At 45.8% G+C, this 115343-nt stretch carries 100 protein-coding genes (1 of these 100 running past the window's edge); 26 read left to right on the top strand and 74 right to left on the bottom strand.

Annotation, left to right across the window (positions count from 1 at the left end; genetic code table 11):
• Nucleotides 1–1050, top strand: partial view of an ATP-dependent DNA helicase RecG gene (gene recG / locus Q335_RS0107575; protein ID WP_051532397.1) — the final stretch only. Its footprint begins 1053 nt before the window's first position; 1050 of the gene's 2103 nt are visible here — the last part of the coding sequence; the start codon falls outside the window, past its left edge; it ends in the stop codon at nucleotides 1048–1050.
• A gap of 18 nt (nucleotides 1051–1068) precedes the next feature.
• The gene (locus tag Q335_RS0107570; RefSeq protein ID WP_028358101.1) at nucleotides 1069–2052 is read left to right on the top strand and encodes a LysR substrate-binding domain-containing protein; all 984 of its coding nucleotides are present in this window, start codon (nucleotides 1069–1071) and stop codon (nucleotides 2050–2052) included.
• Here the strand turns inward: Q335_RS0107570 and mnhG are convergent.
• From mnhG to Q335_RS09730, 10 genes are all read right to left on the bottom strand, one after another.
• Nucleotides 2042–2368 (bottom strand): monovalent cation/H(+) antiporter subunit G, encoded by a 327-nt coding sequence (gene mnhG / locus Q335_RS0107565; protein WP_051532427.1) that lies wholly within the window; start codon nucleotides 2366–2368, stop codon nucleotides 2042–2044. The genes Q335_RS0107570 and mnhG overlap by 11 nt on opposite strands.
• A 14-nt stretch (nucleotides 2369–2382) precedes the next feature.
• A complete protein-coding gene (locus Q335_RS0107560; protein ID WP_038369664.1) occupies nucleotides 2383–2658 on the bottom strand; it encodes a K+/H+ antiporter subunit F in 276 nt (91 codons plus the stop codon).
• Nucleotides 2658–3143 (bottom strand): Na+/H+ antiporter subunit E, encoded by a 486-nt coding sequence (locus Q335_RS0107555; protein WP_028358098.1) that lies wholly within the window; start codon nucleotides 3141–3143, stop codon nucleotides 2658–2660. Before Q335_RS0107555 ends, Q335_RS0107560 begins: the two co-directional genes overlap by 1 nt.
• A 1-nt stretch (nucleotide 3144) precedes the next feature.
• The gene (locus Q335_RS0107550) at nucleotides 3145–4764 is read right to left on the bottom strand and encodes a monovalent cation/H+ antiporter subunit D (protein WP_028358097.1); all 1620 of its coding nucleotides are present in this window, start codon (nucleotides 4762–4764) and stop codon (nucleotides 3145–3147) included.
• Nucleotides 4764–5108: a Na+/H+ antiporter subunit C gene (locus Q335_RS0107545; protein WP_028358096.1), complete on the bottom strand. Its 345-nt coding sequence runs from the start codon at nucleotides 5106–5108 to the stop codon at nucleotides 4764–4766. The genes Q335_RS0107550 and Q335_RS0107545 overlap by 1 nt, the downstream gene beginning before the upstream one ends.
• Nucleotides 5108–8041, bottom strand: coding sequence for a monovalent cation/H+ antiporter subunit A (locus Q335_RS09740; protein WP_051532396.1), 2934 nt, complete (start codon nucleotides 8039–8041; stop codon nucleotides 5108–5110). Before Q335_RS09740 ends, Q335_RS0107545 begins: the two co-directional genes overlap by 1 nt.
• Before the next feature lie 36 nt (nucleotides 8042–8077).
• Complete coding sequence (locus Q335_RS10065; protein ID WP_051532395.1) at nucleotides 8078–9421, bottom strand: anti-sigma factor domain-containing protein; 1344 nt, start codon at nucleotides 9419–9421, stop codon at nucleotides 8078–8080.
• 140 nt (nucleotides 9422–9561) lie between these two features.
• Nucleotides 9562–10512 carry a tripartite tricarboxylate transporter substrate-binding protein gene (locus tag Q335_RS0107530; protein WP_028358095.1) on the bottom strand — a complete coding sequence of 317 codons (951 nt, stop codon included), beginning with the start codon at nucleotides 10510–10512 and terminating at the stop codon, nucleotides 9562–9564.
• The gene (locus tag Q335_RS10320) at nucleotides 10496–10888 is read right to left on the bottom strand and encodes a hypothetical protein (RefSeq protein WP_028358094.1); all 393 of its coding nucleotides are present in this window, start codon (nucleotides 10886–10888) and stop codon (nucleotides 10496–10498) included. Before Q335_RS10320 ends, Q335_RS0107530 begins: the two co-directional genes overlap by 17 nt.
• A complete protein-coding gene (locus Q335_RS09730; protein WP_051532394.1) occupies nucleotides 10878–11291 on the bottom strand; it encodes a hypothetical protein in 414 nt (137 codons plus the stop codon). The genes Q335_RS10320 and Q335_RS09730 overlap by 11 nt, the downstream gene beginning before the upstream one ends.
• A gap of 298 nt (nucleotides 11292–11589) precedes the next feature.
• Here Q335_RS09730 and Q335_RS0107515 point away from each other — a divergent pair, with 298 nt between their 5' ends.
• The gene (locus Q335_RS0107515; RefSeq protein ID WP_028358093.1) at nucleotides 11590–12255 is read left to right on the top strand and encodes a M23 family metallopeptidase; all 666 of its coding nucleotides are present in this window, start codon (nucleotides 11590–11592) and stop codon (nucleotides 12253–12255) included.
• 698 nt (nucleotides 12256–12953) lie between these two features.
• Here the strand turns inward: Q335_RS0107515 and Q335_RS0107510 are convergent.
• Genes Q335_RS0107510 through mltG form a run of 7 tightly spaced genes read right to left on the bottom strand, consistent with a single transcriptional unit; the run spans nucleotide 12954 to nucleotide 19136 of the window.
• Nucleotides 12954–13853, bottom strand: a complete 900-nt coding sequence (locus Q335_RS0107510) for an NAD(P)H-hydrate dehydratase (RefSeq protein WP_028358092.1) — start codon at nucleotides 13851–13853, stop codon at nucleotides 12954–12956.
• A 47-nt stretch (nucleotides 13854–13900) separates the two neighbouring features.
• Nucleotides 13901–14683, bottom strand: coding sequence for a hypothetical protein (locus Q335_RS0107505; RefSeq protein WP_028358091.1), 783 nt, complete (start codon nucleotides 14681–14683; stop codon nucleotides 13901–13903).
• A 6-nt stretch (nucleotides 14684–14689) separates the two neighbouring features.
• Nucleotides 14690–15316 (bottom strand): ankyrin repeat domain-containing protein, encoded by a 627-nt coding sequence (locus Q335_RS0107500; protein ID WP_028358090.1) that lies wholly within the window; start codon nucleotides 15314–15316, stop codon nucleotides 14690–14692.
• Nucleotides 15316–16098, bottom strand: a complete 783-nt coding sequence (locus Q335_RS0107495; protein ID WP_028358089.1) for a TatD family hydrolase — start codon at nucleotides 16096–16098, stop codon at nucleotides 15316–15318. The genes Q335_RS0107500 and Q335_RS0107495 overlap by 1 nt, the downstream gene beginning before the upstream one ends.
• 14 nt (nucleotides 16099–16112) lie before the next feature.
• The gene (gene holB / locus Q335_RS0107490) at nucleotides 16113–17150 is read right to left on the bottom strand and encodes a DNA polymerase III subunit delta' (RefSeq protein WP_038369662.1); all 1038 of its coding nucleotides are present in this window, start codon (nucleotides 17148–17150) and stop codon (nucleotides 16113–16115) included.
• Nucleotides 17137–17778 (bottom strand): dTMP kinase, encoded by a 642-nt coding sequence (gene tmk / locus Q335_RS09725; RefSeq protein ID WP_038369661.1) that lies wholly within the window; start codon nucleotides 17776–17778, stop codon nucleotides 17137–17139. The genes holB and tmk overlap by 14 nt, the downstream gene beginning before the upstream one ends.
• Complete coding sequence (gene mltG, locus Q335_RS09720; protein WP_169733509.1) at nucleotides 17775–19136, bottom strand: endolytic transglycosylase MltG; 1362 nt, start codon at nucleotides 19134–19136, stop codon at nucleotides 17775–17777. Before mltG ends, tmk begins: the two co-directional genes overlap by 4 nt.
• A gap of 111 nt (nucleotides 19137–19247) precedes the next feature.
• Here mltG and ygfZ point away from each other — a divergent pair, with 111 nt between their 5' ends.
• Nucleotides 19248–20225 (top strand): CAF17-like 4Fe-4S cluster assembly/insertion protein YgfZ, encoded by a 978-nt coding sequence (ygfZ, locus tag Q335_RS0107475; RefSeq protein ID WP_051532391.1) that lies wholly within the window; start codon nucleotides 19248–19250, stop codon nucleotides 20223–20225.
• Nucleotides 20226–20266: 41 nt separating this feature from the next.
• Here ygfZ and Q335_RS09715 read toward each other — a convergent pair whose 3' ends face one another.
• Genes Q335_RS09715 through Q335_RS0107460 form a run of 3 tightly spaced genes read right to left on the bottom strand, consistent with a single transcriptional unit; the run spans nucleotide 20267 to nucleotide 22163 of the window.
• Nucleotides 20267–21355, bottom strand: coding sequence for an enoyl-CoA hydratase/isomerase family protein (locus Q335_RS09715; protein ID WP_051532390.1), 1089 nt, complete (start codon nucleotides 21353–21355; stop codon nucleotides 20267–20269).
• The gene (locus Q335_RS0107465; RefSeq protein WP_038369660.1) at nucleotides 21355–21726 is read right to left on the bottom strand and encodes an RnfH family protein; all 372 of its coding nucleotides are present in this window, start codon (nucleotides 21724–21726) and stop codon (nucleotides 21355–21357) included. The genes Q335_RS09715 and Q335_RS0107465 overlap by 1 nt, the downstream gene beginning before the upstream one ends.
• The gene (locus Q335_RS0107460; RefSeq protein WP_028358085.1) at nucleotides 21726–22163 is read right to left on the bottom strand and encodes a type II toxin-antitoxin system RatA family toxin; all 438 of its coding nucleotides are present in this window, start codon (nucleotides 22161–22163) and stop codon (nucleotides 21726–21728) included. Before Q335_RS0107460 ends, Q335_RS0107465 begins: the two co-directional genes overlap by 1 nt.
• 303 nt (nucleotides 22164–22466) lie before the next feature.
• On the opposite strand from Q335_RS0107460, the gene smpB reads away from it, so the two are divergent.
• A complete protein-coding gene (gene smpB / locus Q335_RS0107455) occupies nucleotides 22467–22922 on the top strand; it encodes an SsrA-binding protein SmpB (protein WP_028358084.1) in 456 nt (151 codons plus the stop codon).
• A gap of 168 nt (nucleotides 22923–23090) precedes the next feature.
• Entirely contained in the window at nucleotides 23091–23249 is a 159-nt protein-coding gene (locus tag Q335_RS10170) for a DUF1328 domain-containing protein (RefSeq protein WP_028358083.1), read from the top strand.
• 162 nt (nucleotides 23250–23411) lie between these two features.
• On the opposite strand, the gene ppsA is transcribed toward Q335_RS10170, so the two are convergent.
• Nucleotides 23412–25787, bottom strand: a complete 2376-nt coding sequence (gene ppsA, locus Q335_RS0107445) for a phosphoenolpyruvate synthase (protein ID WP_028358082.1) — start codon at nucleotides 25785–25787, stop codon at nucleotides 23412–23414.
• A 363-nt stretch (nucleotides 25788–26150) separates the two neighbouring features.
• On the opposite strand from ppsA, the gene ppsR reads away from it, so the two are divergent.
• Nucleotides 26151–26981 (top strand): posphoenolpyruvate synthetase regulatory kinase/phosphorylase PpsR, encoded by an 831-nt coding sequence (ppsR, locus tag Q335_RS0107440; RefSeq protein WP_028358081.1) that lies wholly within the window; start codon nucleotides 26151–26153, stop codon nucleotides 26979–26981.
• A gap of 44 nt (nucleotides 26982–27025) precedes the next feature.
• Here ppsR and Q335_RS0107435 read toward each other — a convergent pair whose 3' ends face one another.
• From Q335_RS0107435 to rpsB, 17 genes are all read right to left on the bottom strand, one after another.
• The gene (locus Q335_RS0107435; RefSeq protein WP_028358080.1) at nucleotides 27026–27817 is read right to left on the bottom strand and encodes a TrmH family RNA methyltransferase; all 792 of its coding nucleotides are present in this window, start codon (nucleotides 27815–27817) and stop codon (nucleotides 27026–27028) included.
• 67 nt (nucleotides 27818–27884) lie between these two features.
• The gene (locus tag Q335_RS0107430) at nucleotides 27885–28958 is read right to left on the bottom strand and encodes a fatty acid desaturase (RefSeq protein WP_028358079.1); all 1074 of its coding nucleotides are present in this window, start codon (nucleotides 28956–28958) and stop codon (nucleotides 27885–27887) included.
• Nucleotides 28959–29178: 220 nt separating this feature from the next.
• Entirely contained in the window at nucleotides 29179–29823 is a 645-nt protein-coding gene (gene rnhB / locus Q335_RS0107425) for a ribonuclease HII (protein WP_084493585.1), read from the bottom strand.
• A 6-nt stretch (nucleotides 29824–29829) separates the two neighbouring features.
• Nucleotides 29830–31002 carry a lipid-A-disaccharide synthase gene (lpxB, locus tag Q335_RS0107420; RefSeq protein ID WP_038369657.1) on the bottom strand — a complete coding sequence of 391 codons (1173 nt, stop codon included), beginning with the start codon at nucleotides 31000–31002 and terminating at the stop codon, nucleotides 29830–29832.
• A 10-nt stretch (nucleotides 31003–31012) separates the two neighbouring features.
• The gene (gene lpxA, locus Q335_RS0107415; RefSeq protein ID WP_028358076.1) at nucleotides 31013–31816 is read right to left on the bottom strand and encodes an acyl-ACP--UDP-N-acetylglucosamine O-acyltransferase; all 804 of its coding nucleotides are present in this window, start codon (nucleotides 31814–31816) and stop codon (nucleotides 31013–31015) included.
• A 9-nt stretch (nucleotides 31817–31825) separates the two neighbouring features.
• Entirely contained in the window at nucleotides 31826–32278 is a 453-nt protein-coding gene (fabZ, locus tag Q335_RS0107410; protein WP_028358075.1) for a 3-hydroxyacyl-ACP dehydratase FabZ, read from the bottom strand.
• Between the two features lie 6 nt (nucleotides 32279–32284).
• Nucleotides 32285–33376 (bottom strand): UDP-3-O-(3-hydroxymyristoyl)glucosamine N-acyltransferase, encoded by a 1092-nt coding sequence (gene lpxD, locus Q335_RS0107405; protein WP_028358074.1) that lies wholly within the window; start codon nucleotides 33374–33376, stop codon nucleotides 32285–32287.
• Nucleotides 33376–34005, bottom strand: a complete 630-nt coding sequence (locus Q335_RS0107400; RefSeq protein WP_038369655.1) for an OmpH/Skp family outer membrane protein — start codon at nucleotides 34003–34005, stop codon at nucleotides 33376–33378. The genes lpxD and Q335_RS0107400 overlap by 1 nt, the downstream gene beginning before the upstream one ends.
• A gap of 103 nt (nucleotides 34006–34108) precedes the next feature.
• Nucleotides 34109–36484 (bottom strand): outer membrane protein assembly factor BamA, encoded by a 2376-nt coding sequence (gene bamA, locus Q335_RS0107395; protein ID WP_028358072.1) that lies wholly within the window; start codon nucleotides 36482–36484, stop codon nucleotides 34109–34111.
• 207 nt (nucleotides 36485–36691) lie between these two features.
• Nucleotides 36692–38083: an RIP metalloprotease RseP gene (gene rseP / locus Q335_RS0107390; protein WP_028358071.1), complete on the bottom strand. Its 1392-nt coding sequence runs from the start codon at nucleotides 38081–38083 to the stop codon at nucleotides 36692–36694.
• 4 nt (nucleotides 38084–38087) lie between these two features.
• Nucleotides 38088–39290 carry a 1-deoxy-D-xylulose-5-phosphate reductoisomerase gene (locus Q335_RS0107385; RefSeq protein WP_028358070.1) on the bottom strand — a complete coding sequence of 401 codons (1203 nt, stop codon included), beginning with the start codon at nucleotides 39288–39290 and terminating at the stop codon, nucleotides 38088–38090.
• Complete coding sequence (locus Q335_RS0107380; RefSeq protein WP_028358069.1) at nucleotides 39283–40146, bottom strand: phosphatidate cytidylyltransferase; 864 nt, start codon at nucleotides 40144–40146, stop codon at nucleotides 39283–39285. The genes Q335_RS0107385 and Q335_RS0107380 overlap by 8 nt, the downstream gene beginning before the upstream one ends.
• Nucleotides 40147–40160: 14 nt before the next feature.
• On the bottom strand, nucleotides 40161–40925 hold the full coding sequence (uppS, locus tag Q335_RS0107375) for a polyprenyl diphosphate synthase (protein ID WP_028358068.1): 765 nt from the start codon (nucleotides 40923–40925) through the stop codon (nucleotides 40161–40163).
• An 18-nt stretch (nucleotides 40926–40943) separates the two neighbouring features.
• Entirely contained in the window at nucleotides 40944–41501 is a 558-nt protein-coding gene (frr, locus tag Q335_RS0107370; protein WP_028358067.1) for a ribosome recycling factor, read from the bottom strand.
• 10 nt (nucleotides 41502–41511) lie between these two features.
• Nucleotides 41512–42228, bottom strand: a complete 717-nt coding sequence (gene pyrH / locus Q335_RS0107365) for a UMP kinase (RefSeq protein WP_028358066.1) — start codon at nucleotides 42226–42228, stop codon at nucleotides 41512–41514.
• A gap of 146 nt (nucleotides 42229–42374) precedes the next feature.
• Entirely contained in the window at nucleotides 42375–43247 is an 873-nt protein-coding gene (gene tsf, locus Q335_RS0107360; RefSeq protein ID WP_028358065.1) for a translation elongation factor Ts, read from the bottom strand.
• A gap of 94 nt (nucleotides 43248–43341) precedes the next feature.
• Complete coding sequence (gene rpsB, locus Q335_RS0107355; protein WP_028358064.1) at nucleotides 43342–44109, bottom strand: 30S ribosomal protein S2; 768 nt, start codon at nucleotides 44107–44109, stop codon at nucleotides 43342–43344.
• Between the two features lie 903 nt (nucleotides 44110–45012).
• Here rpsB and map point away from each other — a divergent pair.
• Genes map through Q335_RS0107335 form a run of 4 tightly spaced genes read left to right on the top strand, consistent with a single transcriptional unit; the run spans nucleotide 45013 to nucleotide 49609 of the window.
• On the top strand, nucleotides 45013–45810 hold the full coding sequence (gene map / locus Q335_RS0107350) for a type I methionyl aminopeptidase (protein ID WP_028358063.1): 798 nt from the start codon (nucleotides 45013–45015) through the stop codon (nucleotides 45808–45810).
• Nucleotides 45811–45825: 15 nt separating this feature from the next.
• Nucleotides 45826–48444 (top strand): [protein-PII] uridylyltransferase, encoded by a 2619-nt coding sequence (locus Q335_RS0107345; RefSeq protein ID WP_028358062.1) that lies wholly within the window; start codon nucleotides 45826–45828, stop codon nucleotides 48442–48444.
• A gap of 7 nt (nucleotides 48445–48451) precedes the next feature.
• Nucleotides 48452–49126 carry a MarC family protein gene (locus Q335_RS0107340; protein WP_038369652.1) on the top strand — a complete coding sequence of 225 codons (675 nt, stop codon included), beginning with the start codon at nucleotides 48452–48454 and terminating at the stop codon, nucleotides 49124–49126.
• A gap of 9 nt (nucleotides 49127–49135) precedes the next feature.
• Entirely contained in the window at nucleotides 49136–49609 is a 474-nt protein-coding gene (locus Q335_RS0107335; RefSeq protein WP_028358060.1) for a disulfide bond formation protein B, read from the top strand.
• A gap of 60 nt (nucleotides 49610–49669) precedes the next feature.
• Here Q335_RS0107335 and Q335_RS0107330 read toward each other — a convergent pair whose 3' ends face one another.
• From Q335_RS0107330 to aceE, 8 genes are all read right to left on the bottom strand, one after another.
• Nucleotides 49670–50797 carry a zinc-dependent alcohol dehydrogenase family protein gene (locus tag Q335_RS0107330; RefSeq protein WP_028358059.1) on the bottom strand — a complete coding sequence of 376 codons (1128 nt, stop codon included), beginning with the start codon at nucleotides 50795–50797 and terminating at the stop codon, nucleotides 49670–49672.
• Between the two features lie 141 nt (nucleotides 50798–50938).
• Nucleotides 50939–52441: an amidophosphoribosyltransferase gene (purF, locus tag Q335_RS0107325; RefSeq protein WP_028358058.1), complete on the bottom strand. Its 1503-nt coding sequence runs from the start codon at nucleotides 52439–52441 to the stop codon at nucleotides 50939–50941.
• A 23-nt stretch (nucleotides 52442–52464) separates the two neighbouring features.
• On the bottom strand, nucleotides 52465–52953 hold the full coding sequence (locus Q335_RS0107320) for a CvpA family protein (protein ID WP_028358057.1): 489 nt from the start codon (nucleotides 52951–52953) through the stop codon (nucleotides 52465–52467).
• Between the two features lie 8 nt (nucleotides 52954–52961).
• Nucleotides 52962–53942 (bottom strand): SPOR domain-containing protein, encoded by a 981-nt coding sequence (locus tag Q335_RS10060; protein ID WP_028358056.1) that lies wholly within the window; start codon nucleotides 53940–53942, stop codon nucleotides 52962–52964.
• A 27-nt stretch (nucleotides 53943–53969) separates the two neighbouring features.
• Entirely contained in the window at nucleotides 53970–55283 is a 1314-nt protein-coding gene (gene folC / locus Q335_RS0107310; RefSeq protein ID WP_051532389.1) for a bifunctional tetrahydrofolate synthase/dihydrofolate synthase, read from the bottom strand.
• An 86-nt stretch (nucleotides 55284–55369) separates the two neighbouring features.
• Nucleotides 55370–57253 (bottom strand): dihydrolipoyl dehydrogenase, encoded by a 1884-nt coding sequence (gene lpdA, locus Q335_RS0107305; protein ID WP_028358054.1) that lies wholly within the window; start codon nucleotides 57251–57253, stop codon nucleotides 55370–55372.
• 9 nt (nucleotides 57254–57262) lie between these two features.
• Nucleotides 57263–58648, bottom strand: a complete 1386-nt coding sequence (locus tag Q335_RS09705; RefSeq protein WP_051532388.1) for a dihydrolipoyllysine-residue acetyltransferase — start codon at nucleotides 58646–58648, stop codon at nucleotides 57263–57265.
• A 17-nt stretch (nucleotides 58649–58665) separates the two neighbouring features.
• Entirely contained in the window at nucleotides 58666–61377 is a 2712-nt protein-coding gene (gene aceE / locus Q335_RS0107295; RefSeq protein ID WP_051532387.1) for a pyruvate dehydrogenase (acetyl-transferring), homodimeric type, read from the bottom strand.
• 522 nt (nucleotides 61378–61899) lie between these two features.
• Here aceE and Q335_RS09700 point away from each other — a divergent pair.
• From Q335_RS09700 to Q335_RS09695, 5 genes are read left to right on the top strand one after another with little or no spacing between them, the layout of a single operon-like run.
• Nucleotides 61900–63672: a PAS domain-containing sensor histidine kinase gene (locus Q335_RS09700; RefSeq protein WP_051532386.1), complete on the top strand. Its 1773-nt coding sequence runs from the start codon at nucleotides 61900–61902 to the stop codon at nucleotides 63670–63672.
• A complete protein-coding gene (locus Q335_RS0107285; RefSeq protein ID WP_028358052.1) occupies nucleotides 63665–64273 on the top strand; it encodes a response regulator transcription factor in 609 nt (202 codons plus the stop codon). The genes Q335_RS09700 and Q335_RS0107285 overlap by 8 nt, the downstream gene beginning before the upstream one ends.
• 1 nt (nucleotide 64274) lies before the next feature.
• Nucleotides 64275–65156, top strand: coding sequence for a bifunctional methylenetetrahydrofolate dehydrogenase/methenyltetrahydrofolate cyclohydrolase FolD (gene folD / locus Q335_RS0107280; protein WP_028358051.1), 882 nt, complete (start codon nucleotides 64275–64277; stop codon nucleotides 65154–65156).
• 25 nt (nucleotides 65157–65181) lie between these two features.
• Nucleotides 65182–67239, top strand: a complete 2058-nt coding sequence (locus Q335_RS0107275) for a M3 family metallopeptidase (protein WP_028358050.1) — start codon at nucleotides 65182–65184, stop codon at nucleotides 67237–67239.
• Between the two features lie 24 nt (nucleotides 67240–67263).
• Nucleotides 67264–67908, top strand: a complete 645-nt coding sequence (locus tag Q335_RS09695) for an SCO family protein (protein ID WP_051532385.1) — start codon at nucleotides 67264–67266, stop codon at nucleotides 67906–67908.
• Nucleotides 67909–68034: 126 nt separating this feature from the next.
• On the opposite strand, the gene Q335_RS0107265 is transcribed toward Q335_RS09695, so the two are convergent.
• Both Q335_RS0107265 and proC read right to left on the bottom strand, forming a co-directional pair.
• Nucleotides 68035–69318, bottom strand: a complete 1284-nt coding sequence (locus tag Q335_RS0107265; RefSeq protein WP_028358049.1) for an MFS transporter — start codon at nucleotides 69316–69318, stop codon at nucleotides 68035–68037.
• A gap of 146 nt (nucleotides 69319–69464) precedes the next feature.
• Nucleotides 69465–70316: a pyrroline-5-carboxylate reductase gene (gene proC, locus Q335_RS0107260; protein ID WP_028358048.1), complete on the bottom strand. Its 852-nt coding sequence runs from the start codon at nucleotides 70314–70316 to the stop codon at nucleotides 69465–69467.
• A 175-nt stretch (nucleotides 70317–70491) separates the two neighbouring features.
• On the opposite strand from proC, the gene Q335_RS0107255 reads away from it, so the two are divergent.
• From Q335_RS0107255 to Q335_RS09690, 3 genes are all read left to right on the top strand, one after another.
• On the top strand, nucleotides 70492–71652 hold the full coding sequence (locus Q335_RS0107255) for a glycosyltransferase (RefSeq protein WP_028358047.1): 1161 nt from the start codon (nucleotides 70492–70494) through the stop codon (nucleotides 71650–71652).
• A 4-nt stretch (nucleotides 71653–71656) separates the two neighbouring features.
• Nucleotides 71657–72400, top strand: a complete 744-nt coding sequence (locus Q335_RS0107250; protein ID WP_028358046.1) for a polysaccharide deacetylase family protein — start codon at nucleotides 71657–71659, stop codon at nucleotides 72398–72400.
• A 152-nt stretch (nucleotides 72401–72552) separates the two neighbouring features.
• Nucleotides 72553–73770 carry an NAD(P)H-dependent flavin oxidoreductase gene (locus tag Q335_RS09690; RefSeq protein WP_051532384.1) on the top strand — a complete coding sequence of 406 codons (1218 nt, stop codon included), beginning with the start codon at nucleotides 72553–72555 and terminating at the stop codon, nucleotides 73768–73770.
• A gap of 285 nt (nucleotides 73771–74055) precedes the next feature.
• On the opposite strand, the gene Q335_RS0107240 is transcribed toward Q335_RS09690, so the two are convergent.
• The 8 genes from Q335_RS0107240 to cyoA form a co-directional block, all read right to left on the bottom strand.
• Nucleotides 74056–75300, bottom strand: a complete 1245-nt coding sequence (locus Q335_RS0107240; protein WP_028358045.1) for a YncE family protein — start codon at nucleotides 75298–75300, stop codon at nucleotides 74056–74058.
• A gap of 46 nt (nucleotides 75301–75346) precedes the next feature.
• Nucleotides 75347–75985 carry an SCO family protein gene (locus tag Q335_RS0107235; protein WP_051532383.1) on the bottom strand — a complete coding sequence of 213 codons (639 nt, stop codon included), beginning with the start codon at nucleotides 75983–75985 and terminating at the stop codon, nucleotides 75347–75349.
• A gap of 98 nt (nucleotides 75986–76083) precedes the next feature.
• Nucleotides 76084–76611, bottom strand: a complete 528-nt coding sequence (locus Q335_RS0107230; RefSeq protein ID WP_028358043.1) for a hypothetical protein — start codon at nucleotides 76609–76611, stop codon at nucleotides 76084–76086.
• A gap of 3 nt (nucleotides 76612–76614) precedes the next feature.
• Entirely contained in the window at nucleotides 76615–77496 is an 882-nt protein-coding gene (gene cyoE / locus Q335_RS0107225; RefSeq protein WP_028358042.1) for a heme o synthase, read from the bottom strand.
• Between the two features lies 1 nt (nucleotide 77497).
• Nucleotides 77498–77824 carry a cytochrome o ubiquinol oxidase subunit IV gene (cyoD, locus tag Q335_RS0107220; RefSeq protein WP_028358041.1) on the bottom strand — a complete coding sequence of 109 codons (327 nt, stop codon included), beginning with the start codon at nucleotides 77822–77824 and terminating at the stop codon, nucleotides 77498–77500.
• Nucleotides 77821–78453: a cytochrome o ubiquinol oxidase subunit III gene (cyoC, locus tag Q335_RS0107215; RefSeq protein WP_028358040.1), complete on the bottom strand. Its 633-nt coding sequence runs from the start codon at nucleotides 78451–78453 to the stop codon at nucleotides 77821–77823. The genes cyoD and cyoC overlap by 4 nt, the downstream gene beginning before the upstream one ends.
• Nucleotides 78454–78461: 8 nt before the next feature.
• On the bottom strand, nucleotides 78462–80501 hold the full coding sequence (locus tag Q335_RS09685; protein ID WP_051532425.1) for a cbb3-type cytochrome c oxidase subunit I: 2040 nt from the start codon (nucleotides 80499–80501) through the stop codon (nucleotides 78462–78464).
• Nucleotides 80502–80532: 31 nt separating this feature from the next.
• Nucleotides 80533–81396, bottom strand: coding sequence for a ubiquinol oxidase subunit II (gene cyoA, locus Q335_RS09680; RefSeq protein WP_038369646.1), 864 nt, complete (start codon nucleotides 81394–81396; stop codon nucleotides 80533–80535).
• A gap of 1112 nt (nucleotides 81397–82508) precedes the next feature.
• On the opposite strand from cyoA, the gene Q335_RS0107195 reads away from it, so the two are divergent.
• Complete coding sequence (locus Q335_RS0107195; protein ID WP_028358039.1) at nucleotides 82509–83720, top strand: CaiB/BaiF CoA transferase family protein; 1212 nt, start codon at nucleotides 82509–82511, stop codon at nucleotides 83718–83720.
• Between the two features lie 699 nt (nucleotides 83721–84419).
• Here Q335_RS0107195 and Q335_RS0107190 read toward each other — a convergent pair.
• The 12 genes from Q335_RS0107190 to Q335_RS0107125 all read right to left on the bottom strand — a co-directional run bounded on the left by Q335_RS0107190 (nucleotide 84420) and on the right by Q335_RS0107125 (nucleotide 97598).
• Complete coding sequence (locus Q335_RS0107190; protein WP_028358038.1) at nucleotides 84420–84779, bottom strand: hypothetical protein; 360 nt, start codon at nucleotides 84777–84779, stop codon at nucleotides 84420–84422.
• A 758-nt stretch (nucleotides 84780–85537) separates the two neighbouring features.
• Complete coding sequence (locus Q335_RS0107180; RefSeq protein WP_028358036.1) at nucleotides 85538–87340, bottom strand: acyl-CoA dehydrogenase; 1803 nt, start codon at nucleotides 87338–87340, stop codon at nucleotides 85538–85540.
• 22 nt (nucleotides 87341–87362) lie between these two features.
• Complete coding sequence (locus tag Q335_RS10465; RefSeq protein ID WP_169733508.1) at nucleotides 87363–87701, bottom strand: DUF192 domain-containing protein; 339 nt, start codon at nucleotides 87699–87701, stop codon at nucleotides 87363–87365.
• Between the two features lie 139 nt (nucleotides 87702–87840).
• Nucleotides 87841–88716 (bottom strand): type II secretion system F family protein, encoded by an 876-nt coding sequence (locus Q335_RS0107165; RefSeq protein WP_028358035.1) that lies wholly within the window; start codon nucleotides 88714–88716, stop codon nucleotides 87841–87843.
• A gap of 58 nt (nucleotides 88717–88774) precedes the next feature.
• Entirely contained in the window at nucleotides 88775–89620 is an 846-nt protein-coding gene (locus Q335_RS0107160; protein ID WP_028358034.1) for a type II secretion system F family protein, read from the bottom strand.
• A 43-nt stretch (nucleotides 89621–89663) separates the two neighbouring features.
• On the bottom strand, nucleotides 89664–91487 hold the full coding sequence (locus Q335_RS09675; protein ID WP_038369644.1) for a TadA family conjugal transfer-associated ATPase: 1824 nt from the start codon (nucleotides 91485–91487) through the stop codon (nucleotides 89664–89666).
• 54 nt (nucleotides 91488–91541) lie between these two features.
• Nucleotides 91542–93020, bottom strand: a complete 1479-nt coding sequence (locus tag Q335_RS0107150) for a type II and III secretion system protein family protein (RefSeq protein WP_051532381.1) — start codon at nucleotides 93018–93020, stop codon at nucleotides 91542–91544.
• A 41-nt stretch (nucleotides 93021–93061) separates the two neighbouring features.
• The gene (gene cpaB, locus Q335_RS09670; RefSeq protein WP_084493583.1) at nucleotides 93062–94246 is read right to left on the bottom strand and encodes a Flp pilus assembly protein CpaB; all 1185 of its coding nucleotides are present in this window, start codon (nucleotides 94244–94246) and stop codon (nucleotides 93062–93064) included.
• A gap of 32 nt (nucleotides 94247–94278) precedes the next feature.
• On the bottom strand, nucleotides 94279–95076 hold the full coding sequence (locus Q335_RS0107140) for a hypothetical protein (protein ID WP_028358032.1): 798 nt from the start codon (nucleotides 95074–95076) through the stop codon (nucleotides 94279–94281).
• A 38-nt stretch (nucleotides 95077–95114) separates the two neighbouring features.
• On the bottom strand, nucleotides 95115–95903 hold the full coding sequence (locus Q335_RS0107135) for a hypothetical protein (RefSeq protein WP_051532380.1): 789 nt from the start codon (nucleotides 95901–95903) through the stop codon (nucleotides 95115–95117).
• Nucleotides 95900–97306, bottom strand: a complete 1407-nt coding sequence (locus Q335_RS09665) for a TadE/TadG family type IV pilus assembly protein (RefSeq protein ID WP_038369642.1) — start codon at nucleotides 97304–97306, stop codon at nucleotides 95900–95902. The genes Q335_RS0107135 and Q335_RS09665 overlap by 4 nt, the downstream gene beginning before the upstream one ends.
• 1 nt (nucleotide 97307) lies before the next feature.
• Nucleotides 97308–97598 carry a hypothetical protein gene (locus Q335_RS0107125; RefSeq protein WP_028358030.1) on the bottom strand — a complete coding sequence of 97 codons (291 nt, stop codon included), beginning with the start codon at nucleotides 97596–97598 and terminating at the stop codon, nucleotides 97308–97310.
• Between the two features lie 287 nt (nucleotides 97599–97885).
• Between Q335_RS0107125 and gmk the strand changes: the two genes are divergently transcribed.
• From gmk to Q335_RS0107110, 3 genes are all read left to right on the top strand, one after another.
• Nucleotides 97886–98515: a guanylate kinase gene (gene gmk, locus Q335_RS0107120; protein ID WP_028358029.1), complete on the top strand. Its 630-nt coding sequence runs from the start codon at nucleotides 97886–97888 to the stop codon at nucleotides 98513–98515.
• Nucleotides 98516–98684: 169 nt separating this feature from the next.
• Nucleotides 98685–98891, top strand: a complete 207-nt coding sequence (gene rpoZ, locus Q335_RS0107115; RefSeq protein ID WP_028358028.1) for a DNA-directed RNA polymerase subunit omega — start codon at nucleotides 98685–98687, stop codon at nucleotides 98889–98891.
• Nucleotides 98892–98927: 36 nt separating this feature from the next.
• The gene (locus Q335_RS0107110; RefSeq protein ID WP_028358027.1) at nucleotides 98928–101198 is read left to right on the top strand and encodes a RelA/SpoT family protein; all 2271 of its coding nucleotides are present in this window, start codon (nucleotides 98928–98930) and stop codon (nucleotides 101196–101198) included.
• Nucleotides 101199–102123: 925 nt separating this feature from the next.
• Here Q335_RS0107110 and Q335_RS0107105 read toward each other — a convergent pair.
• On the bottom strand, nucleotides 102124–104082 hold the full coding sequence (locus Q335_RS0107105) for a SurA N-terminal domain-containing protein (protein ID WP_028358026.1): 1959 nt from the start codon (nucleotides 104080–104082) through the stop codon (nucleotides 102124–102126).
• 131 nt (nucleotides 104083–104213) lie between these two features.
• Here Q335_RS0107105 and Q335_RS0107100 point away from each other — a divergent pair, with 131 nt between their 5' ends.
• The gene (locus Q335_RS0107100; RefSeq protein ID WP_028358025.1) at nucleotides 104214–105092 is read left to right on the top strand and encodes a 23S rRNA (adenine(2030)-N(6))-methyltransferase RlmJ; all 879 of its coding nucleotides are present in this window, start codon (nucleotides 104214–104216) and stop codon (nucleotides 105090–105092) included.
• Here Q335_RS0107100 and greB read toward each other — a convergent pair.
• The 3 genes from greB to Q335_RS0107085 all read right to left on the bottom strand — a co-directional run bounded on the left by greB (nucleotide 105067) and on the right by Q335_RS0107085 (nucleotide 109191).
• Nucleotides 105067–105630: a transcription elongation factor GreB gene (gene greB, locus Q335_RS0107095; protein WP_028358024.1), complete on the bottom strand. Its 564-nt coding sequence runs from the start codon at nucleotides 105628–105630 to the stop codon at nucleotides 105067–105069. The two genes, Q335_RS0107100 and greB, sit on opposite strands and share 26 nt — an antisense overlap.
• Complete coding sequence (locus tag Q335_RS0107090; protein WP_028358023.1) at nucleotides 105623–106555, bottom strand: alpha/beta fold hydrolase; 933 nt, start codon at nucleotides 106553–106555, stop codon at nucleotides 105623–105625. The genes greB and Q335_RS0107090 overlap by 8 nt, the downstream gene beginning before the upstream one ends.
• 119 nt (nucleotides 106556–106674) lie before the next feature.
• Complete coding sequence (locus tag Q335_RS0107085; RefSeq protein ID WP_051532379.1) at nucleotides 106675–109191, bottom strand: DNA internalization-related competence protein ComEC/Rec2; 2517 nt, start codon at nucleotides 109189–109191, stop codon at nucleotides 106675–106677.
• A gap of 106 nt (nucleotides 109192–109297) precedes the next feature.
• Here Q335_RS0107085 and Q335_RS0107080 point away from each other — a divergent pair, with 106 nt between their 5' ends.
• Complete coding sequence (locus Q335_RS0107080) at nucleotides 109298–109936, top strand: carbonic anhydrase (protein WP_028358021.1); 639 nt, start codon at nucleotides 109298–109300, stop codon at nucleotides 109934–109936.
• Between the two features lie 109 nt (nucleotides 109937–110045).
• Here the strand turns inward: Q335_RS0107080 and Q335_RS0107075 are convergent, their stop codons facing one another.
• A complete protein-coding gene (locus Q335_RS0107075) occupies nucleotides 110046–110855 on the bottom strand; it encodes an OmpA family protein (protein WP_028358020.1) in 810 nt (269 codons plus the stop codon).
• Between the two features lie 398 nt (nucleotides 110856–111253).
• Between Q335_RS0107075 and djlA the strand changes: the two genes are divergently transcribed.
• The gene (gene djlA / locus Q335_RS0107070; protein WP_028358019.1) at nucleotides 111254–112135 is read left to right on the top strand and encodes a co-chaperone DjlA; all 882 of its coding nucleotides are present in this window, start codon (nucleotides 111254–111256) and stop codon (nucleotides 112133–112135) included.
• A gap of 463 nt (nucleotides 112136–112598) precedes the next feature.
• Here the strand turns inward: djlA and Q335_RS10315 are convergent.
• On the bottom strand, nucleotides 112599–115343 hold a 2745-nt coding region (locus Q335_RS10315; protein WP_028358018.1), incomplete at its 5' end, for a YadA-like family protein.

Raw genomic sequence — 115343 nt, 5'->3', positions numbered from 1 at the left:
CTCGCTGGTTCGCTCAAAGCTTCAGCCAAAAAACGTGCGCTCGAGCAAATTGCTAACGGTCAGGCACGCTTAGTGATTGGCACTCAAGCCTTGATCCAGAAAGATGTGCGTTTTCAGAAGCTTGGCTTAATTATCACGGACGAACAACATCGCTTTGGTGTCGGTCAACGGCTTGAACTCAGCAGAAAAGGTGAGCACAGCGACTTACTCTCAGCCGCAACACAAACCATACCCCACCAATTAAACATGAGTGCCACACCCATACCGCGGACTCTCGCTATGGCCTGTTTGGCCGATCTTGATGTCTCCTTAATTGATGAATTACCACCGGGTCGACAAACCATTGTGACCAAAATGATGAATCATAATCGCCGTGATGAAGTGATTCGTTATATTAATGCGCAATGTCAATTAGGCCGTCAAGCCTATTGGGTCTGTCCCCTCATTGAAGAAAGTGAGGCCTTACAATTGCAAACCGCTCAAGAGACTCATGCGCTCTTGCAGCAAGCCTTACCCAACTTACATATCGGTTTAGTCCATGGTCGCATGCATAGTCGCGATAAGACAGAAGTCATGCAAGCTTTTCAGCACAAAGCGTTGGACATTCTTGTGGCGACTACGGTCATCGAGGTGGGTGTCGATGTACCGAATGCGAGTTTGATGGTGATCGAACACGCCGAGAGATATGGCCTAGCCCAATTACATCAATTGCGTGGTAGAGTAGGAAGAGGGGAAGCAGAATCATTTTGTTTTTTTCTTTTTCAAGAACCGATCAGTCAGATTGCCAGAGAACGCCTCAAAATCATATACGAGAGTTCAAATGGCATAGAAATCGCACAGCGTGACTTAGAGCTGCGTGGACCCGGCGAATTCTTGGGAATGCGCCAGTCGGGGGCGGCGATGATGCGCTTTGCTGATCCGCAAAAAGATATGCAAATTATCGAAGAGGTGCGCAAAATCGTGCCGACATTACTGCACGAGTATCCCACCATCGCTCAGGAACAGATTGAACGCTGGATCGCACTCAAACATGATTTTATTCGTAGTTAATTACTAGAGGTATGCCTAGTGACCTTAACAGAGTTGAAGTATATTGTTGCCGTTGCTCGAGAAAAGCATTTTGGTCGGGCGGCGGAATCCTGTTTTGTAAGCCAACCCACCTTATCAGTTGCCATTAAGAAATTAGAAGAAGAGCTGGGTGTGAGTATTTTTGAGCGCGCCAATCAAGAAGTTTGGTTAACGGATATTGGCCAAAAACTCATTACTCAGGCGCAAATCATTCTTGAAGAAAGCGCAAATTTTAAGCGCATCGCGCAGCAAGGTCATGATCCACTCAAAGGTCCCCTCAAGGTTGGGATTATTTATACGGTAGCACCGTATTTATTGCCTTATTTGATACCTATACAAATGCAATTAACGCCACAAATGCCGTTGATTTTGCAGGAAAACTTTACTACGCGCTTACTGGAATTATTGCATCAAGGTGAAATTGACTGTGCCATCATGGCTTTGCCAATCAATGACAATGGCATAGAAACTGCCTTGCTGTACGAGGAGGATTTTGTAGCGGCGGTACCCGTTGATCATGCTTTTGCACAACGCCATACTATTAATGGCTCCGAACTCAAAGATGAAACCATGTTGTTATTAGGCATAGGCCATTGCTTTAGAGACCAGGTACTGGATGTCTGTCCTGAGATGTCGCAATTCTCATCCAGTACCGAAGGCATACAACGTTCGTTTGAGGCTTCTTCACTGGAAACCATCCGTCATATGGTAGCCGCGGGTTTAGGCATTACCTTATTGCCGGCCAGCGCTGTCAATTTATACGCCGATCAACAAATAGTCCGGGACCAAGGTTTGTTGCGTTTTGTGCGTCTAGAGGAACCAGCCCCCCAACGCGAAATCGTGCTCTGTTGGCGTAAGAGTTATACCCGACTTGAGGCGATTGAAAGCTTAATTCAAGCGATTAAACATTGTCATCTGCCGGGCGTAACTATGGACTCTAAAAGCTTTGAGTCTGTCGTAGCAGGCAGTCGCGTTAAAGATTAGAATGACTGCCTGCGCTGTTTATGCCCTCTATTCGTAAAATATAAGAACGAATTAATAGCATAGATGTCATGGGTGAGGTTAAAAATATAAATACGATGATAAGAATTTCGTGGAAAAGAACACGCTGCTGCAAAAAATACGAACTCAGAAAAGAGGCGATCAGCATGCAAATTAACCCAAGACTACTCGTAATGGTCGGTGCATGAATACGCGTCTTAAAATTATTAAAACGAATCAACCCCCAGCTACCCAGCAGACTCAATAATCCTGCCAAGACTATAAGTACACTGGCAGTTATCTCAGCCCATAGAGGCATAGTACTTACCGATGTCATGGTTCAATCACCTCGCCACGTAATAAGAATTTAGCCAAACCCGCTGAACTAACAAAGCCAACTAGCGCTACGATCAACCCTATCTCGTAATACCACGTAGTCCCAAACAAAATACCCAGGGTGAATATAAATAACATGCTGGTTAGGCTCAGGGCATCCGTCCCTAAGGCGCGATCTTGGGGCGTGGGTCCCTTAAATATCCGATAAGTACAGCACGCCATCGCTAAGGCCAAGCAACAAATAGCAAAGTAGCAAGCAAATTCCAAAATCATTATTCGAAAATCTCCATCAGCAGTTTTTCGTATTGATCGCAAATCATGGCAATGACTTCATTGCTTTGGCGACTATCGAGCACATGTAAGCGCAGGATATAATCGTCCTCATTTAAGCCACACCATACGGTACCGGGAGTAAAAGTAATAATGCAGGCTAAAAAACTAAGGGCGTGTGGATCGCGTAATTTAAGCGGAATATTCACAAATGTGGCTGGTGGCTGACAGCCACGTTTAAACAGTAATTTAATGGTATGCATATTGGAGCTCAGCATATCTATCAACACCAAAAAAATTAATTTAATGCCATTTAGATAGCGCCGTGGATAGGCCAAGTCGGGCCGCATACGTAAACTCAACATGGCAAATACCACAGATAGGGCAAAACCCAAAAATACCGAAGCACCACTAATATGCTGCTCGAGAAGCAACCATACAATTAAGAGAATCAGACTGAGCGGCAACCAGAAAAAGCTATTAAGCATATTATTTGCCCTCCAATGCATTGCTGCCTAGTACCGCTTCAACATATTGCGAAGGGTCATTGAGCGAGCTAGCGGTATGATCCATAAAGGTCATCACGGGGTCAGCCATGACTGTCATTACTACGGTAAGGCCTAATAAGAAAATAATCGCACCGGCTTCTCTAAACGTCAGGACGGGTTTATTGAGATTATCAGGCACCCAGAACAAACGCACCCCGGTACGACTAAAGGCAATAATACTGGCTAAGCCAGCGATTAATAGGGTGATGATTAGCAGCCAAGCGCGCCAACTTGGTCCCGTACCTTCAGCCATATTCATCGCTTGTAACAAAATGGCAAATTTACCAATAAAGCCAGCAAGCGGAGGGACCCCAGAAATAATCATGGCGCAAGCCAAAAAGGAAATCCCCAAAAACGCCATCGCCGCAGGAATTTTGACGCCGACCACGGTACTGGAATAATCACTGTCCTCCTGCTGGTCTAGGCCAAAAGCCTCCAATGACACATTCAATACGCTACGCTCAAAGGATTCAATCCGTTTAATCAACTCAATCAATAAAAAGAAGGCGGCGGTGGCAAACACTGAATTGACCATATAAAAGAGCGAGGGCCCCGTGAGACTGACGCCGGGCATACCTAGCGCCGTCAGTAAGGTCCCCGAAGAAAATATCACAGCGTAAGCCCCTAAACTAGCGACATTTTTTTGGTTGAGCATGGCAAAGGTGGCAAACAGAATGGTCGTTAGACCAATGAAATACATCCATTCACCGCCGAAGGCCGCAGGCGCACCGGTAGGCACGAGCAGTGACCCCACACGCAACAAGGCATAAATACCTACTTTTGTCATCAAGGCAAAGACACAAGCGACGGGGGCACTGGCAGCGGTATAGGCGCTAGGTAACCAAAAATTCAACGGCCAAGCCGCGGCTTTAATCAAGAAAGCCACCCCCAAAATTGAACAAGCGGTATCGAATAAATGCCTGTCACTTGCTTGTAAATTGCCAGCCTGCAAACTTAAATCGGCAAGATTCAGCGTGCCCGTAATGGCATAAATCATGGAAATACCAATGAGTAAGAGACTGGCACCAACGAGGTTGACCGTAATGTAATGCATGCTTGAGTTAACCCGTAAAATCCCAGAGCCATGCAGCAATAAACCATATGAGGCCGATAAAAATATCTCAAAAAACACAAATAAATTAAAGAGATCGCCGGTCAAAAAGGCCCCATTAATACCCATAAAAATAAATTGCAAAAGCGGGTAAAAATGCACACCTACACGGCGCCAAAAGGCCAAACTATACAAAAATGCGGCCAAGGCCACACAAGCCGTCATGCTCAGCATAATCGCGGTGAGGCGGTCAACGACGAGCACAATCCCAAAGGGTGCATTCCAATTGCCTAAGATATACACATAAATAGGCTGGGTGGCATCCTCGGCACTGGTCGCGACTTGAGACTTAATTAATATAAATGCCACCAAGGCTTGGGCTGCAAACGAGCCAAAACTCAAGAGGGTATTGATAGTCCGCCTTTTTTCCTTGAGCAGTAGCATCAAGGCGCCCGCCAGCATAGGAATCAGAATTGGCAATACAGGTAAATGATTCAGCAAGAAAGACATTAACTGTCCTCCCGGCCATCAACATGATCGGTCCCTGTAAAGCCGCGTTGCGCCAATAAGACCACTAAAAAGAGTGAAGTCACACCAAAACCAATCACAATAGCGGTCAATACCAAGGCTTGAGGAATAGGATCGGCATATTGGCTGGGATCGATGCCGTTAGCGACATCTTTGAGTAAGGGCAGTTGGTTGATTTTTAGATGGCCTGTGCCAAAAATAAATAAATTGACTGCATAAGAGAGTAGGCTCAGACCCATCACCACTTGAAATGTACGCGAACGAAGAATCAACCATACTCCAGAACCACCTAAAACGCCGATGGCTAGCGCTAATATTATTTCCATTATTCTTTCCTCGCTGGCGTTTGTACCCCGACAGATGCTTGAAATTTAAATTCTTCCAAAGCTTCTGGGTCGACATTTTGCTGTCTGTAAAACCGTAATGATTGGTGCGCAATTGAGACCAAAATATAAGTGGTACAACCGACGACTAAACTAAAGACACCGGCATCAAAAATAAGTACGGTGGATAAGTGCAATTCGCCAATAATCGGTAATTCAGGATTCCAACTGAGGGCAGTAAAAAAAGGTTGTCCGGCAAACCAAGGAAGCACACCCGCAAAAACGGCCAACAACAAGCCCACCGCAAGCCAATTTTGTGGCGTAATGCGCGATTTGGACTCGACCCAGCGAATCCCGCTCATCATATATTGGGCAATAACACCAATGGCAAAAACCAAGCCGCCAATAAAGCCACCCCCCGGCAAATTATGACCCCTTAAAAAGAAAAAGAAGGCCACTAAACTAAAGATCGGCATCAGTAAGCGCACAAGGACATTGGGCACGAGCATAGTGCCATTCGGTAAAGATTGCCCCGATTGAATCAAGCGTATATCCTTGGTGATAAATTGTTTGCGTCGATCCAAATGACTAATCATGCTTTGAGGCGGTCGAAAACGCCGTAAGAGGGCATAAACACTGAGGGCAGCAATGGCCAAGACCGTGATTTCACCAAAAGTATCAAAGCCCCTAAAATCCACCAAGATCACGTTAATAATATTGTGACCACCGCCTAAGCTATAAGCATTATTCGTGAAAAAGTGACTGACCGTTTCTAAGTGATCCTTGGTCATCAAGATATAAGAGAGTAGTGATAAACCCACCCCACAACATAAGGATAAGAGCACATCACGGCTAAGTTTTAAGCGCACCTTAAGGCTGGAGGCAGACATATTTGAGACATGTCGTGGTAACCAACGCAGGCCCAACAAAATCAGAATGAGCGTGGCGATTTCAACACCGCTTTGCGTCAGCGCAAGGTCTGGCGCCGACAACCAAGCAAAGGTAAGAATTGTGACGACACCGGCAACGCCCACCATAATCAGACAACGAAAACGATTAAGACGCGCATTATAAGCAGCGCCCAAGGCGGCCGCTGCGCCGATTAGCCACAATATGGCAAAGCCAATATCCTCCGTACTAAACTCAGGCGCTACCAGCGTATAGTTGCCTAACAGTGGCATTAAAGCCACCACAAAAGTAATGGCAAAGACGACAAAGACCTGAGTTTGCAGATGCGAAGAATAGGTGCCGCGAAAGACCAAATTACTGATTCTATCGACTAAGCCTTTGAGGGCAGTAAAGATTTCGCTACCATTAAGACGGCCAGCAAAAGCCATCTGTGGCTCCACATGGCGCAACCATTTTTGGGCTATCACGACCAAGCTAATGCCAGCCACTAGAGCCACCACACTCATGAGTAAAGGCCAATTAAACCCGTGCCAGACGGCCAAATCATAGTCGGGCGTATGGCTACCCAAAATAGTATGTACCGCTAAATCAAGAAAGGGGCCAATCGTATAGGCCGGCAATATCCCCACCACTAGACAGCACAAGACTAAGATACCAATGGGGACCACCATCCAAATCGGTGGATTGTGAGGTTCTTTTGGAAGATTGCTAGGGGGACGTCCAAAAAAGACTTCCTTAATGAAACGGTAAGAGTAGCTCACGCTAAAGGTCGCGGCGATTACGGCCAATACTGGCAAGGTGTAACGACTGCTAAGCGGACCTTGCTCCATTAAGGTGGCAGAAAAAAACATTTCCTTGGAAATAAAGCCATTGAGCAACGGTACACCTGCCATGGCGGCCGCTGCGACAATCGCCAACACAGCAGTAAGCGGCATGACTCTAAATAGGCCAGATAACCGCTTAATATCTCGCGTGCCAGTCTCGTGGTCCACAATTCCCGTTGCCATAAACAGTGAAGCCTTAAAGGTGGCATGGTTAAGCATATGGAATATAGCCGCCACGAGTGCAATTGGACTGTTCAGACCGAGTAATAAAGTAATTAGCCCTAAATGACTGATGGTTGAATAGGCCAAAATACCTTTCATATCGCGTTGGAACAAGGCAATATAAGCACTCATTAGCAGTGAAATCATGCCGGCTCCCGTGAATATCCAGAACCACGCATTGGTACCCGCTAACACTGGCCAAAAACGTGCAATTGTCAGGACACCGATTTTTACTAAGGTCGCAGAGTGTAGATAAGTCGAGACAGGTGTTGGCGCCGCCATGGCATTTGGCAACCAAAAATGCAGAGGAAACTGCGCGCTTTTACTGAGCACGCCGAGTGTAAAGGTCAAGAGTATCGGCAAGTAAAGATTACTGTCTCGCAGTTTATCGCCAGAATTTAGAATAGCATCCAGCCGATAACTACCGACTTCATGCCCAATCATTAACATACTGGCCAAAAGGGCCAGACCACCTGCCGCCGTAATAGAAAACGCCATGCGCGCACCGCGCCGCGCATCGGCACGATGATGCCAATAGGCAATCAGCATAAACGAGGCCAGACTCGTCATCTCCCAAAACACCACCATTTGTATGACGTTACCAGAGAGAACGAGACCCAGCATAGAGCCCATAAAGACTAAGAAGAAAGCAAAAAAGCGGGGTACAGGATCAGCAGGATCCATATAGTAGCGCGAATAAATCACGACTAAGCCGCCCATTGCTGTGACTAAAAAGGCAAAGATCCAGCTAAAGCCGTCCATGCGCAAATGAAAATTCAGACCGAGGGTGTGAATCCATTCTTGTTCAAACTCGATGACCTTACCCGCAAAAATACTCGGTGCTAAATAGCCGACAATCGCCACGCCGATGAGTGTTACTAGACCCGATAACCAAGCTTCTTGATTACGCGCGTGGGTGGGTAAGATGACAGCAAAAAGGCTAGCAATGAAGGGGAGTACAACGAGTACGAGTAAGAGCATTGAGAGTTATCCACCCTGTGACAGTTAAATAGGAAATTACGGACTGAGCGGCACGAGCTGGCCTTGATAGATCACCGCACCCGTTGGTGCAGTTTTGTTATGACCTTTGGCCTCGAGCGTAATCACGAAGCGCTGATTTTGGTGAAGAGTACCGACTTGTTCAGGCGCTAATTCATGTTCCTGGTTCGGTGTAAGCACCGTCAGGGCTTGCCATTTATGATCGAGGCCCTGAGTCCATAATTGAAATTCCGTGTTTGAGTTACTATCGCTGTGTACCAGTGGAGTAATCAATAAACGGTTATTACTCATGCCTTTGAGTAACCAGGCAGGATTCTGATGGGCTTGCGGTGAACTCATGACGGCCGTCCACTTGTCAGTGGTATGCGAGGCCCCTCCATAATACACACCAGCGAGGGCAATTAAGAGACACAATAAAGCAATACCTTGCCAAACATGCCTATTGTGTAAATAGTACTTCAGGCGCAAAGCAAGGCTAGCCTTGGGGGCATTTTGTTCTTTGCTATCGAGCGCTTGAAGAGGTTGAGTGGTGTCAGGACTGAGTTTGTATTTTTTGAAGGTCTGATCCAAATCCCGTTGAAGTTTCTCATTAATAATATTGCCTAGGGTTTTACCCAGTGCAGGATTGAGTTTGACAGCGGGTAATTGGGTGATGAATTCAGTAAGATAAGTTTCCCAAAGCAACAAAATACGCGTAGCTTCAGGATCACTTTTTAGGAGTTCAATGCTTTTTTGAGCGGCTTCTTGACTTTGCCCACCGAGTGCATACTCACCAATCGTGACGGCCTGCGAATAGGCTGATAAATTCTCTGTATGTTGAGCGATATGGGTCAGACCACCGAGTAAATCCTCTCTGAAATTGATGGATGATTGCCCCAGACGCGCTGCCACCACCTCTTGGCTGTCGGGGCTAAAATACATATTAATTATGCTGTTTTGGTGTTCAGCGGGTAATTGCTCAAATACTTGGCAGTAATGAATAGTGTCTTTGGGAGCCTTGAGATCCGCCAACACTTGACTCATTTCGCAAGCCTTAAAGCATGGTTCATTGGCATGCGACAAGGCGAGGTGGTCGTAGTGGCTTTGGTAGAGGCTGGCGATCTGAAATCGTAAAATACTATAAATCCAACCTTTAGCTGGCCCCATTTTGCGCTCATAGTTTTGGGCGTTTTCCCAGATAGCAATAAAGGTATTCAGTAGGGCTTGTTCTGCAAATTGCGTTTGCGAAAGGGCTTTTTGAGCCAACTTATACATTGTGTTGGCTTCAGCTTGATAAAGTGTTTGCAGGGCGGCTTTTTGGTGATGAGCGCAAGATTCTAATAACTTTTCGTAATTAAGAGCTGACTTTTTATTAAATTTCATAGGTATTTAAAGACTCAAAACAAAGCACGCACGATTAATTCATTATAAAGTAAACATGCCTTAATTGTCGTTAAATACCACAGTTATTTTATTGATCTCAGTACATTTTTAGGGAATTGGTCATTAAATGCCAAGCAGTATCAGTCGTAAACCGAGCGTTCTAAGGCTTGCCATTCAACCTGATCGCCTAATGGTTCTATAAGTTGTTGTTTTAGAATGTATTTTACTGTCGGATCATGAAGTGCATTCAGCAGTTCTTTTTGAATCCGTTGTTGCAGCTGCTCGGGCACCTCTTGACTGATAACAAACACATAATCATCTAGCTTGGGTAGTTGGTCTAGACCTAATTGGGCTAAGCTAGGGGTGTCTTTGAAATGAGTCAGCCCACTTTCAGTGCTTAGCGCTAGTAATTGCAGCTCGTGCCCATTGATTAAAGGCATGGCAATAGCTGTATTACTGACTGCGAAATCGACTTGTTTACCCAAGAGCTTTTCGAGCGCCTGCTCAGGCGTGTCCACACTAACACACGTAAAGCCTTTACCTTGCGCTTTTTCTAAACTTTCGAGTAATAAGGCCTCTTTCCCCTGAGTTGGGCATGCCGCTGTCAGCTTCTTGTGCTTGGCATGCAACAGGCTTTGCCAGTCCTGGGCATCATGCGGTTTAGCCTTTGCAAGGGTGACAATAAGCATGGGCTGGCGCGCAGCTAAGGCTAGATAATGAACATCTTGACTTAATTTTGCAGCCTGTTTGAGCCCTATTTGCTCACGCATCATATAGGTAGGCAAAATGGCCAGTGTGTAACCATCATTTTGAGCCTTAATTTGGGCTTGATAGTCAGCAAAGTTTAGCGTAGAAAAGTTCTTAATTTTAATCCGTTGATCGACATTTTTAGACATGCGGATGGCGACAATACGGGCAATTTGATCGGCATTCGATCCCAATTGATTCGGCACTAAAATTTGTAAGTCTTTTTCAGGCCAGCTCGTCGTGCCCTGTGCCAAGGCAAAAGGGCTAAAGACCATGCATAGTAGGGTAGTTTGCACAATCACCAATAATTGGCGAGCAAAAGCTCGTTTAGTTTTCGATTTCATGTTTACTGTCATCGTAATTAGGCACACCCATAAGAATATTATTGTAGGTTTGCAGCACTTTATGGGTCTCTTCATTGACCTCATAAGCGTAAGGTGTATTGAGAATATATGTTTGATACTGCGCATAAGGCAGGGCAGCTTTAAGTTTATTCCAACGTGCCTTACATAGAGGTAGCACATCATTCTCTGCCGGATCGAGCTGATAGTGCTTAACATATTCTACCGTCATACAAAGAGTAATAGCATCTTCGTAATCTGCTTGTTGGTAGTCTTGGGTCTGGGCGGATTCTTGTGACCAGGCGATGGATCCTGCACTTAAAGAAACAAAGATACAAGCTAAACTCAGACCGCAAAGCCAGCGTTTATTAGTGGGCATGATGGGCCTCCTCTGACGGCTTAGCGAGCTTTTCTTGCGAAGTGTTTAGTCCCAAAATAATATCTGAAATTGCTGTAAAGACTTTTTTGTCATTCGGTGAGAGGGTGTCATAAATATCGGTCAAGACAAATTTTTGGCCAAAAGCACGGGCAAAGTTTTCATATAAATGGTGCTTATATCGTAAATAATCATCATAAGCGACTTTTTTGGTGAATGACTGCACTCTAAATTCACAAAGCTTAATGGCAGGTTTGGGATCGTTAGGATCGAAATCCTGACCAATCACTGGGGCTGTGCCATCAATAATACCTTCCATACAGGTACTCATAAGGGTATTGCGGTCGGCCACAGAATAGGGTTTATCTGAGCATGCCGTCAAGAGCATCAAAGCACTAAGCATCATGGGTGGCCATGTCTTTTTGAAAAATGATAACGGCTTGAGGGGAATCGACATTTTTTGACTTTACAATTAAATAAGCAACATCTTAACGTGTTAGCTGCCATTGTTGTTTGAATTTATAAGCCTACAAGTATATTGCTTAAGTTTAAATAATTGTAAAAAGGGCATTGAATTGACCCGCTTCTTGTATAAACCTTCCTATAATTAATCAATTAGGCTGCCAACTCCCAAAAATCTCATGCCAACGCACTTTTTTCACTTTACTTACAAACCTCATCACGCCACGTTAAGTACTTGGCTTGTGCGGACAACGCTTAGCTTACCGCTATGGCTGTTGCCTGTTTTGGCATGCGCTCAGGATCAGGGGGCTAATGCGACCGATTACGATATGCCGGAACTAGAAAGTGATATTGCCATTATTTCTAAGTGTGATCAACAGTGTCTAAACGAAGCCCAAATGCAAAGCATTAGTTTTAGTAAGATCACCAAGAAACCGGTAAATGGCGGCAATATTAGCTCTCTATATGGTTACCGTATACATCCCGTGCTTGGCGTCAGACGTTTTCATTCAGGTGTAGATTATGCTGTGCCGGTTGGCACTAAAGTTTTTGCCGCGGCACCTGGTCGGGTCAAGTTCGTCGGGCACAAGGGCGGTTACGGCAAACTAGTGATCCTTGAACATGGCAATCACTACAGTACGGTGTATGGGCATTTATCAGACTATGCTAATCTCAAAAAAGGCGATATCGTAAGCAAAGGACAAGTGATTGCTTATTCAGGCAATACGGGCATGTCTACCGGCCCGCATTTACACTTTGAAATCCGTCATAACGGGGCTACGCTGGATCCTCTCAGCGGCAAGCAAGGCCGAGTGTTACAGGCTTCCTATCATCAATCGAGCGCCACCATCCCCAATGCTAAAACCACCAAGCAGCGCAATGGTCGCATGCGTACCGTCCTTAAATAGTTTTCGGCAGGCATTCTACGTTTTTTAAGCTCTAGGTATACGTTTGAATCCTAAAATACTTTAGTAAACATCGTTTTCATATTTTGCAAGCCTCAGTTCAAATCCATCACAAAAGCGGTGTTTATTGAGCGGCCATTTTCAGGATGGAAAGATCGCTGGCATTTTTACTATTGATCTTTTTAATAGACGGAGCCTATAGCGAAATTAAGTGAAGATAATAGCAGAGTGGATATGCGCACTTTATAGAGTATGAATCGCAAATTCACTGGCAAAAACTACCAATAGACACAAGAATAGAGCAGCACTGTATATATGAATAGTAAAGACTAAACAACGATCATATTCGTTTATTAATAGCCAACTTAACATAATATACATTATGCGAATTATGATTATGATAAAAAATGATCTTCGGCATCTTAGATTTGTATGAATTGCGATCGATTGATGGCAGCTATCTAAGCAGATACTAGGCTATTTGATTAACGAAACCGTTTATATGATGTGCAAAATCTTTTTTATATTTTTAAATACCAACAAGACTAATAATAGCCAGTGTTGTTTTATGTAAATAGCAGCCACACAGACGCATTAGTAAATCTTAGACCTCACGCCTAACGTCATCAATAGTTTAGATTGAACGCTATATATTAGAGCCCAAAGGATCTCGACGATGGCGTTTAGCTAAGTAACGGTCCTCATTCGTGGCCGTAAGCGACTTGATTACGTATATGACGCGCAAAATCAATAATTTCATGGGCTGTAAATCCGATGGGTCCGATACGATGCTTCTTGCTACTTGCATGTACGGCCAAATCAGCCGCAGCCCCATGAATCCAAACAGCGCCACGCACCGCTTGATCAATCTCTAAACCCTGAGCTAATAAACTACCACAAAGCCCACTTAAGACATCGCCACTGCCAGCCGTTGCCAATGCGGCATTACCACTTGGATTTATACTAAATTCCCCTTGCGGGCTACAAATGATAGAGGCGGCTCCTTTTAGGACCACCCATGCGGCAAAGGTAGTGGCTAATTCTTTAGCCGCCGCTTGCCGGTATTGTTTGACATCAGCAATATCAATATTCAAAATGCGAGCCGCCTCAGCTTCATGCGGCGTCAGGATTTTTGGCGACGTAGATTGCGTTAAACCTGCTTGCAATGCTTGCGATTTAGCCAAGAGATTCAGGCCGTCAGCATCCAGTAATAATGGTGTATCTGTCTTAAGGTTTAAACACCGTTGCACACATTCATGGGCATCCTGGCTTTGACCCAAGCCACACCCTATGACCCAAGCATCAATATCGGTGCGTTGTAATAAGTCATCAGCCTTAGCCAGCATTAATTCTGGCTGCTCAAAATCATAGGCAATTGGCAATTGAGCTTGTAAAAAACCAAGATGAACCTTACCTGCCCCCTGCTTAATAGCCGCGCGTCCGGCTAATACAATCGCGCCACTCATCCCAGCCGCGCCCCCAATAATCGCTAGCGTGCCATGCGTACCTTTATGGCTTTGTGGATCACGCGGCTTGGCTAGACCTGGAAATAAAACGCGGGCAAATGCATAATCAACTATTTCATTAGACGGTAAAGACATAAGACAAGACCTTAAATGAAAGGCTGCAGAACATTCAGGCGAACGTACTAAGGGGAGATTTTAGTCACCTCTACAACACCTTGATGTTGTCCTTCGCCGATCGTAATTTTGCTGCTTAAACCCGCCTTAGGACAATATAACTCACTGATATTGAAGGATTTATTCTTGGATTTTTTATTAATAAATAAGGCTGGAATAAATAACTGCCCTGTTTGTGCTGTGGCGACATAAGACACTGTTTGACAAGACATTTTGCCTAACGCCGTAGACTGGTTCTGCAGTCCAGAGACTAGACGCTGGGGTGCTTGTAAAGTCGCACCACTGACATTGAGTTGACCCAAGGGCGTCTGATTGGCCTGAATCATCATATTACCCTGGACATCGGCGTTGGCACTAAAACCTGCCACTTGTGTGGCTTGTTCTGGCACTCGGTCCAGTGGTTTGAGCAACATAAAATCATTGGCCTGTAAATTGACTTGCGCTTGTAGCTGCGATTGCATAATCGCGCTAGTATTGAGAGCCCCCTGCAACGCAAACTGCTTGTCAGTGACTTTTAGGTGTAAATCGGCAGAACCTGTCAATGGCACAACACCCTGGCTTGAATTCACACTTAATTTAAGATCGGCACTGCATTGTTGAGCCGATGGATGCTGCACATGCTGAATCTTAATGCTAAAGGTGCCAATATTGGCGTCATTACTGACCTTACCAGAGATGGTTACGCCGTTTTTGAGCCACGGGCTCGCACAAAAGTGCTGCTCAGCCTGTGCCGAGACGCTACTTAAACTCATACCTAGCAAGAAAGGCAAATATAAGGCTTTGATTTTCATGGAAATTTATTTAGACAATAATTCAATCATGGCTTGATTGCCTTTTTTGCGGGCCAAATCTAAGGCACTCACACGTTGTTGGTTGACCGCATTGGGATCAGCGCCAGCCGCCAATAAAGCTTTAGCACTTTCAAGGCTGCCCGCATTGACAGCCATGAGTAAGGCTGATGAGCCATCGGGAGCCGGTGAATTTGGCCAAGCCCCCTTTTCAAGTAAGTATTTGACGATATCGGCATGACCTTTGATGGCGGCATAATGCAAGGGCGTCCAACCCAAGCGGTTAATCATAGCGCCCCGCTCTACCAGCATTTTGACGCGCTTAAGATCACCGGCAAGCGCTGGATACAAAATAGCAGTTTCGCCATAGGCATTGGCTTCATTCAGATTGACATTGGACTGACTGGCAATTAGGTCAAAGGCTTTAAGGGCCTCCTCACGATAGGCATAAGTTAAGGCGGTTTGCCCCTCATGCACAATCCCATTGAGATCCTGACCCTGAGCAATTTGCTCTTGCAAGGCATTAATCCTATCGTTGCGAATATCCACCCACCATTTGGCTTGAGCATTGGCGCTCGCACCTAACAACAGGACGCCAGCAAGGCTTAACTGGATGAATAATGGTTTGGTTTTCATTACATTCCCTCAGGGCGCTGAATTTTGTTAAAGAGTCTAAAAAAGTTATCAGTCGTGCAGCGGCCGACCTCTTCGAGACTAATTTGTTTAATTTCGGCGATTTTTTCGGCTACATGTAGTACTTTGGAAGGATCGTTACGTTTACCTCGGAACGGCACAGGCGCTAAATACGGTGAGTCTGTCTCGATCAGTAAGCGGTCTAGAGGGATCTTAGCGGCCACCTCTTGGACTTCTTGGGCGCTTTTGAAGGTCACAATGCCCGACATAGAAATATAAAAACCAAGATCCAAGGCCTGTTTGGCCATTTCCCAGTTTTCAGTAAAACAATGCAAGACGCCGCCACAAAATTGCGCATTTTCTTCTTTGAGGATGGCAATGGTGTGTGCGGGTGCCGCTCGTGTATGGACAATCAGCGGTAAATTGGCTTGGTTAGCCGCACGAATATGGGTTCTAAAACGCGTGCGTTGCCAATCTAATGGTTCCTCCAGACGAAAATAATCCAAGCCTGTTTCCCCAAAAGCCACTACCTTAGGATGTTGTGCTTTATCACATAGCATTTCTACCGTAGGTTCGATGGTCTCTTCATAGTCGGGATGAACGCCTACAGAACACCAAAAATTATCGTAGCTCTCGGCCAGTTGCAGAACATTAGGCCAGTCCTTAAGATCCACTGAGATACACAAGGCGGCGCCGACTTGGTTTTTTTGCATGGCTTGACGAATGCTATCAATATCATCTCGCAAGTCTGGGAAATCTAGGTGACAGTGTGAATCTACAAACATAGGGATCCTAATCGTTATCTTTTTATAAAGGTTAACACAACCCTTTGCAAGACGGTTTGTATAAAAAGCTTGTTATTAAAGGGATGTGCCGCTGTGGCCTGTTCTTTTAAGAGCCAATTTGCAGTTTGTGCCAATTTTTGGGTCTGACTTTGCTGCGCTAATTGTTGGATAGCTGTATTAAGCATCGGAAAATAGCGCGCATGCTGTTGAAAATACACCATTTGTACATCAAATACTAGCTGCTGTAGGCTTAATATCCACTGTGGCGCAGGAATTTTTTCGAGTAGATTGACAAAATGATTGAGATCTGGAAATTGCCCTTGCGCTAAATTTTGTACAAATTTTTCAAGCCAATATTTTACAGGTTCATATTCCGACTCGCTCAACTTGAGGGCAAGTAAGGGAGCGCCTGCCGCGTTATTCAGCCAATTGGCCGCCTCTTGGACGCGCTGGTCTTGTAGCCAAGCTAGCGCTTGCTGGGTATCGGGCACGGGGAGGGATAAACGACGAGTGCGTGACAAAATCGTCGGCAACAGCTTACGCAAGGCGTGACTGACTAATAAAAAACGGGTATTGCCTATGGGCTCTTCAAGAATTTTCAGTAAAGCGTTAGCCGACTCCTCATTCATGCTTTCTGCGGGATAAATAATCAAGATTCTTGGACCGCCGCGGTGACTCGACAAACTAAAGAATTGCTTTTTGTATAAGTCACGCAGCTGTGAAACTCGAATGACCTTGGAGGGAGATTTAGGATTACTTTCAATCTGATCAACGGTCAACAATGCTTTATCGAGCGCGACTTCATCTGGCACAATAATGCGTAAATCAGGATGGCTCTGTTGCTCAATCCAGAGGCAGGCTTGGCATTTTTGGCAGGCCTGCCCTTCTTGTGGGTTTTCGCAAAGCATAGCCGCTGCCGCAGCATAAGCAAACTCAAACTTACCTATGCCGCGCTGACCATAAATTAACCACGCATGAGAAAAACGATCACTGTCCTGTAGCCAGGCTTTGGCGATCTCTTTCTGCCATGGAAAAAACTCAGGAAATTGCAAGCTTGATCCCTTTATTACTAAAGAATTCAATGAGTTGGCGTTGTAGTCGTCGTTGAATCTGTGCAATGGGTTGACGACTATCAATCACTATAAATCGCTCAGGATGTTGTTTAGCTAAGTCTAAATACGAGGCCCTCACCCGCGCAAAAAACTCAGCTTGTTCTTGCTCGAACCTATCGGCCTCACGGGCTGCAGTGAGTCTTTGTCTAGCCGTGTCTATATCTAGATCAAATAATAAGGTGAGATCCGGTTGCAGATCGGCATGGACCCAATCAGCCAGCGTTTGGATTCGTTCTTGTGCAAAGCCCCTACCACCGCCTTGATAGGCAAAGCTTGAGTCGGTAAAGCGATCGCTGATTACCACCTTGCCCTGTGCTAGGGCGGGTTTTATCAGGGCCTGCACACTTTCTTGGCGCGCTGCAAACATTAAAAGCAACTCTGTTTCAGGGTACATCGGTTCATGAAGAAGCAATTGCCGCAGCGATTCACCCAGCGGCGTGCCACCTGGTTCACGGGTTTGTATAACGACGTAGCCCGCTTGCTCAAAAAAATTCTTTAAAAAGAGGTGGTGAGAACTTTTACCTGCACCATCTACCCCTTCTAGGGTAACAAATAGACCTTGCTTCATGGTTTAGTGGGCTTCTCTGACGGCGCTTTTGCGGAGGATGTTTTTTGAGGTAGTTCTTTTTTGGTAGATTCCTTCTTAGCTGACTCTTTTTTATCGGACTCCTTGTTAACAGACCCCTGTTTATCCGACTTCTTGTCAGCCTTTACTTTTTCAACCGATTCTTCTTCAGCAGATGCCTTTTTATCGGACTCCTTGTTCACGCCCGCCTTTTTAGTGGATGCCTTGTCAGTCTTTACTTTCTCAGCGGATGTCTTGTCAGCCTTTTTTTTCTCAGCGGATGCCTTTTCAGCGGCTTGCTTTTCAGCTCCTGCGATTTCAGACGACTCTTTGTCTAGCGCTGGCGCTGAGGGCGTTTGTTTAAGAATGTATTTTTGGACATTACGATTATGCTGATCAAGATCTTTAGCAAATTCACTGGTACCATCACCGCGCGAGACAAAGAAAATAAAATCATGTTGCTCAGGATGAGCAGTGGCTGTAAGCGCCAACACGCTCGGATTGGTGATCGGACCTGGAGGTAAACCCTTGCGCGTGTAAGTGTTCCATTCATTATCCGTAGTCAGGTTTTGTTTGGTGATACGCCCCGTATATTGCTCACCTAAACCATAAATAATGGTGGGATCGGTTTGCAACAGCATGTCTTTACGAAGGCGATTGACAAAGACACCCGCCACCTTGGCTCTATCTTCGTGATAGCCCGTTTCTTTTTCGACGATAGAAGCTAAAATTAATAATTCGTAAGGGTTCTTAAGGGGTATGGATTCATCACGATTATCCCAAATCATTTGTAGATGCTTCTCGGCTTCAGCATGCGCTCGACGCAAGATATCTAAATCACTATCACCTGGTACAAAGACATAAGTATCCGGTAGAAACATGCCTTCTAAATTACCACTAGTGATACCTAAGGTCTTGGCAATAGCCGCCTCATCCATATCCTTAAGGACATGTTTAAGTTCGTCATTTTGTTGTAATTCTTGGATGTACTGCTGGCTCGTGCGCCCCTCTATCAGCGTGACCTTTCGTTGAATGACCTCACCCGTGACTAATTTATGCATTAACGCCTCGGCGGTATCGCCCTGCCGCAATTCGTAGACACCGGCTTTGAGTTTACGGGATAAATTGTGTTTTTGGGCTTGCCATAAGAAAAACTTAGGCTGAATGCCTAATTTGCGATCTTCAAGCTTGGCGAGCACTTGGCTCACAGTATCACCACGTTGAACCGTCAACTCGTAACGAGTTTGCGGTAAATCCAAGGCTTGGTGGTGCCAACTCCAAAATAAATAGCCGATATAACCACCCACCAGGGCACAAAGCAATAAAACAAAGGCAAAAAAACTCAACAAAAACTTCTTCATAATCATCAATTCAGTAGGCTTGCAAAGATTTTACAGTACTTAAAAGCAGTTTGCCGACTCTTTACACAATATTTATAATGACTTGATAAGAACCCTTTAAGGATAGAATTTATGACCCACATCGCCCAAACATTACCGACTTGTGCCGGTGAGCTCAAAGACTTTACAGTGTTACAAGCCAGTGGTGCCGATGTATTTGATTTCTTACAAGGTCAATTCACCCAAGACCTCAAAAAATGCACCGAAAACCGTGCCTTGGTAGCGGCCTGGTGTAATCCTAAAGGCCGAGTACTGGCTAATTTTTTAGTCTGGAAGGTCGCCACCCCAGAGCCTAGCTATTATTTATTGATGCAGGCAGATATTGTCCAAGCCGTCCTCAAACGCTTACGCATGTATGTGTTACGAGCCAAGGTGGTCTTTACACAATTACAAAGCCCGGTCTTTGGCGTGATCAGTCATGCACCGCTTGCTGCTGCAGAGACACTCAATTCAGAGCACAATATACAAGTCCTAGACCAACATCAACTGATTCAAGTCAGCGCACTAGAGGATACCAAGGCTTATGTGCTGATTGACAGCGCTAATACCGGGGCTGAACAAAGTGCGGCCGTCGCTCAGCAGCTTGGTGTCCCCCTCACTGAGGACGCGCAACAATTTAGTCAATATTGGAATGCTGTACAGATCTTCAGCGGCATTGCTTGGATTAAGCAAAGCAATACTGAGAAATTTTTGGTGCAGAGCCTCAATTATGATGCGTTAGGAGCGGTAAATTTCCGTAAAGGGTGCTACCCGGGTCAAGAAGTCGTGGCTCGCAGTCATTACAAGGGTAATCTTAAACGCCGTGCCATCATTGGTGTCAGTCCTGGCCTAGAAGCGCCTGCTAGCAATGATATCTTTACGGCCAATACCAATGACCCTTGCGGCGAAATCATCAATATTGCTCAACTCGCTGAGTCCGAACAAACCATTACGCTGTTCGAAATCCGACTTGATGCCCTCGAAACAGCAAATCTCAAATTAGGGGCTGCCGATGGCCCAGCCATCGAATGGCAGCGTCCACCCTATTCTCTAGAAAAGCCAGAAGTTTAATCTCAAAAACGCTGCATACCCGCAGCGTTTTTAGATGGATTTTAGAAGAGTTGTTCTTTAGTGAAGCGATCGACATAGTCAGCATCGACATCATCGATACTTTGGTACTGCCACTGAGGATTTTTGTCTTTATCGATGAGTAAGGCGCGAATCCCTTCACGCACCTCGCCACTAAAGCAGCTATTGAGTACAGTGATATGCTCCATAGCAAACACCTCGGCTAAAGACATAAAGCGTGCCTTATATTGCAGTGTTAAACCGACGGCAACCGTCAGAGGCGCGCCCTTAAGCATGGTGGAGGCGGCTTTTTGTAGCCAACTATCCTCACTAGAGGCAAGTGTAGCGATTTGTTGATATACCGTTTTGAAGTCCTGATAAGCACACAAACGATTAATCTGTGCTAAGTGTTTTTGTAAAGGGCCCACACCTTGCTCGTAATTTTGTTGCGCACTGAGGAATTCATGTACAAGGTCGTGGTTTGCAGAGCGATGGTGACTGGCTTGCCAAGGTAATTTCGCTAATTGTTCAAGAATCTGTGGCCACTGCTCTGTAGCCATCACATAGTCGGCAAAACCGGCAAACAATGCATCATCAGCATTGACAATCGCGCCTGTGGCCGCTAAAAACTTACCCCCTTGTCCTGGAACGCGTTGTAAGAACCAACTAGCCCCAACATCTGGAAATAGACCAATCGTGACTTCCGGCATGGCGACTCTGGCATCTGGGGTAATCACTCGATGACTACACCCCATCAAGAGCCCTAAACCACCGCCCATCACAATGCCTGGTGCAAAGCCTAATATGGGTTTAGTGTAGTGATGGATTAACTCATCTAAGCTATATTCAACGGCAAAATAATCACTAATAAATTCGATATTTTGCGTGATGTCTTGCTCGGTATGTTGGTATAAGCCATGCAAATCGCCACCTGCACAAAAAGCTTTCTGGCCATTGGCGGTGAGTATCACAGCAACAATACTAGGATCCTGTTGCCAGCTCAGTAGTTGTTGCTTAAGCGCTTGTGCCATTTCATAACTTAAGCTATTTAAGACCTGAGGTCGATTTAGGGTGGCTAGGCCTAATTGCAACTGCTGACCACAATCGATAGTAGAGAAAGTCACTCCTGACATTACAAGGTCCCCCTTATTTTTTGCGAGTTCTTATATTCGATAAAGTCCTTGTGCTTTGATCGATCGGGTTTGAGGTGTTTTTTCTTGAGGATCCCTGCTTGTCGATGTTCAGCACGACGGCGTCGTGATTCCATCGGATCAAAACGCAGCGGTCGATAAAGCTCGATACGATCGCCCTCTTGCAGCACATAATCTAATGGCTTGATCTTACCAAACACTCCCGTGCCATAACTATGCCTGAGTAATTCTGGATGTAAAGCCAGTACACGACTGCGCTGCAATGCCTGTTGCAAGGTACTTCCAGACTCTAATTCTAAAGCGCGGTGCCAAATATGGTTGGGTTTAGCGGCATAATACACGTAAACACGCATTATTTTTCACCGTAGATTTGTTCTGCACGTTTATTAAAGGAATCGATAAAGCTATTGGCGATTTTATTGAATACGGGACCGACTAGGAATTCTAGGGGCCGACTATTAAACGAATAGTCTAAAGAAAACTCCACTTTACAGGCATCTTCGGCGAGTTCAATAAATCGCCATAAGCCCTTGAGATGAGAGAAAGGACCATTCACTAAGTCCATTTGAATACTATGAGGAAAATCATGGGTATTTCTTGTGGTAAAACTTTGATTGATTCTAGCAATACTAATCGTCACCGATGCCACCACACCATTTTCAAATTCCTCGAGGATGTCGGCACCGCCACACCAAGGCATAAACTGCGGATAACTTTTGATGTCGGCGACCAAATTGAACATTTGTTCGCAACTATAGGGAACGAGCACTGAGCGCTGTACATTATGCATAAAATCAATCACTTATATAAGTTTAAAGACGCTATAGAGTGGCTAGTCTAGTCACTGTTCCGTCTTCACTGGATCTACACTCCTATTGTATAATAGACTATTTACACAAAAGCCTACGCGCTGCATTTACAAAAAATTGAATTTGTAAATATTAAATTCGTAAAAAATTATAAGAGATTATAAGTTTTAAGGGATTTAGGGGATTTAAGGGGATTTAAGGGGTTTAAGGATTAAAGGAGCCCGTAAATTCAGTAGCGGGTGAGCCGCAGACAAGCAGCGTGGAGTGCTCTATCAAATCGTTCTATGGCTATTGCAGAAAACCGTAAGTCACGGCATGACTATTTTATTGAAGACCAATACGAAGCTGGCTTAGTGCTAGAGGGTTGGGAAGTTAAGGCAATTCGTGCGGCTCGCGTACAAATGAGCGAGAGCTATGTGATTGTGCGCGACGCGCAGTTGTATGTGATTAATATGCATATTAGCCCCCTAGAGACAGCCTCTACCCATATTCATCCTAATGCAACACGTACTCGTAAACTACTGCTGCACCGTCAAGAAATCAACCGTCTGATGGGTAAGGTTGATATTCGAGGATACACCCTTGTACCACTGAACCTGCACTATAAGCATGGCAAAATCAAAATGGATATTGGTCTTGGCAAGGGCAAAAAAACACATGACAAACGCGCGACACTAAAAGACAGAGATTGGCAACGCGAAAAACAACGCATGATGAAACACGATTTACGCAATCGTTAGCCCCTAGCACCCACTTCATTGATAAGTGACTTTTTTACAACACATAAGGCATACTTAGCGGTAAGGCACACATAGGGTTAACATAAATAATCTGTTGTATGTCCAAGGTAATTATGTAAAATGAGATTGTCTATTTTAGATATTTATACTTCTAGTTAGGAGCTCATCATGCTACGTTATTCGGTTATCTTTTTAATTATTGCCATTATTGCGGGTATTTTTGGTTTCTCAGGCACTGCCGGTATGGCAAAAGACATTGCTTGGGTCCTTTTTGTCATTTTCTTAATTGTTTCAGTAATTTCATTTATTTTTGGACGCCGACGCTAGATCGTTCAATTCTTCCCTACTCTTCATAACAAATCCCCCATGGGCCAAGCCGATGGGGGATTTTTTTGCTGAGTATATGATTTTAGGCGGATCTGACAGTTTAAGATCATGGTCTTAAGCTGTCAGACAAGGCTCAAAAAGCTCAAGCAATCACTTATAAGATTACTTTTGCTCAGCGGCGATACGTTGCCAGGTATTGACGACGGTATCTGGATTTAAAGACATAGACGTAATGCCTTTTTGTTTGAGCCACATGGCCAAATCAGGATGATCACTAGGGCCTTGACCGCAAATACCAACATATTTATTGGCTTTGAGGCAAGCACTAATCGCACGTTCCAGCATAAATAAAACAGCATCGTCGCGCTCATCAAAGTCCGCAGACAATAATTCCATACCAGAGTCACGATCCAGACCCAAGGTCAATTGAGTCATATCGTTAGAACCAATAGAGAAACCGTCAAAGTGTTCGAGGAATTGCTCAGCCAAGATCGCATTCGTTGGCAATTCGCACATCATAATGACGCGCAAGCCGTTTTCACCACGTTTCAGACCGTTTTGTGCCATTAAGTCGATGACAGCTTCGGCTTGACGTACGGTACGAACAAACGGCACCATGATTTCGACATTGTCTAGACCCATTTCATCGCGTACGAGTTTAAGAGCTTCACATTCCATTTTGAAGCATTCTTTATAGTCCTCGGCAATAAAGCGAGAGGCACCGCGGAAGCCAAGCATAGGATTTTCTTCACTAGGCTCATAACGAGAACCGCCGACTAACTTACGATATTCATTAGATTTAAAGTCGGATAAACGAACAATGACTGGTTTTGGATAAAAAGCGGCAGCAATCGTAGCCACACCTTCGGCTAGTTTCTTAACGAAGAATTCACGTGGGCTGGCATAGCCGCGCGCTGCAGATTCTACGGCATGTTTGAGTTCAGCATCGAGATGTGGATAATCTAGTACGGCCTTAGGGTGAACACTGATAATATTATTAATAATAAACTCTAAACGTGCCAAGCCGACACCGCTGTTAGGAATATGGCTAAAGTCAAATGCTAATTGTGGATTACCGACGTTCATCATAATTTTGACGTCAATTTGTGGTAATTGACCACGTTTGACCTCTTCGACTTCGGTCTCGATTAAGCCATCATAAATACGACCTTCGTCACCCTCGGCGCAAGACACGGTCACTTCATGACCTTCTTGCAAGACTTCGGTGGCATCACCGCAACCCACGACGGCAGGAATCCCCAACTCACGTGCGATAATGGCCGCGTGACATGTCCGACCGCCACGATTGGTGACTACGGCAGAAGCGCGTTTCATGACCGGTTCCCAGTTAGGATCGGTCATATCAGTCACAAGAATATCACCGGCTTGAACTTGGTCCATTTCTGAGCTGTCGTGCACAATGCGGACTTTACCACTACCAATTTTTTGGCCAATGGCGCGACCGGTGACCAAGACTTTACCAGTCGCTTTAAGTTTGTAGCGCGTTTGCGTGTCACTGCTCGCTTGTTGCGATTTCACAGTTTCTGGACGCGCTTGCAAAATGTACAACTTGCCGTCGATACCATCACGGCCCCACTCAACGTCCATTGGACGTTGGTAGTGTTTCTCGATGATGCTTGCATATTTGGCTAGTTCGATGACTTCATCATCGGTCAATGAGAAACGATGACGATCGCTATCATTGACTTCTACGGTACGAACAGATTCTTCACCCGCTTTACGACCTTCGTTGAATTCCATTTTGATGGCTTTGGAGCCCATACGACGGCTAATGATCGGGTATTTGCCGTTGGCTAAGGCTGGTTTATACACATAGAATTCATCGGGATTGACAGCCCCTTGAACGACAGTTTCACCTAGTCCATATGAAGAGGTAATAAAGATGACTTGGTCGTGACCAGACTCAGTATCGATGGTAAACATCACACCCGCACTGCCTTTGTCAGAGCGCACCATGCGTTGAATACCTGCAGACAAGGCGACATCTGAATGCGCAAAGCCTTTGTGGACACGATAAGAGATCGCCCGATCGTTGTACAAAGACGCAAATACCAGATGGATTTTTTTGATGACATCATCAATACCTTCCACGTTTAGGTAGGTTTCTTGCTGCCCCGCAAAAGAGGCATCGGGTAAATCCTCGGCGGTGGCTGAAGAACGCACAGCAAAACAGCCCTTACCATCCGCGTCTAGTTTCGCAAATTCATCGCGAATCGCTTGCTCGAGTTTTTGGGGTAAGGGTTGCTCAATAATCCATTGACGAATGTCGGTACCAGCAGCGGCCAGGGCACTTACGTCTTCTGGATTGAGCGATTGCAAACGCTCTTCGATCTTACGATCAAGGCCAGAAACGCTTAAGAAGTCACGGAAGGCTTCAGCCGTGGTCGCAAAACCACCAGGCACGCGCACACCGGCTTCGGCGAGCTGACTAATCATTTCGCCCAAAGATGCATTTTTACCACCGACAACCTCGACATCGGTCATACGAAGGTGTTCAAACGGAATAACATAAGACATTAAAGTCACCTTATACAAAGAAAAAAAGCTTATTTATTGAAAATTTACATCACTAAACTCTCAGTAAATAGGCCTTTATGAATTAGGTTTTCCTTACAAAACAACTCACTCATCAGTGATATAGGTACTAACCGTTAATACTAGCACTGATATATTAAACTGTCGTGATAAATATCAGAATTCTTACAAACGTTACACTATTAAACGCCTAAGTTAAAGCCAGTATCGAAATGGCCAAAAGCCCTGTAAAATGGACTTAACAACCAGGGGATAACTCAGTAAAATTAAGCAGTGATTTTAGCACCGATCAGCGCTATATAAAACCACAGATATTCATTCATCCGATTTACTACAACGTACGCTATGGAACTAGAAAATATTAAAGTCTTTATCGTCTCTGACGGCACAGGGATTACCGCAGAAACCTTCAGTCATTCGGTGCTATCGCAATTTACTCATAAATTTAGTTTCAACCAGGAGCGTGCTCCTTTTGTCAGCTCCGCTCCCAAAGCGCTTGAGATTGCTAAACGCATCAATGAAGCCGCCGCCACATCGAAACACAAACCCATTGTCTTTAGTACAGTTGTCCAAGAGGATGTGGTCAATATTATCCGTGGCACGGATTGTAATTTTATGGATATTTTTGGCGTCTGTGTCAAACAGCTCGAAGATATTCTCGAGGTCAAATCCGATCCAGCCATTGGTCGCTCACGCATTAATGCTGGTTCTGAGGCCTATCGCAATCGGATTGAGGCGATTAATTTTAGTTTGGCGCATGATGATGGCCAATTTGTTCATGGCCTCAAAGAAGCCGATGTGATTTTCTGTGGCATCTCACGCTGTGGTAAGACCCCGACCAGCTTGTACCTTGCCATGCAATATGGGGTGCGGGCGGCTAACTTTCCTCTGATTCCAGAAGATTTTGAGCGTGGTGTTTTGCCGACCAATCTCGTACCGTTCAAGAACAAGCTCTTTGGTCTGACGATTCAACCCAATCGCTTACATGAAATTCGAGAAGAGCGCCGCCCCAACAGTAAATATGCGTCTTTGCAGCAATGCTACTATGAGGTCGCCGAGGCCGAGAGATTAATGCGTCGTGAAGGTATTCAGTGGTTATCAACGACGACTAAATCCATTGAAGAAATCTCCACGACGGTATTGCAAATTCTCAAAATTGATCGCGTCAGCTATTAAGTCGTCATAGACATTAAGCGTTCTCAGGAACGCTTTTTTAGTGTTTACTGGGTTAATAATTGTTGGCGACGTTGCTCAAAGAGAATGACAGCACTAGCAATGGCGACATTTAGCGATTCTACTTGACGACTTTGTGGTATGAAGACTTTTTGTTGCGCTAAGGTTTGCAAGTGAGGATCTAAACCCTGCCCTTCATTGCCAAATAACCAGGCACAAGGATGCGCGAGCTTGGCCTTGTATAAGTCTACCGAGTCTTGATCTAGAGTACTCGCATAGATCGCAAGTTGACTATTTTGGCACCAGGCGACTAAATCAATCTGACTATAAATATTAAGTACAAAATGCGCCCCTTGCGCACTTCTGAGGACCTTCGCCGACCAGGCATTGACCGTACCTTTGGAGAGCAGCACATGCTTAATATCGACTGCCGCGGCCGTGCGCAAGATAGTGCCCAAATTACCAGGGTCTTGTATGCGATCCAAAAGGAGGCAGGTCTCGTTTATATCTGGGTGTAGCGATATCTGTGGCGTGGCAATCACAAAAGCTATGCCTTGCGGACTCGGAACGGTACAGAGTTGCTTAAACAAAGGTTCTGGTAACAACACCATCTGTTGCTCGGACATTTGCAAGGCTTGCAATTGCTGAATTAATTGCGCGATCTGAGTTTCGTGGTAGTGAGCTTGATTCAATAAAAGCCACTGCGGCTGACCGTAGTGTTGTACATAGGCCTGACACAAATGAATGCCCTCTAGCAAGCACGAGGTTTTATCCTTGCCTTGGGCGATTCGCCACCATTGTTTGAGCTGAGCATTCTGCCGTGATTGGATAAGTTTCATGAGATAAAAAAAGCCGTTCTAATTGCTAGCGAGCAGTTAAAACGGCTGTCTATAGATGGTTAATGTTTTAGAGGGCTGGCGCCGTGGCCTCGCCTTTGAAGTTTAACCAACGTTTGTTTTTGAAATCATAGAGTTTGCAAGCACGAGCGGTACGGAAATACCAGCGCCAGCTGAATTTTTGGATCACGATACGCTCAGGCAACATCTCTTCGAGGCGAGCTTGCGCTTGTTTGAGGCGATACAAAGGAATACTCATATCGACGTGATGCGCTGTGTGCTCCATGATGTGATGTAAGACCGCACCAAAGTTGAAGTTAAACAATAAGTGCACGGTGGTAGAGACAAAGGGTTGAGCTTTAGCCCAAGCGACTTTGTCGTCATGCCAAATAATGGAGGTGTGTGTATGCTGTACATACACTACCCAACCGATCATAGAGAACCAGAAGAATAAAGGGATGAGCCATGAGAACAACAATAGCAAAAGTATGCTTTGACCCGTACCAATCGCAAAGCCGACGACGATAAGCGCCCACAAAATACCGTAAACGGAGCACAACAAGCCGTCCCAAAAGAAGACTTTACGTTGCGTACCCATATAGGCTTTGCTAGGGAACATCATGCGATGCCACCAAATCTCGATTAAGTAGTACAAGCCAGGCGCCCAGCCGCTACGATAAATACGCTCCATCAGGCGGCGCGATTTGCTCATTGCTTGGTATTCTTCCTTGGTGTGTGGGCACCATACAAAGTCCATGCCTTTGAGATTGGTGTAACCGTGATGCACGACGTTATGACCCACATCCCATAAACTATATGGCGATACGGAAGGTAAAAAGGCAATACGACCTAACCATTTATTGAGTTTACGATTTGGTGTAAGGCTCTGATGGCAGGCATCATGGCCAATAATAAAGATACGACCAATTACAAAGCCACATACAAGTGAGCAGATTAATTTGAGCCACCACGCATGGAAAAAAATCGTCCCTGCGAGTAAAGCAAAGTACAAAATAAAATCAAACACCAATAAAAACAATGCTCTAGCGGTGCTTTTTTGTGAATGAGAAACAAGCCAACTACGAATTACTTTCCGATGAGGAAGCTCTGCGTTAGGGGGTATTGGAGCATGTTGGTCAGACATAGATAATAAAACTCTCTGTAATTAATTAGACTGACGAGCAGTTCTTTAGATAAATGCTAACTAAGCAATTGAATTTAAACGCGATATTATAATATTAATTAAGGACTAAATGGGATCAATCTACTTAAATAAAAGGGATTCTTAAAATAAATTTTAAGGCAAACTAAGAAAAACAGAAAATAAAACACTAAAATTGAAAGGGTTTCCCTCTGAGCTCGCGCTACTTACTGTATTTCTTGACGGGCGCAAAGCTCTTACGGTGAATAATACAAGGACCGTGTAACTGCAGATTTTGTAAGTGTTGTTTAGTGCCGTAGCCTTTGTGACGATCAAAACCGTACTCGGGATATTGTAAATGCAACGCTTGCATCTGCTCATCTCTCGCTGTTTTGGCAAGAATAGAAGCGGCGGCAATCTCTGCTAAACGGCTATCACCATTAACCAAATTATAGCATGTTTGACCTGTCGACAAGATACCCCGCGGTAATTGATTACCGTCAACCACCACGATATCGCCTTTAATCGTTAGCCCCTGCCAAGCTCGTGTCATCGCCAGCAGTGCGGCCTGCAAGATATTCAGTTCGTCGATTTCTTGGACACTTGCCGTGGCAATATGCCAAGCTAAGGCCTGTTCTTTGATTTGTTGGGCCAGTTGCACACGCTTTTTTTCAGAAAGTTTTTTAGAATCATTTAAGCCTTGTAAATCGTGGTGTAAAGGCAACACTACGGCGGCCGCAAAGACATCACCAGCAAGTGGCCCCCTACCCGCTTCATCAATGCCGGCGATTAAGGCATTTTCTAGTGGTGCAAATAAAGGCCATTGCTGAACCAATGCTTGGCGATTCAATAAGGGGGGTACCGGCATAATCGTTTAGGATTCAATCACTTCGATTATTTTTTGGGCGGCTATCCGGCCCGTGTCAAGCGCTAAGGTCTGATGTAGTGCTTGGAATTTCTGCATCAATGTTTGACGGTAAGCCTCATCTTCTAGTGCTTTGAGGCAGGCCTGGCTTAATCCTTCGGGCTCTACATCTTCTTGTAAATACTCAGGCACAGCAAATTCTTGCAATAAGATATTAGGTAAACCAATCCAGGGCACAGATGGTCTATCTTGGCCCGCTTTCCAGGTCATGATCTTGAGCATTAATGGCGTCAGAATATAAGCGATCACCATTGGTTTTTTGAACAAAGCCATTTCTAGTGTCGCCGTGCCACTCGATAACAAAGCTGCATCACACGCTTGCATGACATCCCACGAGACGGGCTGATCGACGCTCGGTGTATCAAATAAATGCAAATGCTTGAGTTTGCAGTTCGCCGCGATCTCCAGAAACTGTTGTTTGCGAGCTTGGTTAACCAAGGGCACTATAAAATGCAGATCAGGCTCTTGGGCTTGGAGTTTTTGGGCAGTTTGTAAAAAAACCGGGGCTAAATGTTTGATTTCAGAGGTACGACTACCCGGTAAGATGGCGAGAATTTTGGCATCTGTCGGTAGTTTTAATCGCTGTCTGGCCTCTTGTTGATCCGGTTCAAAAGGAATTTTGTTGGCTAAAGGATGCCCCACAAAAGTGACGGGAATGCCCTCTTTTTGGTAAATGTCGACCTCAAACGGAAACAACACCAGCATATGATCGACCGCTTGGCGGATCTTGTGGATACGCTCATAGCGCCAAGCCCAGATAGAGGGACTCACAAAATGCACGGTCTTGATGCCTTTTTGTTTGAGACTATGCTCTAAGCGTAGATTAAAATCGGGGGCATCAACCCCAATAAATACCCCTGGTTGCTGCTTAATGATTTGTTTTTTGATGCCACTATAAACCTGAATCAGTTTAGGCAAGGATTTAAGGGCGTCAACATACCCAAATACGGATAAGGCATCCATCGGGTAATTAAGATGCATGCCTTGAGCTTGTAAGGCCGGACCACCAATCCCAAAGAAGTTAGCCTCGGGCTTGGCCTGATGGATACCTTTAACAATCTGGGCGGCGATCAGGTCGCCGGAGGGTTCGCCAGCGACCAAAGAAATTAAATGCTTATTCATGCCACCCAGCCTAGGATCGGCTTAATCCGCGGTGATCAGGATTAATCGTAAAGAAATCAATATAATCCTGCAAAATAGCCGCCTGATCAGTGTCCTGCTTTTGGCTCAACGCTTGTTTAAGTTCGGTAAGCGCCTCGTCGATGCCAAGTTTACGAAGGTAAATCAGCTTGTAACCCTCTTTGACGACACTCATTTGCTCAGGGGTAAAGCCACGACGGCGAATACCCTCGAGATTAACGCCACGTGGCTTAAATGGAAAGCCAGAACCAATCACATACGGTGGAATGCTTTGGCGCACGCCGCTCATACCACCTACCATACAATGTTTACCAATATGACAAAATTGATGCACTGAGGAATTACCACCGATAATGGCCCAGTCATCAATGTGTACGTGACCGGCCATTTGCACACTATTGGCAATCACGGTTTGGTTACCGACGACACAATCATGAGCGATATGTGTATACGCCATAATCCAATTGTAGTCACCCACTTGGGTATAACCTAAGTCCTGGACTGTGCCGGTGTTAACAGTGACAAACTCACGAAACATATTGTTATTACCAATACGCAACTCAGTGGGTTCGTTATTGTATTTTTTGTCTTGGGGTTGACCACCAATAGAGCAACAACGATAAAAAATATTATTTTTGCCAATGCTAGTAATGCCACTAATGACACAATGCTCGCCGACCACGGTGCCTTCATCAATCGTCACATCGGGATAAATAATTGAATAAGCGCCCACCTTAACAGATGGGTGTAGCTTGGCTCCCTCGTGAATTATGGCCGTTTCATGAATGTTTTGCATGTGGACATCCTATTTAAGTTCACGGATTGCACACATTAATTTAGCAGAGGCCACCTCTTGATCATCAACTAAGGCCGTGGCCTGATATTTACAGATGGCACGACTAATTTTGATCGCTTCCACTTTGAGCACTAATTGATCACCAGGTACGACCGGTTTACGAAAACGCGCTTCGTCAATACCAACTAGATAATAACCGATTTGCGAGAAATCAACATTGCCATCATTCACAATACTCATAGTGAACAAAGCCCCCGCTTGCGCCAGCGCTTCGATAATAAGCACACCCGGCATAATAGGCAAATGTTTAAAATGACCTTGGAAAAAAGGTTCATTAATCGTGACATTTTTGATGGCAGTAATGCTTTTTTCGGGTTCTAACTCAAGCACACGGTCAACCAATAAAAATGGATAACGGTGTGGAATGCGAGACATAATGCCTTGAATATCAATAGGTGTCATGGAGAACTAACCTTCCTTTTTTTCTAATTGTTGAATACGACGTCGAAGTTGCGAGAGTTGGTTGACCAATGGAGCATTTTTGCGCCAAGTCGCATGATCCGTAATCGGGAATGCACTCGTATATTGACCTGGTTTCTTGATGCTAGACATCACGCCCGTTGCACCAGAAATATACACATCATCGACCAAGGTGAGATGACCAGCAAACATGGCGGCCCCCGCAATAATGCAGCGTTTGCCTACTTTGGTGGAGCCGGCCATACCGACACAAGCCGCCATGGCAGTGTGATCGCCAATCTCGCAGTTGTGGCCAATCATGATGAGATTATCTAGTTTGACACCGTTACCAATAAGTGTGTCACTTAAAGCACCTCGGTCAATCGTGGTGCAAGCGCCGATTTCTACATCGTTGCCGATAGTCACACCACCGAGTTGTTCAATTTTGCACCATGCGCCTTTTTCTTGGGTGGAATCCGGCGCAAAACCAAAGCCATCACCGCCAATCACTGCTTGACTGTGAATGATGCAACGCTCACCCACTTTGACGCGTTTGTAGAGGCTAACATGGGAATGCAAAAGGCTCTGACTTCCGATCACACAATCTGGACCAATAAAACAGTGCGAGCCTATACGCGCACCTTTTTTGATGATGCTATTGTCTTCGATAATGGTGAAATGACCAATACTAACATCATCTTCAATAACTACATTTTGGCCGATGACGGCATGCGGACTAATGCTAGGCGCTTGGCTGCCGTCTTGTTTTTGGGCAAACCACTTCACCAGCCTTGCATAAAATAAATAAGGGTCCTTCGTCAGGACCACAGCAAATGGCAGTTGTTCGGGCAGCAGTTGTAGGGCTTGCGGAGGCAATATCACCGCTGAAGCCTGTGTGCTGGCCAAAGAATGTGCTAATTTGGGATTGGCTAAAAAGCTAATTTCATGGGCTTGAGCTCGATCTAAAGCACCAATGCCGCTAATAAGCGGCATTTGGGCTCCAGCGGGTAATTTAAGTTCCCAGTCGAGCCCTTGAGTATTGATTTGCTCGAGCAAAGCATCCAATAAAATCGCTTTATCGGGCTCTTGCAAAATCAACATTATTTTTTGTCCAAGGCTTGAATAACTTTGTCAGTGATATCAATACGTTCGCTCACGGTCACGGCGTCTTGGAGGATCAAGTCGTAATCGTTTTCGGCAGCGATGTTGTGAATGGCGGTGTTGGCGTGATCCACAATGGTTGAAAACGCTTCGTTACGACGACGATTGAAATCCTCTTGGAATTCGCGACGTTTGCGTTGCAATTGCGTATCTAAATCCGTTAATTCACTTTGCGCTTTATTGCGATCTTCGTCGTTCATGACCGGAGAGTTTTTATCAAAGTCCTCGTATTTTTTGCGAAGTTCGCTGGCTAATTTTTGTAAGTCAGTATCGCGTTTTTTGAATTCTTCTTCGATTTTCTTTTGGGCTTCTTTAGCGGGTTTTGAATCACGAAGAATTTTTTCGGTATTGACAAAACCGATTTTAATGTCGGCGAGAGATTTATTATCGGCAGATTTATTCGCTGCTTTGTCAGTTTTGTCGTCTGCTTTGACTACCTTCTCGGCGGCGGGTTTTGCTTCTTTTTTTTGTTCAGCATAGCTATTAGAAGCGAAAACGGCGCCAGCTAAAAATAAACTTAAAACTACCGCTGGTGTTTTACGCAATTTAATTTGGGTAGACTGTTTCATGTAAATTAACCTTTTTGTAACTATAAAACGAATACAAGCTATATTTATAACGCATTTTACAGCCTTAGTTGTTTACAAGAGGCTGTAAAATGTAAATCTTTATTTAGAATGACGTACCGATTTGGAACTGGAACTGTTGTTTCTCGTCGCCATCTTTGCTATTGAGCGGTTTAGCATAAGAGATCTCTAGCGGTCCCAATGGTGACTGCCAAGATAAACCAATACCTGCAGAAGCACGCCAGCCGCAAGGATCATCTACACGTGAGCCATATTCATAACTACCGCTCGTGCAAGTGGCTTTACCATTGACGTCGACTTTACCGGCATCGGCAAATAGGAACCAACGCAAGGTGCGGTCATTTTGGGTGCCTGGGAACGGCATGTATAACTGCACGTTCGCTAAGTAGCGTCGTGAACCACCAAGATAGTCGCCAGAGAAGCTATCACGAGGGCCTAAAGAGGAACCTTCATAACCGCGAACAGAACCAATACCACCGGCATATAGATTCTTGATCACAGGGAATGGTTTATTGCTATTGAAGGATTTACCCCAGTCTACAGAGGCATTAAAGGCAAGTGTAAAATCCTTATTGATTGGCAAGAAGTACTGTTGACCCGCACTCAAGATATAGTATTTGAGATCACCCACACCAAATGTGGCACCGAGCTCGGTACGGTAGCCTCTAGTAGGTGCTAAAGCGCTGTCACGTGTATCCTTAGTCCAACCCACATTGAATAAGAAGGTGTTGGTCGTTTTACCGTAAACATCTACGAACTCACGATAGGCTTGTGGAATTACAAGACCCGCGTCTTCATTTGGCAATTTAACGTGGTTGTTTTCATAGGTGACGCCCATGAAAATACGATCGTTTTCGGAGATAGGGACACCGAAGTTTTGACCAAAACCGATGGTACGGATTTTATAGGTATCTTCGTCTTGATCAAGATCGTCGTTATCGTTATATGGCTTATCTTGGCGGTAGTAAGCCGAGGTGGTGCGACTGATGCCACTCGAAGTGAAATAAGGATCGGAATGGGTTAAGACCACCGCACGACTATATTTACCAGTATTGACTTGTAGGCTTAGGTCGGTACCACTACCAAAAATATTGTCTTGGCTAATCCCGGCCATGAAGGAGACACGGTCATTGGAGCCATAACCTACACCCAAACTAATCATACCCGTCGGTTTTTCTTTGACGTCCACATTGATATCCACCTGGTCGGGATAACCCTCGACCTGAGATTGATTGACAGTCACATCATTAAAGTAACCTAAACGGTCAATGCGGTTACGCGACGTTGAAATACGTGCGGCGTCGTACCAAGCTGATTCCTCTTGACGCATTTCGCGGCGGATCACCTTATCTCGGGTGCGTGTATTACCACCAATATTGATACGGCGTACATAAATTCGTGAGCCTGGCTCTACGAAGAATGTTACATCAACGTCTTGTGAGTTGGGGACGGCAATGGGGTGTACAGTCACGTCGGCAGACGCATAACCTAACTCACCGAGACGCGACTTGATGCGCTCAGAAGTCTCTTTGGATTTGCTGTTATTATAGGTATCACCAGGGACTTGTTGGATCAAAGAACGCAGTTCCTGGTCCATGCCTAACAGATCGCCCGCTAATTGGATCTTGTTGATCTTATAGGGTTTACCTTCGTGAATAGTGTAGTTGATCGCAATATCTTTGCGGTCTGGTGAAATAGTGACCTGTGGTTCATCCACCTTGAAGTCTAGATAACCACGATCCAGATAGAAGTCCTTGAGGATGTCACTATCTTTTTCCATTTTTTCGCGCTCAAATTTATCTGAGCTGGTGTACCACGTCATCCATCCTGGCGTGGTTAAGTTCATTTCGTCTAAGAGTTCAGACTCAGAGTAGGATTTATTGCCCACAATATGAATGTCACGAATCTTGGAAGAACCGCCCTCTTGAACCTGGAAACTAATCCCCGCACGATTACCGGGTAATGGCGTAATGGTGTGCATAATATCTACACCATAGCGACCCTTATCGATGTATTGAGCACGAATTTCGTCTTCGGCACGGGTCAATAAGGCGGGATCCAAAGCACGACCAACCCCAAAGCCAACTTTAGAGAGGGCTTCTTTGAGCTCTTTGTCATTGAACGCCTTCATCCCATCAAATAAGATAGAGGAAATCACTGGACGTTCTTTGACCTCGATTTGGACCACATTGTTGCGATTCGTGATTTTGACATCATCGAATAAACCAGTGGCATATAAGCGTTTAACGGCATCGGTTGAGGCGGCATCATCAAAGGTAGAACCTACCCGTACCGGTAGGTAACTAAAGACCATAGCAGGCTCTGTACTTTGCAAACCAGACACTTGAATGTCTTTGATAGTAAATGGTGAAAAAGCATGAGCGGCTACAGGAAAAAATGCCGAAGCAAGGAGTAGTGGTAACTTCTTATAATGCAAAATAGTGGCAGAGCGTAATCGCATTAATGGTCCTTCCAGTAAAAATAATCTTGTTTGTCACGCAGGTGGAAACAAACGCTTAAAGTCTGCAGTTCTACCAAGATGGTAGAGATAGCGGGTCACATAGGCATATGGGCATGCCGCAAAATGCAACTACCTAAGACAAAGTATGTCATAGTATAATAAAAAATCTTTGGTTTCTCACCTCTTTTATGGCTTTGCAACACATAATTAAAAGATCCGCGATAAATCGTTAGTAATTACTAGTACAAACACTAATAATAAGACGCTATACCCCGCTGCAATGAGCTTAGTCATCATTTCTTTAGAAAGTGTTTTACCGCGAGCCATTTCAATCACGCTCAGTAGCATCTGACCACCATCCAAGCCAGGAATAGGTATTAAATTTAGAACACCAATGCTCAAACTGATGAGAGCAATAAAATTGATAAACGGCAACACCCCAACTGCCGCGACTTTACCAGAATAATCGGCGATAGCGATAGGACCACTCAAATTACGCCAAGATAAATCACCACTGATTACCTTGCCCAACATCTTAATGGAGAACCACGACATCTTAAAGGTTTTGTCGCTACCACGAAGAATCGCACGCAGAGGGTTGTCACGTTGTATCTGGGTATTAAAGACAGGGCCCATTTCAACACCAATGCGACCAATATAGCGACCATCTTCTAGGGCGGTACCTGCAGGCGTGACTTTGAACTGCAAGCGCTGTTGCTGATCGCCGACGGGACGTACCACTTGCAAGCAAAGCGCTTGATCTGGACTGTTTCGAATCGCCTCAAGTGACTCCTTGGGTGACAGTTTGTGGCCGCAAAGACCTTCTAAGACATCGCCCTTTTGGATACCCGCTTTGTGCGCCACACTAATATCCAGGACATTTTTGACCACAATCGTTTTGGGTTCAATCGTCAAGCCTGCTTGTCCCATAAGATTAACGTTTTCCAGACTACCCTCGTGCCGACTAAATTGAATCTCTGTCTCTTTGATGAGGGAGGGCTCGATGGCATCAAAATCAAAATGGCCCTGGAGTAATTTTTCGGCATTTGTCGCCTTCACATAGCCAAGTTGAGCTCGAGAACCAAGACTGAGAGCTTCGGCTAATTCCGTATTTAGTTCTTCCCAATTACGTATGGTGTTTTGATTGACGGCGACGATTAAATCGTCTTTATGGAGCCCGGCTTGTGCTGCCGCTGACTGGGCTGCAGGTGCGGCAATTTGCGCCAAGACTTGTGGCTGCCCCCACATAAAGGTCAAACTATAAATAATGATTGCCAACAATAAGCTAAATATCGGCCCGGCTGCATACACTATAAAGCGTTGCAAGGCGCTTTTCGATTCAATACTGGCGTGCGCATTGTCAGCATGGTAATTAGGGCTTTCGGCCGAGAGTGGTTTGACATAACCTCCCAAAGGCAAGAGGGATATCGCCCACTCGGTTCCGCGCTTATCCTTACGCTTATATAGCAGCTTGCCAAAGCCTACAGAAAAGCGTTCAACCTCAATGGCAAATAAGCGACAGGCCAGATAATGACCAAATTCATGAAAAACGACCACCACTGAAATGGTGATAAGGAAAGCCAGCAAAGTCATTAACATAGTTTTAGTCCAATGGCTGCTTGAGTAGCTGTGAAGTGCGTTGACGGCATTCGCTATCAAATGCTAAGACGTCATCGATTTGATGGAAAGTCTGGGTCTGATGCGCTTGCAACATGGTATCGATCACTTGTGCGATTTGCGTAAAGCCAATTTTGCCCTGTAAAAAGGCGGCTACAGCGATTTCATTGGCGGCGTTCAAGACCAGGCAATGGCTTTGAGAAGCGGCCATGGCTTGATAAGCGAGCTGCAAACAGGGAAAGCGTTGCAAGTCAGGCAAACTAAAATTAAGTTGTGTCAATTCGTGCAATGCTAAGGAACGGCTATTATTGCTGACGCGATGTGGATACGCCATCGCATAGGAAATAGGTATACGCATATCGGCATGACCGAGTTGTGCTAATAAGGAACCATCTTGATATTGCACCAAAGAATGCACAATGCTTTCGGGATGGATGAGCACTTTAATTTGTTGCCAAGGCAAATTAAAGAGCCATTTAGCCTCAATGATTTCTAGGCCTTTATTGAGCATGGTGGCAGAATCGACAGAGATTTTGCGACCCATGCGCCAATTGGGATGCTTACAGGCTTGTTCTGGCGTCACGTGAGAGAGATCGGCTAGAGGCGTTTGTCTGAAGGGTCCACCAGAGGCCGTGAGAATCACATTTTGAATATATTGCTGGGCATGAGCTTGCTGCAAACACTGAAAAATCGCATTGTGTTCGCTATCGAGTGGCAAAACCGTGGCCTGGTGCTTAGCCACCGCTGCCATAAAGAGCTCTCCCGCCGCCACCATGGCTTCTTTATTGGCCAATAAAATCGTTTTACCAGCACAGGCCGCAGCATAAGCAGAGGCCAAGCCGGCTGTCCCAACAATGGCACAGACAACACTATCGACCTCTGCATCGGTCGCTATGCTTTTTAGTCCCTCTTGGCCAAAGCGTAATTCTGGCGGCCGGGGCGGACAAGATGGCTTGGCAAGCGCTTGACAAGCCTGGTGCCAATGTTCTTGAAATTCAGTCGTTTGCTGATGATGGTTCAGCACCACGACCTTGGCTTGGAACTCTAGGGCCGCTTTAGCGACGGCTTGAATTTGCGAATAGGCACTGAGGCCATAAACAGAAAATTGTTCGGGATGACTGCGAATAATATCGAGGGCGCTTTGGCCAATTGAACCCGTTGCCCCTAAAATTGAAATTTGCTTAGGCATAGTTTTGCATCAACAGGCATAACACAGATACCATTGGGGCAATGGCAACAATCGAGTCCATTCGATCATAAAAGCCGCCATGTCCAGGTAAAAGATGGCCTGAATCTTTGACGTGAGCGCGACGTTTGATTAAGGATTCGTACAAATCCCCCAAAATTGAATAACTGCAGAGCACGACGCCGGCGATGATTAAGACCAGGTAATTGCTATGAGCTAGCACATAGTCAGCAAAAGAACCCGGCCAAACGTGAGCGCTTAGTAAGAGCCAGATCACGCCAGTGACGACACCACAAATGGCCCCTGAGCGGGTCTTGCCTGGACTGACTTTGGGCGCTAATTTTGGTCCCTGCAATGCCTTCCCACCAAAGTAGGCCAGGCTATCAGCCAGCCAAATCATGATTAAAAAGGATAATAAAAACACCACGCCAAAGGTGTTAAACAAGAAAATCAAGGTCGCGCAGCTAGCACTCACCGTCACAATCGCGAGCACAGCATGCGCAAAGGTAGAGCCGCGATATTCTACCTGACCTCGTGCCACAATCAAAGGCACCACGAGCAGCCAAGCAAAACAACAGATAACTGCCATAATAGGCAACAGCGCATAAAACAAATTAGCGCCCTCTTGCTCTCTACCTTGCAGCCAAAAATACATCGTCACAATGATAAACAGTAGCGCCACGCCCGCCGCTATTTGATGACGCTTGTCTGAGTCAAGAATGAGCTTAAACCATTCGTAGAGAATTAAGGCTGAAAGCACAAAGCAAAATGGCTCAAAATAATGACTCAGAGGCCAAACGGTAAACGCTAATACGATGAGTAAAAGCACAATGGCAGTCGGGATTCTTTGTTTAAGCATGACGCAAACTCGTGTTAATTAGGCGCTTTAAGTTGCTCGCTGATGCGACCAAAGCGACGCTCGCGTTGCCCATAGGAGGCGATAGCCTGCTCAAAACAACGCTTATTAAAGTCAGGCCAGTAAGTTGACGTAAAATACAGCTCCGTATACGCTAATTGCCAAATCAAAAAATTAGAAATACGCTGCTCACCGCCAGTACGGATAAAAAGATCGGGTTCTGGCGCCCAAGCCATACTCAGATAAGGCGCAAATTGCTCCTCGGTACACAATTGTTCTAACGATTGTGCAGAACCTTGCACACGTGCTTGATAGAATTTTTGGATAGCTTGTAGGATGTCCCAACGGCCACCATAATTAGCAGCGATGGTCAGATGCAGACGCTCACCTTGTGCCGTCAATTCTTGCGCGGCAGCAATCTTGGCTTGAATGCTTTCATCAAAGGCAGAAATATCGCCAATAATGCGTAAACGTATACCGTTTCTAACCAATTGATCGACTTCACGAGTCAGCGCTCTAGAAAACAAACGCATCAAGAGATTAACTTCGTCGTTGGGCCGACGCCAGTTTTCGGAGCTAAAACTAAATAAGGTGAGATATTTAATATTGAATTCGCCACAAAAACGCACGATTTTGCGGACTGCACTGAGACCGCGAATATGCCCCGCGGTACGAGGCAGATGACGTTGCTGGGCCCAGCGACCATTGCCATCCATGATAATCGCAACATGTTCTGGCGTTTGGCTGGCAATTGGAATCGCTTGAGTCGAACTAATTGGCATAGTACTACAATAAAAGAATTAAACCGTCATGACTTCTTTTTCTTTGGCTTCGATGAGTTCATCAATCTGAGCCACGAATTTATCGGTCAATTGTTGGACCAAGTCTTGGCCACGACGCTCATCATCTTCAGAGATTTCTTTTTCTTTGACGAGTTTTTTGAGGCTATCATTTGCCTCACGGCGGTGTGAGCGGATGGCGATCTTGGCATCCTCACCTTCGGCTTTGACGACTTTAGTGAGGTCTTTGCGGCGTTCTTCGGTGAGCGCTGGCATAGGTACACGAATAGATTCGCCCATATTCATGGGATTTAAGCCCAAATCAGATTCACGAATGGCCTTATCAATAGCGGCCACCATGCTTTTTTCCCACGGTTGTACATTCAAATTGCGCGCATCAATCACACTGACTGATGCCACTTGGCTAATCGGTGTGAGCGTACCGTAGTAATCGACTTGCACTTGATCTAGTAAACCCGCATGGGCACGGCCGGTACGAATTTTGGATAAATTACTTTTGAGACTCTCGATACTTTTATTCATACGAGATTCGGTATTTTTTAAAATTTCTGAATTCATAATCTACTCGTTAAATATGGACAAGGGTACCTTCGTCTTGACCTAAGACAGCGCGTTGTAGGGCACCCGGTTTGTTGATAGATAACACTTTGATAGGCATTTTTTGGTCACGACACAAGGCAAAAGCAGTGGCGTCCATGACCTCGAGGCGACGGCTGATGCAGTCATCAAAACTGATATCGTTGTAACGTACAGCGGTGGCGTCTTTGTTAGGGTCAGCACTGTAAATACCATCGACTTTAGTGGCTTTCATGACGATTTGCGCACCGATTTCGACTCCGCGCAAGGCCGCTGCCGTATCGGTGGTAAAAAACGGATTACCCGTACCCGCCGCAAAAATCACGACCTTTTTCTCTTCGAGATAGCGTAACGCTTTGGGACGAATATAGGGCTCGACCACTTGATCAATATTGAGGGCAGATTGCACGCGTGCCACGACACCGTGACCCTTGAGGGCATCTTGTAATGCCAAGGCATTCATGACAGTGGCTAACATACCCATATAGTCGGCTGTAGCACGATCCATACCCTGAGCGCCCGGGGCGATCCCCCTAAAGATATTACCGCCACCAATAACAATCGCTAGCTCAATGCCCATCTTGCTGACTTCGGCAATTTCTTGCGTCATGCGTACGATGGTACTGCGATTAATACCGTACGAGTCTTCGCCCATAAGGGCTTCACCAGACAGTTTAAGAAGAATACGTTTGTAAGCAGTTTCCGCCATAAAAAACACCTTTTAAAATTGACTTCACATTTTAACAGAATCCAATCAAGGGGTTTTAGATAAATATCTAAATCCCATGTGTGAAGCTCTCATAAAAAAAGCTGACTCTGTTGAGTCAGCTTTGCGCTCATATACTAAAAAAATCATTAACCTTTAGCAGCGGCCGCCACTTCGGCAGCAAAGTCATTCGATTTTTTCTCGATACCCTCACCCACTACGAATAAAGCGTAACGGTTGACACTGGCATTGTTTTCTTTGAGCATTTGTTGCACAGTTTGTTTGTCATTTTTGACATACAATTGGTTCAACAATACGACTTCTTTGAGGTATTTAGCTACGCTACCATCGACCATTTTTTGGACGATTTCAGCCGGTTTACCAGATTCTTCAGCTTTTTGGCGAGCCACAGAACGCTCAGTTTCGAGCAATTGCGGATCAATACCTTGTTCGTTAAGGGCTTTAGGTTTGGCCGCCGCGATTTGCATAGCGACATTTTTGCCCACTTCTTCGGAACCTTTGAGGTCAACTAAGACGCCGATAGTACCACCATGTACATAGCTGGCTAATTGATCAGCGGTCTCAAAACGTTCGAAACGACGAATGGTCATATTCTCGCCGATTTTACCTACTAAGGCAGTACGCACTGATTCAACTGTACCATCTTGGTAAGCGACATCAGCCAAGGCAGTGACGTCTGCTGGGTTTTGTTTGGCGACTAATTCAGCCATGTCGTTAACAAATTTAATGAAATCGTCATTTTTGGCGACAAAGTCTGTTTCGCAGTTAACTTCAACCACAGCGCCTTGTTTTTTGTCGTCAGAAATATACAATCCGATCAGACCTTCTGCGGTAATACGAGAAGCCGCTTTGCTGGCTTTGTTACCAAGTTTGACACGTAAAATTTCTTCAGCTTTTGCAAGATCGCCATCCGCTTCGGTCAAGGCTTTTTTGCACTCCATCATAGGGGCATCAGTTTTTTCACGCAATTCTTTTACCATTGAGGCAGTAATAGCAGCCATTATTTCTCCAATATATCAATAAATACGCCCCGCATTTGCAGGGCGTTCAAAAACGTCAGTGAACAACCCACTGTTGTTTAACTTATAAGCTCAATTACTCTTGAGTTTGAGCGTCAGAAGATTCTGCTGCAGCTTCTTGTGGCTCAGCTTGAGCGTCTTGAATCTCTTCGACGACACCGTTAACACGTTGTTCGCGACCCGCGATAATCGCATCCGCTACGCCTTTGGCGTAAAGTTCGATGGCTTTAGCAGAGTCATCGTTACCAGGGATGATGTAGTCGATACCATCTGGGGCGTGGTTAGAGTCTACCACAGCCACTACAGGGATACCTAGTGTACGAGCTTCTTGGATGGCAATTTTGTGATAACCGACGTCAACGACGAATAAGCAATCCGGCAGCTTAGTCATATTTTTGATACCGCCGATTGATTTTTCTAGTTTTTCGAGTTCGCGTTTGAAAACAAGGGTTTCTTTTTTGGTGGTTTGTTCTGCGTTACCTTCAGCAACAGCCGTTTCCATAGATTTGAGACGTTTGATAGATGAACGAACTGTTTTAAAGTTAGTCATCATACCACCCAACCAACGGTTGTCTACGTATGGGCAACCCGCACGTTGTGCTTGCTCAGCGATAATATCGCGAGCGGCACGTTTGGTGCCTACAAATAGTACTTCGCCACCGCGAGCAGATAATTTTTGGATAAAATCCATTGCTTCTAGGTACTTGACCACGGTTTTTTCGAGGTTGAAGATATGGATTTTGTTACGACGGCCATATAAATATTGGCCCATTTTTGGGTTCCAGTAGCGAGTTTGGTGACCAAAGTGAACACCCGCTTCTAGCATATCGCGCATTAAAGACATAAATTACTCCAAAGGGTTAAGTCTTGTGTGTACTTAGGATTGGAAGTTATAAAGAGAAAAAAGCCCACCAATACATCATGCCGAGCTACTATTATTACCAACACCCTAGGCAAATACACACGCCATTTACAACAAAAAACAGGCAAAACGCCTGGAATTTAGCAAAAACAAAACTAAGCCATAAAGAAAACAGACCTAATCTGTACTTGCTCTAATAAACAATAAGAACGTAAATACTGTCGAACAACCAGCGAACGCCAGTAAGTAGAAAACCAAGCTAAATTACTTAGTGGCGCTTTACGAATACCCCATTATTTTATTAGAATATTGAGCTAAGAATCAGTTAAGCGCTGCTAAGCTTATAAATTAATGCCCTTTTGGGATGACTTTTACACAGAAAGTCTTCGTTAAAGGATCAACTAAGGATCAACTAAGGATCAAATAAACATTAGCAACAGAGTTCACTGAACTCTAACTGAACTAATTGAAAATCAATTAGTGATAGCAATTAGTGACAGATGCTTTAGTTAACAATTCAGTTAACGGTTTATTAACAATTTAGTTAACATTTTAGTTAGCAATTAATCTAAAAAAGTCAATGAAGCTTGACTCAATAGCTTAACTCAATAGATTAGCTCATTAGATTAACTCAACTCTGTCAATTAATCGTCTTAGCAACCAGACTCAATAAAAAGCTTTGTTAAATAACTTTGTTAAATAAGCTTTTTAAATAATCTTTTGTTAATAAAGCTTGATTAAATACCTTATTTAACCATCTATTGACTAGTAGCAATCTACTAAAATCAATTGACTAAGATCATAGGGCTATAATTCAAAGATTAGTTTTGTCCTTGCTAAAGCGCATAATTATAACTGATTATTTTATTTTTAGGAAACAATCAAATGGCTGTACTAAAAAAACCCGAAGATATTGCTGCATGCCGCAAGGCCTGCCAAACAGCAGCGGGTATTCTTGATTATCTCACCGATTTTATTAAACCGGGTATTACCACTTTAGAGATTGACCAGTTAGTCGCCTCCAAAATCAAAGAACTAGGGATTAAATCTGCCACCCTCGGTTATGGTCCACCTAGCTATCCGCCGTTTCCGGGCAATGTGTGCACTTCGGTCAATCATGTGATTTGTCACGGTATCCCTGGCACAAAAGTCCTCAAAAAAGGCGATATTCTCAATATTGATATTACGATTATTGAGGACGGTTGGTATGGTGACACCAGTCGTATGTACTGTGTCGGCGAGCCTTCTATTCTTGCTAAACGTCTTATTGAAACCACTTTTGAATGTATGTGGTTAGGTATAAACGAGGTCAAACCTGGCGCACGTCTAGGTGATATTGGTCACGTCATTCAACAACATGCCGAAGCACAAGGCTTTTCTGTAGTCCGCGAATACTGTGGCCATGGTATTGGTCGTCACTTCCACGAAGAACCACAAGTGTTGCATTATGGTCGAGCTGGCACGGGTGTTATTCTCAAAGAGGGGATGGTGTTTACGATTGAGCCAATGATTAATGCCGGCAAAGCCGCACTCAAAGTGCTTGGTGATGAATGGACGGTGGTGACCAAGGATCACAGCTTATCTGCGCAATGGGAGCATCAAATTATTGTCACTGCCGACGGTTATGAGGTCTTAACGACGTCGCCTGGCATGCGACCTGCTCCAGCACTCATCCAATCCTAAGACAAGCACAGAGTGATGGATAAATTTCAACAATTACAGGCCTTACGTCAAATCATTGCGCAACAACAAGCGGATGCCATCACTCTGTATCAAAACAAGCGCCTGCGCCCAGACAATCTGCTGATCACACTGCGCAAACATATCGATCAAGCGCTCAAGCAACTGCATGCCCTGGTGCCCTTACCGCATCAGGCCAGTTTGTGTGCAGTGGGCGGTTATGGCCGGGGTGAGCTGTATCCATACTCGGATATTGATCTGCTCATTTTGTTGCGTAAACCCGCTAGCGCTCCTGAGCAAGAGCAATTAGAGCAATTTATCTCCTCCCTTTGGGATATGGGCTTACATGTGGGTCATAGCGTACGCACACTAGATGACTGTCTTGAACAGGCCGAGCAAGATATTACTGTCGCGACTAGCCTCCTGGAAATGCGTTTTTTGTTGGGTGATAAGCGCCTATACCGCCAGTTATTCGGACGTTTTCGCGCGCAACTCAATCCCAAACGGTTTTTTCTGGATAAAAAACTAGAACTACAAAAGCGTCATGCTCAATACAAGGATACCCCGTTTGAATTAGAGCCCAATTGCAAAGAATCGCCGGGAGGTTTGCGTGATTTGCAGACCTTGCAATGGCTCGCTTCCGCTTGCGGCATCGCGCCGGGTTGGCGTAATTTACATGATGCCAACTTAATGACAGAGGCCGAAGTCAAACAAATCCAAAAAATCGAGCATGCCCTGCAACGCTTACGTATTGAGGTGCATTTATTACAAAAAAAACGCGACGATCGACTTTTATTCCATCTGCAACCGCAACTGGCTGAGGTCTATCACATCAAAAAACACATGAGTAAGCGCCCTAGCGAAGTCTTTATGCAGCGCTATTATCTCAATGCCAAAATTGCTTATATTTTGACGCAATTTACCATGCAAAATATGGAACTTATGCTTTTCAAAGATCATCGTGGTGAGCAAATCATCGATGAAGACTTCAAAAGTGTTGGTTCCTTGCTCGATGTGCGTTATCAGGATATCTTCCAGAGAAAACCACAATTACTACTTAAGATTTTTCTAGTCTTGCAGCAACACCCTGATTTATCTAATTTTACGGTGAATGCGCAGCGCCTGATTTATAGTTCTCGACACCAAATTGACGCCCAATTTCGTAAAAATCCCATCAATCATTGGTTGTTTTTGCAGATTCTTAAACAACGCAGTGGCATTGTGCATGCGCTGAGACGCATGGCCTTTTTGGATATTTTGCCCGCCTATATTCCGGCTTTTCGTAAAATTACTGGGCAAATGCAGCATGACTTAGTGCATATCTATACCGTCGACCAGCACTCTCTAATGGTTCTTCGCAATATTCGGCGCTTTACGATGGCGGAGTTTGCGCAGGATCATCCCTTGGCTAACCGCCTCGCGGCGGAATTCGACAAAATCTGGCTTTTGTACTTAGCAGCTCTTTTTCATGATATTGCCAAGGGACGCGGTGGTGACCACTCCTTACTGGGGGCCCAGGAGGTCAAAAAATTCGCTCAAGCCCATAATCTCAATCAAGATGAAGTGAATTTATTGGAGTTTCTGGTCAAATATCATTTACTCATGTCGATGACCGCCCAAAAACGAGACCTTTCTGATGCTAAGGTCATTCAACAATTTTGTGATATCGTCAAAACTCCCTATCGTTTGGCCGCGTTATACATGCTCACGATCGCCGATATGCGCGGCACAAGCCCACGCGTTTGGAATGCCTGGAAAAGCAAACTCTTACAAAACCTATACGAAATTGCCCTTAGCGTCTTTAATGGCAAACAAATGGATCGTGAAGCCATATTGACGCTAAGACAGAAAAAAGCAATTCAGCTGCTAGAGGCGCAAGGCATTGGTCAGGCTGAACGTGAAGCCTTTTGGCGTAGTATGGGTGAAGCCTATTTCTTGCGCACGCAAGCCAGTGATATTGCCTGGCATACACGCAAGTTATTTGACAAATTACCTTATACCGATACGATTGTCAGAGCCCGCGAGCTAGAAAGTCAGAGTGATTTGCAGGTCATGGTCTTTACAAAGGATCAGGCCAGCTTATTTGAACACATTGTGCGCTTTTTTTATGAGCAAAAAATAAATGTGATTGAGGCGCAGATTCATACCAGTAACAATGGCTATGTGCTCGATAGCTTTATCCTTGAACGACCACAGCATCTTGAAGCTCCAACTGACAACTATCTGAGGGAATTAGAAAAGGGCTTACACGATCGTCTGCAAAATCAAACCGCCTTGCCTACAGATCTTGTGAGATATCAACCTACGATCCCCATTTATTCAAGTGTGCGCCGTTCTCGCACCTTCCCGATCAAACCTCGTTTGGTACTCGAGACCGATGAGCTGGCCAATGCCTGGCGTTTACAAATTATGACCACAGACTCACCTGGCATTTTGTATGCGCTTGCTCAATTATTTAATAAGCATAAAGTCAATCTGCATATGGCGCGGATTCTAACTTTGGGCGAGCGGGTTGAGGATGTGTTTGTGATCGACGGTGATATTCTGAAGGAGCCAAGATTACAATTGCCTTTTGAACATGATATTATGGAAACTCTGAATAGTTTTCTTCCACAATCTGTGTCTAACAATAATTAGAGAGTTTATGACTGCCCTTTCATCCGGATTTTTTCTTTTTTTTGGTACGGTGCTGCCGATTTTGAACCCCCTGGCAATTATTCCAATATTTTTGACCATCACTCAAGGGGCGTCTAATCAAACACGTGCGCAATTATCCAAAATTCTTGGTTGGAATGTCTTTCTACTTTTGGTCTGTACTGCGCTGCTTGGCAATATGGTGTTGCGCTTATTCGGTATTTCAATTCCTATCGTACAGGTCGGTGGTGGTTTACTGGTGGTCGCTAGCTCTTGGAAGCTACTCAACGCCGAAGACCCCGACGATACCGAAAACCAATCCATTATAGAGAATTTCACTTTCGAAAAAGCCAAAAGCAATGCTTTTTTTCCTTTCACTTTCCCGCTTATTTGTGGGCCAGGAACGCTCGCCATTGCCTTAACCGTGGCCACCAACATGCCCAAAGATACATTGACCAATCAGGGTTTGTTTAGCGTAGGTATTGCAGCGGCATGTGCTGTGATCGGCTTTATTATTTTTGTGTGTACACGTTATGCAGCCAAGTTAATGCACCGTTTAGGCCATACAGGCGCGGCGGTCTTTATGCGCTTGGCAGCATTTATTTTACTTTGTTTAGGTGTACAAATTATCTGGAGTGGTGTGCAAGAATTAGCGCATATTCTTGCCACTCAAATGGGTGTCTAAATTTTAGCGATGATCACAACATCAAAAATCCTCAATACAACTGCTGTCCTTTCACTCGCTGCGGTGGGTTTTGCCCTCATCACTCAGTACGTGTTTGATATGAACCCCTGCGCTTGGTGCGTATTGCAACGTTTCGTATTACTCATTATTGCTGTGATTTGTTTGGTCAGCAATCTTTTGCCTAGTATGGTCAAACGCTTATTTGCTTTTTTGACGGCCTTATTAGGGATTAGTGGTGCGATTGCGGCTTGGTATCAGCATAATGTCGCCGCCCATATGTTCTCTTGCGATATGAGTTTTGCGGATGAATTCATGAGTCGCACCACCCATTTAGATAGTATTGCCCCATGGTTATTTGGTATTTATGCCTCTTGCAGTGACGCCGATGTCAAATTCCTAGGCTTACCGTATTCTATGTGGGCCCTACTCCTCTTTGCCTTGATCGCCATTTTGGGGTTTGTCGCGCTCTTGCGCAAAAATTAGGGGTTCAACCACACAAAAAAGGACGGTCATTGCAGACCGTCCTTTTTAGTTTCTAGAGGCTTAATCCATCGTCACAATTAAACGAGCGGCTTGTCCTTGATCGAGACGATCAAAGCCCTCGTTAATGTCTTCGAGTTTCAGAACATCAGTGATCAGTTTATCCACTGGCAAACGGCCTTGTTTGTAGAGTTCAATAAAGCGTGGGATATCGCGCATGGGCACGCAACTGCCAACATAAGAACCTTTGATCGTGCGTTCTTGAGCGGTCAGACTGACTTGCTGCACCGCGAATTTCTCTTTGGGGTCAGGTAAGCCAGCGGTCACTGTGGTGCCCCCAATACAGGTAATGGCATAAGCCATCTCAAGGGCGGTAACTACGCCGGCGGTTTCAATCGCATAATCGACGCCACCTGGCGTGAGAGCTTGGATGCGCTCGAGAACATCATCCTGAGTGACATTAAAACAAGCGGTAGCCCCCAGCTCTTGCGCAAGTTGCAGTTTTTGGGCATTGACATCGAGGGCGATCACTTGACTTGCGCCTGCCATGATGGCGCCAAGCACAGCTGCCAAACCAACACCTCCTAGCCCCACCACGGCAACCGTACTGCCTGCTTCGATCTTGGCTGTATTGACCACCGCTCCAACCCCCGTGATCACGGCACAACCAAAAACCGCGAGTTTCTCGAAAGGTATACTAGGATCGACTTTGACAATTGAGTTTTCTGATACCACGGCATATTGTGCAAAACCGGAGACCCCGATATGGTGTTTAATATCGTCGCCATGATCATGCAAACGGATGCCGCCGTCTAGCATCTCGCCCTTGGCATTGGCTTGAGCACCGGGCTCACACAGTGCTGGCCGTCCTTTGCGACAGGGTAAGCAGTGACCGCAGCTCGGCACAAAAACACAGACCACGTGATCGCCAGGCTCGAAGCCTTTGACCCCTGAACCTACTTCTATGATCTCACCCGCCGCTTCGTGGCCAAGAGCCATAGGCAGGGGCCTAGGGCGACTGCCATTAATCACAGAAAGATCGGAGTGACAAAGACCGGCGGCCCCGATCTTAATAAGTACTTCATTGGGGCCGGGAGGATCAAGCTCTAGCTCTTGGATGCGTAGTGGTTGGCTATGGGCATAGGGTTTGCTTAATGCCATTTCGTGTAAGACAGCCGCTTTGGTTTTCATAAGGCCTCCTTTTTGCATTTATTAATTTAGTATAAAGAATTTTAGATTGTTTTTTAAGAGGCTTGTCGGCTAGTTTTTTATAAAAAAACCGTCGTACAGCGAAGTACGACGGTGCAAATAGCTACTATTATGGGGCTGTGCTTAACCGCTGTAACCCATATTGGTTTGTTTGCCTGCTTGCGCTTTTTGGGCACGACGACTTTGGGCCAATTCTTGCAGATAGACTTGGTCAATATCGCCCGTCACATAATTACCATCAAAGCAAGAACAATCAAATTGTTGGATCGCTGGATTGATTTCTTGTAAGGCTTTTTTGAGGTCGTCCAGACTTTGATAGACCAAACCATCAGCGCCAATTTCGGCACGAACTTCATCAGTGGTTTTGCCGTAGGCAATTAAATCCTCTTGTAGCGGCATATCAATACCATAAACATTCGGGTAGCGAACAGCAGGTGCTGCCGAAGCAAAATAGACTTTTTTGGCCCCCGCTTGGCGTGCCATATTCACGATTTCGCGACTGGTGGTACCACGCACAATAGAATCGTCAACCAAGAGTACATTTTTGTCTTTGAACTCTACACTCATGGCATTGAGTTTTTGGCGCACGGACTTTTTGCGTACTTCCTGACCTGGCATAATAAAGGTGCGACCCACATAGCGATTCTTAATAAAGCCTTCACGATACTCTAAGTCTAGGCGAGCTGCCAATTGCATGGCAGCAGGTCGAGAGGAATCAGGGATCGGCATCACCACATCAATATTGCCTAAAGGTAATTCACGAGCGACTTTATCGGCCAGGTATTCACCCATCCGCAAACGTGCGTTATACACATTGATGCCATCAATGGTTGAATCAGGCCGAGCAAAGTAAATATATTCAAAAATACAAGGCGTGAGAATTGGATTGTCGGCGCATTGTTGTGCGGTCAGTTGACCTTCCTTATCCACAAAAACGCATTCACCAGGTTCGACATCACGTACAAAATCAAAGCCACTGCCCTCGAGTGCCACAGATTCGGAAGCAAACATCCATTCGGTGCCGTGCTTGCTCTCATGTTTGCCTATACACAAGGGACGAATGCCAAATGGATCTCTAAAAGCAATCATGCCATAGCCTGCAATCTGTGCAACTACGGCATAAGCGCCCTTAACACGCTTGTGCAGCGCCGCAATCGCATTAAAAATTTCTGCTGACGTTAAGCGATTACTTTGATTGGCTGTTTGTAGTTGATGCGCCAATACATTGAGCAAGACTTCAGAGTCAGAATTGGTATTGATATGACGGCGATCCACTGTAAACAAAGACTGACGCAATTGTTTCCAGTTTGTAAGATTACCATTGTGCGCAAAGGTAATACCAAATGGCGCATTCACATAGAACGGTTGCGCCTCTAGTTCACTCTCACTCGAGCCGGCCGTTGGGTAGCGTACTTGACCAATGCCAGCATTGCCAGGTAAAGACCGCATATTACGGGTGCGAAACACATCACGCACCAGACCCTGTGACTTAAAAATATTAAAGTTACGATTACTCTCTGTCGCTATACCAGCCGCGTCCTGGCCGCGATGTTGTAAAAGCAACAAAGCATCATAAATTAATTGATTAACGGGTGAAGCGCCTGCCACACCAATAACACCACACATAACTCTGACCTATTGAATAAAAATTAATATGGTAGATAACTCGCTAGAGGAGCCGGTAACTGTGCTTTGATAAATTGCACGGCATCGACCGCCATCGGCGAAAATTGCGCTGTTTGCCACCACGGCTCCTGAGGTAAATGCGTAAAACCCGCAATCATCACAAGAATTAAGACAATGATCACACCACGCATAATACCGAAGAAAAATCCCAGACCCTTATCTGCAGGCGTGAGCCCTGTTGCCTTGAGGAAAGTAGCTAACAAACGATTGACTAAGCCAATCACTAACAGCACCACAAAAAACACGACGACATAGGATACGGCCATATTGACTAAGGGATGCGTCAACCATTGACCTAGACTGGGCATGAGCCATGGCCCCCAGCGCAATGCCCCCATGAAACTAAGGATAAATGCCACCAATGAGATGACTTCTTTAAAAAATCCTCGGAAGAGCCCCAGTAGACCTGAAGCTGCAATAATTCCGAGGACAATAAAATCAAAAATAGTCACTATTTGTATTAGTTACCCGTGACAAAACTATCGGGGAAGTTAAGCGCTCTAACACGGGTTTGCGTGGCCTGTGCTGATTCCTTAGATGAGAAAGGCCCAATGCGTAAGCGATATACCGGTTTGCCACTGACTTGTGCAACTTGCACATAAGCATCGGAGACCCCTTTACTACGCAATTTATCGCGTTGCGCACGGGCATCGGCCGCTGATGTAAATGAACCAACTTGCACGTTATAAGAGCCTGATGTCACGGTTTTGTTAGATTGTGATGGCGTCGCTTTGCTCACAGACTTACCTTGCAATAAGGCTAAGGCTTTACTGCCATCGTCAGTACGATCCTTGTCAGCAATCGTATGGTTACTTTTTTTGTTTTTGGATGTGTCGGATTTTTGGCTAGGTTTGCTAGGCGTTTTGTTTTGGGCACTATCCTTGCTAGGGCTAGTCGCTTTGTTAGTATCTGCAGTTGATTGCGCTACAGAATCTGAGGAAGACGTGTTATTTTGCGTGCTATCTTGGCTGTTAGATTCGGATGACGTCTCTGGCAATAAATCAGGATTCGTACTTTGTGCGACTGAGGTCGGATCGGTTGCAGACTGATCTTGATTGTCTGGATGACCCTCAGTGTCTGGCGTCGTCGTGCCATCGTGAGTATCTGCTTGTTCGGTACCTTCTTGCGGCGCTAAGGTACCGGTAGCTGCTTCGCCTTCAGCTTGCACGCCCGGTGCAGTTTCAACAGATAGTGATTGACCCTGATTGTTAGAGCCGGCTGGCGATACCAATGGCGCTTGTTCCGGCTCCGTTGGTTCGTCATTCGATTTAAAAATTAAAGGCAAGACAATGACTGCAACAATCACCAACAGGATAATTCCTATTAACCGTTTGGTAATTTTGCTACGCATTTCGCTCATTTGACGTTGCTCATCGTCGTTGCGAGAGCTCTGGGTGCGATTACGTTCGTTATTCGGTGATCGGTTTTGATTAAAAGCCATTGAATGAATTCCTTATTGGAGAAATAACTAAGATTGACGAATGTGTTCGAGCACATCAGCGACAGTCAAAAATGAGCCAAAAACAATTAAACGGTCATTTTGGTTCATGTCTTGTAAGGCTTGTTGATAAGCCTGCACACTATTATCGAAAGTTCGCACCTGAGGCAAGCCCTCATCATCCTTTTCGATTAATTGCTCTATTTTAGCAGCTAATGCTTGAGCAGACTGACCGCGTGGTCCCTGCAGGCTGACACAATACCAATAGTCTACATCCTTACTTAACTTCTGGATAACACTATCGCAGTCCTTATCATTGAGCATACCAAACACCGCATAAGTGTAAGGATGAAAACTCATATGCTCAAGATTATGTGACAAGACGGAAGCGGCATGTGGGTTGTGCGCCACATCGAGAATCACCGTAGGCTGACCTGGCAAAATTTGGAAGCGTCCAGGTAGATTGACTAAAAGCAAGCCTTCACGAATCGCTTGTAAAGGCACAGATAATTTCAGATTCAGCGCTTCGATGCAGGCCAAGGCAGCACTGGCATTGAGCAGCTGATTGGCACCCCGCAAGGCCGGATAAGCTAAGGCATTGCGACGATTTGTGCGACCCGCAAAGGCCCATTGCTGCTTATCACCAGAGTAATTAAAATCGCGGCCGAAGAGCCAAAGATCAGCTTCAATCGCTTGGGCATAATCGATTAACGATTGCGGTGGCATGGGATCACTACAAATCGCAGGTTTGTGACTGCGATACACATGAGCTTTTTCGAGGGCGATCTGCTCTCTTGTATCCCCTAGATAAGCCGTGTGATCAATATCAATACATGTGACAATCGAGCAATCCGCATCGATAATATTGACAGCGTCTAGGCGCCCTCCTAAACCCACCTCAAAAATCGAGACATCTAAATTGGCCTTCTGGAATAACAATATGGCCGCCAATGTCGTGTATTCAAAATAGCTCAGACTAATATCGCCACGAGTTTTTTCGATGCGATCGAACTGTTCAATAATGGCCTGATCCTGTGCTAATTCGCCATTGATTTTGATGCGTTCATTAAAGACATTCAAATGCGGTGAGGTATACAAGCCCGTGCTAAAGCCTGCGGCTGTATAAATAGACTCCAACATAGCGCAGGTAGACCCCTTACCGTTGGTGCCCGCGACGATAATTTTTACACCATCCCATTCAATGCCTAACTTGTCAGCTACGGCTTGAACCCGTTCAAGGCCCAAGTCAATGGTTTGCGTGTGGAGATTTTCTAGATAAGTCAGCCAGTCGGATAAGTTACTTGTTTGAGTGGGAACTGCTGGCTTGGAGTCGATTGCGTCCATGTAAGAACCAGATTAAAAATTAAAAACGTAAGGCTTAACGTTAAAGCCTTACGTTCGTTACAAACTGCCGAGTATTTTAGCAGATATTACCGCTTTTTAGCAGGCGGCACATCGGTGCAAGATCCTGCGGCGACTTCGGCTGCCATACCGACAGACTCACCTAAGGTAGGATGAGGATGAATGGTATGAGCCATATCATCAATATCGGCGCCCATCTCTATCGCTAAAGCGACTTCACTAATGAGGTCACCCGCATTGAGGCCAACAATCGAGCCCCCCAAGATGCGCTTGGTTTCGGCATCAAATAAGAGCTTGGTAAAGCCCTCGGTGGCATCATTGGCAATGGCACGACCTGAAGCTGCCCATGGGAATAAGGCTTTTTCGAGCTTGACTCCTTGAGCCTTGGCTTGTTCTTCTGTGATACCCGCCCAAGCCACTTCTGGATGGGTATAGGCCACTGATGGAATAACACGGGCATCAAAACCGGCTTTGTGACCGGCAATCACTTCGGCGGCGACATGGGCTTCATGCACGGCTTTGTGCGCTAACATGGGTTGACCGACGATATCGCCAATCGCAAATATATGCGCCACATTGGTTCGCATTTGCGTGTCCACCTCGATAAAGCCACGGTCAGTGACTTCAACCCCGGCTTTCTCGGCGCCGATATTCTTGCCATTCGGTTTACGACCGACGGCCTGCAAGACTAAATCGTATTTTTGTGGCTCTTTAGGGGCATCCGCACCTTCAAAGCTAACATAAATACCATCGTCTTTAGCTTCAGCCGCCACCGTTTTGGTATTGACCCAGATATGGTCAAAGCGATCCGCATTTTTCTTTTGCCAAGCTTTAACAAGGTCACGATCAGCGCCTTGCATCACGCCATCTTGCATTTCAACCACATCTAGACGTGCACCTAGCGCAGAATAGACGGTCGCCATTTCGAGGCCAATAATACCGCCTCCGATAATCAGCATTTTTTGGGGATTTTGACGTAATTCCAAGGCCCCTGTAGAGTCAACAATGCGTTTATCTTCAGGCAAGAAAGGCAGTTTGACTGACTCACTACCGGCAGCAATGATACATGCATGAAACGCCAAATCTTGCGTTTTGCCATCCTCTAATTGGACGTTGAGGTGATGTTCATCGCTAAAGCTAGCCGTGCCAGTGACGACCGTGACTTTACGCATTTTTGCCATCGAGGCAAGACCCCCAGTCAGCTTGCCAATGACTTGATTTTTGGCGTCTCGTAGCTTATCGAGGTCGATGTCTGGCTCACTGAAGCGAATGCCTTTAGCCGCTAAATGCTTAGCTTCTTCTAAAACTTGCACATTGTGCAGTAGCGCTTTTGAAGGAATACATCCGACATTGAGACATACACCGCCAAGCGTACTATAGCGCTCGATCAGGGCGACTTTTAGACCAAGATCAGCGGCACGGAAGGCCGCTGAATAACCACCTGGCCCAGAACCAATGACCACGACGTCATAAGCGTCTTCACCTAAATTCTCAAAATGAATTGGCTCGGCTTTGTGTTCAGCAGCGCTAGTGGCAGGGGTTTGTGAGGAGGCACTAGAGGATTGCTGCTTCGTCGCGCTAGCCGCTGCCTCTGTATTGCTTTGAGCATCTGCTTTGGCGTCAGCGGCGCTTGCGTCGTCTGAGCGTGTGGTTTGACTATCAGCACCCTCCTCGGCAGGAGCTTGATCAGGCGATTCTTGAGCGGCCTGATCTTCTTGTGCTTCAAGCATAAGAATCAAGGAACCCTCGGCGACTTTGTCACCCACCTTAACTTTCAGTTCAGTGACTTTACCCGCATAACTCGAAGGAATCTCCATCGAGGCTTTATCAGACTCGACGGTGATTAGACTGTCTTCTTGGGCAATTGTATCGCCCTCTTTGACGAGAATCTCGATAACATCGACTTGATCGAAGTCACCAATATCAGGCACTTTTACTTCTATTTGACTCATATTGGCTCCTTAAATTAAGGCACGACGGAAATCGGCCAAGAGTTTGCTGAGGTAGACATTAAATCTGGCTGCCACGGCACCATCAATCACGCGGTGATCATAGCTTAGCGATAGCGGCAGCATTAAGCGTGGTTCGAATTTTTCTCCATTCCACACCGGTTTCATGTACTGTCTTGAGACCCCTAAAATAGCCACTTCTGGCGCATTAATGATCGGCGTAAAGTGCGTACCACCAATACCACCCAATGACGAAATAGAGAAGCAACCGCCTTGCATTTGGCTTGGTGATAACTTACCGTCACGCGCTAATTTGGCAAGTTCTGAGGTTTCTTTGGCGATTTCAGAGACAGATTTCTTATCAGTGTCTTTGATCACCGGCACTACCAAGCCTTGCGGCGTGTCGGCGGCAAAACCAATATTGTAGTATTGCTTGTAGACTAAACTTTCGTCGACCAGTGAGGTATTAAATTGCGGATACTCTTTGAGGGCTAAGGTCACAATCTTGATCAAGAACGCCAACATCGTGAATTTAACACCCACTTTTTCGTACTCTTTGTTGAGTTGCTTACGGAATTGCTCTAATTCCGTAATATCGGCTTCGTCATTGTTGGTGACATGAGGAATCATGACCCAATTGCGATGCAAGTTGGCGCCTGAGATTTTTTGGATGCGGGTCAGAGGTTTAGTCTCTGTAGGTCCAAATTTATTGAAATCAATTGTTGGCCAATCCAAGACTTCAAGACCAGCACCGCCCATGGACTTACTACCACGTGCCGTCGTGGACACAGACAAGGCAGTTTTGACAAATTGTTGTACGTCTTCAAGCAGAATCCGGCCTTTTTTACCCTTACCTTCCACCTGGGTCAGATCAACCCCCAACTCTCGTGCATATTTACGAACAGACGGTGACGCATGCGGTAAGTTTCGGAAATCTTTAGCATCAAGGGCATACGAAGCGGTAGGCGATTCTGCGCGTTTCGGAGCACCACTCGGAGCTTGAGATTTGGCGGCAGATTCGCTAGCCGCTGGCTCAGCTGGCTCCTTAGGCGCTGGCGCTGCCTTGGCCTCATCGGCCTCTTTGGCAGGCTCACGTGAAGACTCGACTTTGCTCTCTTGCGCGTCTTTGGCCTGCGCGTCTGCTTGGGCATCGCCCCCTTCAGTAGGTTCCACAGTCATGATGACGGAACCTTGTTTGACTTTATCACCCACCTTGACTTTAAGGTCAATGATTTTGCCCGCGCTCTCTGAAGGAATTTCCATAGAGGCCTTGTCTGACTCCACAGTGATCAGACTTTGCTCTTGCTCGACCACATCACCTGGTTTGACGAGAACCTCAATGACATCGACTTCATCAAAATCACCAATATCAGGTACTTTTACTTCTATTTGACTCATTACGTAATTCCTTTTGCTTAAGCTAAACGAGGAGCGATTTTGTCGACCTTGATGTTGTATTTTTTGATGGCTTCTTCAACTTTTTTAACATCGATTTGGCCTTCATCGGCTAACGCTTTGAGGGCGTTAAGCACGATGTAGTGACGATCGACTTCAAAGTGTTCACGCAATTTAAAGCGGAAGTCAGAACGACCGTAACCATCTGTACCCAGAACCGTGTAGCTACGACCTTGTGGAATATATTCGCGAATTTGATCGGCAAATAATTTAACGTAGTCAGTAGACGCCACGATAGGACCTTGAGAGTCGCTAAGCACCTTAGTGATATAAGGAACTTTGCCTTGACTGCTAGGATGTAAGGTATTGTAGCGTTTGCAATCATCGGCTTCGCGGCGTAACTCAGTAAAGCTCGGGACACTCCAAACATCCGCCGCAATTCCCCAATCTTTTTCAAGTAGCTCTTGAGCGGCAATAGATTCTCGCAAAATCGTGCCGCAACCAAGCAACTGTACTTGCGCTTTACCTTTTTTGCTCTCTTGCAAGCGGTAAATCCCTTTGATAATGCCATCCACGTCTTCTTTTTTGGCTAGACCTGGTTGTGGGTAGCTTTCATTCATCAGCGTGATGTAGAAGAAAACGTCCTCTTGGTCTTCGACCATGCGTTTGAGACCATGTTGCATGATGACAGCCACTTCGTGACCAAAGCTTGGATCATAAGACACGCAATTAGGAATCAAAGACGATTGAATATGGCTATGACCATCTTCGTGCTGTAAGCCCTCGCCGTTGAGTGTCGTACGACCGGCCGTACCACCCAAAATAAAGCCACGCGCTTGCATATCACCCGCTGCCCATGCCAGGTCACCAAAACGTTGGAAACCAAACATAGAATAGTAAATAAAGAACGGGATCATGATGCGGTTATTGCTTGAATAAGAAGTGGCCGCGGCAATCCATGAGCAGAAGGCCCCTGCTTCGGTAATCCCTTCTTGTAAAAGTTGGCCGTTTTCAGATTCTTTGTAGAACATCACTTGTTTTTTGTCGACAGGGATGTATTTTTGGCCTTCTGGGGCGTAAATACCGATCTGACGGAATAAACCCTCCATACCAAAGGTGCGGGATTCATCAGAAAGAATAGGTACAACACGGTCTTTGAGATTTTTGTCTCTTAATAAGAAGTTCAAGAAACGTACAAAAGCTTGGGTGGTAGAGATTTCTTTGTCACCACTGGTAGGTTCAAGAACAGCATCAAAGTAGTCCAAATCAGGGACTTTGAGTTTTTCGTCGGCATGCACGCGACGAGACGGTAAGTAACCACCCAATTTGTCACGATGTTCATGCATGTATTTCATCTCTGCGGACTCTGGCGCTGGACGGAAATACGGGATGTCTTGTAGTTCCTCATCACTCACAGGGATATTGTAGCGATCGCGGAATGCGCGGACATCATCGACCCCGAGTTTTTTAGTTTGGTGAGCGGTATTTTGACCTTGTGCCACCATACCCAAGCCATAACCTTTGATGGTTTTGGCAAGAATGACTGTCGGTTGGCTCTTAGTTTTCGTGGCAGCATCAAAGGCGGCATAGACTTTGTTAGGGTCATGACCACCACGGTTTAGACGCCAAATTTCTTCGTCAGACATACGACTGACCATATCTAACAAGCTTGGGTCTTTACCAAAGAAGTGTTTACGGACAAAGGCACCGTCATTGGCTTTATAGGCTTGATATTCGCCATCAACCGTTTCGTTCATGACTTTGACGAGTGTGCCATTTTTGTCGCGCGCTAAAAGTGGATCCCAATAACCACCCCAAATCAACTTAATCACATTCCAACCAGCACCGCGGAACTCACCCTCTAGTTCTTGGATGACTTTGCCATTACCACGAACCGGACCGTCTAAACGCTGTAAGTTACAGTTAATGACAAAGATGAGATTGTCGAGTTTTTCGCGGGCAGCCAAACCGATTGCCCCTAGAGATTCTGGCTCGTCCATTTCACCGTCACCGCAGAAGCACCAGACCTTGCGATTTGAGGTATCGGCAATACCACGCGCCTGTAAATATTTGAGGAAACGCGCTTGGTAAATCGCCATCATTGGACCTAAGCCCATAGAGACGGTTGGGAATTGCCAGAAATCTGGCATGAGTTTAGGGTGCGGATAAGACGATAAACCGTTACCGTCAACCTCTTGGCGGAAATTATCCAATTGTTCTTCGGTTAAACGGCCTTCTAGAAAAGCGCGACTATAGTAACCTGGTGCGGAATGGCCTTGGAGATAGACTAAATCGCCGCCTCTCTCCTTGCTTTCAGCATGCCAAAAGTGATTTTGGCCACATTCAATCATCGTGGCCAATGACGCAAAAGACGCCAAGTGACCGTCCAATTTACTGCCGTCTTTGCCGGGCTCTAAATTGGCTTTGACGACCATCGCCATCGCGTTCCAGCGAATAAAGTGACGAATTCGTGCCTCAATTTCTAGATTACCAGGATTAGGAGGTTCGAGACCGGCAGGAATCGTATTGACATACGCAGTGTAAGGAGAATATGGAATATTGGAACCAGAACGGCGTGCCAAATCGGTAAGTTTTTCTATAAGAAAATGGGCTCTTTCGGGTCCTTCGCGGTCTAATACCGCCTCAAGACTCTCGAGCCACTCTTTGGTTTCCTGTACATCAACATCTTGGATGTCTTGATGATTAGGATTTTGGTTGTTTTCATTAGACATGCATATACTCCTATACTGGACTGACTCTTACGATACTAGAATCACGTCGAACAAGATTATTGTCTGCTATTGTAATCTAAACACTAGTACAACTACTAACGTTTAATAAAAGAAGCTGAATTAAACTTATTTTTATCTACGAGATTTGCGGTATTACTAGTATTCAAGGCTACCTAAAGCTATATAATGATCAGATTAACTCAAGCCTTTAGAGATTATTTAGGGACATGAATAAGGTATTTATAGGGCATTTATAGGTGATTTATAGAAACTTTAAGTGCCTCTCTTTAACTGCTCTTAAGCAAGCTTTTTGTGCTGACAGTGTAAAGCTTAAGCAATGCCATTAGTTGACGTATGGTACGCCTTAAATTTTAAATAATGCAAAAGCTTAGTCTTACATAAACGTTGGTTTATTTAGTCCTAGCGTCAGTTCCCTTGCCAGTACTCCATAAAGGCTTTTGTGCGACAGCATCACCAACTGCATCATCATTTAATGCAGTGGCTAGACTTTTATAATCACTTATGACCACTTTATACGATCACGCTTCGCTTGAACCTACTTCTATCATAAGTCGTGACCTGACTCGCAAACGTAGTTTCTTTTGGATTATTCCCTGCGTTGTACTGGTCATGTATTTATTGGTCATCTTGGCTTTTTTTGTTATCCAAAAAAACCTCCAAGAAAATATTTATTTTGTCAGCGATATTGAGTCGAGCCGCCAGAAATTACTCTTGATTTTTGTGCTCGCTCTCTCGGCCACGATTATTATCTGTTTGCTCTTAATCTGGCATTTCAGTCGGGTTCGCGCCCAAACCGAAAACGCACTTTACAACGAAACCACGTTCAGACGTGCTATGGAGAATTCCATGTCTACGGGCATGCGAGTACTCGATATGAAGGGCAAAATTATTTATGTCAATCCGGCTTTCTGTCGTTTAATTGGCTGGAATGAAAGTGATTTATTAGGCAGTAGCCCACCCTACCCCTATTGGCGCAAAGATCATCTGGACTATCACCAAGGCGTTATGCATATTTTATTGAGCGGCAAAACGCCCAATACAGGTCTAGAGCTAGAAACCATGCGTCGCGATGGTTCATCGTTTACGGCACGCATGTATGTGTCACCTCTCAGGGACACCAATGGCCAACAATTCGGTTGGATGACCTCAATGACCGACATCACTGAACCCAAACGCATCCGCGAAGCCCTTACGGCAACGCACGAGCGCTTCATGACGGTGTTAGAGAGTCTCGATGATGCGATTTCTGTGACAGCCGATTCGCCCAATGGCTTAGAGCTCTTATTTGCTAATCGCACCTATCGGCGTCTTTTTGGTTCGGATGCTCGTGGTCACAAAGAACTGCTTAAGACCTATAATACGCGTCTTGATGACAATACCAATGAGTACTTTAATGAGTCCAGTCAAGCTTGGTTCGAAATCCATCACCGTACCTTAACCTGGACCGATGGCCGCAAGGTGCGTATGCAAGTTGCACGTGATATTACGCAACGCCACCAATACCAAGAAGAGCTCAATACCCAACAAGAAAAAATCGAACTTAATAGTCGCCTCACTACCATGGGTGAGATGGCGTCTTCATTAGCGCACGAACTCAATCAGCCACTAGCGGCCATTGTGAATTACAATCGTGCCATTTCTAACCTACTTAAATCGAATCGAACGGAGCAAGAAGCCCTACTCAAAGTCCTAGAAAAATCTATTCAACAAGCCGAAAGAGCGGGTCGCATTATTAGTCGTATCCGTGAGTTTGTGAAACGTAGTGAACCTCGCCGACAAGCGATTCAGATCCGGGACATTATCGATAACACCATGGATTTGGCCATGATCGAGAGTCGCAAACACAATATCAAAATTATTGATAATATTCCGTTCACGCTTCCTGAGATTTATGCCGATCCGATTTTGATTGAGCAAGTCTTATTTAATTTAATTAAAAACGGCCTAGAGGCAATGAGCGATTGCGATCAAGGATCATCGCTCCAGCTCAATGCCATGCAAATTGGCAAAGAGATCGATGTGAGCGTGACCGATTACGGTCATGGCATTAAAGATCCCGACCAATTATTTGCTCCGTTTTTCAGTACTAAACGTGAAGGCCTTGGCATGGGTCTGAATATTTGTCGAACGATTATCGAGTCCCATAACGGTCGTTTATGGGCCGAACACAACCCCGAAGGTGGCTGTATTTTTCATTTTCGTTTGCCCTGTGTTGCAGAGCTAGCGGCCCCATCAACTCATCCACATACCGAAAGGAACCTAAACCATGATTGATCATAGCAATAGTGTGATTTTTGTCGTTGATGACGACGATGCTGTGCGCGATTCTTTACGTCTTCTTCTTGAGACCCAAAATTACAATGTGCGCGACTTTGCCAATGGCGAAGATTTTTTGCAGCAATACAATCCCGACCAAGTTGGCGTATTAGTATGTGATGTACGTATGCCTGGTATGTCTGGTTTACAATTGCAAGAAGAGCTGATCCAACGTGAAGCCACTATCCCGATTATCTTTATTACCGGTCATGGCGACGTCCCAATGGCGGTCAATACCATGAAAAAAGGCGCGGTTGACTTCATCGAGAAACCGTTTGATGTCGAAGAGATCACCGGCGTGATCGAACGCTTGTTGGACGAGGCCTATAATCGCATGGATCAAGCCAAGACCAAAAAATTCAACGAATCACTACTATCGCGTTTAACATCGCGCGAGTCACAGGTGCTCGAACGAATTGTGGCCGGTCGCTTAAATAAGCAAATTGCCGATGACTTTAATATCAGTATCAAAACTGTCGAAGCGCACCGAGCCAATATCATGGAAAAACTCGAAGTCAGCACCGTGGCCGACCTCATGAAAGTGGTATTAAGGAGTTAGAATGAATGCAACGCTTATTGACGGCAAAGAGTTATCTGCCCGTATTACTGAACAACTGAAGACTAAAGTCAGCGAACTCCAAGCCCATGGGATTGCGCCTTCGCTCTCTGTCGTGTTGGTCGGTGACGATGCCGCCTCACAAGTCTATGTAAAAAACAAAGACAAAAAATTTAAGGACTTAGGACTGGCCTCAGAGATAGTGCGCTTGCCTAAAGACATTACCGAAGCTGAGCTTTTACAAAAAATTCAAGCGCTGAACGAAGATCCCAAGGTCAAGGGCATATTAGTACAATTACCCTTACCTTCACAGATCGAGGCTGACAAGGTTATCCAAGCCATTGACCCCCGCAAAGATGTTGACGGTTTTCATGAACAAAATGCCGGTGCCTTAATGAATGGCCAACCGCGCGTGGTGCCTTGCACACCACTGGGCATTATGTATATGTTGCAGGATCAAGGTGTGAATTTACGCGGTGCCGAAGCCGTGGTGGTGGGTGCTAGTAATATTGTCGGCAAACCCATCGCACTCTTACTCCAAAAAGCGGGTGCGACAGTCACCATCTGCAACTCCAAGACCCGCAACCTCAAGGCGCATACACAACGCGCCGATGTGTTGGTGGTAGCCGTAGGTAAACCCGAAATGATTAAAGGCGATATGATCAAAGCGGGTGCGGTCGTGATTGATGTCGGTATTAATCGCATGGCAGACGGTAAGCTCAAAGGCGATGTGGAATTTGAGAGCGCGCGTCAAGTGGCCAAAGCCATTACCCCCGTACCGGGTGGCGTGGGCCCAATGACGATTGCGATGTTAGTGGTCAACACCATTAATGCCAGCATTTTACAAAGCCCAGAGGCTGATACATCGCTTTTATTAAAATTTTAAACCCAGAGATTGACTTAACCCTTATATGAATTTAGAAAACAACCCTTTATTAACGCCACTCGAAAACTTAATTGATTATGCCAAAATCAAGCCAGAGCATATTGAGCCAGCAATGGACTATTTGCTCTCAAAAGACAAGGCTTTGGTACAAGAATTATGTGCCATTGAGGAACCTAATTGGCAAAACTTCATCGAGCCCGGTGATTATCAGAGTGCTCACTTATGGCGTGCATGGAGTGTGGTGAATCATCTAAATTCAGTCGTCAATACGGCGCAGATTCGCGAGGCTTATGGTAAGGTGCTGCCCCAGGTTTCTGCTTATTCAACGTGGCTTGGCCTTAATCGTGACCTCTTTAAGCAATACCTCAAAATCCAATCAAGTGCGGATTTTAAGAAACTGAGTGCGACCCGCCAACGCATTATTAATGAGGCCATCAAAAACTTTAAATTAAGTGGTGTGGAGCTCGAGGGTCAGGCCAAGGAAGATTACGCAAAAATCAATGAACAATTGGCGAATTTATCGCAGCAATTTTCTCTAAATGCGCTCGATGCCGTGGATCAATGGCATCATAACGTCACTGACGAAGCCGAACTTTCTGGTCTTCCTGAAGATGCCAAACAAGCCGCCAAAGCCTTAGCGCAGAGCCAAGGGCAAGAAGGTTGGACCTTCACCCTAAAAATGCCATCTTTCTTACCAGTGATGCAATACGCTGATAGTCGTCAATTACGTCAGTGTTTACATCGGGCTTACAGCACCTTGGCTTCCGACCAAGGCGATAGTCGCTATGATAACTCCCAAGTCATCGAGCAAATTCTGGACTTACGCCAACGTGAAGCCAAATTATTGGGCTTTGAAGATTATGCACAAATGAGTTTATCCAGCAAAATGGCAGATACACCGCAACAAATTATTCATTTTTTGCGTGATATGGCCCAAAAAGCCAAGCCTTTTGCCCAAAAAGACGTGGCAGACCTAAGCGCTTTTGCCAAGCAAACCCTAGAGATGCCAGCGCTGCAGCCTTGGGACTATGCCTATGTCTCTGAAAAATACCGTCAGCAACTTTTTGCCTATTCAGATGAAGAAGTACGCCAATATTTACCGTTAGACAAGGTCTTATCAGGGCTCTTTAAGCTCATCGAGAAACTCTATGGGGTAACTTTCAAGGCGAGCCCTGATATTGTGACTTGGGATGCTGCCGTGCAGGTCTTTGAAGTGCATGAAGCGCAGCAAGTCATTGGCTATTTATATCTAGATTTATTTGCGCGAACCGGTAAACAAAGCGGTGCTTGGGTGGCACCGGAGCGCACACGACATCGTTATCAGGATAATTTACTCGTACCGGTCGTGTATCTTACTTGCAATTTTTCAGCGGGCAATGGTGAGCAACCCGCGCTCTTGCGGCATGATGATGTCATTACCCTATTCCACGAAACTGGTCACGCCTTGCATGGTTTACTGTCTCGGGTCGATGACCCCGCGGCAGGTCCTTTTAGTGCCGTAGAATGGGATGCCATTGAGTTGCCTTCGCAATTTATGGAGAACTTTTGCTGGGAATGGCCGGTGATGCAGGACTTAACCGCCCATTGGCAAACCCATGAGACGATGCCGAAGGCTTTGTTTGAAAAATTACTGCAAGCCAAAAACTTCCAAAGTGGCATGCAAACGGTGCGCCAAATTGAATTTGGCTTGTTTGATATGTTATTGCACAGCACGGATAAACGCTTGAAGATTAAAGACGTGCTCGAGACCCTTAAGCAAGTGCGTCAAGAAGTGGCCGTCATTATGCCACCCGAATGGAATCGTTTCCCTCATAATTTCTCGCATATTTTTGCAGGTGGCTATGCCGCGGGTTACTACAGTTATAAATGGGCCGAAGTCCTCTCGGCTGATGCCTATAGCTACTTTGAAGAAAATGCAGATGCCCAACATGGCACCGTCAATCCTCGCAGTGGCCGCCACTTTAGAGACACAATCTTGGCTGTCGGAGGGTCTAAACCCGCTGCTGAGTTTTTCAGGGATTTCAGAGGTCGTGATCCAGAGGTAGACGCCTTATTACGACATAATGGTATGCAAGCCAACTAAGCTGATAGGATTGTGGATTTCAGTATGTTTGCTCACTTTCGTTTACGTCACAACATCAAGTCACTGCTCACCATAGGCGCTGCGGCGCTCTTGTGTAGTCTGAGTACGCCGACCTGGGCCCAAACGAGTGAGACGGCTACCTCACAAGTGACCACTATTTATCCGATTCGTGGTCACTTACCAGATCTCCGCTTTGCACTCCAAGGCCCAGACCATCAAACCATCACCGCGCAAGCACTCCGGGGCAAAACGGTGTTGGTATTTTTTGGTTATAGCCATTGTCCAGATATCTGCCCTACGACCTTAATTGAATTAGCGGGCATGAAGCAAGAACTACCCGATGACGTGAAATCTAACGTACAGATTTTGTTTATTAGCGTGGATCCGACGCGAGATACCCCAGAACTGCTCAATCGCTATGTCAAAGCCTTTGATAAAGACGCGCTTGGGGTCACCGGTAGCGAAGACGAAATTGCTGATATTGCCCGACGTTATCGCGTCTCGTATCAAATCAGTAAACCTCAGCAAGAGGGTGAACCTTACGAAGTCAATCACGCTCAAGGCATTTATATTTTTGATCAAAAAGGCCGCGCACGCTATTTAGCCTCTAATAGTCAAGACATTAACAAGATTGCCGCCACATTAATCGACTTAGTACATCACTCCTAACAGCAAACCTAGCCACGTAACGGGGATCGCATCGGGAGCAATGCTGCTCTTGTCCAGCATTGTCCAGCCAGCCCTGAGGTGCAAGCCCCGGCCGCCAAATCCACGTCATTAGCGGCCCTTTAAAGTTTACGACGACTCCACAGGGGCGGCGGGAACCACCTCAACAATCACCTCGTCTGGAATCTCATGATCCTCGACCAACGGAGTCACCATTTGCATCCCGACAGGATGCTCAGCCATTGGCATAAATGGCACTGGGCCATCTCCCACCATACGATCTTCATAGCGATTTTGCCAACGCATCCAGATCAGTAAGCTTAGACAGACCACCGAATACATGATAAAGACTGCATACGGTGAGTAACGCATAAAGAGCCCTGTGATGATCGGCCCGATAGCCGCCCCTACCCCAAAAATTGCCAGTAATAAACCACTTAAGGTGACGCGTTTGTGCGGTTCAATCGCATCATTGGCATAAGCCACAGCCAACGGGTAAAAAGTAAATAAAAAGACGCCGATACAAAAGCTAGTGATTAAGATAATGGTGTAGTTAAGTGTAAATAGCCCCCACAAGGGAATAGCACAAAGCGCCATTAAACAGAGGTTGATTTTGATAAGTTTGGAGCGATCCATACGGTCACTGAGCCAACCGATGGGCCATTGCGCCACAAAACCAGCGGCAATGGCCATAGCAATAAAAATACTGATTTGGCTCGTACTCAGATTAAGCTGGTGACCAAAGACCGGTGCCAGCCCATAAAAAACACCAGCCATCATACCAGCGCCCAAGCACATTGCTAAACTTTGGGGAATACGCTTAAAAAAATACGATAACTCCATCGGCACCGCTAATAATTGCGGCGGATTACTGCGTCTTGTCAAAACTATCGGTAACTGACTGGCCACAAAAAACAGGGTCACCAAGAGCATTGGACGCGGCCCAATTTCAGGCACCAGAATCAAGAGTAATTGGCCCAATATCTGCCCGACACTGACTGCAACCATATAGAGCGCAAAAATAATACCGCGTTGATTAGCTTCGCTTTCTTCATTGAGCCAACTCTCCACCACCATGTATTGACACATCATGGAGAGACCAATCACAAAGCGTAAAACCATCCAAATATCAAGCTGACTGGTCAGCAGATGCACAATGAGAGCAATTGTCGTGATGGCCGCTGAGCCAGCAAAGCAACGAATATGACCGACATGCTGAATCAAGAGATTGCCTAGCTTGGCCCCCAATACCATGCCGCCATAATACAAGGCAATCAGCAAACCAATAATGGAACTTGAGACATTTTCGGCCCCCAAAGCCAGGGCCATATAGGTATTAAAGGTACTAATACCCATAGACATTAACAATGCCGAAAAATAAAGCGCTGGAAAGGTGACAAACAATGCTTTCATGCACAACCCCCTAGAGGACAATAGCAAAAATAAAACCCGCCCATCATATGGGCAGGTTATGGATTCGTGATTCACACCACAACAGAGGGTTGTGTTTACTCAATCGAGTGTGATTTTACACTGAAAATCACTGTAGTCGAGGCTCTTTAATGTGGTTTTGCTAATTCCTTGGCGAGTTCGCTACCACGTTTAGAGGCCGCTTGCATAGCTTGGGCGACGATATGTTTAAATCCTTGCTCTTCAAACACGGCCAAGGCTGCCGCTGTCGTCCCCCCTTTTGAGGTGACATTTTTGCGTAATTGGGCTGCATCTTGGTCAGATTGCTGCGCCAGAGCTGTCGCACCGGACACCGTAGCCATCGCAATCTCTGTGGCTTGTTGTTTATCAAAACCTAAGGCCTGAGCGCCTTCTATTAAGCTTTCTATAAATAAAAAGACATATGCCGGACCACTGCCAGACACACCTGTAATGGCGTCAATCATATTTTCGTGTGCAAGCTGAAAAACCTTACCGCAAGGAGCAAATAAGGCTTGGGCACGTGCCATATCCTGAGCATCTACCTCTTGCGCTCCGTAGATGCCAACAACCCCTTGGCCAATTAATGATGGAGTGTTAGGCATGGCACGAATTAGGCGCTGATACGGTACTTGAGACGAACCCAACCATTGCGCCAAGCTGTCGCAATTAATCCCAGCAGCGACACTGATCACCAGGGTATTGTCACGCAGCTGCCCACGGTATTGTTGCACGACATCATGCATAACTTGCGGCTTGACTGCCAAGACCCAAATGTCGGCCGAACTCAACTCGCTGTCAGGCTGAACATAGACATGTTCATAGCCTTGTTCTTGCCATGCTTGTTGGGATTGCTCAGAGTTGACAGCAATCGTAATTTGCTCTTTTTGCGCACTTTGGGTATTTACAAGGCCTTGAATAATAGCCCCCGCCATATTGCCCCCACCAATAAAAGCAATGGTTCCTGAGATACGATTTGTCATGTAAACTCCTTGTCTTTGACATAGAACTGCATAAATCTGCAAAAATAACCTTCTGCAGTGTAGCATTTAATCTGACTGTTGGCTCAACGCATGCTCCCTTCATAGAGCCGCTAGCCTATCACAAGAATTGACGTGACACGCAGTTGCCCACACGTTTTGCCACAAAGCCCATCACATGAAAATTCTTTTTACTAATTTCCACCCCAATAATGGCGGTGGTCATACGACGTATATCATCAACTTACTAAAGCATTTACATCAACAGCATCAATGCGTGGTAGCCACGCCCGCGAGCAGTCGCTTGTATAAGTTTGCTCAGGCTTTACCCTCTGTACAGCGTCACGCGGAGGACTATCCCAAGAATTTTTTCAAAACGCTTGCCCATGCTCGTGCACTCAAGCGCTATCTTAAACAAGAGAGATTCGATATCATCCATGTCAATGGTAGTGCCGATCATAAATTAGTCTGGTTAGCTTGCGCCGGCTGGCGTCAGCGCCCAAACATCATCTGGACTAAGCACAATACCAAAGCTATCGACTCAATTGGCAATCGCTTGCGGGCCAGTGTTACCGACCGCGTCATCGCCGTCAGTGAATTTGTGCGACAAATTGTGCGTCAATCACCCTATGCCCAGATCCCCTGTGACATGATTCATCACGGTATAGATACTGATTATTTTAGCCCGCCCAGCCCGAGTCAAAAGCAACGCTGGCGTGGCGAACTTATTCGCTTGGCTGCCAAGCAAAACCCTAAGCTATCACTCTCTAAGCAAACCAGGGAGGATTGGATTATTCTGGGTAGTTCTGGCGGTACCGATTTTGAAAAAGGTTGGCGTGAAATGGTGAGCGCCGTCAGTCAACTGCCCGAAGACAAACGTCGACGCTGTTTAATCATGGTCGCAGGTAAACCACCCAAAACTGAGGTCAGAAATTTCTTAGCTCAGACCGGGATTGCTGCGCAAATAGTATTCCCCGGGTTGGTCGATGACGTGCGACCCTTATTAGGCGCTTGTGATCTTGGCTTTGTACTCTCACACGATGAAGCCCTCTCCTTTGCATGTCGCGAGTGTATGGCCTTAGGCTTACCCACGATCATTAGTGATGCCGGTGGCTTACCAGAAAACTTGGAGCATGGCAAAGAAGGCTGGATCGTCCAGCGTAAAAATAGCCAAGCCGTACTCGAGCTACTGCTAGCCATTCTCGATAAGCCAAGCTTGCTTGAGGAAGTCGGCCAAGCCGCACGACGTAAAGCCGAAAACCAATTTACGATGTCACAATTTGTGCAATCGACCACCAGCAGTTACCAACACCTTCTAGCACAATCCAAAAAGGCCTAACATCATTATGATACCCATCTTAATGTACCATCAGATTGCCCCTATGCCACAAAGCGGCCCTTACCGTGGCTTATCGGTGCCACCCAGCAAATTTCGTCGGCAGATGCAATGGCTCAAACGCCTCGGTTACCAGGGTCTAAGCATGCAGCAACTACTCCCCTATATCAAAGGCGAGAAACGCGGCAAAGTCTTTGGCATTACCTTTGATGATGGCTACCAAAATGTTTTTGAAAATGCCCTACCCGTACTCAGGGACCTAGGATTTAGTAGCACTGTTTATATGGTGGCAGGCCATTTTGGGGGATGGAATTTTTGGGATAGCAGCAAGGGTATTGCCCGTAGCGAACTCATGACGATTGCCCAACTTAAGGAGTGGCAGGCCGCCGCACAAGAGATCGGTGCCCATACCGTCGATCATACAGATTTGACGCAACTCAGTCTGCAAGAAGCAAAGTACCAAATTGAACAGGCGCGCAGCCTGCTCCAAGCAGTGTTTGGTCAGCGCATTGAATCCTTTTGCTATCCCTATGGACAATATAATGCGGATATCTGTGCCTTGACGCAAGCCGCGGGCTATAGCAATAGCACGATTGTAAGCCGCGGTTTGGCCTTACCTAGCGATAATCTGTATGCCCTACCTCGAGTCACGGTATCGGGAACATTAGACTTGGCGTCATTTCTACTGAAAGTGCTGACACGAAAAGAACACAGAAAACGCTTCAAAAAAACATCAAAAAATAAAACTTAACTGAAAAAAATCAAATTTCTTTAAAAAAATTCTTAAAAGTCAACACATTAAGAGGGTTTTCATTGACAGTATGAGAGCCCGCACATAAAATTTTTATTTATCTGTAGCAGTAGTTTATTGCAAAAATATTAATTTAACTATCGAGTTGCCTCATGGAAAACCCGTATGATTATTTAACCATTCGTGGCCGTTCTCTATTACCGATTGTGCAAGGCGGTATGGGTGTAGGTATTTCTGCACACAAACTGGCCAGTGCTGTAGCCCGCGAAAACGCCATGGGCACGATTGCCAGCATTGATTTGCGCCATTTACATCCCGACTTACTGGCCGAATCCAAAGCCAACCCTGTCGAAGAAAACTACGATCGTCTCAATCACATCGCGCTTGATCGTGAAATCAAACAAGCGCTTGCAGACAGTCAAGGCAAAGGCATGATTGCGGTCAATGTTATGAAAGCCGTCAAAGACTATGCCATGTTGGTAAAACAATCGTGCGAATCTGGAGCACAGGCCATTGTCATGGGAGCAGGCTTGCCAATGGAGTTGCCTGATCTCACCAAAGATTTTCCGAATGTGGCTCTATTGCCGATTTTGTCAGAGTCCCGAGGCATTAATTTAGTGCTCAAGCGTTGGATGAAAAAAAATCGTTTACCCGATGCCATTATTATTGAGCACCCTAATCATGCTGGTGGCCACTTAGGGGCCCCCAATATGAATGAACTCTCAAGCGATCGTTTTAGTTTTAAGCGTGTCCTTGAAGAAAGCTTTGAAGTCTTCAAAAAACTCGGTTTAGAGAGTGAAAAAATCCCCTTAATTCTCGCCGGTGGCATGGCCAACTACAAAAAAATTCACACCGCCCTCAAAACTTGGGGTGCCAATGCTGTGCAAATTGGTACGGCATTTGCTGTGACACAAGAAGGTGATGCTCACGAAAACTTCAAAAAAACACTGCGTGACGCCGAAGAAAAAGACATTGTTGAGTTTATGTCAGTCGCTGGTTTACCTGCACGCGCTGTACTCACCCCTTATCTTCAAAAATACCTCAAAAACGAAGCCAAATTACAAGGCGTCGCCAAGGCCGATCCACGCCGCTGCGTACAAAGTCTTAATTGCCTCTCTGTTTGCGGTTTACGTGATGGTATCAGTAAGATTGGTCAATTTTGTATTGACCAACGTCTGACCGACGCCCTCAATGGCGATGTCCGCAAGGGGCTTTTCTTTAGAGGTAAGGATCCCCTACCTTTTGGTAATCAAGCCAAAACGGTCAAAGACACCATTCGCTACTTATTAACGGGTCAAACCCAAGAGAGCACTGAGTGCGACATCAGTCCACAACGAAAGTGTGATGATCAATTAGTCCCTCAGCTCTAATTGATCGTGTATACATAGTGCTTAAAACATAGTGCATAAAAAAGCCTCAAACCTTTGCAGCGTTTGAGGCTTTTTCTTTGTTTGAGCCAACGAGCGTATCAAAACGGTTGCTCACACGGCTGACGCGAATGTATGAATGACTTCGATGAGTCATAAGGGGTTAACGCATTGCATGCATAATAGTATTTGCTATTAACTCATGATCAAAAATTTTATATTAAGCGCATTTTATATATTAAATAATCTCTTTTCGTGGTAATTGACCACAAAAAGAATATTTTAGATTTAATAGCAAAAGCTATTGTTACCACCCATGCGAACTAAATTTGCTTCGAGAATGCCATCCAAAACAATCGGCGCTTTTGCCTGGCCATTTTTAATATCAAAAGGCATGAGTAGTTCGTGCCCTCCCGTCACCGATAATAGGGCTGTTTTACCATCACCGGTAATCCATACATCTTGTACCTGTCCTTGGCTAGCAAACCATTGTTCCGCTTGATCAGGATTGGCGGGAATAATCGCTAAACCGCCATCGGCAATCGCAATCCAATATTGATTCAACCAACCACCACGAATTTTTTTGACGGGACTGGGTAAGTGCACACGTTTGATAAGGGTTTGCGTCAACGGATTTAAGCCCACCACTAAGCCTTGATCATCCCCAAATACAGCAAATTGTTGATTGGCATCCAAATAAGGATCGACCGGTTTAGCCTGATCTGATAAATCGCTGACACGGTGCAGTTGTTGCTGCGCTAAGTCATAAATATAAGCCTGCTGGCCATTTTCTTTGGCAAACGCCATAATCGTGCCTTGAGCATTGACAGCCAATGGCCCCGGTTTCTCAGCATCTGCCAAGCGTAACGGCAACCGTTGCCATGCACTATTGTGTTGTTGATTGACTTTTAATTGCAGTAATTCCTGGGTAGCTTGATTGGCCAACCATAAGCTATTGCTCAAGGCAGAAAAGACGGGCAAATGGGCTTTATCAAACTGTTTGATGCCAGGCGGATTGGGCAGTTGATATAAATTACCACTATCGTAATCGACTAAGGCAATTTGATCCTGCATTACAAGTAGTAAGGATTGCTGATTCGGGATAAAAAACATATCTATCGGTTCGCTGGGCAACCGTATAAATTGTTTGCTTTGTTTTTTTAGGTTATAAAAAACCAGACGATTTTCTTGGCGATTTGCATACGCCATCATGGGAAAATCGGTCGCAATCGTTAAGATGTCCGGTGTGATACCAAGATTGTAGCGCGCAATCTGTTGGTTTTTTTTGAGATCAATAATGGCCAGCTGATCCGACCGTTTATCGCTCACATAGGCATAACGAGACGGTGAATACACATAGTCGGGCACTAAATCCAGATAATACCAAAAGCCCGATACAAAAAATGTGAGCACCAAGACAAATAAGCCCACGATGATATAAAACTGACCTTTTTCGAGACCCAAAAAATAGGTACGAGATTGGTTATGCGTAGATGGAGAGGTGTTGTTGTCTGCAGAGGCTGGTGTGCTCATCGTGGCATTTAGATAATTCTAGTGGGACTACATCGAAATCAGATAATTATGAATCCGACAGGATTTTGTTGATGTCTTTGGTTAATTCTTCGTGCCCTGCTTGATAATCAAAAGCATCAATAATCTCCCGTTTCGGAGAAAGTAAATAAATCAAGGTGCTGTGATAAACACTGTGAGAACTGGGCAGATTTGGAGGCACAACTTCATCATTGCCGAAACGATATCCAAAACTCGCCCCATAACGACGAATTAACTTTTTGAGTGTGTCGTAGTCGGCCGTCAACCCGACAATGTTTTTGTTAAAGCCATGTGCGTACTGTGCCACACGCTCTGGCGTGTCAATGGTCGGGTCCACGCTAACAAACACCGCTTGCAGTTTTTCTGGATGCTCTAGTTGACGCAGTGTTTGATCAATTTCATACAAGGTGGTCGGACAAATATCTGGGCAAGAGGTATACCCAAAACTTAAGAGAATATATTTACCTTTAAAGTCCTGATCTGAGACCTTGCCATCGACGCCCTCTAATGTAAAGCCGTAATCACCGTTTTGCTGGGGCGCTGCGGTTGGCTTAGCACTACTGGACGTGGCAGAACCCGCTGGCGCTGGCGCCGACCAGGCCAATACCGCTGTGCTACTTAAGGTCAGGGCAAGTAATGTACGAGAAAAAAAACGTGAAATGTTCATATGCATACCATCAAGATTCTACTCTGTCGCCTATTCAGTAAAAAAACAAAAAAGCCAAGCAGGAAAATCTGATTGGCCACGCTAGGCAGCACCTAGCACTATTTGAGTTTGATATCTTTGGCAGTGACTGCACTATCCACATCCCTATGGATATGCACTAAACACATAGGACTGCTTTTCATGGCCGTCGTCAAATAGGCAATTTGAGAATACGGGCTTTTGTTTTTTTTGTATACCGAAGTGGCCTCATTTAAGCGACCAATCTCTGACCACTTTGAAAAAATTTCTTCGCGAATGCTAATACAAGGATCCGTTAATACAAAACTCTCTTCTATGGCAATCTGGCATTGTTGAGCGGCAGATGGATAAGCGTGCAAAGCCAGTAAGGCATTGCGATCCTGAAAATCCAAGACGCCATTAATCACCGGATAAGATGATTGAGGAGAGGAGGCATCAATATAGAGTCGGCTGGTATTTTTGCCGATAAGCGCTTGCGCCACTGAATCGAGTTCAGCGGCACAAGCCACTTCATGACCATAATCTTTGAGCACTGCCGGTAGGCCACTGTCAGCCAAAGCTTGTGAAGAACAAAATAAGGCCAATAGGCTTACAAACAGGCGTTGCATGCGTTATATGGTAAAGAAAACGTGACTTGCAGGAGAAGCCACAAAATCAATGGAAATTAAGGCAGAAAATGCCATAATCGCGACAATCGAAAAGACAAAGACGCGGCGTGCCCATTGTACTTGGCTATCTGGGCTGTAGCTGACTTTGGCAAGGTACAACCAGTAGATACTGACCAAACCCATGGTCAACGTATAAATACTACCGACATAACCAAATAATGACAGCATTAAGCTGGCCAAGGCAAAGGCCACAATATACCAAATCATATGTTTGCGAGCCTTGCTCACCCCTTCTTCGATAGGCAATACAGGAATATTGGCCGCTTTGTAATCGTCAAAACGATAAATTGCAATCGCATAAGAATGCGGAATTTGCCAAAAACAAAACGTTAATAACAAAATCAAGGCGCCCATATCAAAACTATTGGTCACTGCGGTATAACCAATAATAGGAGGACAGGCTCCAGATAATGAACCAATTAAGGTGCCGTAAGTTGAATGGCGCTTGAATTTGAGACTATATAAAAATACATACACCACAAAGCCTAACGCGGCAAAAGCCACGGCATACCAGTTGGTATAGACCGCCAAGACACTAAAACCCAAGACGCCCATCAAAAAGCCAATAATATTGACATTCTGGGGGCCAACATGAGTAATGGCGTCAATGCGATGGCGTGTACGACGCATCTTTTGGTCGATATCGCGATCGATGTAATTGTTAAATAAGCAGCCCGACGCCACCACTGCCGTCGATCCTAAGACGACGGCGAGCAAATCATGATGGATGTGCCCTTTTGCCGCTAGCAGATAACCTGCGATAGCGGCAATCAGGTTGCCCATGATGATGCCAGGCTTCATTAAGGTTAAAGAATCACGCCACATTTTAGTGCCCAATCATCATTGTATTGATATGTAAGTGATGGAAGATCCACAAACTCAATACAACAAAGAACAACAAGCTTAGTAAAGTATATAAACCTGCTACGCTCTCCCAAGATTGTGATTTTTTGCCGGTTAAGTGCAAGAAGAACACAATTTGTACCAAGACTTGGGCGATCGCTGCCAAACTAATGACGGCAAGCGCCGTCGTCGTTAGCTCAGGCGTAGACATAACGTAACCAAAGGAGACAGCCGTCAGAGCCAGCGATAAGATCAAACCGATGATGTAACTTTTGAGGCTGCCGTGTGAAGATGCTGAATCGTGACTCATGAATATTGTCCTAATAAGTAAACGAAAGTAAATACACAAATCCAGATAATGTCTAAGAAGTGCCAGAACACGCTTAATTGATTCATGCGATTGACATTCTCATGATCCAGACCACGTTTGCTAAAGGAAACAAACATGACAATCATCCAGATTAAACCTGCAGTCACGTGTAGACCGTGAGTCGCTACTAAAGTAAAGAAAGCAGACCAATAACCTGAAAGCTGTGGTGTCACGCCCTCATGAGCTAAATTATTAAACTCATAAAGCTCCATCGTCACGAAGCTTACGCCCAAGACAAAGGTGATTGACATCCACAATTTAATTTGTTTGAGGTTGCCTTTGTTGAGACCTAACATCGCCATACCAAAAGTAAAGCTAGAAACCAATAGCAAAATGGTTTCGATCAACACGAAAGGCACTTCAAACACTTCGTGTGGTTCGGTTTGTTGTGCGAAGTTACCACTCATGACCCCATAGCAAGCAAACAAGGTGGCAAAGATCATGCAGTCAGACAAAATGTACAACCAAAAACCGAAATTATCGCGTTCTGCCTGCTCTTTTAGGTGCTCATGATGGTGATCATCGTGTAGATGATCATCATGAGCCATATTTTGAATCGATGCAGTCATGTGTACTCCTAATTAACTGAATTTGATGGCAATGGACGAGTCGCGAAAGATGGATCGCGCATGGCGGCGTCTAGCTCATCATGATATTGGTTTTCGTAATCAGCAACCTCTTGCGCAGGGATATAGTAGTCTTTGTGTTTAGAGAAACTACGCATCCACCATGGCGCAATCATACCGATAAAGCCGACGACGACAAGCCACCAGATATGCCATACAAAAGCAAAACCAAAAATGAGTGAGAAGATACCGATGACAGGACCTTCCCAAGCCGAGGTTGGCATATGGATATCAGTCACTTTGGCAGGACGATCAAAGGCATAACCTTGTTTTTTCATGTAGTCAAATTCGTCGCGATCATGGACCTGAGGAATCACTGCAAAGTTGTAACTAGCTGGAGGTGATGAGGTTTTCCATTCGAGCGTACGAGCATTCCATGGATCACCTGTTACATCACGGTAAGCCGGATCTTTACGTTTGTAGAAGCTCCAACCGATATTCACTACCATGCAAATAATACCAGCAAAGATAATTAAGGCACCCAAGAAGGCAATATAGACGTACGGAGCCATGCTTGGATCAGTCACTTTGTAGAGACGACGAGTCATACCATCAAAACCTGAGAGGTATTTAGGCATCCAAGCGACAAAGAAACCAACAAACCATAAGGCCGCAGACCATTTACCTAATTTCTCATTGAGTTTGAAACCGGTAAATTTAGGCCACCAATAGGTTAATCCTGCAAAGTAACCATAAACTGCACCACCAATAATCGTGTTATGGAAGTGAGCGACCAAGAAGGTACTGTTATGAACCACATAGTCGTTAGTAGGAATAGATAACATCACCCCTGTCATACCACCGACAGTAAAGGTCAATAGCATAGCCATCACCCACCACATAGAGGCAGAGAAGACGATACGACCTTTGTACATGGTGAAAATCCAGTTATAGAGTTTCACACCCGTCGGAATCGCGATAAACATGGTCATGATACCGAAGAAGGAGTTAACGCTGGCTCCTGAACCCATGGTAAAGAAGTGGTGTAGCCATACCAAGAAGGACAGAATCATAATGACTACCGTCGCGTATACGAGTGAGGTATATCCAAACAAGCGTTTGCGCGAGAATGTCGCGGTGATTTCGGAGATCATACCAAATGCTGGCAAGACCAAGAAATAGACCTCTGGGTGACCCCAGCCCCAAATCAAGTTGACCCATAGGCTTTGGTTACCGCCAGCTGCCCCTGTAAAGAAGTGGAAGTCTAAGTAACGGTCAAGCGTAAGAAGCACAATCGCTGCGGTTAAAATCGGGAAAATCACTAAACCGAGGAAGAACGTACAAAATACGGTCCAAGTGAAGGTCGGCATTTTCATGAGTGTCATGCCTGGCGCACGCATTTTGATAATGGTGGCCAAGATATTAACCGCCGTCAGTGTCGTACCTACCCCCGACAGCTGCAAGGACCAAATCCAATAATCGACCCCCACATTCGGGCTATAGAAAATACCTGATAAAGGCGGATAAGCGACCCAACCCGTTGCCGCGAACTGACCGATAAATAAAGATAAGTTCACCAAGATAGCGGCAGAAATGGTAAACCAGAGGCTCACCAAGTTCATGAACGGATACGCCATATCGCGCGCACCGATTTGTAGCGGCATGACGATATTGGCCAGACCCGTAAACAACGGCGTTGCCACGAAGAAAATCATGATCACGCCATGTGCGGTAAAGACTTGGTCAAAGTGCTCTGGGTGTAAATAACCCTCACCACCATTGACCCCCATGACGGAAACCGCTTGTTGCGAGGTCATCATCAGCGCATCGGCAAAGCCCCTAAAGAGCATGACGACGGCAAGAATAATGTACATAATACCAATTTTTTTGTGGTCAACTGTACAGAACCAATCACGCCACAGTGGGCCCCAGGCTTTTTTGTAAGTAATAAAAGCGAGTAAGGCAAATGCGCCGATAAAAATACCAGCGGTGACGACCATAACAATTGGCTCATGCCACGGTACAGCGTCCCAGCCCAATTTACCAAAAATAGGACTCACTTCTGAGCTTGTTTGTAAAGACTCAGTCATTTCTTTGTACTCCACTAAATGAATTGATAACTTTAGAGTAGAGACCCGGATCAGCCTCACTATAGTAAGTTACAGGAACCCAACGACTATCCGGTTGTAATGATTTAAAGACATCGTCCGTCAAAGGTGTGCCTTGTGAGCGAACTTTGTTAACCCATTGTGAATAGTCTTCTAGGCTAAGGGCATGTGCTTTAAATTGCATACCAGCAAAACCGTAACCACTGTACATGGCAGAAATACCTGGATAAGTACCTACCGTATCGGCCATCAAATTAAGTCGACTTTCCATACCGCTCATTGCATAAATTTGTGAGCCAAGACGCGGAATGAAGAAAGAGTTCATGGTACTGTCTGAAGTGATATGGAATTCCACAGGTTGATTGACAGGGAATGCCACCTCATTGATTGCAGCAATTTTTTCGTCTGGATAAATAAATAACCACTTCCAGTTGAGCGCCACCACATCGATCACCTTCGGTTGCACTTGTTGGCCATCGACCAGGAGATGTTTACGTGGGTCTAGGCGGTGTGTCTCGATGTAGGTGACCGTCGCCAAGAAAAGAATAATGATAATAGGAATCCCCCAGGCAAAGATCTCGATCTTTTTGGAGTGGTCCCACTCTGGAGTATGAGTTTGCTGAGATTTTTTGTTTTTGGCGCTATATTTCCATGCAAAAATAATCACCATTAACAAGGTTGGAATCACAACAATTAACATGGCACCTACTGTTAGGAACAATGTGCCTCTGATTTCGTGCCCTACTGGTCCTTTGGGGTTGAACAGGGCGTAATCACAGCCTTGCAATAACAACGGCAAAAACAGTAAGGCAGAGAGTAGAAATTTTCTAACCTTCATTGACAGTCCACTATTAAATGTAAAAAACTGAAACGATTACTGTACACGTACAGTAACCGCATTTTTAAGTGCTAATCATAAGAAAAAAACCCTGCTTTAGTCAAATAAATTGCTGTTTTTTCTAGAAATAATGGCTGTTTTTCAGGTAAATTGTAACTATTTTTGTAAAAAAATATTAAACGCAAATAAAGGCGTAAAATAGAAAGAGCTACGCGCAAAAAATCCCTAACGTAGCAAAGTCAGTTTATGCAAGTATTGTGGTTAGGCATGTTCGAATACTATCTTCTGACTTTGACGTTGACATTTACTTCGGGGTGCTTTGCGTGTCCACTAAAAGCGAGTGTTCACTAAAGGCGATCTAGTCTTGCAATTCAGATTTATTTAGTGACTGCTAATTGAGCCGCGCTGTATTTATTCGCTATCTCGATTGACTCGTTTTCGCAGCCTTTCTCAGACCTTCGCAGACTTTCTCATAAGGTGCTCTGCTTAGGCCAACGCCATGGGCTAATACTTATAAACTTATAAGTCTCTTATTAACCCCTCTGCTAGTTCCTTCTGCTAGCCTTTTACAAGCTCCTTGTAGCACAACCTTCCCCATCTGTAGGTGCTTCTCTTCATTTATGTCGTTACTTGCTTTTCTTTAGTTCCCCTTATTGCTCTTTAGTGATGACTAGCGTTGCTCACGATTAACGCCGCTCTACTTTATTTCTAACCTTCGGATGCAAATAATACTGCCCCTTTAAAAAGCACCCTTGGCCTAACTCGCGCCCGCCCACATTCGTGACTACCCTCTAAGCATGAGGCAATGACGCTGAGCCTATAGACATACTAATCAGTTCCTGCCAATAGTACAGTTATACACGCTAACTATCCCGGTTGCAGGCAACTCGTCAGCTGAAGTTTGTCAAATCTCAAAAGACTAACAAAAATACTCATAAAAACAGACAGTTGCTAAGTCTTATAGAGGTTATCCATTAGGTAGCGTTTTTGGACCTATCCACAAAAATGATCTTGCTAGAATTGTAGGATAATTTTGTAGACAACTATATACTGCGCATCATCTACAGAGTATACACAGATTTTGCGCCGTGCCTGTAAATTTGGGAGTGAGTATGAGCCAAGCCGAAACTAGTTTGCCCCTCGAAGGTGTTCGCGTTTTAGATTTATCACGCGTTTTTGCAGGACCTTATTGCACCCAATCTCTCGGGGACTTCGGTGCCGAAGTAATTAAGATCGAGCATCCCGAACGTGGTGACGATACTCGTGACTGGGGTTTGAAACTGGATGAGGGGGGCATCACGACCTACTACAACAGCGTCAACCGCAGTAAGAAGTCCATTGGCGTTAATCTCAAAACACCTGAAGGTCAGGCACTCATCAAGGAGCTGGTCAAAAAATCGCACGTGCTGGTGCACAACTTTAAATATGGCGATATTGATAGCATGGGTTTAGGCTATGAAACCCTCAAAGAAATCAACCCATCCTTAATTTTTTGCGCGGTCACGGGCTATGATCCTACGGGTCCCGAAGCCAAACGACCGGGCTACGATTTAATGATTCAAGGTGAAGCGGGTTTGATGGCCCTGAATGGTGATCGCGGTCAGGGTCCTCTAAAATTTGGTATGTCCGTGGTAGATATGTATACCGGCATGTTTGCCGCACAAGCCATTATGGCAGCACTTTATGAACAGCAAAAAAATGGTAAAGGCCGTTTGATTGAAATGGTGCTTTACGATAGTGGTGTGACGATACAAGCTTTTTATGGATTAGAAGCGATATTACTGAAACGTGAGCGCGAGAAATACGGTAATCAGCACCCTTCTATTATGCCGTACGGGGTTTATGATGCCAAAGACGGCCCACTGATTATTACGGTGGGCAATAATGCCCAGTTTAAGCGATTTGCTGAGCATGTCTTACAAATGCCTGAGCTCGCCAACAACCCTGATTATGAGACTAATCTCAAACGCGCTAAGCATCGGGATGCACTACTAGCACTTATTAAGAGGGAGTTAATCAAAATTCCCCGTGCCGAAGTTATACGTCGCTTAAATGAGCAAAATATTCCATGTGGCGAAGTCAAAGGCATGTATGAAGCTTTATCCTCTGAGCGTACAGCGCAATCTGATATTTTGAATGAGTTTGATGAGCACACAAAACGCAATCTCTTTATGAAGGCGCCCTACCGCTACGATGGCAAACGCATACCCGTGCACTTGCCTCCACCGAAGCTCGCCGAGCATACGGATGCTATTTTGAGCGAATTGACGGATTACAGTGCCGAGAAAATTGCTGAGCTCAAAGCTAAAGGGGCCATTAAGTAGCTGTTAAGGATGTCTAGCCAAGGCCTAAACAGGAGATATAGCGTTGCAAACCGTCTTGGCTTAATGATAGGAGCCCTTAGGCTATTTTTCTGCTTTGCTTTATTCTATTTTTCTTTTTTACGCTATTTTTACGCTATTTTTACACTATATAAGCGCCGTTTAAAACGGCGCTTTTTATGCTTTTGATACCGCTTATTTTATTTCTACTACCCACGCCGCTTTTTTATAACCACTATCGATACCGCTTTTTAATACCGCTATTAAGATCTGTGTGCGATAAACGGTAGAAGATAGTGATGCTTATTTATGGCTTAACGGAGAAGCACGACACAAGTGAAAGCAAAGAAATAAGCCTGCTGAATCAGCTATAAAGACTGACACCGAGCTTGCTATAAGCGTGTTAAGAGCTTATGAGTCTTTTTTAAACACTATACGACTGAGTAGGCAACTATTTGACGCTTTAGACCCCTTTGACCCATTTTGAATCATTTTGACCCATTGGGCGGAACCGTTTGAGCGTATGATGGAAGGCTTTGCGTAGGATTAGCATCCCTTGCGTCTCATTAATAGGGTCACTCAGTGCTTATTCCCCTTTCCCCTTTGCAAGGAGTTGTTCGTCGCTCGCTTGCGTAAGCACTGAGTGGTAGCCATTATCGAGATCTAAAACCTCAAAAAGAACTAAGACTAAAAAGACAATTGTTAAGACGGTAAGACTAATGAGCTCAATAAAAAGACGGAAGGTATCGCCACAAACAATAAAAGCACGGTAACGATATTGCCTAAATGATTGAGGGTATGCGCCAAGCGAGGCTTGTTGTGTACTTGCTCACATAGCGATTGATAACCATATTGCAGTTGATAAGCATATTTACGCAGCAGGTCTTGACGTGACAAGACAGCATCGCGTTTGTAATGATTGCCTTGACGACGATTACGTGTGTGCTTAAGGCTGGCATAACGAAATCGATTATGCGTGTTACCAAATAAACTGCTCGGAGTGTAATGGCTAGCGCTAGTTACACGATTTGAAGATACGGCGGCTCTGCTATTGTTATTCATGATGACTCCTCAAAATCTATAAATGCAAAATCTGTAATTTGTATGGTAGGTGTGCAAACCACGCTTGCCAATCCCTTAGCGTAAGCGTCTGCGGTGTTGTATTAGTCCTAAACCCTTAATAATTAAGGATAATTACGCAGGCTACTGGCATGACGCTCGTCGTAAGTGCCCCCACTTAGACCAGATGCCACTCTCAATCTAATGCACTTACTGACCGTCACAACTAGACGTACGCTGCAGGTCTAGAACTCCTACAAACACCGCAAATCACCTATCCCACGATTGGAACCCCTTCCAATCACTGTATAAATCAGGCACGTATGAAAGCAACAGAGTCATTGTGATAGGCACTGACCTCTAAGAGCGGCAATTGCGTCCGGCGATTACACCTCGCTCTTGCATCCTATAAAGACTAGCAATCGTTCACCCTAGACTCTACTGAGTGAGCGACATGACCATGACACTCATAAATACTGATCATTTATACAGTAATTAATACTGTATATAAAAACAGTATTTTTTGCAAATAGTTTTTGCTGCTTATGTATATTTGCAACAACAAATCCAATACGCGTTTATTTGTACGGCCGTAGGTCAATGGTTAGTAGAGAATTTGCCAGCGCAAGGTCAAGGTGCAGGGCTTAGCGAACTATTGGCAACCCATAAAAAAAAGCTCGGTAACTCAGTACCGAGCTTGGTGAGATTAGCGATAGCGCTCAAGCGAGGGTGCTCTAGCGCTGCTTGTCTGTAGACAATACCTAAACAGAAAAATCTACCTCTGTCGCGCTCTGAACCGCTTGTTCGCCAGCGAGTACAGATTGTCCGAGCGCCGCGGTACGCGGCAGGATATGCGCCGCATAGAACTGTGCCAAGGCAATTTTTTCGTGATAGGCTTTATTATCGAGCTTATTGGCGACCAAGGCCGATTGTGCTAACTTCCAGCCCACAAATAAATAACCCGATAACATCAAATAAGGCACACTTCCCATAAAGGCTTCATTGAGATGGCGAGCTTGACCTTGTTGCATGAGATACATCACTGTATCGGCGTAATTTTTGAGGGATTTTTGCAGGCGTGCGGCGATAAACTTAAAGGTGTCTGAGCCTTCTGCTTCTAGCGCTTGTAAGGTTTTTTGGACTTGACCGCCTATCGCTTGGCAAGCCGCCCCCATGTCTTTGTAAGTTTTGCGACCCAAAAGATCATTGGCCTGGATGGCTGTTGTCCCCTCGTAAATTGACAAGATACGGGCATCACGCATATGTTGGGCAACACCGGTTTCTTCAATAAAGCCCATACCACCATGCACTTGTATTGCCAAATTGGTCAGTTCCATACTCATTTCCGTAGAGAAACCCTTAACAATTGGTACTAAGTATTCGCTGAGGCTTTGATAGTGTTTGCGAGTCTCTTCGTCTTCAGCCGCACGCGCCATGTCATGACAATAAGCACAATAAAAGGCGAGGCTTCGCGCGCCTTGCACCTGACTTTTCATGGTCAATAGCATCCGCTGCACATCGGGGTGACGGTTAATAGCAACGGTTTTGCGACCTTCTGAACCATCAATCGTATTGCCTTGCAAACGTTCTTGGGCATACGCAAAAGCTTGTTGCATAGCACGCTCAGAAATACCAATCCCTTGAACACCCACACTAAAACGTGCCTCATTCATCATAATGAACATGTATTTCAGGCCCGCGTTCTCTTCGCCGACTAGATAGCCGATGGCGCCCGCGCCAACCTCGCCCTTATTGTCACCGTACATCATGACGGCAGTCGGGCTGGCATGGATCCCTAGTTTGTGCTCGAGAGAGGCACAATACACGTCATTGCGCTTACCAAGACTACCATCTTCATTGACAAGAAATTTAGGGACGACAAAAAGCGAGATGCCTTTAACCCCTTCGGGCGCATCTGGGGTACGCGCTAGAACTAAATGCACGATATTTTCTGTCATATCGTGCTCGCCCCAGGTAATAAAGATTTTTTGGCCAGTGATGCGGTAAGTGCCATCCTCTTGTTTGATGGCTTTGGTTTTGAGTAGTGCCAAATCAGAGCCAGCTTGAGGCTCCGTTAAATTCATTGTGCCGGTCCAGGTGCCCTCGACCATTTTGCGAATGTAGGTATCTTTGAGGGCTTGTGAGCCGGCTTCGTGAATCGCAAATAAAGCCCCATTAGTGAGCAATGGGCAAAGTGACAGTGATAAATTAGCGGAATTTAGATTTTCTAGTGTGGCGTTATTAATGGTTTGTGGAAAGTTCTGGCCACCATACTTTTCGTCATGAGCAAGCCCTTGCCAACCGCCCTCGACGTAGGTTTTGTAAGCCTCTTTAAAGCCCGGGCTGCTTTTGACAACACCGTCTTGCCATTGTGCACCCTTCAGGTCTCCCTCACGATTGAGGGGCGCAATGGTATTTTCGACGATTCTGACGTTTTCATCGAGGACTGAATCAACAATATCTTGGGAAATTTCGGCGTATTGCGGAATCTTATTGAGCTTTTCGAGTAGCCCCATGTGATGGATATTAAAACGATAGTCGTCCACAGGTGATTTGTAAGTCATGCCACACTCCTTTGATAAAAAATTAATTATTATTTGGCCTAAAACCATACTGCCGACAAAAGGCAACAATGCTGCCAATTTGCTGCGGATTCAGGCGTTTTGAAGTATACAATTCAAGCACATAAAAGGCGTTTCTACAATGGTAGTAATACCAAGGCTGCAGCTGATGAACATAGCGCAAAAAGCGCCCTTTTTTGTCAAAAAAGAGTGCATCAATGGCAAATCTCATACCAAAGGTATGGATACAATTACAACGATCAATAAGGAAAAATCGGCCTGGTGCTAAGGATCGATAAGCGATTAAACCTTTTAGGCGTTTATAAAAACTATCGCAAAAAACGATTTCATAATTGTCGGACAATATTTACCCTCAATTTCAATATTTACAAGGCATTAGCCTTGATTGTGGTTTTCCCCAATGTTGTACCAGCAGCACTTTGATAAAGCACAGACAGCACTCAGACGACATGAATGGCTTCGGTAGTCACACTGCTCTAAACTCATAAATCCGCCTGCATCAGTTTCATGGCGATCGGAAACATCAGCACTAAAAAGGTGCATGGGAAAATACACGTTACTAGCGGCATCAACATTTTGACAGGAGCTTCCAGGGCCAACTTCTCAGCGCGCAAAAAACGCTCATTCCGTCTTTGCTCTGACTGCGCCCTCAGACTCACGCCCAGCCCCACACCGAGTCGATCCGATTGCGCCACAGCTTGAGCAAATTGCTGCATTTCATTAAGGCCAGTGCGCTGCGCCAGATGCTTGAGTGCAACGCTACGATTAATACCCGTGCGCATGTCGTTGAGGGCATACTGTATTTCCTGTTTAAGCGCACCTGCGGGCAAGAGGCTGGAAGTTTGCAGCAAGGCCGCTTGTAGATTAAGCCCTGACTCCACACAAAGCGTTAGCATATCGAGTAAAAATGGCAATTGTTTTTGAATTGCACGGCGCCGCTGGCTACAAAGTTTGCGTAATTGGTAGCGTGGCAACCAAGCCGTTAACACAGCCAATGCCAAACTTAAACCCAAAGCCACAGATAATGAGAACGAGAACACGCTCACAAACACATATGTCGCTACCGCTAAAGTCAACAGCGCGGCACTTACTTGCATGGCGACTAGCTGCGCAGGACTAAGGGTATGCAATTGGCCTGTACTTTGCAGTTCGCGGTGTAGTTTAAGTTGGTAAGACCACGTCAAAAACGGCTGCAAACAAGGCGCTAGCAGACTAATCCAGGGCCATAGCAGCCGCCAAAACCAGTGCAAAGGAACTTGTAATGGCACTTTACTGTCACGCAAAGCTGGGCTAAGCACCATATAGATCAGCAAGCTCAGACAAAGCGCACTGGCCAACACACTTAAATAAATCAACATATCACCCTCTTTCAAAAATATGATTGATGGTCATGACTAGCACTAAGGCGTAACGACGCTAAATATCGATGGCCACAATACGCTTGATAAGCCAGACTCCAAAGCACTCCAAACTAACGATAATAAGTAAGACCAGCCACCCCATGGGACTATGCCAAAAATAATACATACTGTCTGGCTCCAAGCTACTCAAAACAAGCATGAGACAAGGCGGCAATAAACCCATCACCCAGGCTTGCATTTTGCCTTGTGAGGTTAAGGCTTTGATGCGACCTTGCAATTGCAAACGGGCTCTGACCGTGTGACTAATTTGTTCAATGGCCTGAGCTAGGCTTCCACCTGTTTGGGTACCGATTTTTAGGGCTGATACCGTCAAAATGCAGGATTCTAGTGGCATACGTGCTGCTAAAGCGTCCAAACAAACATGAAAGGGTCGCCCCAAGCGTTGTTCGCGCATCATTAAACTTAATTCTTGAGACATCGGAATCGGTTGTTCTCGACTGAGTTGTTGCATAGCGGTTTGCAAATTGACCCCAGCGCGAAGCGCCCCAGCCAAGGCCAGCAAAAAATCAGGAATCTGCTGCTCAAATTTTCTGAGGCGACGTTTACGCAAATAACTAAATAAAAATTTAGGTACAAATAAAGACAAGCCCCCCATCAGTAGCGCTATGTAGGTAGAAGCCAGCACTAACCACGTACTTAAGGTCATGAGTACAGCCAGCAACACGGCCACCGACCATAACTGTTTGGGGTCAAAAAACAAAAAGGCTTCAGCCAGTTGCACTTGGGCCGTATCTTTAAATTGGCGTTGATAATTGGCTGCCGCTTTTGACAAGCCTTGTAAAACCAGCCAGCCTAGCAAACTGATGGTGATAGCAATAAATAGTAGTGCGCAAAAAATCATGCCTTATTCCCTTGTGTGGATACCTTCATACGCTGGTTAGCGCTTAAAGTCCTTGTTGTTGAGTAGCGGCAAAATTCACCCAGCTTTTTTGAGCAAAATGCTCGGCAGGAAAAACTAAGCCCTGTTCGCGAAGCTTTTCAAAGTGGTCAGGCAAAATCCCCGCTCCCACAAAACATCCTTGATCGGCTGTTCGCTCAAAGCGAAACAATTCTTGAATTTTGATGACGCCATTTTCCATAGCACCGACTTCAACAATGGAAGAAATCACGCGCGCACCATTGCTTAGTCGACTTTGTTGCACAATAAAATCTATACTGGAGGACATATGCTCACGAATGGCTTGCAGTGGCAAATCCATACCTGCCATCAAAATCATTGTTTCAAGACGAGCTAGTGCATCACGAGGTGTATTCGCATGTAAGGTGGTGAGCGAGCCTTCATGACCAGTATTCATGGCACTTAACATATCAAAGGCCTCGGCGCCACGGCATTCACCCACCACAATACGGTCTGGTCGCATACGTAAGGCATTTTTGACAAGATCACGAATGGTCACAGCTCCTTTGCCCTCGACATTAGGGGGTCTCGCTTCGAGACTGATTAAATGTTGATGATTGAGTCGTAACTCAGCGGCATCCTCAATGGTAATAATGCGTTCAGCTGCAGGAATACAATTCGATAAGATATTTAAAAGCGTGGTTTTCCCCGAGCCTGTACCACCTGAGACAATCATATTCATACGATTTTCAACACAAAACGCTAAAAAATTCGCCATGGCATGATCTAAGGATCCCAAGCGCAATAAGTCCTGCATTTGCGGACGATGTTGCGGAAACTTACGGATCGTGAGATTGGCTCCTTTGAGAGCAATCGGCGGAATCACCGCATTCACCCGTGAGCCGTCTTTGAGTCGGGCATCGACCATGGGAGAACTTTCGTCAATCCGCCTGCCGATGGGGGCGACGATGCGCTCGATAATGTCGTGCACACTTTGCTCACTACTAAACGACAGAGGGTAACGCTGTAAGCAACCCGCTTTTTCAATGTAGATTTCGTTATAGCAGTTGACCATAATCTCACTGACTTGAGTGTTAGCCAGTAAAGCCTCTAGCGGCCCTAAACCGACAGCTTCATCAATCACGTGTTGGCATAAGTCCTGGATGTTGGCAATATGCTGCCAAGTCTCATGGTCAGCCACAATACTTTGTAAAGCTTGCTGGGCTTGTTTGCGAAGGATATGGTCTTTGAGCACAGTGACGTTATTGCGCCGTAAATCTAAAGCTTCAATCAATTTGCCATGGAGCTCTCGGCAAATCGCTTGTTCTTGTTCATTCAGACTCAAGACTTCACTAGGAAGTTGAACTGCAACACTGGGCGTGAGTACGGGTGTTTGTAATGGCTCCTCCTTGGCACTAGGGTGGACCTGCTCCAGCGTCGTGCTGCCCTTGTCTTGAGCGACACTTAGAGTGGTCGTCTCTGCCTGAACAGGCTGCATGGTCGCTGCCTCTGCTGGCTCTGGCGCTTTATGCACAGCCTCCTCTGCACTAGGACTCGGAGCTAAGGAATGAAAGGCCGTATCTATTTGCAGCACGCGCAGCAAGCAAGGTCCCATAATCAATTGATCATGCACGGCTAGCAGTTGTTTATGAAATACCCGCTGCCCATTGAGCAAGGTGCCCACTATTGTGCCGTGATCGACGACAAATAATTCATCTTCTTCAAATATCAGCTGAGCATGTTGCTTGGCCACACGCCAGCTTTTAAGAACGATTTGATTACTTTTGTCACGACCAATGCTCAGCGGCAAAGTAAACCAAGCCTGCTGTGCTGGCTTATTTTCAAGATGGATTTGTAATTTTATTTTCATCGTTGTTGATATAAAAATGGTGGAGCAAGCCCTAGATAGTTCAGGTTGCTTGTGTTAATCCTGCTGAACAAGGGGTTGAATTTTGAGTTTTTTGACTTTTGGAATGCGTACTTTTTTGCCAAGAGGCTGCCAGAGTGATTCCTTAAGCATAAAGTTCTCTTCGGGTATAGCAAAACGTGTGGCTAGTCCATCTTGGTTCTGCCTAAGGGCCACTGATTGAGGCTGTTCATGGGCTTCTGAACTCATCTGCGCTGGATTAATCCGAACATTCATCACCGGTGCCTGTGGAAAAGCAGAGTCTAAGATCTGCTGAGCGTTTTGCACGCGTTGCTGCACCTCATCTTGCTCAGCAGAAACCAGCACCGGTCGCACAAAAATCGCTAATTCAGTTTCATCATTTTGGAAACGCTTGGATTTAAATAAGGCACCAAGAATGGGAATATCGCCTAAGCCTGGAATTTTGTCGCTGTTACGCATTTGTTCGCGCGAGATAAAGCCAGAGAGCACCAAGGTTTGACCAGAGTGAACATTAAACTCAGTCGACGTGCGACGGATTTTGAGGGCTGGACCGCCATCTAACATCATGCTGCCATCAATAGAGCTAACTTCGACATTGATTTTGGAGCGCACAATGCCATTTTTTTCAATTCGTGGCGTAATCTGTAGACCCACGCCATAGGGTTTGAACACCGTTTGCGCACTGCCATATTTGTCATTAACAGAATACGGGACCTCACCACCCGCCAAAAATTCTGCCGTAGAACCACTGCGCGCCATCAGTTGTGGCTGAGCCAACATCACAGCCTTGCCTTCATTGGCCATGAGTTGAATGGTCGAAGATAATAAGGCATTAATCCCAAAATACGGCACTGCATGGCTGCCTAACACGGCATCAATCGCCGTTTCACCTGGCCGCTGTTGCAAGTGCTTGTGAGTACTGTCCCACACAAGACCGGTATTAAAGCCACCGGTAGAACTGCCCTGCCAACGTACACCGATATCTCGTAAAAAGTTTTTGGGAATTTCGACGATTTGCACGTCGAGCATGACCATTTGATCCCATCCGACCTGGCTGGTCATATCTACTATTTGTGGATAATGCTTAACCAGTAATTGCAGACGTTCTCTATCGGCATCGGTTAATTGATCCCCCTCGACGATCACTTTTTGACCGACCACAGTGGCTTTTACATTAGGAATTTTGGCGACCATACGTCGAATGTCCTCTTGCACACGGCGCTCTTCAACGGAGGTAATTTGAACCTGGTAATCGAAAATCTCTCCTGCCTGATTCCAAATACTCAGACTGGTTTCACCGGCTTGTCGAGCAAATAGCACGACTTCTTTATCATCGTCGGTTACGGCATTGAGGATTTGTCCGTTACCGACAGCTACCCGTGCAATATTTGGAATGGGTAACACCTTGACTTGACCCGCCCGTATTTTTAGGGTTTCTGCATGGGCGCTAAGATTGCCAATGACAAACAAAAGACACAGTAAACTGAGCCCAGCAAACATTTTTAGTACTTTCATGATTGACTCCTGCAATAGCTAATATCGCTAGCCACGATTGATTAATCTGGATTAGCCAGTGACGTGGCACTTGCGTGTAAAAAAGGATGACTGATGGGGGCTTTTGCTTCTGTATTGGGCGAGGTTCGCGAGGCTAGCATTTCTTTATCTGCGCCCGACGCTGGGGTTGGACTCGCCACAGAAGGCGTTAAGCTGGCTTGGGAGAGCCTGCTAGTCTGAGCTAACAAACTAGAGGATCCTGTCGCGCTAAGGCGGTGATCGGTGTCTGGATTTTCGCCAACGCCCGCCGTAATCGACATATCACTAGGCAAGTGGGCAGGTGGCAAACTATTCATCCATGCACTGACAATATCGTCTTGCTGTGGCAGGTCAAATACCGCTTGATTGGTGCTCGGCGTTTTCGGCCCAATCGTCGCATTGAGCTCAGGTAAACGCCGAGTCTTGTCATTGCCATAGACCACCACCGGTTTACGTTTAATCGTAGGCATCGGCTGTGAGATCCCCAAAATTCCCGCTAAATCGCCACGCACCCCTTTGCGAGTGGCTTGATTGTCCTCAGGGTTGCGCAATAAAGCGGTGATGGTTCCTGATTGTCTAGCCGCCACCAGTTTGGCGGCCTCTTCTGGCGCCGTATCTAGAGTGACCGTTGAAAATGTACTGGCCTCTTCACCAAAATCACCTCCCTGTCGGCTTTGTTTGCCAGTTGCCATCACCAAGACCCCTTGCAATAAAGGCGCGGTGATTTGTTTTTTGCGATATTCAAAAGAGACGTAAAGGTCTATTAAATCACCCGGCACTAACATGCCTGAGACGGAATTTATGGTGTCGACTGGAATGGTGAGTGCGCGTCGACCATAAGCGATTTTGTCGGAAAAGGGTTTATTCTTGGCACTTGCCGTATTTGCCCAAAGCACGGGGTCGCCAATTTTGAGCGCTGTGGTAATCACTTGCCCCTTAATTTTGTTAAATTCCTCTGGGCTAATGCTGCCACTTATAATCCAAGGTACTGGAATTTGCCTGACGGCGACATGATCGGCACTTAATTTAGTGCCTACGGGTAAATCATAGGCAGCCACAATACGCGGCACCGTTTTGACTTGTGCATCTTGTTCGAGTTTGGCGATTTTGGCACTAATATATTGCTGGGCGGACCAGGCGGCCAACACGCCAGCGCCTAGCGCTAAAACCAGCACGATGACGCTTTTTTTATTGAAATTTACATTCATAAGGGGTCCCTATTGTGATAAGTTGAACCAGGCTAGTGAGAAGACGGATACTTGAGGGTTTTTAGATACAGTGCGCTGCCTTGTTTGAAACCCACAAAAAACAAATGCAACTGCTGTTTTTGCCATTGCCAGACCGTGAAAGGCGAGTTCTGCTGCGATACCTCCTGACCCTGTCGCTCCAAGGCTTGTAAGACCTCGTTTTTAAAGCTTTTTAGCGGCTTAGGATTGAAGTAAACCGCTTGTGTGATAGCTTGATCGGGACTTTGTACGTGACTCAGCAACTGCGTCTGTGCTGGCAACCAGGCGGGAAAGGCTTGCTTAAGGAAAGCTTCGGTATGTTGCCCAAGTGCCTTGCTTGAAAGCGCTGTGCGTGAACTAATGCTGACAAAGCCCTGCGTCCCCTGTTCTGCTGCTTGCAGTTGCAACAACACATGTCGCTCTGCGGTTTGTCCTTGCAAAAGCCATTGTTTGGCCAATATATTGAAGCTCTTAAAGAAGTCTTGCCGTTCTATACATTGACTCAATTCTTTTTGGCTATAGAGACTCTTAAATTGCCAGACCCGCATGGATATGCCCATATTCTTGCCCTCAAAGAGCAATTGTGGCTCATGAGCACCCATAGCCAACAGCAAGGCTTGCTGCAATGGTTGCATCTGATTAAGCGCTGGCAAGGTATCGAGTGTCTTGGCGCAGTGTTCAGCACTAAAAAGCGCTGAGCCTTGTAGGAGTGACGCCTGGGAGTCTGCGGCGCGCACACTGATAGGCCACTGCAGTAACAGCAAGAATAAAAATAAGCAATAAATTAAACGTAGAAAAAAACTCTTTAACATAATCTAACTACCCAAAAAGCTGACAACATTGAAATGGCTTATGGCCCAGGATTGGCGTGGCCTGGTTGGCGTTTTAGGTGCATCTGAGGCAACTTCGAGGCCCAGCCGCTTAACCAGTCAAATCGCAGCGCGGGCCGCTGCCAAGCATGGTCGACAGGCGCGACAATGTGATTGACTTTGGTAGCGATGGTATGACTAGGTTGATAAGCCGCTAGCCAAGCGTGCTGAGATTGCGCCGTTTTTTGGTGCGCTTGCTCATCACTTTGACTATGTCCAGCTCGATTAAGAATGGCCGTGTGGCGCGTAATCCCAATATGTTGTTGCGCAAATACCTGCAGCTGCGGGCTTAAGGCGTTTTGGTTATGGCTAAGGACTTGGTAGTGTGGCTGTAATTGCACGCGAGCCGTGGCAATACCTGTATCGGCCAAATGCCACTCGCTTCTGAGTTGCTCTGCCGTCTGCAGGCGCCCTCCCGGCTGGGCCTCAGACAGCAGTGGCTGAGAACGATCTATGTCTAAAGCTATCGCCTGTGCATTTAATAATTTCTCACCTTTGCGATCACGCCAATGATTACTGCTACCACTGACAAAAGTCGCTGCTAATGGCGAGGGGTCAAAATCAGGATCTTGAGTGCTCTGAAAGGCGGCGTAGCGGCTCCACTGCGTGCTTGTGAGGGCCATATCACCGATGCATGCTAGCCAATGAATCGCCACAAAAAAAATGATCAGAATTAATAGCAATAAAACGCTTTCGACCACTGCTTGGCCGCTTTGCAATGCTAAGCCATGCAGCTTCATGGGGGTTTGTCTCATGGCAGTTTGCTTCATGGTTGCTCCTTGCTAGAGGGATCTGAGACTAAACGTGCCTGCCAATACGGGTGCCAAAGATTAGGCGCTTCGTGCTGAGCGTCGCTACGCGCTTGATAGCGCTCAAAAAAGGTCTCAGCATGGGCGCGGCTATGGAGTGATAAACCAAAGAAATGCGTCTGCTGCAACTGCAGCTTAAATAACAAGCGCTGGGGCGTCGACCCAGGCTTCGTATCTATGAGCGCAGGCAAACCGCGAGTGCCCCATTTTTGGGTGCTAGCTGCCGCATAAGAATTGGCCAGTGGATTACTGCTACCAGAAAATAAATTCCATTGTGTCGCACTCTGCACCCAACGCCAAAAATCCATGGCAGAAAAATTTTCTGGTGCATCATCAATAAACTCAAAACCCTCCGGTTTGTGTTTAGATTGACTACTGATCCAAGCCCAACCCATTGGATATTCACGAAAATAGCAGCCTATCCAGCGATTCGAGCGCAAGGCGTGATAGGACTGTGTGTCCGTGGCTTGCCATAAGCCATCCTGATCTAAAAAAGTGCTGCCATTGCGCCGCAACTCATGACGCTTAAATGGGCATTTGGGATCAATAGCCCATAAATTACGGGCCAGCTGCTGGCGTTTGTCCAAAAAATGATAATCGGCCACCACTGTCTGTAGAAACGTTCGATAAGGTCCTTGCCACGGCACACGATGGATAAAAGGGGCGTGCAAATCTTGGGTCTGCCATTGCAACTGCGCGGACTCGGCATTTCGCAATTGCGTCATCTTGCTAAATACAAGGTTTGACGACTGCTTCGCAGGCGATGTTAGAGTCAATTGCGCGATTTGAGCGCGGCTTATAGTCTGTAATTCTGGATAATTGCTCTGTAGAATGGCCTGTACCGCCTGATCGCGCATGCTCGGAAGCTGTTGCTGAATGACTTGACTGAGCTGGGCTAAAACTGCATGCACAATTTCCTCATGTTGACTATATTGTTGTGCTAAGTCCCCATGCTGACGGCCTGCACTATAAATATGTCTGGCGCCTCTAGCCGCTTGATAAGCGGCCATATGATCGGCACCAAACATCATACCGATCAAGTAGCTAGGCGGATTACCTAGACTGAGACGATCACTCTCGCGCGCTGCCCATTCTGCCCATGAGCCTAGGGTGACGAGATGCGCCATCGCGACCTGATGGGCCACTTGCGCTAAATTAATGTGCGCCTGCATATTGAGGGCTCTGGCCTGTACCAAGGCTCCTGAGTAAGCAGCACTATCGGCCGCATTGATCAGGCGATTTTTGGCATCATGCAAACGCGCTAAGCCAAATAGCGCTAAGAGCATAAGCACTAATACGCTCAAAAACAAAATCCCCAGTGCCAAGGCTTGACCTTGTTGTTGGTACAGACCAGTGCGCTTCATCTTATTGGCCTGCTGCCGCATTGCCAGTAAAGGCTTTGAGTGATTTAGCCGCGGTTTGGGCTTCGGCCGATTGTGCCGCGGTTTGAGCCTGTTGCGATTGAGCCGAACCGTCTTCGCCGGCTAACTCTTTGGCCATTGCCGCTGTTTGCGAGCGCACCACTTGACCAAAAAGCTGATACACAGCGATGGCGGCGACAGCCACCAAGGCGACGATAATAATGTATTCGGTCATGGCTTGACCGCATTGACGGATGAGGGATTTGGATGACGTCTGAGGCTTGATTGTGTGCATGTTGATCTCCTTAAAGTAGGATTTAAGTTTGCCCAATCACCATCAGCACAACAATCGTCTAAAGTCACGATGGATATTTACCAGCATGACCGATTCCAAAACTGACATAACGCTTGAGGCAAGCAAAAATTGCCTTCAATAGCGTCGCAGCCAGATACGCATCACGGCTTTTTTACGTTAAAATGATCGATATTTTTACTTGCACGGTCTAGGCGCAAATCTATCCTTGAGCGCTATTCGCTTTCCTTGACTCGCCGCCGCGGCCGCATTGTTTTAAAGAGAGCTTTATGTCCAAGACGCCTGGCAATATATTTATGGTGGTTGCGCCCAGTGGTGCTGGTAAATCCAGTCTAGTCAATGCCTTATTACAACAAGATAAAAATATCGGTTTGTCAATTTCATGCACTACGCGCGCACCGCGCCAAGGCGAAGTGCACGGTAAACACTATTTCTTTGTCTCTGAAGACCAATTCAAAAGCATGCAAGCCAATGGTGAACTGCTGGAATCAGCCCATGTGCATGGCAATTACTACGGCACCCCTAAGCAGTATGTTGAGCAACAATTAGCCGCAGGTCACGACATCCTCCTTGAAATCGATTGGCAAGGGGCGGCTCAAGTACGTCAACAATTTTCTGATTTAATCGATATTTTCATCTTGCCACCTTCCCTTGAAGCCCTGAAAGAACGTTTACAAAATCGTGGCCAAGACAGCGCCGACGTTATCGAACGCCGTATAAATGGCGCCGCCACAGAAATCAAGCATGCCCTTGATTGTGAATATGTTATTATTAATAATGACTTTAATGCCGCCTTACAACAGCTGCAGCAAATTGTAAACACCGCCCGTCTTCGCGGTGCTACGCAAGCGAAATTACACGCAGAATTGTTTGCAAGTTTAGGTGTTTTGACTCATTAAAGAATTTGTAAAGTAAACGCCAGACGTCATGATTTCAAAGCCAAACCTGTTTTTGGCTTTTTTAGGTTTTTATGCGTATATTTTCGGTGTTTATTTTTCTTTAAAATGATGGTATTAGTGCAACCGTTTTGCACATTTTCCTCACTCATAATAGATAATTCAAATTACTATGGCACGTATTACTGTTGATGATTGCTTAGAACATATTCCTAATCGTTTTGATTTAACCCTGGCGGCGACTTACCGCGCACGCGAAATTGCCCAAGGTCACGAACCTCGCGTACCCGTCGATAATGACAAACCGACTGTGCTTGCCTTACGCGAGATTGCTCAAGATCTGACTGGCACCGAAATGCTACGCAAAGTTCCCGTCTAATTTCGCTGATCACCTCTTATTACATTAGGCCCTCGCATGAAGCGCAAAGATGCAGATCACCTGATCCAAGACCTGCGGCGTTCCTCGCCTTTTAGGCGACAGAATATTGCTGCAGGGCGCTTCGCCAAAAAAAGCACTCCCGCCCATATTGAGAATCCGGTTCGTTACACTTCTGACCTGATTGAATCCCTCCTCCAAAAAACCAATAATTATCTTCGTGCTAGCGACATCCAAACGCTGATTCAAGCCTTTGAATTTGCACGCAAAGCTCATGAAGGGCAAATGCGTAATAATGGGCTGCCTTATATCACACACCCGATTGCTGTTTGCGAAATTTGTGCTGGCTGGAAACTCGATATTAATGCCCTCTTAGCCGCTTTGTTGCACGATGTCATCGAAGATCAGGATGTCAGCAAAGAAGAGATCAGCGCGAGATTCAATCCCGATATTGCCGAACTGGTGGACGGGCTCACCAAACTCGATAAGCTGCAGTTTTCTTCTAAAGCCGAACAACAAGCCGAGAGTTTTCGCAAAATGTTGCTGGCCATGGCTCGCGATATCCGCGTTATCCTTGTCAAACTAGCCGATAGGCTGCACAATATGCGCACTCTCGATGGTGTTGGCCTCGAAAAAGCGCGTCGCGTCTCCAAAGAAACCAAAGAAATTTACGCACCCATCGCCGATAGACTGGGTCTGAATTCTTTGTATAGAGAATTTAATGATTTGTGCTTTCAGGGCATGTACCCCTATCGCTATGAGGTGCTTAGCAAGGCCTTAATGCATGCCAAAGGCAATCGCCGTGATGTGCTGAGCACTATTTTGGATAGTGTGCGTTCTGCCTTACCCGCTCAGGGCATTGAAGCCGATGTCCAAGCCCGTGAGAAATCGCTAGCCAGTATCTACAAGAAGATGAAAGGCAAGCGCAAGTCGTTTTCAGAGATCATGGATATTCACGGCTTTAGAATTGTCGTCAATACGCAGGCCGAATGCTATTTGGTATTAGGGATTTTGCATCAATTGTACCGACCCGTACCCGGCAAATTCAAAGACTATATTGCGCTGCCTAAACTCAACGGTTATCAATCTTTGCACACTACTCTGATTGGCCCCTACGGCATTTCGATCGAATTTCAGATTCGTACGCGCAATATGCAACAAATGTCCGAAAACGGCGTCATCTCACATTGGATGTACAAAAACAAAACCGATTTGAGTGATATTCAGCAGCAAACGCATCGCTGGATGGAGTCCTTGCTAGAGATCCAGAATAAGACCCGTGATTCGGCAGAATTTCTCGAACATGTCAAAATCGACTTGTTCCCAGATGCGGTTTTTGTACTTACGCCTAAGGGCCGCGTCGTGTCCCTACCTCGCAAAGCGACGCCCATAGATTTTGCATATGCGATTCACACCGATATTGGCAATCACATAAAATCCGTACGTATTAATCACAAGGCCGCCTCGATTAATACGCCATTACGTAGTGGTGATACGGTAGAGATTATCACCTCTCCCGAAGCGCAACCAAGTGCCGATTGGATTGAATTTGTTCGCACGGGACGCGCGCGCTCAGAAATTCGTAATTATCTACGCAACCATAATTATGCCGACTCCGTCAGCTTCGGCAAAAAAGTCCTCAAACAAGCTCTGGATAATCTCGGCATTCAGATGCCTGCCGATGACGATCCATTCTGGCACGAACTCGTGAAATCTTCCGATGCCAGTAGTCTTGAAGAGATTTTCCTCGATATCGGTTTGGGTAATCGCCTAGCTTCTGTTGTTGCCCGTCGCTTCTTGACCAATGATCCGCTGCTCGCCACGACCGCTGCCCTTTTAGACGAAAAAGACAGCCGTGACAAAGCTCCTATCTTGATTCAAGGCCGCGAGGGTCAATCCGTACAATTAGCACCGTGCTGTATGCCAATCCCAGGCGATGCCATCACCGCTGTTCTACGCCCAGGTCATGGTTTGGTGGTCCATTGCCAAGACTGCCCTGTGGCCGTGCGCCAAAAACATCGTGAACCTGAGCGTTGGGTGAATGTGGCCTGGGACGATGCGCCTAGCAAGCATTTACATACACGCATCGAAGTCATTGTTGAAAAAGATCGGGGTGTATTGGGCGCCATCATGATGCAAATTGCGGCCGAAGATGCCAATATTGTCCATATTAGTACCAAGGACCAAGATACTAACGTCCACGTTGTCCTGCTGACCCTAGAAGTAGAAAACCGCAATCATCTGGCACGCATTATCCGCCGTGTGCGCCGTATTAAGGCCGTCTACAAAGTCAAACGCCTCAAGGGCTAATCTACGGCGCGACAGACCGTTCATCATTGCTTAGCTATTTTTCTGTGTCGACCTATTGAGCAAGGATAGCATGATGAGCCCGCCTTTTGGCTTTCGTATTATCTTTTTTAAAAACCGCCCATAGCGCTCAATAATCATCCACTTACCGCGCGACCTCTGTTTATTGACGACGCCCGCCTGCACTACCAAAAACGTCGTCTATGCGCTTGATCGATTTGTTTTTGTGGTGTTGAGTCACGCAACGCTACGCTTATTTGTACTTTTTTTGCTTTTTAAGTCCTTCGCTCCTCTAAGACTTCTCACCCTCGACTTCATTTGGTATGTTCTCAGTTTCAATAAAAAGCCCCGCTGCTTACACGATAGCGAGGCTAAGCAAAGTTTACGCGCGTTGTGAAAACGTAAGCTCAGCACGACTTAGCTAATTGAAAGCATCACCTTAGCGGTTCTTTTAGGTGAACACCACTATTATTATTTATCCTAATAAGCACCCTAAATCGGCCCCACAGATTCACGGCCCTACGCTACAAAGAGCTAAATTAACACTGCAATACGGTGCGCTAACCGCTTGTTCTATTAAGCAACGGCGAACGCCAGTGCCTCGCCAACGCCAAGACCAACCTTTAGCGTCCCCCCTCCTCAATTATCGACATAACATACATACCCGTATTACAGTCAAAAGCAAACTCACCATGGCTGCTTACCATCGGTGTTGCTGGCTGCGGCTTGCCTACCAGCGGTCGTCTTAAATACTTGTCACCTCACACAAATCAATCATACTTACCTCATCTAGCGCTACCTGTTCAAGCAACTCTGCCTAAGCGCAAACCACGTCACTACCCACAAAGCACACATAAATAGCCATAAAAAAAACCATGGTATCTAGGACACCATGGGTCTTCAGCCACATTAATCTGAGGTAGGCGATTTAGTTATCGGCATCATCGGCCTCGATAACCTCCTTGATATTTTTTTCTTGGAGTTTGAGCCCCACCTGTTGGCGTAACTCAGCTAAGACGGATTTTTCGAGTTGAGCCTGTGCCGGGAAATAAAGCATAGGGGTTTGTTGACGCAATTGCGCAATTCGCTGTGGCGAACCAGCTTCGACTTTTTCGACACGGGCTATGCCAAATGCCCCCGGTAAATCAAAACTTGCATACGCTGGAAGCTTGTCAGCATCGACACGCATAATGGCATTGACTTGATCATTGGCCAAGCCCGCGCTCATGAGATCCTGACGGGTGACTGTCTGAGCTGATTCAAAGCTCTTGAGTAAGGCCTGGTTATCAGGCGAGGTTTGCAAGGCCTTGAGTAGCTCTTGACCCTCTGCTTTGGCGATTTGCTCGGCTTGCGCAAATTTGAGCTGTTGCTCCACTTGATCTTTGACCTCTTGGAATTCTGGCACGCGAGCTTTATGGTTTTCAGTGACACGTACCACCAATAATTCACCGGGTGACAACTCAATCACGGGCGAGTTATGACCAGTCATGCCATCACTGCTAAATAAATAGTCCAAGACGCGGGGTTGAGCAAAGATTTTTTTGGCTTCGTCTGAGATGTCCTTTTGAGCGTCTGCATGCAAGCCACTACGGCTAATACCATCAACCGTGTGAAGTTTGAGATCGAGTTGCTCCGCTACGGGTTGTAAGTCGTTACGACTTGATTCGATAGCATTGCTAAGCGAATTCGATAATTCGGAAAATTTATCGGCGGCTTTTTGCTCTTTGATCTCTTTGCTGAGTTGATCCTTAACCTCGTCAAAACTACGTTTGTTGGCCGCGGCGATTTTTTGGACATAGATGATATGCAGATCTTGACCGATTTGAATCGGCTCACGCACACCAATGGTATCGTCGCCAAAGACCACCTTATCGAAGTCAGGAATATCACCCTTCGTGAGCATACCTAAACTACCACCGGTGTTTTTAGTGCCGGCGTCTGCAGAATGCTCTTTGGCCAAGGCCGCGAATTGCTCGGGGTGCTCATGAGCGGTTTGGTAGATTTCTTGCGCTTCTTGCTTAACCTTTTGGGCGGCATCCGCTTGGCTTGGTAAATGCAACTGAATATGGCTTACTTGGCGACGCTCGGTCCCAGCAAAACGCGATTGATTATTTTTGTAATAGGTTTGGAGATCTTGTTCGGAGGGCTGATCAACTAATTTAAGGGTGGATTCTTTGTTAAGAAGAATATAATCAGCATCTACCATCGCAGGTACTTCAAATGCTTGTTGGTGCTCTTTGTACCAAGACTGTGCATCCTCATCATTCACGGCATGCGTTTTGTCAAGGTAATTAGAGGCTTCAAAAAGACGCATTCTAACAGTGCGTTGCTCAGCTTGCGCCTTGATAATGGCATCATTGATGGCATTTGGTACATTGAAGTTATTAACAATCGGCGCGACGACTTGCTGCTCGGCTTCGGTGTAACGCATTTGTTGTTGAAATTGCTGCGGCGTAACATTGGAGTATTGCAGCACTTCAAGATACGTTTTTTGGTCAAATTTACCATTTTTGCGGAAAGCGGGCTCACTTGCAATCGCCTGTTGTACCATTTTGTCAGTGGCACTGTAGTGTTGTTGTCGCATCACTTCGCCAATGACCAGGCCGTCGATCATATGATCAAGCCAGATCTGGCGGTTGGCGGGCGTATCAGCTCGATGCACATCAAACTTCTCACCTTGCTCTCTTTGCATTTGATTCAGACGGTTACGCCAGCTCTCATTAAAGGCGGCTGCGGTGATTTTTTGGCGATCCACTTTGGCTAAATAACTGCCATCTGAAACTAAGCTTTGGTAGTCTCCAGCGCCCCAAAAAATAAAAGAAGGCACCACAATCACAAAGATCAAAAACATGACCCACTTCTGGTGCTTACGAATAAACTCTAACATGCAAGAAACCTAGGCGTTAAATTGATAAAAGTAAATAGGCTATTTTAAATTGAATTCACGAATTGGTGAACATTTAGGAGGGATTTTTATAAACTAATAAGGGTATTTCTTTATTTTTGGGTATTTTTACTTTGTTTAGTTACCGACACGCCTTTCATGCGGGCAATCATGCCGATGTACTCAAACACAGCGTTTTGATTCACATCCTGCAACACCTCAACAAAAAAGACAAAGCTTATAGCGTGATCGATTGTCATGCAGGTGCTGGTGTATACGACTTAGATAGTGAATGGGCGGCGACTAATCAAGAATTTGCCACGGGAGTGAGCGCCTTGATTGAGCAAGCGCAAGTTATCGAATCCAGCTCCCTATTACACGCTTATATTCACACTATTGGCGCACTCAATTCCGAGCCCAATGGCGCGTTAACCGTCTATCCAGGGTCGCCATGGTTGTGTTTAGAATACATGCGTGACCACGATCGCTTGCATTTATTTGAGTGGCATGCAACTGAGTTTGCGAACCTTCAAGCCAATATTGCCTATCAAGACAGCGACATCCAAAAACAAGTCAAGCTTTATCATGACAATGGCTTTACGGCGCTTAAGGCCTTATTACCACCCCCGAGCCGCCGGGGGCTTATTCTTATCGATCCTTCTTATGAGGACAAAAACGATTATGTCGCGGTGCTAAAGGCCTGCCAAGAAGGCTTTAAACGTTTTGCCACTGGCACCTATATGATTTGGTACCCCTTAGTGCATCGTCCTCAGGTGGCAAGCTTACTCGAAGGTCTAAAAAACCTGTGTGGCCAGTCTTTAGGCTACGTGCACGCCGCCTTGCAAATCAGTGCCATACCCAAGGGGGGACATGGTTTATATGGTAGTGGTGTTTTTGTCATCAACCCACCCTATACGCTAGGCCCCGCTCTCGCGCAGGCCTTGCCTATCTTGCAACAGTGCTTAACGCAGGATCAAGCGGCCCAGTTTACGCTTGAGCAACAGGATAAGTAACCGAGAGAATCTCTAACTCTTGCTCACCGGCGGGGGTGCGTAAGGTCACCACATCACCTTCGTGAGCCTTGGTGAGGGCGCGCGCCACTGGAGAAATCCAACTGATCTTGCCTTGCAAGGGATCGGCTTCATCCACCCCCACAATTGTGACCGTAAACTCCTGCTCATCTTGGTCCATGTATGCTACCGTGGCACCAAAAAACACCTGATCTTTGTTGGGCTGTTGCTCTGGATCGACAACCTCCGCCTTATCGAGCCTCTTGGTTAAAAAACGAATCCGACGGTCGATTTCACGTAGGCGTTTTTTACCATACAAGTAGTCACCATTTTCAGAACGATCACCATTTGAGGCAGCCCACGACACCACCGACACGACATCTGGCCTCTCCGTCGTCATCAAGTGCGTGAGTTCATCACGAAGTTTTTGATAACCTTGGCGTGTGATGTAGTTTTTAGTGCCAGCAGGCAAAGGAGAAGCCTCCGCTTCGAGGTCATCGTCTGGCTCGTTATCGTTTTCTTTTACAAAAGCTTTATTCATCGAACAAAAAATCTTTAAGGACGGTAATCTGATTATCGGGTAAAAGGGTGGGTGCATGACCTTGCTTGGCAAAACTGACGACGTGGGTATTGTCGTTCATGCTTTGCATTTTTTTGACGGTTTTTTTGGAGAGTAAATCGGACTCTTCACCATGCAACACTAAAATTGGACATGGAATATGCGAGTAGGCATTCCACATCAGCTCTTCGATGCGATTTTTGGTCTCGTCACTATACTCATGTTCAAAGGCTTGAGCAATACTTAAATCGTATTTTTGTTGCCATTGACCGTTGGCCTCGATTAAGCCAACACGCGTGAACTCCTGCCATTGTTCTTCATTGAGCGGACCAAAGGGCGCACAACGTATCTTGGTGCGATTGACCGCCTCCTCAAAGGTGGCATAAGACTGTGGCTGCCCCACGTACTTAGCGATCCGTTTGAGTGCGGCCTCATCGATGGTAGGCGCCACATCGTTGAGCACCATTTTATTGAACAAAAAGCGATACGGCGGCAGTTCAAACACGGTGGGCGCATTGGCAAAACTATTGACCTTGAGCGCCGACCAACCCGCTAAACCTAAGCCGATAAGCCCCCCCATAGAGGTACCAATATAATCGATGTGGTCGGCATTGATACGTGCCAATAAGGCGACACAATCAGCCATGTATTGGGGCACAGTATAAAAATCAGGGTTTATTAGGGTATCCGACGCGCCCCTACCGACTATATCTGGGCATACTACGCGGTAATAATCAGCAAAGGTACGCGCGACCTTATCAAAATCCCTGCCATTACGCGTGAGACCATGGACACAGAGCAAGACCCGAGGATTCGCGGAATCGCCCCACTCCCAATACGCCATGCGATGAAAACCCGCTTGGCTAATGCAAGGGACGTAATGTAAACGAGGTTGTGATTGCGCCATAAGCTCACCTTTTGTGAAATAAATACACCCAAACTAAGAACATAATAAATAGCACCTACCTTTTTTTATGCTACCCCAGATCGCGGGGCTTTGCCATCCTTGGGCCTTAGAAATAGGCCTTATTCGTACCAATAACGAGCGCGCTGCTGGCGCTCCGTATACCAATGCAAGCCAGTGACATCAGAATTGACGGTAACGGCACCTTGCTTGGCAGTATTAAAAAAAAGCGCCTGCTGGTGCTGCCAACGTTGCACCACCTCAGGTCGTGGATGTCCAAATTTATTCCATAAACCAGCTTGCGCAATCACTAGTTGTGGCTGCGTCGCCGCCACAAATGGCGCCGATGAGGAACTGGCCGAACCATGGTGCGGTGCCATGACGACATCACTACTGAGCTTATAGTGGTGCATCATGGCCAATTCTTGCGCCTGACCTATATCCCCTGTTAAGATCGCTGAATGAAACTTACCCTGAACGCGTAGGACACAACTCATGGCGTTATTGGCTTTGTTGGCAAGGCGTCCCTGCGCATAACGCTCAGGGGCGGGCCAAACAAATTCAAATCTAACCCCATCTAGGCTAAAACGTTGCCCCGCATAGCAAGGCGCCGCCATCATTTGCGGATAGCGTGGCGTATAGGCTTTGTGCAGACGCTGGCTATCGTCCTGTAACCATTTATCCAAGCGAAAAGGCGCATAAGCTAAGGTTACCGGGATTTGCGACACTAACTCTGCATAACCACCGACATGATCTAAGTCACTATGGGAAATAATCAAGCGATCCAACTGCTTGATATGCAAACTACGTAAAACAGGCAAAATCACCTGATTGGCTGACTCTAGCTGATAACTGCGTCGTAAGCCGCTATCGAACAGTATATGATGCTTGGCGGTACTAATCAGCACACTCCCCCCTTGACCAATATCTAAGGCGACTAAGCGCCAAGTACCCTCAGTCGCGCTGGGCGGTTGGCGCCACCATAACGCCAACACAGGCACTAGCCATAAGACATGGGCACGACTTAAGCGACTCAGGTGTAGGGCATAAAGCCCTAGCAGACTCAAGCCAAGCCCCCACCATGTAGGCTGTCCCGTATCCCAGATCGCCCAGGTACCCGTACATAGCCAATGTGTAAAATCCAGCGTATAAGCGAGAACGGCATGAATAACATCCGCCAAATAGCCCTTCAAGCTCGTTAAGCCTGGTATCCACACCCACACTGCAAAAAATAGACTCAGCGGTGTGACAATACTACCCACCACAAAAATCGCATACAGATTCACCAAGGGCGCCAATACTGACACCTGACTAAAGAACAACATCAACACGGGCGCTAAGCCAAAAAAGATTAAAAGTTGACTTGCGCAATACTGCTTTATAAAAAGCCAGAAGCGCTGCTTAGTCGAGCTGCCCTTTTGTGTTTTTTTGAATAATAAAGTCAGCCACCATACAGCCATAAAGGATAAAAAGAAACCGGGACTGAGCAGCGCCCAAGGATCCAATAAAATAATACAATTGGCGGCCAATAACAACACGACAAAGGTAGAGGCATTGAGGCGCAAGCGCTGAGCTATCACCACAAAAAACAGCATCAGAAAACTGCGTTGCGCTGGGATCCCCCACCCCGCCAATAAGCTATAAGCGAGCGCAGCCAGCAGCCCTAGACTGAGCGCTGTCGCTTGAGCGGGACGGGACTCGGAGAGCCGTTTACCGCGATAGCTCAGCCATGACCAAAGCCGTGTGACTAACTGCAGCGTCAAGAGCGCGCATAAGCCGATATGCGTGCCACTGATGGCTACTAAATGACTAATCCCTGCCTTTTTAAAGAGTTGCCAATCCTCTGCCTTAATGCCTTGCTGATCACCTAACACCAAGGCCAATAAGACCCCGCCATAGGGCTTATCCTGCCAATAGCTTTGCAAACGCTGGCGCAACTGGTAGCGGATTTTTTGTAGCCAAATAGACAAACTCAAAGGCGTGTCGTAAAGCACCCCTTTAGGCTCGCTTTTAATCGTGCCAAGTGCACGAATACCCTGACTGAGCAGATAAGCACGCCGATCACTTTGCCCTGGATTGAGTAAAGATTCAGGTCGCTTGAGTAAGGCATAAAACGCTAAGGTATCACCAGGTTTAATAGGGGGAACTGTGCGTGTGGGTTTGGCTTGCGTATAAGGCCCGGCCCAAGGCGCCAGCGCATAGCTTAAGCGAATTTGCCTAGGAATCCCCTGCGACGGCCGTGATTGTAGTACCTTGGCATCAAACTGCAGAGAGGTATCATTTATCTGTGGTAAACCACTGACCTGCACAAGCAAATAGGCCGTTTGATGATTATGACTATCTGCTAATTGATCACTAAAACGCGTTTGCAGGCGCCATGCCAAGTAGCTAAACACCAGCAACACGTATATAAGCAGGACCAAGCCAGCACGCCAACGAGTGTTGGGCAGCCACACTGACAGGTAGGGGCAATAACTCAATAAATACAACACGAGCCCCAAGCCGCATAAAATGGCCGCCCAGTAGACACACCGAGTACTAGCTAATGTGGGCAAGCTCTGTAAGCCAGCACACAGGCTAGGCGCAATAAATAAATAAAAAACACCCTTGTAGTTACTGAAGTTATAAGCTTGGTGCATGATGCCCGTCACCTAAATGTCTGCGTATTTCTGAGCAAACTTAAGCTTAAGGCTTTTGAAAAACGTTAAAATAGCATGTTGCTATTTTTATCCCATAAGGTCTGAAATGTTTCCTAAACGCTTAAAAGCGGGCTACCAAGAATTTTTGCATGGTCGCCTAGAAGAACAAAAAAAAGTCTACAAAAAACTCGGAGAATTAGGTCAAAACCCTGACATCATGGTCATTGCCTGTGGTGACTCTCGCGTCGCACCCGAAACCATTTTTAATGCCAATCCAGGAGAGATTTTTACGGTGCGCAATATCGCTAATATTGTGCCGCCTTGCGAATCCGCCAGTATAGAAACCTCTTATCACGGTACCAGCGCCGCCATCGAATTTGCGGTCGAAGCCCTCAAAGTCAAACATATCGTTATTATGGGTCATGCCAGCTGTGGCGGCGTAGCGGCGTTTGCGAACAATGCCGCGCCGCTGACGAAACGCAATTTTATTGGTAAATGGATGTCACAGATTGAGCCCATTAAAGAAAAAGTCGGTCCTCAAGGTGAAGATAAAGCCGCTTGGATCCAAAAAATGGAATGGGCCGTGGTTGAGTACAGTATGAATAATTTGCTCACCTTCCCTAATGTCAAAGCGCGAGTCGATGCCGGTGAATTGCAAATTCATGGGGCGTATTTTGGGATTGCGACAGGTGTGTTGTTTGTGCGCAATGAACGCACAGGCCAATTCGAACCCTTTCAAGAATAAGGACGGCATACACCGCCCCGTGCTTACAAGCTCAATAAAAAAAGCCGAACCTAATACGCATAACGAATAGGTTCGGCTTTTTGTTGGCGTTGGTATAAGTTAATAAAACTTAGTTGCTCGCTTGTTGAGCGGCTTTAACTACACCAGAACCGGCTACTTCAACGTCGACACGACGGTCAGCTTGCAAGCAAGAAATTAAGTCTTTACGACCTAAGTCTTTGGAGCAATTGCTCACAGGGCTTTGTGGGCCTAAACCGCGGACTTGAATGCGATCAGCAGGGATACCGTGACCAGTTAAGTAATCAGCAACAGTTTGCGCGCGTTTTTGGGATAGGCGCACATTGTAGTCGTGGTTACCTAGACGGTCGGTATAACCCGTCACAGTAATGCCTTGGAAGCGATCGAATTGAGAGATTTTTTGGACAAGTTCATCTAATTTGCTTTGCGCACCAGCACGTAAGTCAGATTTATCGAAAGCAAATAAAGCGTCAGACGCTAAGGTAAAGCGTTGTGGTTTAGCTTGACCGCAAACCGCGTCTGCTGGATCAACCGCTTTCCAGAAGAAGCTGCGAGTCAAACGATTATTGTCAAATAAGACTTTGAATTGGCAAGTCGTGATACCATTCGTACCTTGACCTGGGGTGTGGAAGTGGAATGTGTAATCCCATTCTTTAACACCGAAGAAGCCCTCACCGTGGTGCGGTCTGCCAATTAAGTAATAAAGTTGATCTTTAGTCATGCCCTCTTTGACTTGTTCAAGCGCTGTCAAATCAGGGAATGTACCTTTGGAAAGGTCTAGGTTAGTTTCAACATCTGGCCAAACTGGATCGTCTGTTTGACCGTCGTTAATATCAGATAAGTTACACGCGCTGAGTGCGAATGTACTTGCTAAGACCAATAAAGTTTTGTTTAGTTTCATAGTCACTCACTTAAAAAAAAGTTATTTCACAACAGTTACGCCCACACAACAAGCACAAAAAGCCATGATAAAAGTCAATTTATTGTAACATTAATAATATAAGCTCCCCACTGAAAACGTTAAAATCATCAATAATTACAAGGGTTTTCGCTTAAATTGACCGATTCTGTTGCATTCAGGCTACTTTTTTATAGCAAGGTATTATTAACAATTTATTTCATAGAACTACATACTTATCAAAGGCATAAAAACGGCATTAGATCACTAGCTTGCCAGTCAGTCTCGTGAGCTCATAAATTTGGTCTATCGGTTTTTTAGCTTGTATTCTTTTGATTTGTCTATATATTCTTAGGTATTGTCCAACCCGCACTGGTCTCCAGCACTCTAGAGTTTCAATTATGCTTTTTGCTTTTTTTATATTTATCGTCATATGCTCACTCATTGGTATGCAACAGGCCAAAAAAATCACCTCTTCCGCCGAAAACCTTGAAAAAGCGGGCTATGCTCCTAATAAATATTTTCGCTCACAGATTTTTAATCAGGTCTTTACCCCACAGCATTATTTATTGACTTGTTTATTTAGTCTTTTGGGGGCTTTTTCCAAAGCCAAAGGTGTGGTCGATAGCGATGATATTGATTATGCCAATGATTTACTCGATCAGATGTTAATCCAAGGTACGTCGCGCAGCCATCTTCAGCAGCGTTTTAACGAGGGTAAACAAGCGAATTTTTCGGTAGAAAATCTTCTTTCGGAGATGAGCTACTCCCTAACCAATTCGAGTCAACTGACGAATAATATTTTTAATATTCTCTTGCAGTCTGAACCCTTCCCGAGTGCTGAGCAATTGGCCTTATTAGCCAAAATCGCCCCCTATGCTGGCGTCAGCGCCGAAGAATTTAATATCATCATCACGAATATGACAGGTCGCCCCTACTACAATAAGCAAAGTACTTGGCAACAAGGGGCTGGACGCCAACAACAGCACCATCAATACAGTTATGGTAGTTCTCAACAACGCCAATACCAGGGCGGGCGTGGTTATGCTGGCACGACCCAAAATCTCTCCGATAAAATTCAAAAAGCCTATCAAACGCTGGGGCTCATGCCTGATGCCAGTGAAGCGGATATCAAAAAAGCCTATCGTAAATTAATCAAAGAATTCCATCCAGACCGTTTTGCGGCACAAGATCTACCCAAAGAAATGCAAGAATACGCTAACAAAAAATGTCAAGAAATCAATGCGGCCTATGATTTAATTGGCAAAGCCAGAGGCTTTTAGACAAATCGTTTTAGTTTTAAGTAGTTTTAGCACTATGCACCCCTATACGATTAAGGATGGATTAACACTTATATTTAATGGGGCTTGTGGGACGTATTACTAAGCCATATTTTACAGATCTATCTAGAATCAAAATACTTCATTAGCTAAAACGAATCGCTTAGATCACATCTGTTAGCACTGATCAGTTAACAGCTACCTTGTCATCCCATGTGTAGCTGTTTTTTTATGCTTAGGAGTGTGCGTTAGAAAGCCGGTATTTGGATGGCCTCGATGGCCGTTATTGACTAGCGTGTTTTTTATTGGGAGTCCGGGCTCCGATTAGATATTGGCTTGTTATGTGAGTCTAGTACTACCCTACTTCACTCTCGTGAGCCTCCATAAACAAAGCCCTTGATATGACTATCAAGGGCTTTGTGAGGTTTAGCGAAGAGTTAAGTCAACGCTTAGGGCTGTATCAGCCTTAACGCCATCTGTAACCTACACTAGCTGAACCACCGACCTGACCACGACTATCGCCGGCGACAGAGCCTTTGATCAACCATTTGCCGTTTTCAGAGGCAGATGATAAACCAGCCGCATAACCGCCTTCACCTTCGAAGGTACCGCCACCGATAGCGAATACTGATTCACCCGGTTGTTGAGCTTGAACAAGACCAGCGGCAGCAAGAGCGGCTGCTGTACCTGCGCGAGCTTTATTACGTTCCTTACGAATTTCGTTTTCTAGACGATTAGTTTCGTTAGCAGTAGCCGTTGCCAATTGGTTCAATTGACCGACGTTTACAGCATCATTAGGTGCAAAACCTGGAGCCACATTGTGGACTTGGTTACCACCCATATTGATGGATGCGCCTGGTGCCACATTAATACCACCTTGACCTACGTTGAGAGTATTCGCGCTGACCACTTTAGAAGTGATAGAGTCAGCGGTTATGTCACCGTTGTAAGCTGGGGCTTGGCCATTAAAGCCGATATTAATGTTGGTACGTCCGTCTGGGCCTTCGCTTTGAGTCAAGACAATGCCATCAGAGTGAGTGAGACCCACTGTTGAACCTGCTGTTACAGCGACTGGCTCTTGACCATCTACAGCAAGGTTCCAACCTTTAGCGGCTTGATCAGCTTTGTCGTTCACCTCTTGGATGGCGTCAGTTAGGTTAGAGGCATTGGTACCACCAATGTCATTACCCACTAACTTACCGTCATCACCCATGGTGACACCTTGACCGAAGACATCAGCCACACTCTCACCGAAGTCATGTAATTGACCACCGTTGACCACATCCGTACTACCAGCAGCCACGCTACCAGCACCGACGTTACTAATGACAGTATTACCTGCATCAATGCCGTCTTTGCTAATGCTTGGACCCGTTGGTACGGTGTTGCCTTCAGCATCTTTCGCTGCGAAGAATAAGCCTTTGCTATCAATGATAGTGCTGGCGTTTTCGTCACCAAATTGAGCGCTATTAAGACCGACTAGGTTAGGGTTCAAGCCGTATTCAACATTGTGATCATCATTCAGCGTCACATTGAGGTTGTTACCTGCGTTGAACTTAACGGTTTGCTCAGGTGTTACGGTTTGCGTCGTGTCACCCACTGCAACGTTCCAACCTTTGCCTGCCGTACCCGCTGCATCATTAGCGGCTTTGATTGCATCCGTGATGGTGCTAGCACCCGTACCACCGATGTTTTCACCGACTAACTTACCGTCTTTGTAAGTGACACCGTCACCGAGGACGTCAGCGGTTGAATTACCTAACACACCCACACTGTTAGCGGTGTCGAACAAGGCATTAGCTAAATCGTTATCACGTTGAGCCAACTCTTGGTCGCGTGCAGCTAGAGCATCCGTCGCAGCAAACAACTGACCGCCGTTAATAGCGTCTTTGCTGTTGGCATTCACTTCACCATCCGCTAAGTTGGTGATTCGAGTGTTACCTGCATCGATACCGTCTTTAGAAATGCTAGGACCGACTGGAACAGTATTGCCTTCAGCATCTTTAGCAGCGAATAACAAGCCTTTGCCATCGATGATGGTGCTAGCGTTTTCGTCACCGAATTGAGCGCTGTTGAGACCGACAAGGTTAGGATTCAAGCCGTATTCAACATTGTGGCCGTCGTTAAGCGCGACGTTCAAGTTGCTACCGGCTGTAAAGTTAACCGTTTCGCCTGGAGCGACGTTTTGCGCTTCTGCGTCACCTGCAACAACGTTCCAACCTTTGCCTGCGGCGCCAGCTGCATCGTTAGCCGCTTGGATAGCGCCTGTGATGGTGTTAGCACCCGTACCACCGATGTTATTACCCACAAGTTTACCGTCTTGGTAAGTCACGCCATCACCGAGGACGTCAGCGGTGGTATTACCTAACACACCCACGCTGTTAGCGGTGTCGAACAAGGCATTAGCCAAATCGTCATCACGTTGTGCTAACTCTTGGTCACGTTTAGCTAGGCCTTCAGTGGTGTCGAACAAGGTGTTAGCCAAGTCTTTATCACGTTGAGCCAACTCTTGGTCGCGTGCAGCTAGAGCATCCGTCGCAGCAAACAACTGACCGCCGTTAATAGCGTCTTTGCTTTCTGCAGTTACATCACCGTCAGCGACGTTGGTCACTTTGAAGTTACCGGCATCAACACCTTCTTTAGTGATGCTAGGACCTTGATAACCTTCAGGATTTTCTTCTGTTACAGCGTCTTGGTTGATAAAGCGTAAGCCATCCGCTGCAAGTTTCAGATTATCCTCACGGATAGGTTCGCCTTTGGCATCGAGCTCACTATGAGCCAAGGTCACACCGTTTTGATCCACACGAGCAAGGCTATGTTTCTTGATTTCATCGTCAATCGTGACTCTCTCATCAATATTGAGATAATCAGCTTTCAACGTTGAAACAACACCGCCCTGGATATTTGGATCAGCCGCAGCGCCGTCAACTGGTGGCGTGCTAAGTGATTTATAGAAGACCACTTGATCACCTAAACCAATAGCGACTTTATTACCTTTTAGAGCGACATCGATATTACCATCGCCATCGAAGGTAACGGTATCACCTGGTTGGATGTCTTTAGTTTTACTACTCCAACCTTCACCGACCTCTAATGTCCAACCTTTGCCTGCGGCGCTAGCTGCATCGTTCGCCGCTTGGATAGCGCCTGTGATGGTGTTAGCACCGGTACCACCGATGTTATCACCGACTAACTTACCGTCTTGGTAAGT

The organism is Brackiella oedipodis DSM 13743, assembly GCF_000621025.1.
GTDB classification, from domain to species: Bacteria; Pseudomonadota; Gammaproteobacteria; order Burkholderiales; family Burkholderiaceae_B; genus Oligella; species Oligella oedipodis.
The sequence above is the reverse complement of the archived record's forward strand: the minus strand, read 5'-3'. Positions and strand labels throughout refer to the sequence as shown.

Bases quoted from the DNA above. Each gene is read 5' to 3' on its own strand.
- lpdA (WP_028358054.1), bottom strand. From the start codon at position 57,253: ATGAGTCAAATAGAAGTAAAAGTGCCTGATATTGGTGACTTCGATCAA.
- Q335_RS09705 (WP_051532388.1), bottom strand. From the start codon at position 58,648: ATGAGTCAAATAGAAGTAAAAGTACCTGATATTGGTGATTTTGATGAA.
- Q335_RS0107080 (WP_028358021.1), top strand. From the start codon at position 109,298: ATGTTTCCTAAACGCTTAAAAGCGGGCTACCAAGAATTTTTGCATGGT.
- mltG (WP_169733509.1), bottom strand. From the start codon at position 19,136: ATGAAGAAGTTTTTGTTGAGTTTTTTTGCCTTTGTTTTATTGCTTTGT.
- Q335_RS0107560 (WP_038369664.1), bottom strand. From the start codon at position 2,658: ATGATTTTGGAATTTGCTTGCTACTTTGCTATTTGTTGCTTGGCCTTA.
- Q335_RS0107075 (WP_028358020.1), bottom strand. From the start codon at position 110,855: ATGAAACTAAACAAAACTTTATTGGTCTTAGCAAGTACATTCGCACTC.
- Q335_RS0107110 (WP_028358027.1), top strand. From the start codon at position 98,928: ATGAAGCGCAAAGATGCAGATCACCTGATCCAAGACCTGCGGCGTTCC.
- Q335_RS0107265 (WP_028358049.1), bottom strand. From the start codon at position 69,318: ATGAAAGCATTGTTTGTCACCTTTCCAGCGCTTTATTTTTCGGCATTG.
- cpaB (WP_084493583.1), bottom strand. From the start codon at position 94,246: ATGAATGTAAATTTCAATAAAAAAAGCGTCATCGTGCTGGTTTTAGCG.
- Q335_RS0107285 (WP_028358052.1), top strand. From the start codon at position 63,665: ATGATTGATCATAGCAATAGTGTGATTTTTGTCGTTGATGACGACGAT.
- tmk (WP_038369661.1), bottom strand. From the start codon at position 17,778: ATGAAGCAAGGTCTATTTGTTACCCTAGAAGGGGTAGATGGTGCAGGT.
- ppsR (WP_028358081.1), top strand. From the start codon at position 26,151: ATGGAACTAGAAAATATTAAAGTCTTTATCGTCTCTGACGGCACAGGG.
- greB (WP_028358024.1), bottom strand. From the start codon at position 105,630: ATGAATAAAGCTTTTGTAAAAGAAAACGATAACGAGCCAGACGATGAC.
- Q335_RS0107275 (WP_028358050.1), top strand. From the start codon at position 65,182: ATGAATTTAGAAAACAACCCTTTATTAACGCCACTCGAAAACTTAATT.
- cyoA (WP_038369646.1), bottom strand. From the start codon at position 81,396: ATGAAGGTTAGAAAATTTCTACTCTCTGCCTTACTGTTTTTGCCGTTG.
- folD (WP_028358051.1), top strand. From the start codon at position 64,275: ATGAATGCAACGCTTATTGACGGCAAAGAGTTATCTGCCCGTATTACT.
- Q335_RS0107105 (WP_028358026.1), bottom strand. From the start codon at position 104,082: ATGTTAGAGTTTATTCGTAAGCACCAGAAGTGGGTCATGTTTTTGATC.
- Q335_RS09730 (WP_051532394.1), bottom strand. From the start codon at position 11,291: ATGATGCTTAGTGCTTTGATGCTCTTGACGGCATGCTCAGATAAACCC.
- map (WP_028358063.1), top strand. From the start codon at position 45,013: ATGGCTGTACTAAAAAAACCCGAAGATATTGCTGCATGCCGCAAGGCC.
- Q335_RS0107555 (WP_028358098.1), bottom strand. From the start codon at position 3,143: ATGCTTAATAGCTTTTTCTGGTTGCCGCTCAGTCTGATTCTCTTAATT.
- pyrH (WP_028358066.1), bottom strand. From the start codon at position 42,228: ATGGCGGAAACTGCTTACAAACGTATTCTTCTTAAACTGTCTGGTGAA.
- cyoD (WP_028358041.1), bottom strand. From the start codon at position 77,824: ATGAGTCACGATTCAGCATCTTCACACGGCAGCCTCAAAAGTTACATC.
- folC (WP_051532389.1), bottom strand. From the start codon at position 55,283: ATGGACGCAATCGACTCCAAGCCAGCAGTTCCCACTCAAACAAGTAAC.
- Q335_RS09740 (WP_051532396.1), bottom strand. From the start codon at position 8,041: ATGCTCTTACTCGTACTCGTTGTACTCCCCTTCATTGCTAGCCTTTTT.
- rseP (WP_028358071.1), bottom strand. From the start codon at position 38,083: ATGTTAATGACTTTGCTGGCTTTCCTTATCACCATTTCAGTGGTGGTC.
- Q335_RS09690 (WP_051532384.1), top strand. From the start codon at position 72,553: ATGGAAAACCCGTATGATTATTTAACCATTCGTGGCCGTTCTCTATTA.
- Q335_RS0107135 (WP_051532380.1), bottom strand. From the start codon at position 95,903: ATGAAGCAAACTGCCATGAGACAAACCCCCATGAAGCTGCATGGCTTA.
- Q335_RS0107545 (WP_028358096.1), bottom strand. From the start codon at position 5,108: ATGGAAATAATATTAGCGCTAGCCATCGGCGTTTTAGGTGGTTCTGGA.
- Q335_RS0107495 (WP_028358089.1), bottom strand. From the start codon at position 16,098: ATGTTTGTAGATTCACACTGTCACCTAGATTTCCCAGACTTGCGAGAT.
- Q335_RS0107380 (WP_028358069.1), bottom strand. From the start codon at position 40,146: ATGCTTAAACAAAGAATCCCGACTGCCATTGTGCTTTTACTCATCGTA.
- Q335_RS10170 (WP_028358083.1), top strand. From the start codon at position 23,091: ATGCTACGTTATTCGGTTATCTTTTTAATTATTGCCATTATTGCGGGT.
- Q335_RS0107230 (WP_028358043.1), bottom strand. From the start codon at position 76,611: ATGCAACGCCTGTTTGTAAGCCTATTGGCCTTATTTTGTTCTTCACAA.
- rnhB (WP_084493585.1), bottom strand. From the start codon at position 29,823: ATGCCGGTACCCCCCTTATTGAATCGCCAAGCATTGGTTCAGCAATGG.
- ppsA (WP_028358082.1), bottom strand. From the start codon at position 25,787: ATGTCTTATGTTATTCCGTTTGAACACCTTCGTATGACCGATGTCGAG.
- Q335_RS0107385 (WP_028358070.1), bottom strand. From the start codon at position 39,290: ATGCCTAAGCAAATTTCAATTTTAGGGGCAACGGGTTCAATTGGCCAA.
- Q335_RS0107505 (WP_028358091.1), bottom strand. From the start codon at position 14,683: ATGAAAATCAAAGCCTTATATTTGCCTTTCTTGCTAGGTATGAGTTTA.
- Q335_RS09675 (WP_038369644.1), bottom strand. From the start codon at position 91,487: ATGAAAATAAAATTACAAATCCATCTTGAAAATAAGCCAGCACAGCAG.
- Q335_RS0107195 (WP_028358039.1), top strand. From the start codon at position 82,509: ATGAGCCAAGCCGAAACTAGTTTGCCCCTCGAAGGTGTTCGCGTTTTA.
- lpxB (WP_038369657.1), bottom strand. From the start codon at position 31,002: ATGAATAAGCATTTAATTTCTTTGGTCGCTGGCGAACCCTCCGGCGAC.
- Q335_RS0107235 (WP_051532383.1), bottom strand. From the start codon at position 75,985: ATGAACATTTCACGTTTTTTTTCTCGTACATTACTTGCCCTGACCTTA.
- Q335_RS0107435 (WP_028358080.1), bottom strand. From the start codon at position 27,817: ATGAAACTTATCCAATCACGGCAGAATGCTCAGCTCAAACAATGGTGG.
- cyoC (WP_028358040.1), bottom strand. From the start codon at position 78,453: ATGACTGCATCGATTCAAAATATGGCTCATGATGATCATCTACACGAT.
- Q335_RS09700 (WP_051532386.1), top strand. From the start codon at position 61,900: ATGACCACTTTATACGATCACGCTTCGCTTGAACCTACTTCTATCATA.
- cyoE (WP_028358042.1), bottom strand. From the start codon at position 77,496: ATGTGGCGTGATTCTTTAACCTTAATGAAGCCTGGCATCATCATGGGC.
- Q335_RS0107550 (WP_028358097.1), bottom strand. From the start codon at position 4,764: ATGTCTTTCTTGCTGAATCATTTACCTGTATTGCCAATTCTGATTCCT.
- Q335_RS10320 (WP_028358094.1), bottom strand. From the start codon at position 10,888: ATGCCCACTAATAAACGCTGGCTTTGCGGTCTGAGTTTAGCTTGTATC.
- uppS (WP_028358068.1), bottom strand. From the start codon at position 40,925: ATGCCAATTAGTTCGACTCAAGCGATTCCAATTGCCAGCCAAACGCCA.
- Q335_RS0107465 (WP_038369660.1), bottom strand. From the start codon at position 21,726: ATGCGTGTTTACGTGTATTATGCCGCTAAACCCAACCATATTTGGCAC.
- Q335_RS0107400 (WP_038369655.1), bottom strand. From the start codon at position 34,005: ATGAAACAGTCTACCCAAATTAAATTGCGTAAAACACCAGCGGTAGTT.
- proC (WP_028358048.1), bottom strand. From the start codon at position 70,316: ATGACAAATCGTATCTCAGGAACCATTGCTTTTATTGGTGGGGGCAAT.
- smpB (WP_028358084.1), top strand. From the start codon at position 22,467: ATGGCTATTGCAGAAAACCGTAAGTCACGGCATGACTATTTTATTGAA.
- gmk (WP_028358029.1), top strand. From the start codon at position 97,886: ATGTCCAAGACGCCTGGCAATATATTTATGGTGGTTGCGCCCAGTGGT.
- rpsB (WP_028358064.1), bottom strand. From the start codon at position 44,109: ATGTCTTTAATGCGCGATATGCTAGAAGCGGGTGTTCACTTTGGTCAC.
- Q335_RS0107085 (WP_051532379.1), bottom strand. From the start codon at position 109,191: ATGCACCAAGCTTATAACTTCAGTAACTACAAGGGTGTTTTTTATTTA.
- lpxA (WP_028358076.1), bottom strand. From the start codon at position 31,816: ATGCAAAACATTCATGAAACGGCCATAATTCACGAGGGAGCCAAGCTA.
- Q335_RS10065 (WP_051532395.1), bottom strand. From the start codon at position 9,421: ATGAAATTTAATAAAAAGTCAGCTCTTAATTACGAAAAGTTATTAGAA.
- Q335_RS0107460 (WP_028358085.1), bottom strand. From the start codon at position 22,163: ATGCATAATGTACAGCGCTCAGTGCTCGTTCCCTATAGTTGCGAACAA.
- Q335_RS0107500 (WP_028358090.1), bottom strand. From the start codon at position 15,316: ATGAAAACCAAACCATTATTCATCCAGTTAAGCCTTGCTGGCGTCCTG.
- Q335_RS0107125 (WP_028358030.1), bottom strand. From the start codon at position 97,598: ATGCACACAATCAAGCCTCAGACGTCATCCAAATCCCTCATCCGTCAA.
- Q335_RS0107330 (WP_028358059.1), bottom strand. From the start codon at position 50,797: ATGAAAACCAAAGCGGCTGTCTTACACGAAATGGCATTAAGCAAACCC.
- Q335_RS0107510 (WP_028358092.1), bottom strand. From the start codon at position 13,853: ATGTCTTTACCGTCTAATGAAATAGTTGATTATGCATTTGCCCGCGTT.
- Q335_RS10060 (WP_028358056.1), bottom strand. From the start codon at position 53,942: ATGGCTTTTAATCAAAACCGATCACCGAATAACGAACGTAATCGCACC.
- ygfZ (WP_051532391.1), top strand. From the start codon at position 19,248: ATGACCCACATCGCCCAAACATTACCGACTTGTGCCGGTGAGCTCAAA.
- Q335_RS0107140 (WP_028358032.1), bottom strand. From the start codon at position 95,076: ATGTTAAAGAGTTTTTTTCTACGTTTAATTTATTGCTTATTTTTATTC.
- tsf (WP_028358065.1), bottom strand. From the start codon at position 43,247: ATGGCTGCTATTACTGCCTCAATGGTAAAAGAATTGCGTGAAAAAACT.
- Q335_RS0107090 (WP_028358023.1), bottom strand. From the start codon at position 106,555: ATGGCGCAATCACAACCTCGTTTACATTACGTCCCTTGCATTAGCCAA.
- bamA (WP_028358072.1), bottom strand. From the start codon at position 36,484: ATGCGATTACGCTCTGCCACTATTTTGCATTATAAGAAGTTACCACTA.
- lpxD (WP_028358074.1), bottom strand. From the start codon at position 33,376: ATGTTGATTTTGCAAGAGCCCGATAAAGCGATTTTATTGGATGCTTTG.
- Q335_RS0107255 (WP_028358047.1), top strand. From the start codon at position 70,492: ATGAAAATTCTTTTTACTAATTTCCACCCCAATAATGGCGGTGGTCAT.
- fabZ (WP_028358075.1), bottom strand. From the start codon at position 32,278: ATGACACCTATTGATATTCAAGGCATTATGTCTCGCATTCCACACCGT.
- Q335_RS0107335 (WP_028358060.1), top strand. From the start codon at position 49,136: ATGATCACAACATCAAAAATCCTCAATACAACTGCTGTCCTTTCACTC.
- frr (WP_028358067.1), bottom strand. From the start codon at position 41,501: ATGAATTCAGAAATTTTAAAAAATACCGAATCTCGTATGAATAAAAGT.
- Q335_RS0107530 (WP_028358095.1), bottom strand. From the start codon at position 10,512: ATGAAATCGAAAACTAAACGAGCTTTTGCTCGCCAATTATTGGTGATT.
- Q335_RS0107345 (WP_028358062.1), top strand. From the start codon at position 45,826: ATGGATAAATTTCAACAATTACAGGCCTTACGTCAAATCATTGCGCAA.
- djlA (WP_028358019.1), top strand. From the start codon at position 111,254: ATGCTTTTTGCTTTTTTTATATTTATCGTCATATGCTCACTCATTGGT.
- rpoZ (WP_028358028.1), top strand. From the start codon at position 98,685: ATGGCACGTATTACTGTTGATGATTGCTTAGAACATATTCCTAATCGT.
- Q335_RS0107340 (WP_038369652.1), top strand. From the start codon at position 48,452: ATGACTGCCCTTTCATCCGGATTTTTTCTTTTTTTTGGTACGGTGCTG.
- Q335_RS0107240 (WP_028358045.1), bottom strand. From the start codon at position 75,300: ATGAGCACACCAGCCTCTGCAGACAACAACACCTCTCCATCTACGCAT.
- Q335_RS0107190 (WP_028358038.1), bottom strand. From the start codon at position 84,779: ATGAATAACAATAGCAGAGCCGCCGTATCTTCAAATCGTGTAACTAGC.
- Q335_RS0107165 (WP_028358035.1), bottom strand. From the start codon at position 88,716: ATGTTGATTTATTTAAGTGTGTTGGCCAGTGCGCTTTGTCTGAGCTTG.
- Q335_RS09695 (WP_051532385.1), top strand. From the start codon at position 67,264: ATGTTTGCTCACTTTCGTTTACGTCACAACATCAAGTCACTGCTCACC.
- Q335_RS0107150 (WP_051532381.1), bottom strand. From the start codon at position 93,020: ATGAAAGTACTAAAAATGTTTGCTGGGCTCAGTTTACTGTGTCTTTTG.
- mnhG (WP_051532427.1), bottom strand. From the start codon at position 2,368: ATGCCTCTATGGGCTGAGATAACTGCCAGTGTACTTATAGTCTTGGCA.
- purF (WP_028358058.1), bottom strand. From the start codon at position 52,441: ATGTGTGGTGTTATTGGTGTGGCAGGCGCTTCACCCGTTAATCAATTA.
- aceE (WP_051532387.1), bottom strand. From the start codon at position 61,377: ATGTCTAATGAAAACAACCAAAATCCTAATCATCAAGACATCCAAGAT.
- Q335_RS0107160 (WP_028358034.1), bottom strand. From the start codon at position 89,620: ATGATTTTTTGCGCACTACTATTTATTGCTATCACCATCAGTTTGCTA.
- Q335_RS0107430 (WP_028358079.1), bottom strand. From the start codon at position 28,958: ATGTCTGACCAACATGCTCCAATACCCCCTAACGCAGAGCTTCCTCAT.
- Q335_RS09665 (WP_038369642.1), bottom strand. From the start codon at position 97,306: ATGAAGCGCACTGGTCTGTACCAACAACAAGGTCAAGCCTTGGCACTG.
- Q335_RS0107180 (WP_028358036.1), bottom strand. From the start codon at position 87,340: ATGACTTACAAATCACCTGTGGACGACTATCGTTTTAATATCCATCAC.
- Q335_RS09715 (WP_051532390.1), bottom strand. From the start codon at position 21,355: ATGTCAGGAGTGACTTTCTCTACTATCGATTGTGGTCAGCAGTTGCAA.